Here is a 98,762-nt window from a genome sequence, read left to right on the forward strand (position 1 = left end):
AGGTCGATGTAGTTGTACTCGATCTTGCCCGACCAGTTCTGGGCGAACATGTATTCGACGCCGGCGCCGACTGTCCAACCCCAGCGGGTGTCGCTGGTGACGGAGGAGTTGGCCGCGCCGCCGTTCAGCGCAGCATCGTAGCGGTGCTGGATATCACCGACCGCGGCACCGCCGCTGACGAACCAGAGCGCGGGACCGGCGGCATAGCCGAGGCGGCCCTTGATGTCACCGAAGCTGCGCAGCTTGGTGTTGTAAGTGTCGAGCAGACCGGCGTTGATCTCGGCCGAGCGGCCGTTGATGTCGGACCAGTGATAGTCACCCTCGAGGCCGAACACGGTGTTGCCGAACTGCCAGTTGTAGCCGACCACGCCGCCGGCGAAGCCGCCGCTGGTGTCGTAGTTCTGGCTGCCGATGAAGCCCGGGGCGTTCGGCGCGCCGATGAAGGTCTCGTCGCTGCGGCCCCAGCCGCCACCGCCCTGAACACCGAGATAGAAGCCGTTCCAGGTCAGCACGGGGGCAACCATCGGCGGCGCCTTGGTGTAGGGACGCGCGGCAAGATCGGCGGCCGATGCGGACGAGACGCCGAGAGCGGCAAGGCCAGCGACGGCGATCAGGATTTTCTTCATGTGTGGTTATCCCCAGTTCGCGATTCTGCGATTGAGATAACAACTACCACGCGAGTGCCGCGACGGCTGTCGCTTGGAAGCAACAGCCGTTTACAGATTGCGGCGGAACTGGGGGGCTCTTGTCCGAGGTTGGGCAGGCAGCTGCGGATTTCCGGCAAAGCAGGCGGATTCGGATCGGTATGAGACAGGGTCCGGCAATCAAAAGGCCGGGCAGAGGCCCAGTCTTTTCTTCGCCTCTCGTGCGTCAGCATTTCGCGACGACCGGCCAAACAAAAAGGCCGGCACAATGCCGGCCTCTTCGTTGGCTATATCCGATCGCGCGATCAGTACGTGTTCGATCAGTACCTTTGATCAGTACTTGGCGACGACCGGGCCACCCCACTTGTAGTTCACGCGGACCGTGACGAGGTCGACGTCCTGGCGCTCGCGGATGGTGCTGAACAGCGCGCCGGCCGGGGTCCTCAGAGTGTAGTTGTGGTCTTCCATGAACAGATGGTCGTACTCGATGCCGGCGGTCCAGTTCGGCGCAAAGCCGACTTCGATGCCGGCGCCGACGGAGGCACCCCAGCGGGTGTCGTCGGCGCTGCCGGCGAGCACGCCGGTCGGCGTGAAGTAGGTGTTATAGCGATTGTCGGTCACCGCCGCGCCGCCCTTGGCGTAGAGCAGCACGTTGTTGATGGCGTAACCGATCTGGCCGGTGAACAGGCCGAACGCGTCGATCTTGCTCTGGTTGTTGAAGATGCCCGGGAACAGCGCCGCGTTGTTGCTGCCCTTGAAGTCGGCCCAGTTGCCCTGCGCCTCGAGGCCGAATACCCAAGTGCCTGCCTGCCAGCGGTAGCCGATCTGGCCGCCGGCGGTGCCTCCGGTCGCATCATGGCAGCCGTCCGATCCGATGGACACGCCACCCGGGGTCTGATCCCAGCAATTGTGGCTCGAACCCCAGCCGCCGTTCACGCCGATGTAGAAGCCGGTCCAGTCGTAGACCGGCGCGAGCACCGGAGGCGGTGCTTTGGTGTAGGGGCGGGCAGCGAGGTCGGCAGCGGCGGCGGGCGCGGCGAACGCCAGCAAAGCGACCGTGCCCAGCAAAAACTTCTTCATTATCAATCTCCCAGATCGGGATCGGCTTCGCAATTGTCCCTGAAGCAGCGACCCCAGACGCGAGCGCCCGCGCCATTGGTCGCATCTATATGCTGATTCAACCGAAAAGACCGTCTCCCAAATGCAACACTCGCGGAAGAAGTGTAGCGTCCGTAAGTCTCTGGCTCTGCTTTACTTTTTCGGTGACGCGGTATGCGGGCCTGGGATCGGCCGCGCCGCCTTTGCCTCACTCGTTGCTACGGAGAGTTGTGGTGAACAAAACTGGAACAGTGCTCGCTACGATGCTATATGCGGTGTGGATAACGCGGAATAGACGCGCGACGGCGAAGGCGGCGAGCCGGGGTCGGCGTATAGGGTCGTTCGCGACGCCTGCAGTAAGTGGCGAAGGTTGAGAGTGGCAGCCGATGTCCGGCCGCCCGGTGAGTGGAGATGAAGCGATGGCGGGAAGCGTGAACAAGGTGATTCTGGTCGGAAATCTCGGCAAGGATCCGGAGATCCGGCGGACGCAGGACGGTCGTCCGATCGCAAACCTCTCCATCGCCACGTCGGAGACCTGGCGCGACAAGGGCACCGGCGAGCGCAAGGAAAAGACCGAGTGGCACCGCGTCGTGATCTTCAACGAGGGCCTCTGCAAGGTCGCCGAGCAGTACCTGAAGAAGGGCGCCAAGGTGTACATCGAGGGCCAGCTGCAGACGCGCAAATGGACCGACCAGAGCGGCGTCGAGAAATACTCGACCGAAGTCGTGCTGCAGGGCTTCAACTCCAACCTCACCATGCTCGACGGGCGTGGCGGTGGAGGCGGCGGCAGCTTCTCCGATGACGGCGGCAGTGACTTCGGCTCGTCCGGTCCGGTCTCTTCCGCGCCGCGCCGTCCGGTCGCCGCCGGCGGCCGCAACAGCGACATGGACGACGACATCCCGTTCTGACGGGCGGTCAGGCTTTCCAGCATTCCATCGGGCGCTGCTGGGCTCCGTGACGATTCATCGCGCGGAGCGGTGCCGTGATGTGGTCTGCCAATTCTGTTATGTGGATTATGAGGATAACCACATAACGCCTTGGTAGAGGCTCCGATTGTGGCGGGCCATTTGCGCTGTTTCCCGCGACTTTGACACAGGTCGATGTTAATGATATTTACATCGACCTGCGGCGTTGGCGCTGTTGCCGTGCCGCGCCTGAAGATCGAGGGTTGCCCATGAGCCTCGCGCCTCTGCTCGATGCCGCGCCTGCGATCCCGCTCCACGCCCTTGCCGCGATGGCCGCCTTCGTGCTCGGCTCGGTCCAACTCGCAGCTCCCAAGGGCACGCTGCCGCACCGGACGCTGGGCTGGATCTGGGTGAGCCTGATGCTGGTCGTGGCGCTGAGCTCGTTCTGGATCCACGAGATCCGCCTGCTCGGGCCCTGGAGCCCGATCCATCTGCTCTCGATCTTCTCGCTGGTCATGCTGGCGGTCGGCGTGATTGCCGCGCGTTCGCACAACGTCCGCCGCCACAAATCCACGATGATCGGCATCTTCTTCGGCGCGCTGGTGATCGCCGGCCTGTTCACCTTCATGCCCGGACGCATCATGCACGCGGTGGTTTTCGGGCATTAGAAGCGCGCTGATGGGCGCGATTTCCAGCGCCGTCGGCCGGGTCGGCGCCGCGCCATCCGGGAACCTGCAAGGTGCCCCGTAAGTGCATGAAAAAACGAAGGGAAAAACGGCTTGCCTTGACCGCGCGAGGGTGGTTTTCAGGGCTTCGATACGCTATATGATTCCCGAGTAAAACTGACCGGATTTCCCCTTTGTCCGATAGCGAAGACGACAAGCCCGGCGAGCAGCCGGCGCCCTCCGATATTCGTCCCGTTTCCATTCTCGACGAGATGAGAACGTCCTACCTCAATTACGCGATGAGCGTGATTGTGGCGCGTGCGCTGCCAGATGCGCGCGACGGGCTCAAGCCGGTGCACCGCCGCATCCTCTACTCGATGCATGAGCAGGGACACACGCCGGACAAGAAATACGTCAAGTCCGCGCGCGTGGTCGGCGACGTGATCGGTAAATATCACCCGCATGGCGACCAGTCGATTTACGACGCGATGGTCCGCATGGCGCAGGACTTCTCGCTGCGCGTGCCGCTGATCGACGGTCAGGGTAATTTCGGCTCGGTCGACGGCGATCCTCCGGCAGCCTACCGATATACCGAAGCAAGGCTGACCAAGGCGGCGCTTGCCGTGCTCGCCGACATCGACATGGACACTGTCGATTTCCAGCCCAACTACGATAATTCCGAGCAGGAACCGTCGGTTCTGCCGGCCAGATTTCCGAACCTCTTGGTCAACGGCGCCGGCGGCATTGCCGTCGGCATGGCGACCAACATCCCGCCGCACAATCTCGGTGAGGTCGTCGATGCCTGCGTGGCGCTGATCGACAACCCGGCGCTCACGATCGATGAATTGATCAACATCATTCCGGGACCGGATTTCCCGACCGGCGGCATCATCCTGGGGCGCCAGGGCATCCGCTCGGCCTATCATCTCGGCCGCGGCTCGATCGTGATGCGCGGCAAGGTGACGATCGACACCATTCGCAAGGACCGCGAAGCGCTCATCATCACCGAAATTCCCTACCAGGTGAACAAGGCCGCGATGGTCGAGCGCATCGCCGACCTGGTCAAAGAGAAGAAGATCGAGGGTGTCGGCGATCTGCGCGATGAGTCCGACCGCGACGGCTATCGCGTGGTCATCGAGCTGAAGCGCGAAGCAGTGCCGGACGTGGTGCTCAACCAGCTCTATCGGTTCACGCCGCTGCAGTCGAATTTCCCGGCCAACATGCTGGCACTGGACTCCGGTCGCCCCCAGACGATGAATCTGAAGGACCTGCTCACTATCTTCGTGGCGTTCCGCGAGCAGGTGGTGACCCGCCGGACCAAGTTCCTGCTCGGCAAGGCGCGTGACCGCGCCCATATCCTGGTCGGCCTCGCGATCGCAGTGGCCAATATCGATGAGATGATCCGGGTGATCAGAACCTCGCCCGATCCGAACACCGCGCGCGACACGCTGATGTCGCGCGACTGGCCGGCGCGGGATGTCGAAGCCATGATCACGCTGATCGACGATCCGCGGCACCGCATCAACGACGACGGCACGATCCGCCTGTCGATGGAGCAGGCCAGGGCCATTCTCGATCTCAGGCTGCAGCGGCTGACCGCACTGGGCCGCGAGGAGATTTCCGAAGAGCTCGACAAGCTTGCCGCGGAGATCAAGGACTATCTCGATATCCTGCGTTCGCGCGCAAGAGTGCAGGGCATCGTCAAGGCCGAACTCGCCGAGGTGAAGGCCCAGTTCGCGACGCCGCGCAAGACCGTGATCATCGAGCAGGAAGGCGAGGTCGAGGACGAGGACCTGATCCAGCGCGAGGACATGGTGGTGACGGTATCGCACGCCGGCTATGTCAAGCGCGTGCCGCTCTCTGCCTACCGGGCGCAGCGCCGCGGCGGCAAGGGCCGTGCCGGCATGCAGACCCGGGACGAGGATTTCGTCTCGCGCCTGTTCGTGGCCTCGACCCACACGCCGGTGCTGTTCTTCTCCTCACGCGGCCAGGTCTACAAGGAAAAGGTCTGGCGGCTGCCGATGGCTGCGCCGAACGCGCGCGGCAAGGCGCTGATCAACATCCTGCCGCTGGAGCAGGGCGAGCGCATCACCACGATCATGCCGTTGCCGGAGGATGAATCCTCCTGGGGCAATCTCGACGTGATGTTCGCGACCACCGGCGGCACCGTTCGCCGCAACAAGCTGTCGGACTTTGTCGATGTTCGCCGCTCCGGCATCATCGCGATGAAGCTCGGCGAAGGCGAGGCGATCGTCGACGTGCAGATCTGCACCGAGCGTGACGACGTGTTGCTGACCGCCGACGGCGGCCAGTGCATCCGCTTCCCCGTCACTGACGTGCGCGTGTTCACCGGCCGCACCTCGATGGGCGTGCGCGGCATCGCGCTTGGCGAGGGCGACAAGCTGATTTCGCTGGCGATCCTGCGCCACGTCGAGACCACCTCGGACGAACGTTCGGCGTACCTCAAGATGCGCCGAGCGGTGGCCGGCGAGGCTGCGAGCGAGGAGCCGGCGGAGGCCGAGGGCGAAGAGGCGGCAACCGCGATCCAGCTGCCGCAGGAGCGTTATGCCGAGATGTCGGCGCTCGAGCAGGTGGTGCTGACCGTCTCCGTCAACGGCTATGGCAAGCGGACCTCGTCCTACGAGTACCGCACCACCGGCCGCGGCGGCAAAGGCATCGTCGCGATGAACGTCAACAACCGCAACGGCAAGCTGGTCGCCTCGTTCCCGGTCGAGGACGCCGACCAGATCATGCTGGTGACCGACAACGGGCAGCTGATCCGCTGCCCGGTCGCGGACATCCGCGTCGCCGGCCGCTCGACCCAGGGCGTGATCGTGTTCGACACCGCCGAGGACGAGCATGTCGTCTCGGTCGAGCACATTCCGGAAGAGGAAAACGGCGAGAACGGCAACGGCGGCTAGCGCCGCCGTCGCTCGGGGATTCCCGTAGCCCGGATGAAGCGAAGCGCAATCCGGGGAAGTCTCTCCGCGGAGGGGCTGTCCCGGATTGCGCTGCGCTTCATCGGGGCTACGGCCGCTGATAGAGCGAGGCGAATGGTCTGTCCCAATGACCACGGATGAGTTGCGTTTGCGGCTCCGGCATTTGATCGACACCTACGTGTCGGATCAAATCGCGAAGGCCGATCTCGACTCGCTGGTCGCGATGCATGACGTCCCGGCCAAAGCCATCCTGGCCGAGCTGGAAACAGCGCGCTCCAGAGCGATGGCCGAGGCCGATCGTAAGCTCGTCAAGGAGATTGCGTTCTATTTCTGTTGAGTCGTCCGCTGAGTCCAATGGTGCGGCCGGTAGCCCGGATGCAGCGAAGCGAAATCCGGGGAAGTGTTTCCGCGGAGGGGCTGTCCCGGATTGCGCTGCGCTTCATCCGGGCTACGAGGCTACGGCACCGGGATCAGATCTCGATCTCGGTCCCGAACTCCACGACCTGGCCGGTCGGCACGCCGAAGAACGCCGCCGAGCGCTCGGCATTGCGTTGCAGGAAGGCGAACAGCGATTCCCGCCACACCCACATGCCCGGCACGTCCTCGCGCGGAATGATGGTCTCGCGGCCGATGTAATAGGTCACGTCGGAGAGATCGATCCCGGGCAGCTTGCTTTGCCGGCAGGCGAGCTTCAGCCCCTCATAGATCGTCGGATATTGCATGAAGCCGTAATGCAGGATGATGCGGGTGATGCCGGGGCTGATGTCCGTCACCTCGGCGCGGTCCTCGTCGGAAATCCGCGGCCGTTCCTCGATCTGCACGGTGACCAGGAGGATGCGTTCGTGCAGCACGTGATTGTGCTTGACGAATTGCGTCAGCGCGAGCGGGACGCCGTTGGGCGCGGAGGCCAGGAACACGGCGGTGCCGGGCAGGCGCGCCTTGCATTTGTTGACTGCGGTCTCGATCAGGTCCTCTTCGGGCTGGCGCAGCTTGCCGCGTGCACTCTCGACCAGCTTCACCCCGCCGCGCCAGGTCAGCATCAGGAACGCCACCGCGCCGGCGAGCAGCAGCGGGAACCAGCCGCCCTCGAACAGCTTGGTCGAGTTCGCCGCGAAGAAGATCGCGTCGATCGCAAAGAAGAAGCCGTTCACCGCGACCACGAGGATAGGCGCGTAGCCCCACTGGATCGCGACCAGCGCCGCCAGCAGCGTGGTGATCGCCATCAGCAGCGACACGGCGATGCCGTAGGCGCCGGCCAGCGCGTCCGAGGTGCCGAAGCCCAGCACCGCGCCGAGCGTCGCCGCCGCCAGCAGCCAGTTCACCAGCGGCACGTAGATCTGCCCGATCGCGTCGCTCGTGGTGTGCTCGATATGCATGCGCGGCAGGAAGCCGAGCTGGATCGCCTGCTGGGTCAGCGAGAACACGCCGGAGATGATCGCCTGCGAGGCGATCACGGTGGCGACCGCGGCGAGCGCGACCAGCGGATAGTGCGCCCAGTCCGGCGCAAGCTGGAAGAACGGGTTGTCGATCGAGTTCGGATCGGTGATCAGCTCGCCGGCCTGGCCGAAATAATTCAGCACCAGCGCCGGCAGGCAGATGCCGAACCAGGCCAGCCGGATCGGGAAGCGGCCGAAATGCCCCATGTCGGCGTACATCGCCTCGCCGCCGGTCACCGCGAGGAAGGCGGCGCCGAGGATCGCGAAGCTGACGTGGAAGTTCTGGTGGATCAGGAAGTCGAATGCATAGAACGGGCTGAGCGCGACCAGCACGCCCGGCGCCTTGACGATGCCGTGGATGCCGAGCGCGGCGAGCACGAAGAACCAGCCGAGCATCACCGGGCCGAAGATCCGGCCGATGAAGCCGGTGCCCTTCTTCTGCATGATGAACAGGCCGACCAGGATGACGCAGGTGACCGGCACGATGATCGACGACAGCGACGGCGCGTCGACCTTGAGGCCTTCGATCGCCGACAGCACGGAAATCGCCGGCGTGATGGCGCCGTCGCCATAAAGCAATGCGGCGCCGATCAGGCCGACCACCAGGAGGTGCGCACGCCAGGTGCCGGGCGCCGCGTTGCGCGCCGAGAGCAGCGCCAGCAGCGCGACGATGCCGCCTTCACCGCGGTTGTCCGCGCGCAGGATCAGCATGGCGTATTTGAGCGAGATGATCAGGATCAGCGCCCACAGGATCAGCGAGACCACGCCGAGCACGGCGCTCTCGGTGAGCGGACCGCCATGGGTGGCGGCCTTGGCGGCTTCCTTCAGAGCGTAGAGTGGGCTGGTGCCGATGTCGCCATAGACGACACCCAGGGCGCCGAGCGTGACGGCAACCGGGATCGGGTTACTGGGAGGATGGCCAGTGGAGACGATGGCGGGCGTACTGGTCACGGCAATCCCCCGATGGATCGCGCCCGCCGGGTCATCCGGGCGGGCGCCTTAGACGATAGTCTGCGACGGGACGTCGCAAAATACCATTGGGATTTGCGTGACGATTTTTGGCCTGGGTCGCGGGGGGTGTCGGCTGGATCGCTCGGCCGAACTACGGGGTACGGTCGGCAGTGACGAGGCGGGCTTCGCGGACCACCGACTTGTTGCCGGCGTTGCGCAGGCAGGAAGCTTCGAAATTGGGCCAGGCCTGCTGCGAGCAGCCCTTGCCGGCCGACTGGATGTCGAGGCGGTCGCCCTTGGCCAGCGGCTGCGGTGTCGAGGCTTCGACCGTCGGGGCGAAACCGGGAAGAACGGTCAGCGCGGCGGCGATGAACGCGGCAACAGCGATGGCGGAAAGTGCCTTGATCATTGACGGTCCCCTATGCTCGGGCCCCCCGGGCCCGTCGTTTCGTTGTCCAAGCTGTACCGGCCGCAAGTTTCCTGGCGTCTTCGCGGAGGCGGAAAATGGTTTCGTCCCGGGCGGGTTTTGTTTCGTCCGCCACTGGGCGACGAAACACTCGCCCTCGTAGACGCCGGGATCCCACGACTAGTTCACTGGACGAGGCTGGATTTATTTCGCCGAGCCCGATGGAACCGGGAATGGAACTGGGCCGCTTGCCGGGGACGGCGGGGCAGGTTAGGAGGGGTGATGCCCCGTATCGCGATCTATCCCGGCTCCTTCGATCCCGTCACCAACGGCCATCTCGACGTGGTCCGCCAGGCGGTTTTCCTCTGTGACCGCCTGATCGTCGCGATCGGCGTCCACCCCGGCAAGAAGCCGCTGTTCTCGACCGAGGAGCGGCTGGCCATGGTCCACGAGGTGTTCGGTCCGATCGCCCAGCAGGCGGGCTGCGCCTTCGAGAGCTCCACTTATGACAACCTTACGGTCGCGGCAGCGCGCGCGACCGGCGCGACCCTGATGATTCGCGGCCTGCGCGACGGCACCGATCTGGATTACGAGATGCAGCTTGCCGGCATGAACGAGGCGATGGCGCCCGAGGTGCACACCGTGTTCGTGCCGGCCTCGGTCGCGGTCCGCCCGATCACCGCCACACTGGTGCGCCAAATCGCCCAGATGGGCGGCGACTTCTCTGCATTCGTGCCGTCATCAGTCGCCGCTAGCCTGAAGGCCAAGTTCGCCGGCTGACGCCGGCCGCCTGCCACATCCCGAACGTCAAAGATCCGGAGTTTCCATGATCCGCATTCTCGCATTCGTTGCCGCGCTGCTCTGCGTCGTGCCCGCGGTCGCGCAGCCGCTGCCCGCCAATCTCGACAAGGCCAATGCGATCGTGATCGACACCACCAAGGGCCGCATCGTCATCAAGCTGCGCACCGACATCGCGCCGCAGCACGCCGAGCGCATCAAGCAGCTCGCGCGCGAGGGCTTCTACAACAACGTGCCGTTCCACCGCGTGATGGACGGCTTCATGGCGCAGACCGGCGACGGCCAGAACTTCAACGGCACCGGCGGCTCGAAATATCCGAACCTGAAGCAGGAATTCTCCAACGTGCCGTTCAAGCGCGGCATCGTCGGCATGGCCCGGCGCGGCGACAGCGTCGATAGCGCCAACTCGCAGTTCTTCATCATGTTCGCCGACGGCCCGAGCCTCAACGGCCAGTACACCGTGGTCGGCGAAGTCGTGCAGGGCATGGACGTGGTCGACAAGCTGAAGAAGGCATCTGCGGGCTCGCCCGGCGGCGCCGTCACCGATCCCGACAAGATGGTGAAGGTGCAAGTCGCATCCGACATCAAGTGACCATGACGGCGGCGCGCAGCAGGCGACTTTCGTTGCTTGCCGCGCCGCTGCTGTGGCTGGCGCTGCCAGTGTCGGCGCAGGCCGAGCCCGAGCAACTCAATACGATCAAGGACGTTGTCCTGGCCATTCACCGCTGCTGGCGGCCGCCGGCGGCGGACAAGGCCGGTCCGATCGACATCACGGTCATTGTCAGCTTCAACCGCGAGGGCTCGATCCTCGGACATCCCCGGATCAGCTACGAATCGCAGGAAGCGACCGACAACGACAGGATTGCATACCGGATCGCGGTGATGGAGACGTTGCAACGCTGCACGCCGTTGCCATTTACCGACAGTCTGGGCGGCGCGGTGGCCGGCCGTCCGTTCGCGATCCCGTTCAGAATCAAGAAATACCCACCCCGAAGCCAGGAGAAGCGAGCATGGCTGCTACCGAAAATACTCTGATCCTCGAAACCACCCAGGGCCCGGTCACGATCGAGATGCGCCCGGATCTCGCGCCCGGCCACGTCGCGCGGATCAAGGAGCTGGTGCGCGAAGGCTTCTACGACGGCATCGTGTTTCACCGCGTGATCGACGGTTTCATGGCGCAGACCGGCTGTCCGCAGGGCACCGGCATGGGCGGCTCCGGCCAGAAGCTGAAGGCCGAGTTCAACAAGGAGCCGCATGTCCGCGGCACCGCCTCGATGGCCCGCGCCGCCAATCCGGACTCCGGCGACAGCCAGTTCTTCATCTGCTTCGACGACGCCTCGTTCCTCAACGGCCAGTACACGGTGTGGGGCAAGGTCACCGAGGGCATGGAGAACGTCGACAAGATCAAGCGCGGCGAGCCGGTGCAGAACCCGGACAAGATCGTCAAGGCGCGCATGGCTGCCGACGCGGCGTAATCATTGGCCGTCATTCCGGGGCACGCGAAGCGTGAACCCGGAATCTCGCGCCGCAACCTCGAGGTTCCGGGTTCGATGCTTCGCATCGTCCCGGAACGACGCCGCCAGGCGAACCATGCGCACCGATCTCTTCGACTTCGAACTGCCGCCCGAAAGCATCGCGCTGCGCCCCGCGAGCCCGCGCGATGCCGCGCGGATGCTGGTCGTGCATCCCGACGGCGTGCTGCGTGACGCCACCATCGCCGACCTGCCGCATTGGCTGGAGCCGGGCGACCAGATCGTCGTCAACGACACCAAGGTGATCGCGGCGCAGCTCAAGGGCCGCCGCATCGGGCGCGAGACCGAGCCGAAGATCGAGGCGACGCTGATCAAGCGGCTCGACGGCTCGCGCTGGCAGGCGCTGGTCAAGCCCGCGAAGAAGCTCGCCGAAGGCGATACCATCCGTTTCGGCAATGAAGGCAGGGTCTGCCTGCTCGGCCATCTCGATGCGCAGGTCGAAGCAAAGGGACAGGAGGGCGAGGTGACGCTGTCATTCTCGTTCCACGGCCCAACGCTCGACCAGGCGATCGCGGATGTCGGCATCACGCCGCTGCCGCCCTACATCGCCTCCAAGCGCACGCCCGACGATCAAGATGCCAGCGACTATCAGACCATGTTCGCGGCCAATGAAGGCGCGGTCGCCGCGCCGACCGCGGGGCTGCACTTCACGCCGGCGCTGGAGGCCGCGCTGAAGGGCCGCGGCGTCGCGCTGCACCGGCTGACGCTGCATGTCGGGGCAGGGACGTTCCTGCCGGTCAAGGCGGAGGAGACCTCCGGGCACAAGATGCACGCCGAATGGGGCTGCATCACCGCAGCGACCGCCTCCGCACTCAACGCCGCGCGCGCGCAAGGCGGCCGCATCGTTGCGATCGGCACCACCTCGCTGCGGCTCCTGGAAAGCGCGACGACGCCCGACGGCACCGTCCAGCCGTTCTCGGCGGAGACCTCGATCTTCATCACGCCGGGCTATCGCTTCCGCGCGGTCGATATCCTGCTGACCAACTTCCATTTGCCGCGGTCGACGCTGTTCATGCTGGTCTCGGCTTTCTCCGGGCTGGAGACGATGCAGAGCGCTTATGCGCATGCGATCAAGGACGGCTACAGGTTCTATTCGTACGGCGATGCCTGCCTGTTGTTCCGCGCGCACGAGCCTCACACCGACGACTTGTAGGTGGCAAAGGCAAAGCGCCGTGCCCACCATCTACGACGTGCTCGTGAAGGTGGGCACGCTGGCGCTTTGCCCACCCTACGAAGCTCCAACACCGTCACCCTGAGAGCCTGACCGAAAAAGGTGAGCGGCTTTGGCGGGCCTGTGATTCCTTCGGATTTGCGAAGATTCGAGGGAGGACACCATGCCGTGGACCAAAGCCGCCCGTATTCAGTATCAGCGCAGTGAGCTGCGTTACACAAGTGATATGACCGATGCCGAGTGGGCGCTGATCGCCCGGCAGATGCCGCCCCGACGCCGATTGGGCCGGCCGCGAGAGGTCGATCTGCGCGAGATCGTGCAGGCAATATTTTATGTTTTGTCGAGCGGCTGCCAATGGCGAGCCTTGCCGAAGGGGTTCCCGCCATACTCGACAGTGCAGGGATATTTCTACGATTGGCGCGACACCGGCAGGTGGCAGCGGATCGTTCGAATCCTGGTGCGGCGGGCACGGAAGAAGTTGGGCCATAAGCCAACACCAACGGCTGCCGTCATCGACAGCCAAACTGCTTCGACATCGCAGGCCGGAGGGCCTCGTGGCTTCGATCCCGGCAAACGCCTGCATGGACGCAAGCGGCACATCGTCACCGATACCAATGGCCTTCTGCTCGCTGCCCATGTCCATCCTGCCAACGTTCAGGATGTTCATGGCGCGGTCCCCTTGCTCGAGCACCTGCGAGACCACTTCCCGAGGCTCCAACATGTCTTTGCCGATCGGGTCTATCGCGGCAAGCAGCTGACTAACGCGCTGTCCCACTGCGGGCCGTGGACGATCGAGATCGTCCAGCGACCACCGGGGGTCAAGGGCTTCCAGCTCTTACCCAGACGCTGGGTGGTCGAACGCACCTTTGCGTGGTTCGGCCGTTGCCGACGCTTGACCAGAGACTTTGAAGGCTCAGCCGCAACAGAGCTGGCCTGGCTTCACATCGCCCATCTCAGGCTGCTGACAAGGCGCCTTGCCGCGCCCTGAACGCTCCTTGCCCTTTTTGAGTCAGGCTCTGAGGAGGCCGCGCAGCGGCCGTCTCGAAGGGTCGACGGCCACCAGCGGGGCCGTGCATCCTTCGAGACGTGTAGCGTGCTCCTCCAGCGACAAAGGCGAAGCCTTTGCGCGGGGATGACGGTTTAGAGTGTTTCCGTCACGCCATCGCGCGCTCGGGCAGCAGCTCGGCGATCTGCACCGCGTTGAGCGCGGCGCCCTTGAGCAGCTGATCGGCTGCGACGAACATCGAGATCGAGTGGCCGCCGGGGTCGCTGAGGTCCTTGCGGATGCGGCCGGCCAGCACGTCGTCCTGTCCGGAGGCGTCGATCGGCATCGGGAAGTAGTTCTTGACGCGGTCGTCGACCAGCTTCACGCCGGGCGCGGAGGCGAGGATGGCGCGGACCTGGTCCTCGGTGATCGGCTTCTCGCATTCGAAGGTGATCGCTTCGCAATGCGCGCGCAGCACCGGCACGCGCACGCAGGTGACGCCGATCGCAATCTTCTCGTCCTCGAAGATCTTGCGGGTCTCTTTGATGACCTTGGTCTCCTCGTCGTTGTAGCCGGTCTCCGGATCGACAGCGGTGTTGTGGTTGAACAGGTTGAACGCATAGGGGTGCGGCATCACCTTCGGCGTATAGACCTGCCCGTTGAGATGGGCGCGGGTGGATTCGACGAGCTCGTCCATCGCAGCGGCGCCGGCGCCGCTGGCGGCCTGGTAGGTCGAGATGATCACGCGCTTGATGCGGTTCTTCTGGTGGATCGGCCACAGCGGCACCAGTGCGGTGATCGCGGCACAGTTCGGGTTGGCGATGATGCCCTTGTGGTCGCGAATGCGGCCCGCGTTGATCTCCGGGATCACCAGCGGCACGTTCGGGTCCATCCGGAACGCCGATGAATTGTCGACCACGACGGCGCCGGACTTAACGGCGATCGGCGCGAACTTCTTCGAGATGCCGCTGCCGGCCGAGAACAGTGCGATGTCGACGCCCTCGAAGGCGCGCTCGGTGAGCTCCTCGATCACGACGGGCTTGCCGCGGAAGGCGACGGTCTTGCCGGCCGAGCGGGCGCTCGCCAGCGCCTTCAGCTTGCCGACGCGGAAGCCGCGCTTGTCCATGGTGGCGATGAATTCGGCGCCGACGGCGCCGGTGACGCCGACAATCGCGACGACGGGATCGTTACTCACTGTGTCCTCCGTTCAAGTTGAGCATGATCTCAGAACAAACCGATTGGTATGTTCGGGAAAACCGGTCTCGACTTTTCCGGATCATGCTGTGTGCTGCAGGCAATAAAAAAGCCCCGGACCTTCATCAGGCGGGGCTTCGGGTGAAGATGATGCGGTTCGATCGACTACGCGCGCACGCCTCCCGAGGCCCCGGAGGGCTTGGTGGTTTTGGTCGTGCGTTTGGTCGCGTTGATCATGGTGCGGACTTATGCGGGAGAGATCGACGCCCGTCAACGGGCTTTTGGGCGAAATCCGGCCGCGGTCAGCGCACGCGTCCGCCCGGCGGCTCGAGGATCACCTGTTTCAGATCGCTGCCGGCGACCACGACAATCACGAAGTTGAGCTTGCCGCGTTCGCGCGTCAGGCCTCCGCTGATCGCCTTGCCCGAGGTCGCGCGCTCGGCGACGCGCACCGCGTCCGCCAGCCGATGTCGAAGGGCTCGCAGTACGACGAGGTTGCCGCGGTCTTCGGTACCGAGCTCGGTCAGCGGCAAGGCGGCCTCGGCATCGAGCACCTGGCCGGTCGCGGCATTGATGGTGTGCCGCCAGACGCGGTCGCGCTGCACCGTCTTAACCCGAAACACGGCCGGATCCGATCCGCCGTCGAAGCTGATATCCGCGGTTGTTGCGCCGGCATGAAGCCGCTCTGCGATCGCCATGGCCTGACGCAGCGAGATCTGCGCCGCCTGGAAGCTGTCGAGCTCGCGGCGAACCGCATGCGCGTCGGATTGCGCGCTATCCTCGTACAGGGGCGCAGTCGTCGCGGCATCGGTCGTCGCGAGCGCATGCGCCGGTCGGGCGAGGGGCGGGCCTGCCAACGCAACCGCCAGCAAGGGGACAGCGAACGCCCAACGCATTGGCTTGCGCATTCCTGTCGTCATCGTCGAACCCGGGCCTTTTGAATTCATGCGTCTCTTGCGTCTCGAACTCGCGCGTCTCGCGTCGCGGGCTCGCGCGTCGAGGGGCCGTCTCGAACCGAGAAAGTGCGGCCGACCTTTTAAGTGGGAAGTCGGCCGCCGAACGTCCAGACGGAACGACGGCTTTCGTCTCCGCTGCGGCGATCGAAGTTTGTCAGGCGACGCGCGATCCTTGGGGGGCTTGTTGCAGTGGACCCCGCGCCTCTTTATAAATGAAACCATACGGTTTCGTTTTGTTTCGGTCAAGGTCGGAATTGTCGCAATCCGCCGATCGGAACTCAGGGCTCTTCAAAATGTCGTCAGCGGGCCGGGCGGCGCTTTCCCTTGGCCGCATCGCGGAGCCGGTCCGGCGGCCCGATGGCGCCGGCCAGGAATAGCCGGATCGAGACCACCATCCGCTGTTCGGCGGTCGCCATCTCGAACGGGATGCCGAAGGTCGCCATCCGGTGGGCGTGGCCGACCACCATGTTGAGGAAGGTCTCTGCCGCGATCGTCGTGTCCTCGAGGGCGAGGGCGCCGCTGTCGACCAGGTGGTCGAAGAATTCGGCGGTGGTCGAGACCGCCTTCGACCAGCCCTCGTCGACCGCGAGCTGCGCGACCTCAGGGAAGTTGATCGCCTGCGCGGTCAGGATGCGGCTGAATGCGATCGAATCCGCGCTGCAATTGATCGTCAGCAACTGGCGTCCGAGATCGGTCAGCCGCTGCTCGACCGAGCGATCCGACGCGCTGTCGACCCGCATCTCGGCCGCCGCCGCGGCGAGCGGCGCGAGCCAGCGCGCGATCTCGCGCCTCAGCACCGCGGCGAACAGGCCGCGCTTGTCGCCGTATTGCGCATAGACCGTGGGCTTGCTGACGCGCGCGGTCTCGGCGACCGCATCGATCGAGGTGGCGTCGAAGCCGCGCTCGAGGAACAGGCGGGTGGCGACCTCGATCAGGCGCTGGTCGCGCTCGATCGCGGCGTCCCGGGTCGGCCGGCCGCCGCGCGACTTCGCGAACCCGCGCTTTGCCGCCTTGACCCTGGTTGCCGTCAATCCCATGCCCCATTCACTCGTTGCACGCCGGACAGGTCCGTCCGGTCTATAACCCGCGTGGCGCGGATTCGTCCAATTCGGACCGTTCCGGCCGTGGCGTGGCGGGTTGATCGGGCGCGGCGGGCACGCAATAAGCAGCGGCATGAGTCCTGCCAATCAACTTGCCAATCATTTCGAACTGCTCGCAACCGACGGCGCCGCGCGCACCGGACGGCTGACCACGCCGCACGGCGTGGTGCGGACACCGGCATTCATGCCGGTCGGCACCGCCGGCGCGATGAAGGGCATGCACTGGCGCGAGGTCCGTGAGGCCGGCGCCGACATCGTGCTCGGCAACACCTATCATTTGATGCTGCGGCCGGGCGCCGAGCGCATCGCGGCCCTCGGCGGTCTGCAGCGCTTTACCGGCTGGGGCGGCCCGATGCTGACCGATTCCGGCGGCTTCCAGGTGATGTCGCTCTCGGAGCTGCGCAAGGTGACCGAGAAGGCCGTGACGTTCCGCTCGCATATCGACGGCACCAAGGTCGAGCTGTCGCCGGAGCGCTCGATCGAGGTGCAGCGTCTGCTCGGCTCCGACATCGCGATGCAGATGGACGAATGCGTCCGTCTGCCGGCCGAGCACGCTGATATCGAGCGGGCCATGCAGCTGTCGCTGCGCTGGGCCGAGCGGTCCAAGCGCGCCTTCGAAACCGCGCCCGACGGCTACATGCTGTTCGGCATCGTCCAGGGCGGCGACGTGCCGGCGCTGCGGCATGTCAGCGCGCGGGAGCTCACCAACACGGGCTTTCACGGCTACGCGATCGGCGGGCTTGCGGTGGGCGAGCCGCAGGCGGTGATGCTGTCAATGATCGAGGAGACCGCGCCGGCGCTACCGGTCGACCGGCCGCGTTACCTGATGGGCGTCGGCACGCCCGAGGACATCCTCGAGGCGGTGGCGCGCGGCATCGACATGTTCGACTGCGTGATGCCGACACGGAACGGACGCCACGGCATGGCGTTCACACGGTTCGGGCAGATCAACCTGCGCAATGCCCGTCACGTCGATGATCCGCGTCCGCTGGACGAGGAAAGTCCCTGGCCGGCGGCGCGCAGCTATTCGCGCGCCTATCTGCATCATCTGGTGCGGTCGGGCGAGACACTTGGGGCAATGCTGCTGTCCGAAATCAATGTCGCGTATTATCAGGAGCTGATGCGGGGCATCCGCGGCGCGATCGCAAGCGGCACATTTGAGGACTTCAAAATGAAAACGCGCGCCGGTTGGGCGCGCGGTGACATTGCTCCGATGTGAGCTGTGTGTGATCAGTTGCAGACGATCGGTTTCACCGAATGCTTGGTGACGAAGCCGTAGCCGCAGGTATCGCAGGTCCAGAGATAGCTGATCAAATTCTCGTAAAGATACGCGGACGCTTCCGCCGCGACCATGGAGTCCGCGCACACCGGACAGGTCGGCAGATCACTGCCGCGCGGATCGGGCTTAGACGCGACGGTCGACAGGATTTCAGCAAGCGCTGGCATCTGACCTCCTTTGCGTTCTGAGCTGCACTGGTACGAGTATATAGCCCCAATTGTTTGACCTTGTCGCAACACAAATGCGTACGTTTTACGTTATTTGTGAAGATTCCGATTTTGCAACGCAACGAATTTCCGATCGGACGGTTTCTCGCTTGCACGCTCTTGCGGCGCTGCGTCTAATGAACAAATCCGTATCATCCCTGCATATTCTGGCCAGAGGAGCCGCTTGATGGACGCGTCGCCGACAACGAGTGCACTGCAACCGGGACGCGGGCGCGTCTTCGACTCCATCGTCGACGCGATCGGCAACACGCCGATCGTGCGGCTGCGACGATTGCCGCAGGCGAACGGCGTCAACGCGACGATCCTGGCCAAGCTGGAATACTTCAACCCGGCGGCCAGCGTGAAGGATCGCATCGGCGCGGCGATGATCGTGGCGATGGAGAAGGCCGGCATCATCAATCCGGACACCGTGCTGATCGAGCCGACCTCCGGCAATACCGGGATCGCGCTGGCCTATGTCGCGGCATCGCGCGGCTATCGGCTGAAGCTGGTGATGCCGGAATCGATGTCGATCGAGCGGCGGCGGATGCTGGCCTTCCTCGGCGCCGAGATCGTGCTGACGCCGGCCGCGCAGGGCATGAAGGGCTCGATCGCGACTGCCGAGGAGCTGGTGCGCACGACGCCGAATTCGGTGATGCCGCAGCAGTTCAAGAACCTCGCCAATCCGGAGATCCATCGCCGCACCACCGCCGAGGAGATCTGGAACGATACCGGCGGCAACATCGACTATTTCGTCGCCGGCGTCGGCACCGGCGGCACCATCACCGGCGTCGGTCAGGTGCTCAAGCCGCGCAAGCCGTCGCTCAAGATCGTCGCCGTGGAGCCGGAGGAGAGCCCGGTGCTGTCGGGCGGCCAGCACACGCCGCACAAGATCCAGGGCATCGGCGCCGGCTTCGTCCCTGACATTCTCGACCGTGCGGTGATCGACGAGATCGTCAAGATCAACAGCTCGACCGCGATCGAGACCGCGCGGGCGCTGGCGCGCAACGAGGGCATTCCCGGCGGCATTTCATCGGGCGCGGCGATATCAGCGGCGATGCAGATCGGCAAGCGGCCGGAGGCGGCCGGCAAGACCATCCTGGCGATTGTGCCGTCATTCTCGGAGCGCTATCTGTCGACGGTGCTCTTCGAAGGAATCTGACAGATGGCCGATCAGCCGAGGCGACCGCGAACCCTGAACGATGCCCGCAGTGAGGCGGAGGCCGCGTTCAAGCGCGCCACCACCAAGGTTGCGGCCGCGCCGCCGAAGACCGTTGCCGTCCCCGGCGTCCGCGAGCAGGTCACGCTGCGGATCGATCAGGACGTGCTGGAATATTTCCAGGAGGGTGGTCCCGGCTGGCAGGACCGCATCAACGACGCGCTGCGCAAGGCCGCCGGGAAGTAGCCCCGGCGGCGGACGAAGTCAGGTCCCGGCACGCACCGGTAGCGGCCTGCCGGGCTTCAGGTTGAGGAAGTTGCCGGCCAGGATCAGCGCCGCGCCCAGCACCGTGAAGGCATCGAGCCGCTCCGAATAGATCAGCCAGCCCATGATCGCGGTCAGCGGCACGCGCAGGAAATCCATCGGGATCACCACGGTCGCGTCGGCATGCAGCATCGCGCGCGCCATGCAGTAATGCGAGAACGTGCCGCAGAACGCGATCACCGCGAGCCAGCCCCAGGTGGCAAGCGGCGGCCAGGTCCAGACATAGAGCGCGGGCAAGAGGCTTGCGACCGACTGCACCATCAGCAGCCAGAAGATGATCGCAATCGCCTGCTCGGTCCGCGTCAGCGACTTCACGATCACGATCGAGACGCCGAAGCCGACCGCCGCGGCGAGCGCGATCAGCTGGCCCGGATTGATCTCGCCGGCCGCCGGCCGCACGATCACGACCACGCCGACAACGCCAAGCACGATCGCGACGATCTTCCAGGACGTCATCCGCTCGCCGAGGAAGCTCGCTGCGAGGATCGCAGTCCAGATCGGCATGGTGAACTCGATCGCCACCACCTGGCCGATCGGGATCAACGTCAACGCATAGAACCAGCCGAGCTGCGCGCCGAAATGGATCAGGTTGCGCACGATGTGCACGTGCACCCGCGCCGTCTTCAAGATCGAAAAGCCGCCGTTCATCCGGATCATCGGATAGAGCATCGCGAAGCCGAGCACCCCGCGGACCAGCATGAGCTGGAAGACGTTCACCGCTTCGGTCGCCTCGCGGCCGGCCACGGTCAAGATTAGCATCAGCGCGAGCCAGCCGGACATCCACAGCGCGGCGCGGGTCTTTGAAGGCGTCGGGTCCATGACGGGAACGAGGTGGAAGGGATCGCCGGTATCGGCGAGTTGTCATGAATTTGCAACGCGCAATTCTGCCGGTGCGGATGCGCCGCCCATGCGTCGATGCTAAGCAGCAGACACAAGAAGAGCTATCAGGAGGATCGCCCATGCGTGTCTTGCAGCCGGCCGAATGGTCGAAACCCCGCGGCTTCTCGCACGGCGTCGCCTTCGACGCCCCCGGTAAATGGATCGTGCTGGCGGGCCAGACCGGCGGCGACGAGAAGGGCGAGTATGCGCCCGAGATGGCCGCGCAGGTCGGCACCGCGTTGAAGCGCATCATCAAGCTGCTGGGTGAAGCCGGGGCGGGGCCCGAGCACATCGTCCGTCTGACCTGGTACCTGACCAGCCGCAGCGAATACGAGGCCGCCGGGCCCGGCATCGGGGCGGCGTGGAAGGAAACGCTCGGCCGCAATTTCCCGCCCTCGACGCTGCTCTATATCGACGGGCTGGTCGATCAGCGCGCCAAGGTCGAGATCGAGGTCACCGCGTTCGTGCCCGCGGCATAGCGCCTGCCGTACCCGGACAGCAAAAAGCCCTCGGGGTGGACCCGAGGGCTGTTACGTCGATGCAGTCGATTACTTCGTCAGCGAGATGTTGGCGCCCCGGAACTGGCTGTCGGCGCGGATCGTCACCGACTGCTTGTTGCCGCGGGTCTGCAGCGAGATGTTGGCGTTGAAGCCGGGCGCGCTGGCCAGGACCTGGAAGTTGCCGCCGCCGCCACGGCCCTCGATCGAGCCGCTGACATTGCGGCTGGACTCGCTCCAGGAGCCGCTGACCGCGTTGCCGTCGGACTGCACGTCAGCCGCCAGGTTGAACTTGTAGGCGTCGCTGGCGCAGGTGAGGCTCATGCTCATCCTGGGGCCGGCGACATGGTAGGTCGCGCGGCAGCGGATGCGCTCACTGGAGCCGTCGTCCAGCGTGACCGAGCCGCCGCCGTTCCAGGTGCCGGCCATGCCGGCGAACGGACCGGACTGCGCGTGGCCGGCAGTGGTCGCCAGCGCGGTCACGAAAAACGCGACGGCCGCGAATGCGGGCCGCCGCGCTTTCGAGAAAAATCCTGATGCGCCGCCGATCTTACTGACGGGACGCTTCCCATCGGCCGCTGCACGGTACGCCAGCTGATGCCCCATTCCACTTCCCCGATCCGGATTTGCCACTGAGTTGACCGTTCGCATATGCACCATTGATCGAGACTCGCACAAGTCCCCCGGTGCCCACGGTTCCGGAGATCGCCGCGCCCTGCGCCGAGATCTTTCCATCGCTGACGGTCACGGTCGAGCTGGTCGACGGCTCGCAGCTGCCGGTCTTGGTCACGACAGTGACCTGCCAAAGGCCGTCATAGGGCTGCTGGGCGGATGCAGGAGCTGCGGCGAGAGTGGCGGAGGCGGCCAACGCGGCCAAAAACATGTCGCGGATGCGGATCGAACGCATGAATCAAATCCCTGTCATTTCGTGTGATGGGGAGGCTTATCCTGTCACATTGTGTTCAAAATTTGTGCGGCGCGGGAACCGACGAAAGTTCCTGTGGACTCAAACACATCAAGGTGAATCCAGTTCCGGGCCCGGAACGCGGAATCTTGTTACTTGGTGTTTCGTGGTGGTATCCACCAACCTTTGATGCGAGATTAGTGCTTGTCGTCGGTCAGGTTGGGGGCCTTGGTGGCGAACTCCTCGTCCTGCGGCTCGGCGGGCAGGGTCTTGTGCGTCTTGGCGTGGTCGATGACCTGGGCGAGCAGGCGCAGCCCGAGCGGCGCCAGCGCGCGCTCCCACAATTCGCGGGCGGTCTCGCCCTTCTTGACGAAGATCCAGTCCTGCGCGGCGATGGCGCCGGCGTCCATCCGGTCAGCCAGGTGGTAGATGGTGCCGCCGGCGATCGGATCGCGCTCCTTGATGGTCCATTCCACCGCCGCGATGCCGCGGTGCCGCGGCAACAGCGACGGATGGTAGCCGATGCCGCCGAGCCGGCTCGCCGCCAGCGCTTCCTTGCTGACGCGGGCATGGCTGTGGGCGGTCACGATCAGCTCGGTCCCCGGCGCGATCTCCGACGCCGTCACGAGCTTCGGATCGGCCTGCACCACGACGTCGAGACCGGCGGACCTGGCGGCCGAAGCCAGCCGGTCCTCGCCGTCATGGACGACGACCCTGGCGATCTCGATACCGTGGTCGCGCAGCATGTTCAGGGTCGTGACGCCGAAATGACGGGAACCGACAAGGGTAATGCGCATGGGATTCATTCCGTGAGGTTCGGCAGGACTTTCGGCAAGAACTTCCTGAGGAACTGTGTGAAGCGGCTGCTATGCCGATAGCACAGCAGCGCCGCCGGTTTCGCTGTCCTGCCCGTTATCAACAGGAGGGGCCGGAGGCAATGTCAGTCCGCCGCCAGACGGCTCGCCAGCACCTTGTCGATGCGCCGTCCATCGAGGTCGACGATCTCGAACTCCCAGCCTTGAGCCAGGGTCTTCGAGCCGACATCGGGGATCGCGCCGAACTCGTGCAGCAGGAAGCCGGCCGCGGTCTGGTAGGGGCGCGGCGAGGGCAGCGCGATGCCCAGCAGTTCGCTGAACTCGAGCGCGGGCATCCAGCCCGAGATCAGGTAGGAGCCGTCGTCGCGCCTGACATAGGCGGGCTCGGCCGGGCCCTCTTCGGTGTGGAACGCGCCGACGATGGCCTCGAGAATGTCGGCGCTGGTGACGACGCCCTGGAAGGTGCCGTACTCGTCATGGACGAGGCCGATATGGACGGCGGAGTCGCGCAGGATCGCGACCACGTCGCGGGCATCGACGGTCTCCGGGATGATCGGCGCGTCGCGGGTCAGCGCGCGGATGTCAGGCGTCTGGCCGGTGAGATAGACGTCGAGCACGTCCTTGGCCTGCACGATGCCGAGCGCATGGTCGCGGTTGCCGTCGAACACCACGCAGCGCGAGTGGCTGCTCTTCTGCAGCGTCGACAGGATCTCGGGTGCCGGGGCGGCGAGATCGATCAGGCTGACCTCGTGACGCGGCGTCATCACGGCGCCGACCGGGAGGTCGCCGAGCCGCATCACGCCGGCGATCATCTCCTTCTCTCCGGGCTCCAGCACGCCGGCATTCTCGGCCTCCACCACCAGCGTCTTGATCTCGTCTTCGCTGACGCGGTCCTGGGCGTCCTCGCGATGGCCGAGCAGCCACAGCAGGAGCTTGCCGGAGCGGTCCAGCAACCAGACCAGCGGCAGCGACAGTTTCGCCATCAGCGTCATCGCCGGCGCGACCCGGACCGCGATCGACTCGGGATCGCGCAGCGCGATCTGCTTCGGCACCAGTTCGCCGACGATCAGCGAGGCGTAGGTGATCAGGCCGACAACGAGGCCGACGCCGACCGCATCGGCAAGGCTCGGCGACAGCCCGAGTTCGAACAGCCATTGCGACAGCCGCCCGCCCAGCGTTGCGCCGGAGAAAGCGCCTGACAGCACGCCGATCAGGGTGATGCCGATCTGCACGGTGGAGAGGAATTTTCCGGGATCGGAGGCCAGCGCCAGCGCGCGGCGCGAACCGCTGACGCCTTTCTCGACCAGCCCGGCCAGCCGTGCCGGGCGCGAGGAGACGATGGCGAGCTCCGACATCGACAAGAGACCGTTGACGACGATCAACACCGCCACGATCGCAAGTTCCAGATATAACACGAGGGTCCCTTAAGGCATTCGGCGGCGTTCGCCGCGCACACGGCCCCTATATAGACGGGCCGGCGGGCTTTTGCTGTGCATTGTGGGCCAATGCAGCAGCAGCGGCGCGCATGATGTGCGTGTCATCGCGGCATTCTGACGCGCGTGACCCGCGTGGGGTTAGCTCCAGGCCAGCAGGCGCAGCTCGGGCTTGGCGAACCGTTTGGAGGGCGCCGCCGAGGGCTCGGGCGGACGCTGCGATGCGGCCAGCAGATACTGACGCAGGTCGGCGCCATGCTGCTTCATCTGGTTGCGCAATTCGCGGCGGGAGAAGGCGGTGAGCGTGGGATCAGCGAGCTGGATCCACGCATTGCGCATCCACTCCTGCAGCTCGCGAATATTCCGATCCAAGACTTCGGGCTGGGTCATGCCGCCAAAATCTCAAGTTGTGATCTGTGACGTAGTAATTCCGATTCGCGCCGTTTCACCTAGCGCGATGTTGCGCGGTAGAATGCGCGGCGAAGCTGTTGTGGGGATTGCAAGGCGAGCGGATACGGATTTCCGCGGCGCAGTCAGTGCATCCCGCCGGGGCCCGCGCGCAGGAAATCCAGCGCGACCGGCAGTGCGAGGAAAACCGCGGCGAGCATCGAGGCGCGACGGATCTGCGCGGCGGACAGTCCGAGATCGATCTGGGCCACGTAGGCGAGCATCATCGCAGCGTATGCGGCAACGCACAGAGCGACGATGATGGTCGTGAAATCGGTCTCGTTGTCCATGGCGGCACCGTGGTCCTACGGAGCCGATCTAACGCGCCTGTGGTCGCGAAGAGTATGAGCCAGCTCACCAGCGCGGTGTTGCCGGCACGGCCAGTCTATTCTGCGCAGACATAGGTCTGCGGGACGACGCGATAGGCGGTGTAGCGATAATAGGGACGGTAGGCGAAGCCGCGATAGACCGCGGGTGGCGCGTTGTAGAGCGCGCCGTCATAGGCGTTGGTCACCGGACCGGTGCTGCACCGATAGGGGATCGCGGGCGGCGGCAGCGGGTACAGCGTGACCAGCTCCGGCGGAATGGTCGGCCGGAGTTCGCCGGCTTGCACCTGCGGTGCCGTGAGGATGACAGCCGAGACCAAGACCGCGAGGGGGGCGGCAATCGCGAAAGCGCGCTTCATCTCATCACCTCATCGGACCGACCGGGCCAGTCCGAGAAGGCTGCCAGCATTCCTACAGCCGGTCAATTCGGCTCAGGATTTCGCCTTGCGCGGCAGGCTGACCGGGACATGGGGCGAGGAGCTGACCACGCGCGGGCCGCCGTCGGGATAATCTTGGCTCTTGAGCAAAGTCTCGAGGTACAAAAAGAATTTTTCCGCAAGCATGGGCGTAGCCCTCGGTTTGTATTTCCTTTCGTCGCTGCGCTCGCTCGTTGAATTCAATCAACTAAATGCGAGTCGCGCCGGCACCCCGATGCTGCAGCGCAAGCGCATCCCGATTCAATCCGTTAGATTACCGGCCACGACGTTGCCGCCGATGCCGTGGCCGGCCGCGCTTCGCGCGCTTCGTCGGGCTCAACTGGCGGAGATCGGGTGCCCGGGATTCGCGGGGGGAGCGGATGCCGGATCCTGCGACATCCCCTCAAAGCGCCACAACGTCACCGCCGCCGTGGCTCCGCATGCTTCGCAGCGCAACGGCGCGCCGCCGGCCAGATATCGCCCACGCCGTGACAGCGCGGGCGAGGCGATTTCCCTGCAGCGGGGGCAAGCCAAGGGCAGCTTGCTGGCCTTCCACCATTGGAGCAAACGAAACACCGCAACCCCGAATCAGAGCGGTTACATTCTCAGATAAATTAGCAATGCGACGGCTCGCGCGGAAGTAGCGGAAGGTCGCACTCCCTCGGAATGGATGGTGGGTGTGGCGGCCGGGTCATTGGTTAGCGAAACCCTAAGAAAAAGCGGCGCAGCGCGTGATGACGTCACACTGTTCTTTCAAGGATCGGCGTTAGGTAATCAAGCCATGGACTGGAAGAACGACCACGACGAGGGACTGGTACCGGCGCTCCGCCGCAGCTACGGACGGCTGGCGTGGTGGATCGTCCGGCTCAACCGGGCGCTCGAGCCCTCCCGCATGGCCGAGCCGCCGCGGACCGAGCTGCCGCCGCGAATGCTCGCCCCGTCGAGGCGGCCGGCGCCGCCGCGGCCCGAATAGGGCTACCAAGATACCATCATCCCGATTTCCGTGATCCGGCCCGGGCTGCTATGCATGCGCTCATCAGCGGGCGCCGGCCCGCATTGCTTGACGACACGGCCGCCTGGCGGCGCTTAGCGAACGGAAGGACGAACGCATGATCGAGACGGTTGGCATCATCGGTGCCGGAACCATGGGCAACGGCATCGCGCAGGTGAGTGCAGCGGCGGGGCTCGGCGTCACCATGGTCGACATCTCCGACGCCGCCGTACAGCGCGGCATGAAGACGGTGGGGGCAAGCCTCGAGCGTCTGGTCAGCAAGGAGAAGATGACGGCCGCCGATCGCGATGCAACGCTCGGACGCATCAACGCGACCACGGACAAGGGCAAGCTTACCGCGTGCGATCTCGTGATCGAGGCGGCGACCGAGAACGAGGAGCTGAAGGTCAAGATCCTGAAGGATCTCTGCGCGACGCTGAAGCCGGCCACGCTGGTCGCGACCAACACCTCGTCGATCTCGATCACGAAGCTGGCGGCGGCGACCGATCGCCCCGACCGCTTCATCGGCATGCACTTCTTCAATCCGGTGCCGGTGATGGCGCTGCTCGAACTGATCCGTGGCCTGCAGACCTCCGACGACACCGTCGCCAAGGCAGAAGCGTTCGCGAAGCGCGTCGGCAAGGTCGCGATTACCGCGAAGAACAGCCCGGGCTTTGCCGTCAACCGCATCCTGTGTCCGATGATCAACGAAGCGATCTTCGCGCTGCAGGAAGGCATCGCGACCGCGGAAGAGATCGATGCCGGCATGAAGCTCGGCTGCAACCATCCGATCGGGCCGCTCGCGCTCGCCGATCTGATCGGGCTCGACACCATGCTGTCGGTGATGGAGGTGTTCTACACCGGCTTCAACGATCCGAAGTATCGGCCGGCGCCGCTGCTCAAGGAGATGGTGGATGCCGGTCATCTCGGCCGCAAGACCGGGCAGGGCTTCTACAGCTACGGCAAGTGAAATCTGTCGGCATCGACGTGGCAGTTCGTCACCGTAGTCGTCCGGAATGGATCGCGACGAGAGACTGACGTAACACGCGAGCCGTGATCCGCCACGTGAGGCGGGGGACGCTAGACACGAGGCCCGGTCTCCTAGGCACACCGGGCCTCGTGTTTTTCTTTATGGGGCCTCGCGACCATCAGCGTCGCATTGGAATGACCGAAGCACGCATTCGGCTGCCCCGGTCACACCTGTATCGCCACGATGAAAACAAGGCCCATTTGCGCAGCGGCGCCATCCGGTGCGCCGGCTCACAGCTTGTTGAGGCGGCCGGGTGGAAACCTCGCGGGTCCCGGTTCCGTATCCTAGATCGAGACCTGGATACCGAACGCGGCAAGCGGGTTCCAACTGCCCATCCGGCACGATGATTGCACCGCTCGCCGCATTGATCATCTCGATTGGAGCACACATGGGCGAGGTCATCAGGTTCATCTCGAAGTCAGAACTTGAGCGCGCGCGCCTGATCCGCGAGGCCCGCGCCAACTATGAACGCATCTTTCCGTCGGCGGATTCCGGCGACCAGCAGGCCGGGCGGTCCGACCGCGATGGCACGCAGGTGACGTCCGATCCTTAAAGCCGCCGGCCGGTATTGAACGGCTCGCGCGGCGCCCCAATTGTTTGGCGGTTGCTCGCGCCGGCGCTCGATGACGCCGGCGCGACGGTAAGGGGCGGGCGATGTGGAAGCGGCTGTGGCGGACCTGGACGATCGACAAGCCCGCGGCGTTCGGCGATCTGCTGTGGCAGGTCTTCGTCGTTGACCTCGCGGCGTTCCTGGACCGGTTGACGTTGCGGCGGATCATCGCGCTGATCCCGCTCGTCCTCGTGATCGCCGCCTATGTCCATCGCATTCCGATTCCGCCGGAGCTGATGCTGGTCGGCGATCTCCTGGCCTATATCGATATCTTCTCGGTGATCTTCCTGGTCGGATTGTTCACGCGCCTGTCGACCATTGTGGTGGTGGTCAGGCAGGCCGTCGATCGTGCGCGCGCGATCATGCCGGCCGCGTTGCGCAGGCTCGATCTCCGTCACCGCCGCGCCAGCGACCCTGGTCGCCGCAAGCGGGCGATGCGCGCGAACACCGACGACGATGACACAGCGTTCGCACACGGTCTGGCCTGGGCTTAGCACAAGGTCATCGTCGGCTTTGCAGGATCGGCGGTGGCAGCGTCTATTGCGGCCGTCCCGGCTGCGCTTCGATGTCGTCGGCGTTGAGTGCCGCCGGTGCGTCCGCCGCGGGCAGGGGCCGAGCGCGCCGATGTGAGCTGCTGAGGTCGGTCGCGCTCTGATCGGTGCCTTGTGCCCGATGAAAATTGATGCCCAACCGGACACTCCAGACGCCGAAGAAGAGCGCGCCCGCGACGCAGACCGCGACAAAGGCCCAATCCCGCTTCCGCATCTGGTCGAACAAAGCCAAAGCCGTCGCCGTCCCGCCGCTGTCCTGCCAGGCGAAGAGATTCGAATCTTCGCCTCACGATCCAACCACCAGTATCTCAGGACTAGGCGATTGATTTTCTGCGCGCAAGGGCGGGCAACACAGCCGGTGCGCGCGTTGAGAATTCGCCGAAGCGCCGGCTCGCGAGCTACGCCTTGAGGTCGCCGTGCCAGCTCCGCGAACCGCAAAAGCGCTGCGGCAGAACGTTCACCGACCGGATCGGACGTTTGAGCACACTCTCGATCGCGATCGCGATGTGCGTCGCGTATTTCAGGCTCACCTGTGCGGCGACGTGTTCGCTGCGCACCAGCACCCGGGCCGTGTTGCCCTGGATGACCGCGCAGTGAAATCCCAGGAACCAGCAATCATAGTCGCGCGGACCCAGCATGAAATTGAGACGCGCCTGAATGGCAAATTGCTCGACGGGAGAAGGACAATACATTTCGTGCTCCGATCAACACCCCATCGAATTACGCACGCGATCGGATTTCGTTCTGCATGAGGGCATTCCCGGACAGCCGGAACTTTGTCCTGGTCATCGAACGCCGTCGCGTGAGGTTGTGCGGAGCGGCGGCTGTGGCGCGCTGATTGCGCGTTTGGTGCCGCACAGGCCCATTCCGCATTAAGAAAAGGCAACGTGATGTCGCACGCTTGTGAGTGGCAGGCGAAGTCCGTCCGACTATTTTGTCCAGACGCGGAGGGCAGCGATGAAATACAGCTCCGAACTGATCCAGACGATGCGCGACGCGCTGGAGGCGGTGATGACCACCGTCCCTCGCGATCAAGTCGTCTTCGGTCTCAAGGCCGCACTCGCCGAATACATCCTGCAGGCCGCCGCCCACGGCCAGACGTCGTTTGACGGCCTCGTGGCGTCGGCGTCGGATCAGGTGCAGACGATCATCTCGATGCTGACGTGAGCGGAGCCGCTGACCTGGCGACAGCTCGAGACATTTGCGCGGGGCGTCACCGAACGTCGGCCCGCGGCCGCTGGCAGGCGACGGCATGAGACCTTGGGTCGTCCCAGGAAAAGACGCCGCCGGTGTCAAAAATACACGCCCGGCGGCGTTTATTCCTGAACCGGGACACTGAAATCCCCGGCACTGAGGGATGTGCAGGACCTGTGCCAGGCAGGGAGTAACCCTTTTGCTTCCCTTGCGCGCGGAATGGCTGAGGAACGAGCAGCGCTATCGGGCGTATTCTGTTTTGCTCCCGGCAAATAGCCCCCCAATCCCGCCGGGAGCTGGAATGGCGGCCTCGGTGCGCCGACCGCGCCGGGGCCGCTTCAGTTGGTCACCCGTGTGTCGTTAACGCCAGCGCGAGGTCGGGTGCTCGAGGCTGGTGGTTTCTTTGGCAGTCGCTGTTTGGTGAACCGCAGCCCGGGGGCTTAGGGTGCTCCCGCGCTGATGTCGTCACCATGTATCGAAGTTGCCGTTCTTCTTGCCAACTTCTCGCGCCCGCTTCAGCGAGACGCCGTCGCGGCAGGCGATGTAAGATTGGACTTGGGCGTTCGTGCCCGCCCGTTTGGCCCGCCACATCTCGTAAGTGAAGCCGTTCTTGGCCATGCACTCGCGGGCATGGGGGGAGTCGTTCTGCCCGGCCTGGGCACCGGTCAGTGGCAACAATATCGCTGCAATGAAAATAACTGTTCTCATTAAACCTCCGATTGTATGATGAGGTAGAGACAGCATATTGGCGAGGTATCCACAAGGTCCGCCATCGTGAACACCGCAGATTATTTGGAACGCCGCCGACCATCCCGATTAGGGACTTTGTGAAGTAGCGCGGTTGAACTGCCCGCCGAGTCCCCCAGCGAGGGGCGTTTCTTGAACTGCGTACGAAGCGTTGATTTATTTGGTGAGCGCGGAGGGACTCGAACCCTCGACCCCATGATTAAAAGTCACGTGCTCTACCGCCTGAGCTACGCGCTCACTCACCTGAACAGTGCGTCCGGGATGCCAGCGGTGACGGCATCGTCCGGATCATGCTCCAGCCCGCGCTGTGTAGGGGGCGGGGCCCATCGGGTCAATAGCCGAGGCGTCGCAACCGCGCGGCAGATCGGGCCGGATTTGCCTTGAGGCGACTTGCGGTTAGGGCCACTTCTTGAAGTTGGCCGGCCGGACTGTCCACGGCGTTCCGGCCGCGGCTTTAGCCATCGCGACGGATTTCGGAGCCGACCGGCTGGTTGGGGGCGGCGACCGAGGGCAGGCTGACCGGGCGGAGGCCGATCAGTTCCGCGGTGCGGATCGCGCTGTTGCGCCAGAAGGCGAACTCGTTGATCCGCGAATTCTCCAGGATCGCGATCGACACGGCGGCGAGGAACGGCAGGCTCTGCAGCACCAGCACGCCGGCGAAGATGTAGATCTCGCGCACCTGCTTGAAGCTGTTGCTGGTGACCAGCACGGCGGCGCCGACCAGCAGCAGCACGCCGATCACGGCCTCCCAGAACGCCTGAAATTCGATCGACATCCGCGACAGGCCGCCCTTGGAGGTGCGGGCGAAGGCGAGGTGCTCGGTGATCAGGCCCTGCGCCACCGCGCGCGACACCGTCCACTGCACGCTCATCGCGGCGATCATCGCGCCCAGCATCTGGCCGGCCTTGATTTTCACCCGCAGCCGGTACAGCGCGACGAAGTGCACCAGCGAGACGATGAAGGAGGCGATGATCGGCAGCGTCAGGATCTTGTCGGGGATCGCGATGTCGGCGAAGGCGACGATCGGCACCCAGATCAAATTGAGGATCGCGACCACGACGCCGAGGCTTTCGGCCCCGAGCCAGTTCAGCCAGCCGAGCGAGAACTCGCGGCGCTGATCCGGCGTCAGGCGGCTGGCGCCGGGCAGGAAGCGCCGCCAGTGCTTCTTGACGATCTGGAAGCCGCCATAGGCCCAGCGGTGGCGCTGCTTCTTGAAGGCTTCATAGGTATCGGGCAGCAGGCCTTCGCCGTAGCGCACGTTGGTGTAGTGCGTCAGCCAGCCCTGCTGCTGGATGGTGAGGCCGAGATCGGTGTCCTCGCAGATGGTGTCGGAGGACCAGCCGCCGGCCTTGTCCATCGCGGCGCGGCGGATCAGGCACATCGTGCCGTGCACGATGATGGCGTTGAACTCGTTGCGCTGGACCATGCCGATGTCGAAGAAGCCGGCATATTCGCCGTTCATGATGTAGTGCATCAGCGAGCGGTCGCCGTCGCGATGCTCCTGCGGGGCCTGCACGAGGCCGACCCGCGGATCGGCGAAGGCGGGCACGAGGTCCTTCAGCCAGTCCGGATGCACGACATAGTCGGCGTCGATGATGCCGATGATCTCGGCGTCCGCCGCGGTGCGGTCCATCGCGATGCGCAGCGCGCCGGCCTTGAAGCCCTGCACCTTCTCGGCGTTGATGAACTTGAAGCGTTCGCCGAGCAGCCGGCAGTGATCCTGGATCGGCCGCCAGAAGTCGGGATCCGGCGTGTTGTTGATGATGCAGACGCATTCGAAGTTCGGATAGTCGAGCCGCGACACCGCATCGAGCGTCGCCTTCAGCATCTCGACCGGCTCGAAGTAAGCGGGGATGTGGATCGACACTTTCGGGAACGTTACGTTCTCGCCGAGCGTGGCGGGCGCCAGCGGCTCGGTCTTCGCGATCAGCCGCCGCGGGCCGCGGCCGAACGCCACCGCGGCGATCTCCTCGATCCGCGCCATCGCGATAAGCACGAGGGGAACAAGGAGCACGAGGCCGAGGCTGAGCGCGAAGGCCGAGCCCCAGACGAAGTAGTGCGTGGTCCAGTAGGCAAACACGGTCGCCACCCAGGCGCCGACGCCGTTTGCCGCGGCCGAGAGCAGCAGCGCCTGCATCACCGTCGGCTGCTCCAGCCGCAGGATCGGCAGTGACATGAAGAGGCCGACGAGGACCGCGACCAGCGCGAGCTTCCAGTAGTTCGGATCGGTGACCGGCCCGGTCCAGGAAAACTTCGCCTCGCGGTCGGCATTGAGGATGCCCCAGTAGGGACCGACGCCGCCTTCGAAGAATTTCCACGGCTGATCGATCGCTTCGACGATGTTGTAGTCCATGCCGATGGCTTCGGCGCGGGTGACGAAGTTCCTGAGCACCGTGGCTTGCTGGAACGCGCCCGGTTCGGCACTGCGCAGATTGTAGCCCTGGCTAGGCCAGCCGAACTCCGCGATCAGGATGCGCTTGCCGGGGAACGAGTCGCGCAGCAGATTGTAGCGGTCGACCGCCTGATCCACCGCCTGCTTGTCGGTGAAATTTTCCCAATAGGGCAGCACGTGGGCGGCGATGAAGTCGGTCGAGTTGGCGAGCTGCGGATGATCGCGCCAGATGTTCCAGATCTCGCCGGTCGTCACGGGAACGCTGACCGACTTCTTGACGTTCTGAACCACCCTGATCAGGCGGTGCACGTTGTTTTCTGCAATCGCCCATTTCATCGCCTCGGACCGCTTGTCCTCCGGTTGCACCTCGGCGTCGTGCAGGCGTGCGTCTTCCTCGCGCTGGATGCGCGGGGCGTCTTCGCGCAGGAAGCGGGCAAGCTCCTCGCGATAGCGCTCGACTTCTTCCGGACTGGGATCGGCCTTCGGGTCGGCCTTCGAGTCGGTCCTGGGCAACGGCCCGAGATTTTCGATCGGGACCTGCTCGCCGCGGTACACCGTTTCGTTGCCGACGATGATGCCGATGACGTTGCTGTTGCTCTTGGCGAGTTTGATCGCGGCCAAGAGCTCGCGGCTGTTGCGGTCACCGTCCTTGTCGATCCAGGCACCGACCGTGACCTTCATGCCGAACTCGGCGGCGATCGGCGGCACCAGATCGTTGCCTTCGGTTGATGAGTAGAGGCGGACGGCCTTGGTAAGCGTCGACAGCTTGCGCAAGTCGGCGCGCACCTTCTCGGCATCGCCGTCGACGGCGACGTGGCCCGGCTCGAACGGGGAGTAGGACAGGCTCGGCAGCATGCCACGGTAATCGGGCGCCGACTGCTTCTCCTGGAACAGGCCCCACAGAGCGGCGTGAGCGGCGGTGACAAGCAACAGGACGGCGACGACGGCGCGCATCGCGGATCAAACCATACGGGGCCTGAGATTGAAGGCTAAGCGAACCCGTCCCCTGGGTTCGACCGGAACAGCGGCGGAAGTAAAGATATCTCCGCCGGACGATTTAACAACTGGTATGCCGCGATGGCGTTTTAAGGGCGCAAGCCGTTCCGCCAGCGAAAAAAAACGCCGCTGGCGGAAAGCCGCTATTTCGCTGGCGGGATCGGTGATGCTGACGGCGTCGGCGCGGGCGTCGGTGAGGCGGCCGGAGCGGGGGTGGCGTTACCCGCCGTCGCCGGCGTCGGGGCAGGGGTCGGAGCAGCCGCAGCGGCCGCCGCCTGCGGCTGGGCGCCCGGATTGATCCAGCAGGCGTGGATCCGGCCATCGAGACTGCCCCGCACCTTGTCGTCGATCTGGGCCCCGAACCGGGTCAGGCAGCGGAACGCTGCCTGGACATGGCCGCCGGGACAGCCGAACCGGTCATAGAGGTCGAGGTGGCGGAACGCGGTGTCGAGATCGTCCAGCCACATCAGGCGGACAACGCGGCGGCCAAGCCAGACGCATTCCGGGTTACCGCCGGGGCCGTTGATGGCCTGCTGCGCCTCGACGAATTCCTCGACCTTGCGCTGGTTGGCTTCCCGCGCCGCATTGGCATTGGCGTCGGCCGGATTGCCGGACTGCTGTTTGGCCTGATCCTGCGGATTGGGCGTGCCGCTCTGGGCGAACGCGCCGGTGGAGCCGATCAGGAGCGCAAGGCCCGTTGCGGCAAGGTGGCGCAAACCAGTGTTCTTCAACTCAAGCAGCCGTCGACGCATGTATTCCCCGAATATGTTCCTGCCCCCGCGGGATCATCATCCTAACGGCTCGCGTGATGCCGTCCAAATAGGTCTCCAGTGCGGCGGAGACTCCTGCGGAATCCCATGACTGGAATTTGGATTTTTGTCCAGCAAAGTCACAACTTTATCGCAGCAGCGCAAAACTGTCGCAGGACAACCATGGTATTGACCGAATCCCGCTATTGGCAGACGGGCTGTGACCGGGTAATTCGACGGTCCCCCGGAGGATGGAACCGATTTCGCTTCGTACGCCGCTGGCGCTACTCCTCATCTCACTCGCTGTGATCGCATCCGTGTGGTGGTGGCTTGCCACACCGATTACGCTGGCGCGCGCGCCGATTGATCCAAACGCAAAGCTGCAATGCGTCTCCTACACGCCGTTCCGCGGCGCGCAGACGCCGCTCGATCCGACCACGCAGATTCCGGTCGAGCAGATCGAGGAAGACCTCGCCAACCTCGTCAAGGTCACCGATTGCGTGCGCACCTATTCGATCGAGAACGGCCTCGATCAGGTCCCCGCGGTCGCCGCCAAGGTCGGGCTGAAGGTGATGCAGGGCATCTGGCTCGGCAGCAACCGCTTCAAGAACCTGCAGCAGATCGCGATCGCGATCCGGCTTTCCAAGGAATATCCCAACGTCATCACGTCGCTGATCGTCGGCAACGAGGTGCTACTGCGCGGCGAGATGACGACCGCCGACCTCGCCGCCAATATCCGCGCGGTGAAGGCGCAGGCCAGCGTGCCCGTGACCTATGCCGACGTCTGGGAATACTGGCTGAAGAACCGCGAGATCTATGACGCGGTCGATTTCGTCACGATTCACATCCTGCCGTATTGGGAGGACGTCCCGATCAAGGCCAAGTTCGCCGCCGCGCATGTCGACGACATCCGCAAGCGGATGGCGGGGGCGTTTCCGGGCAAGGAGATCCTGATCGGCGAGACCGGCTGGCCGAGCGCCGGCCGGATGCGGGAGGGCGCGCTGCCGTCGCGCACCAACCAGGCCCGGGTGGTGTCCGAGATCCTCGACCTCGCGAGGCGCGAGGGTTTTCGCGTCAACCTGATCGAGGCCTATGACCAGCCCTGGAAGCGGATGCTCGAGGGCACCGTCGGCGGCTATTGGGGCCTGTTCGATTCGGTGCGCCGGCAGGTGAAGTACCCGCCGGGTGTCGCGATCAGCAATTACCCCGCCTGGAAGCTGTACATGGGCTGTGGCATGGCGCTCAGCGCCGCCACCTTCCTCGCGGCCTGGCTGACGTTGCGGCGCCGACCCTGGACGCCGCGGCCGTCGGCCTGGATTGCGGTCGCGATCTCGGCGACGACGGCGGGGGCCCTGGTCGGGATCGCCGCCGACAAGATGACCTATGAGAGCTACGGCGTCGGCGGCTGGCTGCATTGGGGCGTGCTGCTGGCGGCGGCGATCGCCGCGCCCTTGTTGTCGGCGCATGCGCTGATCGCGGGGCGCTCGCTGCCGACCTTCCTCGAACTGATCGGGCCGCGCGATTATCGCGGCAAGGGCGCGCTGATGGCGCTGCTGGCGATCGTGATGGCAGTGACCACCGTGATCGCCGCCGAGACCGCGCTCGGCTTCACCTTCGATCCGCGCTACCGCGACTTCCCCTATGCCTCGCTGACCATGGCGGTGGTGCCGTTCGCGCTGCTGACCATGCTCAACCGCCCGAAGGAGGGCGTCCGCCCGATCGCCGAATCGGTGTTCGCCGGTCTGCTGGCGGTCGGCGCGCTCTACATCCTCTACAACGAAGGCACGATCAACTGGCAGTCGGACTGGACCTGCGCGATGTACCTGCTGCTCGCCGCTACGCTGTGGCGGGCGCGGGCCGCGCAAAACCCAGGATGAACAATCCGATCGCGAGCCCCGACAGCACGATGTTGTAGAGCACGATGCCGAGCCCGGCGGCGATCAGCCCGCCGGTCAGCAGCACGATCGACGGCCGCATCAGATTGAGCACCGCGATGACAAGCGCGGTGATCCCGAACACCGAGTTCTTGAACAGCACCGTCGAGAGCGCGCGCGCCTTGCAGATCATGGTCTGCGTGCCGGCGTCGCAAGCCAGCGCCACGGTCGAGAATTCAATTCCCAGATAGCGCAGGTAAAGCGCGTAGCCGACGGTGAGGAAGCCGACGACCAGCAGGAACTGGACCTGATAGGGGGAGATACGGAACGGGGACTTTTTCATCGCGGCACTATGGTTGGGAAACGGGCGCGGGACAAGCTCCGGCTAGGGCAGCGAATCCGGTTGAGAATCTGGCCGCAACGCTTTGCCTTGCATGATCATTGGCCGTTCCGCCGGAACATCGAGGAGAACGTCGTCGGCTCCGGCTTCTTCTCCTCGGCAACCGGCGGCGGCGGAGGCGCGACGGCCCGCCGCGGCGCGGCCCGCCGGTGCGCCGGCCGGCCGGCGGCGGGCGGATCGTCGTTCTTCAGGGAAAGTCGCTGGCCGTCATAGATCGCGGTCTCGCAGGTCCGCTGGTTCAGGCTCAGGCCGGCGCAGATCTTGGCCGCGGTCCCGGCATCGTTCAGCGGCCCGGCCACGAGGCGGAGCTGCATGCCGAGCCCGCTGGTGCTCTCCTTGATCACGATGATCGGCCGCAGCGCGGCGAGCGGCGCGTTGGACTTCGACTTGAGCAGCCCGCGCCACAGCGCGCGCAGCCCGTTGACCGAGTTCGCGGTGCCGAGGTCGATGCCAAATTCAGTGCGCTGGATCTGCGCCTTCGGCGCGCCGGCGTCGTCCTCGATCTCGGAGTCCGGATCGGGGGTAATCACCAGCGGCGGGATCGGCGCAGCGGATACATCGCTGGCGGTCGGCGCCTTGACCGGCTCGGTCGGCTTGCCGGCCGCCGGATCAGCCATCGCCAGCACCGGCTTGTCCGTGACCGGCTTCTCAGCGACCGGCGGCGCCGGCGCGACAATCTTGGGCTCGTCGGCACCGGCCGCAGCGGCGGTCATCGGGCTCGCAATCGATGCGGCGGCAGCGCCCGAGACCGGCGGCGCGCTCTCTGGCGCCAGTCTCTCGGACGCGGCCTGAGGCTTGGTCGCGGCGGATTTCTTATCGGCGGCAACCGGCCTTTCGGCGACCGCCGATGGCTTCTCGGCCGCTCCGGACGCCTTGCTGTCGATGGACGCGGATGCCTTGTCGGGTGCCGCGGGTCTATCCGATGACGTCGCCGACGGCGTGGTTGCGACCGGGGCGAGGGCCGGCGGCGCGATGGCGGGAGGCGAACTGGCGGGAGCCGCCGGCAAGGCAGCAGGCGCCGCTGCCACGGCCGTTGCGGTCGGCGCAGGCGCCGTCACCTGTTTGGCGACTGTGCCGGTCACGGAGTCGAGGCCTTGTTCCAGCGAGGTGACGCGCGAATAGAGCCGGTCGCGGTCGCCGTTGAGCGTATCGATCGCTGCCGCGAGCCGGCGCGCCTCGTTGTGGCTGTCCTTGGCCAGCGTCTGCAACTGCTGGGCCTGGCGTGCGATGTCGACGGCCGCGACCTGATCGCGCTTCAACGTCAATGCGGACTGGTTGGCCATCACGGCGATGGTGACGGCGCCGACGGCGCCCAGACCCCACGAGCCGAGCCGCCACAGCAAGCGGCGGTCGAAAGCCTCCTCCTCAGCCAGAAGGCCGCTGCCTTCAGCGTCGAAATCCGCCGCAAGCTTGTCGGGATCTTTGGCCAAAGCCTGCTTGGCCCTCCTCAAGGCCCGCCGAATCACAGCGTAAAGATTAACAGGATTTGGACCGGGAACTTGAATCCGGGGCGTCACGGAGGCGAGAAGGTTTCTTCTCCCGGGGAAAACAATTAAGACGGCCCGGCGCAGAGTGCTGCGCGAGACCTTGAGGATTGCGAATGACTGCACGATCGAGCCTGACGGTGGTGCTTGCGGCCGGCGAGGGCACACGGATGCGCTCGTCGCTGCCGAAGGTGCTGCACCAGATCGCCGGGCAGTCGCTGCTGGCGCATGTGCTGGGCGCCGCTGCTGCGGGCGAGGGATCGCAGCTTGCAGTGGTGATCGGTCCGGACCATGACGCCGTCGCCAACGAGGCGCGCCGGGTGCGCTCCGATGCGCAGATCTTCGTGCAGCACGAGCGGCTCGGCACCGCCCATGCGGTGCTCGCCGCGCGCGAGGCGATCGCACGCGGCGCCGACGACCTGCTGATCGCGTTCGGCGATACCCCGCTGATCTCGGCCGAGACGTTCGCGCGGATGCGCGCGCCACTGCAGCAAGGCGCGGCGCTGGCGGTGCTCGGTTTCCATGCCGCCGACCCGACCGGCTACGGCCGCCTCGTGGTCGAGAACGGCCGGCTGGTCGCGATCCGCGAGCAGGCCGACGCCAGCGCGGAAGAGCGCAAGATCACGCTGTGCAATGCCGGCGTGATGGCATTCGATGGCAAGGGAGCGCTGGCGATCATCGAGAAGATCGGCAACGCCAACGCCAAGGGTGAATATTATCTGACCGATGCCGTCGGCATGGTCAGGGATCTCGGACTGGAGGCCGTCGTGATCGAGACCAGCGAAGACGAAGTGCGCGGCATCAACACCAAGACGCAACTCGCCGAAGCCGAGGCCGTGATGCAGGCGCGGCTGCGCAAGGCCGCGCTCGAGGCCGGCGTGACGATGATCGCGCCGGAGACCGTCTTTCTCGCCGCCGATACCAAGTTCGGCAAGGACGTCACCATCGAGCCGTTCGTGGTGATCGGTCCTGGCGTCACCATCGACGACGGCGCCGTGATCCATTCGTTCACGCACATGATCCAGTCGACGATCGGCAAGAAGGCCCTGGTCGGTCCCTATGCGCGGATGCGGCCCGGCAGCTCGCTCGGCGACGGCGCCAAGATCGGCAATTTCGTCGAGACCAAGTCGGCCGTGATCGAGGCCGGTGCCAAGGTCAATCACCTGTCCTATGTCGGCGATGCCCATGTCGGCGCCAGTGCCAATCTCGGCGCCGGCACCATCACCTGCAACTATGACGGCTTCCTCAAGCACAAGACGCTGATCGGCGAGGGCGCCTTCATTGGCACCAATTCGTCGCTGGTGGCCCCGGTGACCATCGGCAAGGGCGCCTATATCGGCTCGGGCTCGGTCATCACCAAGAACGTGCCTGACGACGCGCTGTCGGTCGAGCGCGCCCAGCAGATGATCCGCGAAGGCGGGGCCGCGCGCTATCGCGAGGTGAAGCTGAAGGAGAAGGCGAAGAAGGGGAAGTGAGGGGCGCGCTGGCGCTGTGCTTTCCAAGCTCGTCGTCCTGGCGAAAGCCAGCACCCATAACTACTAAAGTCGGTTGTGGGCGGCATTGTTGCCCGATCGCATGCCCCACAACGCGGTGTCATCACCCGGCTTGACCGGGTGATCCAGTATTCCAGAGGCCGCGGTGATTAAGCCGAGGGGCCGCGGCGTACTGGATCGCCCGGTCAAGCCGGGCGATGACGGCAGTGGGTGGGATGCGCAGAGCCCTCGATCGAATGAAACGGCCCCGACCATCCACTGATATTCCGATAAAGAGAAATGCCTTCGCCGCAAACGCTTGACAAATCGTTCCCGTTATGTTCCAAGGTGCTGGCGATACGCAAGCGCGAGTGCGACGACATGCACACCAACAATTCGCACGCCACAAATCCGGACGCCGCCGATGTCGATCGGCAGCGAAAGGTGATCCGCCTCTGGAACGAACTTCGCCAACTGAAAAAGGCGGGGCAACCTACCGCGGCCGTCGTGCGGCGGATCGAGGCTGCTCTCGCGGAACGCGAGAACTGTGCCGCGTGATCGGCGGCCTCCGATCCAACTCGCGCGCAGGTCGCGGATAACGGCGCACGACTTCGACACGATCGCATGCTCACGACGCTGTTCGGTGGCGAGTTCTCCCGTGTGCGTGTTGCGCTAAACATTGTCGCGACAATGTTGCCAACGCGGGCATGTATGACTACGCTTTACCCGGATTGACCCCAACGGTCTGTCGATTGGCCCGACGCTCATGCCCAAATTCCTTCGCATCGGAGTCCATCAGTCGAACGTTTCTGGATACACGTCAAAGGCATGGTGCATTCGCCGGGTCGGCTCGACGGTCTTCCTGAAGTGGGGCGCCGTGGAGGTTCATGGCGCTGGAGCGGGGCGAAAGGTCTACTGGACGCAGCCTCCGAGGGACAAAACAATTCGGTGCCGCACGGTGGAGCGCGCCCAGGACTATACGAAGGCCGCGATCTCGCGGCGCCGCAGCCATCGCTATGAACCGCTGATCGGAAACATCGCCAACCGGCGCCGGACTGCCGATCGAAGCGCGGAGCTCAAGCACGCGCTCGCCACCATTCTGTTCGTCGATATCGTGCGCTCCACCGAAAAGGCCGCGCGGCTCGGCGACTCGCGCTGGGCGCAGGTGATGAACCACTACTACGCCGCGGTCCGCCGGGAGCTGAAGGCGTTGCGCGGCAAGGAGGTGGTGACGACGGGCGACGGAGTGCTGGCGACGTTCGGCGCGCCGGTTGCCGGGATCCGTTGCGCGGCCGCGATCCGCGAGGCGGTGCGCACGCTGGGGCTGGAGATCAGGGTCGGACTGCACGCGGGCGAATACAAGGTCAGCGGCGCCGAGGTCATCGGTCTTGCGTTTCACATCGGCGCGCGCGTCGCCGCGAAGGCGCGTGCCGGCGAGGTGCTGGTCTCGAGCGCGGTCAAGGACCTGATGTCGGATCCCGGAATCCGCTTCAAGGATCGCGGCACGCATCAGCTCAAGGGCGTGCCGGAGCGATGGCGTCTCTACCGGGTCGAACATTGAGGCGTGGTCGAGTGGATGGTCGCGCTATCGCGCGACTATCTCCCACCCGTCGTCCCGGCGAAAGCCGGGACCCATAACCACCGAAGGTTATTGTTGCGCAACGCTGGAGCCACAGTTCGCTCCAACAACCTGCCCCTGTGGTTATGGGTCCCGGCTTTCGCCGGGACGACGCCGTGGGCGGTCTCAAGTGAACGCGACCTCGATCCGGTTGTCGGCCTTGGCGGTGATGCGGCAGGCCCGCGACAATGCATCGGCGGCGATCGCGAGCTTGAACTGCTCGGGAATGCCCGAGGTCGAGATCACCTCGATCGTCGCGCTATCGCGCGACAGGCCGCGCACTGTACAATTGACGGTGGAATGGCCGGCGTTGAAGCTGATCGTGCCGGCCTTGAACACGCGCCGCGCCGTCGGCGCGATCGACGGCGCCGGATCGACCCAGGCCAGCGCCTGGTTGCGGCCGGCCTGCTTGGCGCCGTACATCGCAAGGTCGGCGTTGCGCAGTATGTCGTCGAAACACTGGCCGGGCGAGAGCACAGCGCCGCCGAGGCTGCAGGTGACGCCGATCGTGCCGGCCGGCGTATCGATCCGCGTTGCGGCGATCGCCGCGCGCACTTTCTCCAGCACACCCATCGCCTGGTCGAGTCTCGTGTGCGGCAGCAGGACGCCGAATTCCTCACCGCCGAGGCGGCCGATGACGTCGGAGCCGCGCAGCGAGCTGCGCGCCGTATCCGCGACCGCCGCCAGCACCATGTCGCCGACCGCGTGTCCGTAGCGATCGTTGACCTGCTTGAAGTGGTCGACGTCGAGCACCGCGCAGGCAAGGGGACTGGCGTGCCGCCCCGCCAGCGAGGTCAGCCGCTCGCCCTCGCTGCGGAAGGCGCGCCGCGACGAGGTGCCGGTGAGGCTGTCCAGCATGGACAAGTTCCGCAGTTGCAATTCGTCGCCGGCGATCGCGGCGAGATCGACCAGAATGGCGGTCGCCTCAGTGTCGAAGTCCTCGCGGGGGCGGGTGTCGATGGCGCACAGGCTGCCGACCACGACGCCGGCTACCTTGATCTGCGCGCCGGCATAGAAGCGAACGAAGGGCGCGCCGCGCACGAAGATGTTGTCCGCGAAGCGCGGGTCGAGCAGCATGTCGTGGACCACCAGCGGGTCATCCAGCGCGATCGTGACATTGCACGGCGCCGGCCGGCGGTCGGTCTCGCGCAAGTCCAGCCCGTCGGCGGCCTTGACCCATTGCCGGTGACCGTCGATGAAGGTCAGCGTCGACATCGGAACGCGGAAGATCTTGCGGGTCAGTGTGGTCAGGCGATCAAAGGCAAGCTCGCGCGGCGTGTCGAGGATGTCGAGTTCCGCAAGCTTGTCGAGACGACGGGCCTCGCGATCATGCGCAGTGTGCATCGGGCTACCTCCGGACGGGGCACCCTCGCCGAAAGCCGTTAATGCCGTGTTGATGAATTGCGGTGGGTGGTCGATTCTGTGTTCTCGAAAAGGTTGACGCTCGCCAATCGGATCATGCGTTGGCGCGTGACCGCGGCCGGGAGGCTGACGCCGCAGCGTGCTTTAGTGGATACGAGTTGACGCGGTTTCGCCGAAATGGTTAGCCCGGGTTAACCAGTCTTTCGCATCGATCTCGCCGCTTAAGACTGTCGCAATCGGCAATAATTATTGAGTATCTTGCGGCGGGCGATTCCCGTTAAGGGACCGTGTCGCCGCCTTGGCAAATTTTCGGCGATTTGGGGACATTGAACCGCATGTGCGGCATCGTCGGCATTCTTGGACGCGCTCCGGTCGCGGAGCAATTGGTGGATTCACTCAAGCGGCTGGAGTATCGCGGCTACGATTCCGCGGGTGTCGCCACGCTGGAGAACGGCTCGCTGGCGCGCCGCCGCGCCGAGGGCAAGCTGAAGAATCTGGAGGCTCGGCTCGAGGCCAAGCCGCTCGGCGGCCATACCGGCATCGGCCACACCCGCTGGGCCACGCACGGCCGTCCGACCGAGAACAACGCGCATCCGCACGCCACCGAGCGCGTGGCGGTCGTGCATAACGGCATCATCGAGAATTTCCGCGAACTGCGCGAAGGGCTCGAAGCCAAGGGCGCGGTGTTCTCCACCGAGACCGACACCGAGGTCGTGGTGCATCTCGTCGACAATCTGCTCAAGGGCGGCGTCGCGCCGGTCGAGGCGGTGCGGGCGGTGCTGTCGCAGCTGCGCGGCGCGTTCGCGCTCGGCTTCATCTTCTCAGGCGAGGACGATCTGATGATCGGCGCCCGCAACGGCCCGCCGCTCGCGATCGGCCACGGCGAAGGCGAGATGTATCTCGGCTCGGACGCGATCGCGCTCGGGCCGTTCACCGATACGATCAGCTATCTCGAGGACGGCGACTGGGTGGTGCTGAACCGCAACGGCGCCACCATCTTCGATAAGGACAATGCGATTGTCCACCGCGAGGCGATCAAGCACTCGACGGCCACCGCGCTGGTCGACAAGGCCAACTACCGCCACTTCATGGCCAAGGAAATCCACGAGCAGCCGGAAGTGGTCGGCCATACGCTCGCCCGCTACGTCGACATGGCGACCGAGCGCGTCACCATGCCGGTGAAGCTGCCGTTCGACTTCAAGGACATCCAGCGCGTCTCGATCACCGCCTGCGGCACCGCGAGCTATGCCGGCTTCGTCGCCAAATACTGGCTGGAGCGGCTGGCGCGGCTGCCGGTCGAGCTCGATGTCGCGTCCGAATTCCGCTACCGCGAGGCGCCGCTGCGCAAGGGCGACCTTGCGGTCTTCATCTCGCAGTCCGGCGAGACCGCCGACACGCTGGCGGCGCTGCGCTACGCCAAGGCGCAGGGCGCGCATACGCTCTCCGTCGTCAACGTGCCGACCTCGACGATTGCGCGCGAGAGCGAGACCGTGCTGCAGACGCTGGCCGGTCCCGAGATCGGCGTCGCCTCGACCAAGGCGTTCACCTGCCAGCTGATGGTGCTGGCCTCGCTCGCGGTCGCCGCCGGCAAGGCGCGCGGCGAACTGTCCGCCGAGGACGAGACCAAGCTGGTGCACTCCCTGGTCGAAATTCCGCGCCTGATGTCGCAGGCGCTGATGTCGGAGCCGCAGATCGAAAAGCTGGCGCGTGAGATCTCGAAATCGCGCGACGTGCTCTATCTCGGCCGCGGCACCAGCTATCCGCTGGCGCTGGAGGGCGCGCTGAAGCTGAAGGAAATCTCCTACATCCACGCCGAGGGCTACGCCGCCGGTGAGCTCAAGCACGGCCCAATCGCGCTGATCGACGAGCACATGCCGGTGGTGGTGATCGCGCCTTACGACAAGGTGTTCGAGAAGACCGTCTCCAACATGCAGGAGGTCGCGGCCCGCGGCGGCAAGATCATCCTGATGACCGACGCCAAGGGCGCGGCGGAGGCGACCATCCAGTCGCTGGTGACCATCGTGATGCCCGACATGGGGGCGACCTTCGCGCCGATGGTCTACGCGGTGCCGGTGCAGCTGCTCGCCTATCATACTGCCGTCGTAATGGGCACGGACGTCGACCAGCCCAGGAACCTGGCGAAATCGGTCACGGTCGAATAGTCGCAAGTGACGACATCACGCAGCCCTTCAAAAAGCTGCTAGGATGGCTTAGCTGTTTGGAGCGCGATCAAGATCGCGCTTTAGCCTGTTGTTTGCGCATGATCTTTTCGGAAAGCCGCTGAACACTTTGCCGGGCATGCGCTCGATTACGCTCGCTGGGACGACCTGGAACCGCAATGACGTCCAATCAAGTGCCCCCCGTGACGCCGGGTGATCTGCCTCCGGATGCCCCCCGCGGGCTTATGGCGCGGTTTCGCAACTATTTCCTGACCGGCCTCGTGGTGGCCGGGCCGGTTGCGATCACGCTGTATCTGACCTGGTGGTTCGTGAACTGGGTCGACAATCTGGTCCGCCCGTTCGTGCCGACCGCGTACCGGCCGGAAACCTATCTGCCGTTCGGGCTGCCGGGTTCCGGCCTGATCGTCGCCGTGATCGCGCTGACGCTGCTCGGTTTCCTCACCGCCAACCTGATCGGTCGGACGCTGGTCGATCTCGGCGAACGGCTGCTCGGACGGATTCCGGCAGTGCGCGCGATCTATCGCGGCCTCAAGCAGGTGTTCGAGACGCTGTTCTCCGGCAACGGCTCGAGCTTCCGCCGCGTCGGCCTGGTCGAGTTTCCCTCGCCGGGAATGTGGTCGATCGTCCTGATCTCGCAGGCGCCGAGCCCCGAGCTCGCGGCGAGCCTGCCGGGAGCGGAAGAACATATTTCGGTGTTCCTGCCGTGCGCGCCGAACCCGACCACCGGCTTCTTCTTCTACGTGCCGAAGAGCAAGATCATCGAGATCGAGATGAGCACCGAGGATGCTGCGACGCTGATCATGTCGGCCGGCGTGGTGCAGCCGGGCGCCGCTGACCAGAAGCGCGCCGCCGCGCTCGCCGGCATGGCCAACGCCGCCCGCATCGCCAACCAAGCCGCCTCGCTGCAGCCCGCCGCATCGGCGAAGGTGGAGTGACGGGGGGCGATCACCTTATCTCACCGTCATCCTGAGGAGCGCGCTCTTGCGCGTGTCTCGAAGGATGCACGGCCCGGCTGGTGGCCGTCGACCCTTCGAGACGCGCTGCGCGCTCCTCAGGGTGACGGGACTCACGCTTGCGCGCGTTGCGTATCGCGGCGGTGCATCGAGTTACCCCGCCCCGATCAGCGGCACGGCTTCATCGCGTTCGTAGAGGTAGAGCAGGCAGCGCAGGGCTTCGCCGCGCTCGCCCTTCAGCTTCGGATTGTCCTTCAGGATGCGCAGCGCCTCGTCGCGGGCTTGCGTGATCAACTGGGCGTGCACGTCGGAGCGGGCGATGCGGTAGCCGGGCAGGCCGCTCTGGCGGATGCCGAGCACGTCGCCTTCGCCGCGCAGTTTCAGGTCCTCCTCTGCGATCCGGAAGCCGTCGGTGGTCTCGCGGATCACCTTGAGGCGGGCTTTCGACATCTCGCCGAGCGGCTCCTTGTAGAGCAAGAGGCAGGTCGAGGCTTCGGAGCCGCGGCCGATGCGGCCGCGCAGCTGATGCAGTTGCGCGAGTCCGAAACGTTCGGCGTTCTCGATCACCATGATGGTCGCGGCCGGCACGTCGACGCCGACCTCGACGACGGTGGTTGCGACCAGCAGCTGGATCTCGTGCGCGGCGAACTGCGCCATCACGCGATCCTTCTCGGCACCCTTCATCTGGCCATGGACGAGGCCGACCTTGTCGCCGAACCGCTTCCGTAGCGACTCGAAGCGCTCGGTGGCGTTGGTGAGATGCTCGGTGCCTTCGGCCTCGGACTCATCGACGAGTGGACAGATCCAGTAGGCCAGCTTGCCGGCGCCGAGCGCGCGGCCCACGCCATCCATCACGTCCTCGATCCGGCTCATCGATATGGTCCGGGTTTCGATCGGCTGGCGGCCGGCGGGCTTTTCGCGCAGCTCGGAGACGTCCATGTCGCCGAAGTACGTGAGCACAAGGGTGCGCGGGATCGGGGTTGCGCTCAGCACCAGCACGTCGACGGCTTCCCCTTTGGAGGTCAGCGCAAGCCGCTCGCGCACGCCGAAGCGGTGCTGCTCGTCGACGACGGCGAGCGCGAGATCCTTGTAGATCACGTCGTCCTGGATCAGCGCATGAGTGCCGACCAACAGATCGATCTCGCCGGCCTCGAGCCGTGCCAGCAGTTCGCGGCGCTCCTTGCCCTTTTCGCGGCCGGTGAGGATCGCGACCTGCATGCCGGCGTGCTCGGCGAGCGGCGCGATGGTCTTGATGTGCTGACGCGCCAGGATTTCCGTCGGCGCCATCAGCGCGGCCTGCTTGCCGGCTTCCGCGACCGCGGCGGCCGCGAGCAGCGCGACCACGGTCTTGCCGGAGCCGACATCGCCCTGCACCAGTCGCAGCATCCGCACCGGCTGGCGCAAATCCTCGGTGATCGCGGCGACCGCATCGCGTTGCGATTTCGTCAGCGCATAGGGCAGGGCATCGATGATCTTGCTGCGCAGATGGCCGTCGCCGGCATTGCGCACGCCGGCGGGGCGGCGCAGCGTGGCGCGGATCAGCGCCAGCGCGAGCTGGCCGGCAAGCAACTCGTCGAACGCGAGCCGCGACCAGAACGGACCGTCCGGCAGGATGTCGGTGAGCTCAACCGGCACGTGCACCCGGGTCAACGCTTCCCGGATCGGCGGAAAATTGCAGCGGCGCAGCACCTCGGGGCTGATCCATTCCGGCAACTCCGGCAATTTGGTCAGTGCCTGCGCGATGGCACGGCGGAGCGAGCCGATCGCAAGGCCCTCGGTCAGGGGATAGACGGGATCGATGCCGGAGAGTTTTGCAAAGCCGGCCTCGTCGATGACGCGGTCGGGATGCACGATCTGCGGGATGCCGTCATACATCGCGAGCGTGCCGGAGACGTAGCGCTTCTCGCCGACCGGGAGCAATTTCTCGACAAAGCCGGGCGGGCTGCGGAAGTAGGTCAGCACGACATCGCCGGTGTCGTCGCTGGCGTAGACGAGATAGGGCGCGCGCGCATTGCGCGGCGGCGGCGGGCGGTGGCGGTCGACCGTGACCTCCAGCGTCACCATGGTTCCCACCGCGGCGTCGCGGATCTTCGGCCGCGCGCGGCGGTCGATCACGCTGGCCGGCAGATGCAGCAAGAGATCCACCAGCCGCGGCGTCTCGCTGCGGTCGAGCAGATAGCGCAATAGCTTGTCCTGCTTCGGCCCGACGCCCGACAGCGTCGTGACCGGGGCAAACAGCGGATTGAGCAGGCTGGGGCGCATCGGGGTCCTTTGGACGCGACTCACGTCATGCACGGGCCGGACCCGCGCCCCCCATGTTCAAAAGAGGATGGATTGCCGGGTCAAGCCCGGCAATGACGGTATGCGGCAGATGAGGGCTGACATCGGCCGCAGCCGTCGCTATATCAAGCCCCGCCCGGCACGTCCGGGCTTTCGGCGTTCGATGGATTTGGGACATGACGGGATCGACACGGTCGAGCAACGGGCTCGATGACCGCCGCAAGCGGCTTTTGTTTCGCTGCTGGCATCGCGGCACCCGGGAAATGGACCTGATCCTCGGGCGCTTCGCCGATGCGACGATCTCCGACCTGACCGATCAGGAACTCGGCGAGCTCGAGCAGCTGATCGAGGTGCCCGATCCCGACCTTTATGCCGCGCTGACCGGCGACAAGGTGCTGCCGGCCGAGCACGTCACCGCGCTGTTTGCCCGCATCAAGGCGTTCCGGGTGGCGGATCACGGCGCATGAAACAGCCTGCCAAATCACCGGCGGCGCTGCTGGCGCCGGGCCGCGTGCTGACCATCGCTAACGTCGCCGAGGGCGCCGAGGGACTGGTCATCACCGACCTCGCGCGCGCGATCGCGGCCAAGCCGAAACGGCCGGCGGTCAGCCTTGCCGTGGTCTGCCGCGACGGCGCGCGGATGCAGCAGCTCGCCCGCGCGATCGAGTTCTTCGCACCCGATATCGCCGTGATGCAGATCCCGGCGTGGGACTGCCAGCCCTATGACCGCGTCTCGCCGCATGCCGGCATCCTGGCGCAGCGCCTGACCACCCTGGCGAAGCTGTCGCGCCTCGTCGGCAGCGACAAGCCGCTGATCGTGCTCACCACCGTGAACGCGGCGGTGCAGCGGGTGCCGGCGCGCGAGCAGGTCGCAGCGCAGGCGCTGTCGGTCGCGCCGGGCAATGTGGTGCCGATGGATTCCGTCGTCGCCTGGCTCGAGCACAACGGCTACACGCGCTCGTCCACCGTGCGCGAGCCCGGCGAATACGCCGTGCGCGGCGGCATCCTCGACCTGTTTCCGGCCGGCCTCGAGCAGCCGGTGCGGTTCGACTTCTTCGGCGACTCGCTGGAGTCGATCCGCACCTTCGATGCCGAGACGCAGCGCACGCTGCTCGACATGCGCGGCCTCGATCTGGTGCCGGTGTCGGAATTCCAGCTCACCACCGAGACCATCCGCCGCTTCCGCATGGGTTATGTCGCGGCGTTCGGCGCGCCGCAGCGCGACGACCAATTGTATGAAGCGGTCTCCGAGGGACGGCGCCACCCCGGCATGGAGCACTGGCTGCCGCTGTTCCAGGAGCGGATGGACACGCTGTTCGACTATCTCGATGGCGCCACCGTCGCGATCGAGCCGCAGGGCGAGGACGCCGCGCGCGAGCGCTTCACCCAGATCGCGGACTATTACGAGGCGCGGCGCGAGGCGCTGGAGCATCCGGGCGGCGGCGCGATCTACAAGCCGCTGCCGGTGGACAAGCTCTATCTGACCGACACCGAATGGACCAAGCTGCTCGGCGAACTGCCGGTGGCGCGGCTGACGCCGTTCGCGGTGCCCGAAGGCTCAAACGACGTGTTCGATGCCGGCGCACGGGCTGGCCGCAATTTCGCGCCGGAGCGTGCCGACAGCAATGTCAACGTGTTCGAGGCCGTGGTCGGCCACGTCGGCGCGCTGCAGAGCCAGCGCAAGAAGGTGGTGATCGCGCTGTGGAGCGAGGGCTCGCGCGACCGAATGGGCGCGATGCTGCGCGACCACAAGCTGCTCAACACCACCAGCGTCAACACCTGGCGGATCGTGCAGGCGACGCCGCGCAACGAGACCATGCTCGCGGTGCTCGGCATGGAGTCCGGCTTCGAGACCGACGAATTCGCCGTCATCAGCGAGCAGGACATTCTCGGCGATCGCCTGGTGCGGCCGCGCAAGGCGAGCCGCAAGCTCGACAATTTCATCTCCGAGGTGACGAGCCTTGCGACCGGCGACCTCGTCGTCCACGTCGAGCACGGCATCGGCCGCTTCGTCGGGCTGCAGACGCTGGAAGTGTCGGGCGCGCCGCATGACTGCCTCGAGCTGCATTATGCCGCTGAGACGAAGCTCTTCCTGCCGGTCGAGAACATCGAGCTGCTGTCGCGCTACGGCTCCGACAGCGCCAATGTCGAGCTCGATAGGCTTGGCGGTGGCGGCTGGCAGGCGCGCAAGGCCAAGCTGAAGAACCGCATCCGCCAGATCGCGGGCGAGCTGATCAAGATCGCCGCCGAGCGGCAACTGCACGAGGCACCGAAATTCCCGCTGCAGCCGCATGTCTATGACGAGTTCTGCGCGCGCTTCCCCTATGAGGAGACCGAGGACCAGCTCGGCGCGATCACCTCGACCCTGAAGGATCTCGAGATCGGCCGACCGATGGACCGGCTGATCTGCGGCGACGTCGGCTTCGGCAAGACCGAGGTGGCGCTGCGCGCGGCCTTCGCCGTGGCGCTGGAGGGCAGGCAGGTCGCGGTCGTGGTGCCGACGACGCTCTTGGCGCGTCAGCATTCCCGAACCTTCACCGAGCGGTTCAAGGGTTTTCCGGTCAACGTCGCGCAGGCCTCGCGGCTGGTCTCGACCAAGGAGTTGAACCAGACCAAGAAGGGGCTCGCCGACGGCAGCGTCGATATCGTCGTCGGCACCCATGCGCTGCTCGGCAAGGCGATCAAGTTCAAGGACCTCGGCCTGCTCATCGTCGACGAGGAGCAGCACTTCGGCGTCAGCCACAAGGAGCGGCTGAAGCAGCTCCGCGCCCAAGTCCACGTGCTGACGCTGTCGGCAACCCCGATCCCGCGCACGCTGCAGCTGGCGCTGACCGGTGTCCGCGAACTCTCGATCATCGCATCGCCGCCGGTCGACCGTCTGGCGGTGCGCACCTTCGTCGCGCCGCACGATCCGTTGATGATCCGCGAGGCGCTGCTGCGCGAGCGCTATCGCGGCGGGCAGGCGTTCTACGTCGTGCCCCGCATCGAGGACCTCGCCGGCGTCAAGGATTTCCTCGACAAGAACGTGCCGGAGATGAAGGTCGCGGTCGCCCACGGCCAGATGCCGCCGACCGTGATCGAGGATATCATGTCCGCGTTCTACGACGGCAAATACGACATCCTGCTGTCGACCACGATCGTGGAGTCGGGTCTCGACATCCCGAACGCCAACACGCTGATCGTGCACCGCGCCGACATGTTCGGCCTCGCGCAACTTTATCAGCTGCGCGGCCGCGTCGGCCGTTCCAAGCTGCGCGCCTATGCGCTGTTCACGCTGCCCGCGCAGCAGAAGATCACCGCGCAGGCCGAGCGCCGGCTCAAGGTGCTGCAATCGCTGGAGACGCTGGGAGCCGGTTTCCAGCTTGCCTCGCACGACCTCGACATTCGCGGCGCCGGCAATCTGCTCGGCGAGGAGCAGTCCGGTCACATCAAGGAAGTCGGCTTCGAGCTGTACCAATCGATGTTGGAAGAGGCGATCGTCAACCTCAAGGCCGGCGTCGCCGAGCCCGCCGCCGACCGCTGGTCGCCGCAGATCACCATCGGCATGCCGGTGCTGATCCCGGAGGACTACGTCAACGATCTCAGCGTGCGGCTCTCGCTCTATCGCCGTCTCGCCGATCTCGACACCGACGAGGAGATCGACAGCTTCGCCGCCGAGATGCGCGACCGGTTCGGCGTGCTGCCGGACGAGGTGCGCTATCTGTTCAAGGTCGCGGCGATCAAGGCCTATTGTCGGCGCGCCAATGTCGAGAAGGTCGACGCCGGCCCGAAGGGCGCGGTGATCGCGTTCCGCGACAACAGCTTTGCTCATCCGGAGCGGTTGGTGACGTTCATCCGCCAGCACGGCCAGGCCGCCAAGGTGCGGCCGGACATGAAGGTGGTGTTCCTGCAGGAATGGGACACGCCGGAAGAGCGGCTCGCCGGGACGACGGAGATCTTGCGCCAGCTTGCCAATCTCGCGGTGAGCAAGAAGGCGGCGTGAGGTTTCGCTGAACTTTCCACGCCGTCATTGCGAGCGAAGCGAAGCAATCCATCGCTCCGCATGCGGCTCGATGGATTGCTTCGGCGCTTCGCTCCCCGCAATGACGAGGGGAGGGAACGGGTGCTCTTGTAGGGTGGGCAAAGCGCAGCGTGCCCACCTTCACTTGCACAGCAAGAATGGTGGGCACGTCGCTTGCGCTCCTTTGCCCACCCTACGCAGCAAGATCTCGGCTACGACGCCGCGCGCTCCGGCGTCTCGAACAGGCGGGCCAGCAGCGAGGTCGCGGAATCATTCGGCAGCAGCGAGGTCACGCTGACGGCGGGCTCGCTGCGGGTGTCGCGGCGGCCATGGTTGGTGTGGCGCATCACGCTGGCGAGCCGCCGCGTGATCGCCTGCGCGTTGCGCTGGTCGGTGCCGGTGAACACCACCACCAGCGATCTGTCGTCGTGCACGGCGCCGAAATCGGCCTGGCGCATCAGGCGGCTGATGATCCGCGCGCCGTCGAACTGCGCGCGGGGCGTGGTGGTGTCGAAGGTGAACCGCGCCACCGAGAGGGTGCCGCCGCGCTCGGCGGTCTGGTAGACGGCGGTCGCGAAATCGCGGTCGAACGCGGCCTTGGTGAGCAGGCCGGTGCGGGCGTCGATCAGACCCTTGGCATCGATCGCGCGCAGCATGCGGCTGAGCCGCGCCTCGAAGGCGTGTTGGCGGATGAAGGGCAAGGCGATGTCGGCGATCCGCGTCGGCCCGGCGGCGATGATCTCGAGATTGGGCAGGTCGTAGCGGGGCACCAGTTCGTTCGAGGCGACGATCGCCGGCAGCGGCCGGAAGCGGACATCCTCGGTCAGCACCGTCAGGAACGCATCCATCACCCGCGGGGTGAATCCTTCGGCCAGCACGATGCCGTCGATGTCGCGGCTGGAAAGATGCTTTGCGGCGGCCTCGATGCTCAGCGCGCCGACCACGCCGGCGCGTTCGCCGAGCGCGACCGACAGCGCCGGATAGGCGCCGCCGCGGCCGATCAGCAGCGTGGTCGCTTCGCCCACCGGATCGATGTCCGTCAGCGCGACCGGCGCCGGCGGCACCTGGCGCCGCATCACGGTGGCGTGCAGGGCGCGGACGCGCAACGACGCGTTGAGCCGTGCGATCAGCCGGTCGGGCATGCCGCGCTTCTGGAAGAACGCGATCGCGGTGTCGGGCAGGGTGGTCGCGGGATCGACCGCGATCAGCGGCAGATAGGGCGCGCGGGCGGCGGCGCGCTTGGCGAGCGTTGCAAGCGCCGGGAAATCGATGGTCTCGGCTGCGGCGATGATCGCCGCCGGCTTCACCTGCTCGATGGCGCGTCCGGCCTCGTTCCAGTCGGTGACCAGCACCGGGAACAGTTTCGTCTCATCGAGAACGTCGGCAAAGGATGGCCTTGCCGCCGCCGAGACGATGAGAACCGGACCTTGTTGAGACATGCGAACGCTCGAACCAATGCGCAGGATGGCAATGGCCGCGATGCTAGTCGGCTTGGCTTAATGCAGCGTCAACGCAATGCTAAGACTAACGCAATGCTAACAGGTCAGCCCGCCGCGGCGCCGCCCCGGTCGCGAAAAGCCTCGACCATCAAGGGGTTGAGCCCGAGTTCCGTCAGCGCGTCGCGGGCCCGCGCATTGTCCTGCGCCCGCCCGGCCAGCCGGTGGCCGCTGAGGCGGTCCGGCAAGGCCGTCAGCAGCGCGCCCTGGCCGAGGCGGCGCGACCATTCCTGCAGGTCCTGTGCGAGGAAGCGGTAACCACCAACCGTCATGACGCCGGCCGGCGGCGCGGTGATGTTGATGGCGCCGTTCACCCGGTCGATCCGCGCGGCGTATTCGGTGTCGACGTAGTCGCGCTGCGGCGGGGCGATCAGGCCGTCGCCCGCCGGCGGCGGTGCATAGGCGGCAACCGGCACCATGGGCCCGCGCAAAGCGAGCGTGCCCTTCGGCGTCAACAGGATCTCGCCGGCGATCGAGGCGCCCGGGGCCTCGCGCGGCGCGCTGTGCGGTCCCGGCTTGATCGGGGCGGGCGTACCGTCGGCGCTGCGGCGCGCGCTGAACAGCCCGGCTTCGCCGAACAGATAGACGTCGGTCATGGTGGCGCGGTGCGACGCCCAGTGTACGCTCGAGGCGACCTGCTCCGGCATCCGCCACAGGCCGAGGACGTTGCGCAGGCTCGGCAGCCGCTCCGTCAGCCCGCGTTCGTCGAGCCGCAAGGCGAGCGGTGCGGGCGCGATCAGCGTGTCGCAGGCGTGGTCGTTGAACTGGGTCTGCAGCACCTCTTCGTCGAAGGGGTGATGCAGCACCAGCGTGCCGCCCGATAGCAGCCAGGTGACCAGCGAGGCGCACAGCCCGGCAAACGACATCGGCGCGAAGGCCGACATGATGGTGGCGCCTTGCGCGAGATCGCTCTCCAGCGACATCGCGAGCCCGCCGGCGATCAGGCTGTAATGCGCGCGCGGCACCGGGCGAAATCCGTCGCTGGTGACATCGAAGGAGATCAGCGCCGCTTTGCGGCCGTCCTGCAGTATGGCCCGCGCCGGCCGCAGGTCGTGCAGGATCGCCTCGTCGAGCGAGGCCATGCCTTCCGGCAGGTCGCTGCCGAAACCGCAGACGTGGCGGATCGAGAACGCTTCCGCGGCGGCGTTCATCGCGATGTCGGCATAGGAGACGCCGTCGATCTTGCCGCAGGTGACGATCGCCCGCGCCGCGGTGCGGTTGAGCACCGACGTCAGCTCGGCCTGCCGCCACAAGAGCGGCAGCGGCAGCACCACGAGCCCGGCGCGATGCGCCGCCAGCACCGTCAGCGCGAACTCGACGGTCGCCGGCAATTGCACCGCGATGACGGCGTTGGCCGGCAGGCCGCTCTCGATGAAGTGGGCCGCGATCGCCGTGATGGCGCGGTCGGCCTGGGCGTAGGTCAGGCGCTTGCGCGTCTGTCCGGTGATGCGCTGCTTGTTGAGCGGATCGACCAGCGCCAGCGCGTCGGGCTGCCGCGCCAGGGTGCGCTTGAACAGGGTGTCGAGCGTCGGTGAACTGATCTGCTGGTTCACAGGGTCAATTTCGGTTGCATCGCTTGGATCGGGTCGCATCGCTTCAGGACGCATTCACTTCGACTGCACAACGGGTTTCTGCCACCAGGTCTCCGGCAGGTAGCCCGTCAACGCCATGGTCGATGGCCGTTCTATCCGATTCCAGCGCGCGATCCATTGCTCCCGCATGTTAAAGAGGGGGATAGCGTAGAAGCCCGACATCAGCGCCCGGTCCAGCGCCCGTACCGCGGAGACGAAGGCCGGCTGCTCCCGCGCCGCCAGCAGCGCCGTGATCATGGCGTCAATGGCCGGATCCTTTGCGCCCATGTAGTTGCGGGTGCCCTGGACATCGGCGCCCTGGCTGCCCCAGTAGAACCACTGCTCGTTGCCCGGTGACAGCGACTGGTCCCAGCGGTTCGGGATCATGTCGAAGTCGTAGGCGAGCCGGCGCTGCTCGAACTGCACGGCGTCGACCACCCGCACCGCGGCGTCGATGCCGGCGCGCTTCAAGTCGCGCTGGTAGGCGAGGGCGATGCGCTCGTGCTCCCGCGTGGTCACCAGGATTTCGATGCGGAGTGGCGTGCCCGTCGACTTCTGCTTCAACATTGTGCCGTCGAGCGCATAGCCGGCCTCGGACAGCAGCGCGAGCGCGCGGCGCAGCGTGGCCCGATCGCGTCCCGAACCGTCGGTAACGGGCAGGCGGTAGCGGCCCTCGAGGATGTCGGGCGGGATGTGCGACAGATAGGGCTTGAGCAGCTCGCGCTCACGCTCGTCGGCGGGCCGGCCATAGGCCGACAATTCCGAGCCGGCGAAATAGCCACCGGCGCGCGCGTACAGCCCGAAATAGTAGTTGCGGTTGATCCATTCGAAATCGAACAGCATCGCCAGCGCCTGGCGCACCCTGACATCGGCGAATTTCGGCCGCCGGCTGTTGAACACCAGAAATTCCGACGGCTGCGGGGTGCCGATCTTGACCGTGTCGCGGATCACATCGCCGCTTTTGACCGCCGGGAAGTCGTAGCCGTCGTGCCAGCGCAGCGGCTCGGGCTCGGTCCTGACGTCATAAAGGCCGCGCTTGAAAGCCTCGAACTGGCTATTGGCGTCGCGGTAGTAGTCGAGCCGGATCTCGTCGAAATTCCAGAGCCCGCGGTTCACCGGCAAGTCGCGGCCCCAATAGTCGGGGTTGCGGGTGAAGGTCACGCTGGAGCCGGGCGCCACCGCGGTCACGCGGTAGGGACCGGAGCCGATCGGCGGCGCCAGCGTCGTCTGCTCGAAGGTTGCCGGATCGGTCGCATGGCGCGGCAGGATCGGCATCAGGCCGAGGATCAGCGGCAGTTCGCGGTCGGCGACGCCGCCGAAATCGAACCGTACCGTCAGCGGGTCGAGCGCCTCGGCCTTTGCGACTTTCGAATAATACTGGTGGTGCGCCGGCCGGCCGTGATCGCGCAGCAGGGCGAGCGAGAACAGTACATCGTCGGCCGTGACCGGCTGCCCGTCGGAGAAGCGGGCGCGCGGATCGATACGGAATGTGACGTAACTCCTGGCATCGTCGGTCTCGACGCTGCGCGCCAGCAGGCCGTAGAGCGTGAACGGCTCGTCGTTGTTCCGCACCATCAGGCTTTCGTAGATGTAGCCGCGCTCATAGGCGTAGCCGCGGACCTGTTGGACTGCGAGGCCCCTGACGATCAGCGGATTGAGGCTGTCAAACGTACCTTCCCGCGGGCTCTGCACCAGGCGGCCCCCCTTCGGCGCGTCGGGATTGGCATAGGGCAGGTGGGAAAAGTCCGGCGGCAGGGCCGGCGCGCCATGCATGGCGATCGCGTAGCTCTCGGTCGCGGCCGCCGGCACGCGAGGCATCGTCAGCAGCGCCGCAGCGAGAGACAGGCAGAGCAGCGCGGAACGCCCGAGGCGCCGGGGAACGCGCGCGCGAGGCAGCCGATTTGATTCGCGAGACGTCACGCCGGAGCTTTATCACAGGCCGTCCGGACTCGCCGTAACGTGCGTGCAAATCGGCTTGTCACCATTGATCTTTCCGCTCGCCGCTGTATTGAAGGCGTGCAACTGACCGGGCGGCAACGCCTGTCACGTATCCGCCTCAATTGACTAGGAGACAGCCGCCCAAACGGCTATGTGTCGGCGCCTGCAGCGGTTTCGGGCGCTGCCCGTTCAGAAAGGGTTTTCCGCAATGAATTTCCGTATCTTGGCCGCCCCGGTCCGGTCGCGGGGGCGAATTGTCGCCCTGATGGCGGCAACGGCCCTGACTGCAGCGTTCCTGGTTCCTGCCGCGCAGGCCCAGCAGCCCGCAGCGCCGGCGCCCGCGGCACCGAAGGCTGCGCCCAAGGCGGCACCCAAGGCAGCTCCGAAAGCGCCGGCCCCGGCAGCCCAGGCTCCTGCACCAGGTCAGCCGCCCGCCGCCGCGGCGGGCCAGCCGCCGGCCCAGGATCAGCAGATCCAGCTGATCTACGCGCCGTGGACCAAGTTCTGCCTGAAGGGCCAGGACGCCAACGCCAAGCAGGTCTGCTTCACCGGCAAGGACGGCCGCATCGAGTCCGGCCAGCCCGTGATCGCCGCCGTCATCATCGAGCCGGAAGGCGAGCCGAAGAAGATCCTGCGCGTGACGCTGCCGCTCGGCATGCAACTCGTGCACGGCACACGCATCATCGTCGACAACAACCCGCCGCAGCAGTCGCCCTACGTGATCTGCTTCCAGAACGGCTGCATGTCGGACTATGAAGCGACGCCCGAGCTGATCAACAGCATGAAGAAGGGCCAGAACCTGGTGGTTCAGGCGATCAACGCCAATGGCGCGCCGCTGACGCTGCCGCTGCCGCTGAACCAGGAATTCGCCAAGGCGTTCGACGGCCCGCCGACTGATCCCAAGGTGTTCGAGGAAAACTCGAAGAAGCTGCAGGAAGAGTTGCAGAAGCGCGCCGAAGAGCAACGCAAGAAGCTCGAAGGTGCCGGCCAGGGCGGCGCTGCGCCGGCGGCTCCGGCCAACCCGGCGGCCAAGTAAGCGTCCGCCAAGCACGAGATACCGTCGCAATCAAAAGGCGCCCGCGAGGGCGCCTTTTCGATTCGGCCATGCGATTGGGTCTGGCTGATAGCGGTTTGCCGGGCTGGTGATGCCAAGCCTCGCATGCGATGGTCTCAATAAGGACACGTCTCGTCGCGTCGCATCCAACGCGCGCTTCGTTGTGATCCTGCCCGGGCGACTCCCGGCATCGACGTACAATCAAGAATCGGCACGGGAGGCCAGACGAAAGCGCGGATACGCGCCTTCGCCGAGCAGACGCGCATGCGCGCTGCGAACCCCTGGCCGCATCCCATGCAGGAACGTGATGACGCGATGCGATCGGGGCCGCGCGGAGCGCGTCGCAGTCATGGAATGGATCAATGTCCCAGCGTCTCAACACCCGGCGGCGCGAACCGCTTTCCCCGCCGCCGAAGCCGCCGACGCGCGGCGCAGCGCCCGGCATCGATGTCCGCATCAGGCAGGACAACGCGGCGCCCGCGGTCCATCCCGGCATCGTTCATCTGGCGCTGGCGATGGGCGGCTTCGCGATCGGCATCGCCGAGTTCGCCACCATGAGCCTGCTGCCGTTCTTCGCGCATGATCTGCACATCAGCGAGCCCGCGGCCGGCCACGCGATCAGCGCCTACGCGCTCGGTGTCGTCGTGGGCGCGCCGGTCATCGCCGTGCTGTCGGCGCGGATGGCGCGACGGACCCTGCTGATCGCGCTGATGGGCTTCTTCGCGCTGATGAACGGGTTGTCGGGACTCGCGCCCGACTATCACAGCATGTTGGTGCTGCGTTTCCTCGCCGGGCTGCCGCACGGCGCCTATTTCGGCATTGCGATGCTGGTCGCGGCATCGCTGGTGCCGACCGACAAGCGCACCGCCGCCGTCGGCCGCGTGCTGCTCGGCCTGACCGTCGCGACCACGATCGGCGTGCCTCTGGCCAATTGGGTCGGGCAGGCGATCGGCTGGCGCTGGGCATTCGCGATCGTCGCCGGCCTCGCGCTGCTGACCGCGCTTCTGGTGCTGATGTTCGCGCCGCGCGACACCGTCACGACGGGCGCGAGCCCGCTCCGCGAGCTCTCGGCGCTTGGTCGCAAGCATGTCTGGCTGACACTGGCGATCGGCGCCGTTGGCTTTGGCGGACTGTTCTCGGTCTACACCTATCTCGCCTCGACCATGCTGGCGGTGACGCATACGTCGCCGGCTCTTGTGCCGGTCACACTCTGCGTGTTCGGCGCGGGACTGACCGCCGGCAACATCATCGTGCCGCGCTTCGCCGATCGCGCGCTGATGGCGACGGCCGGCGGGCTGTTGTTGTGGTCGGCGGCGACGCTGGCGCTGTATCCGTTGGCGGCGGCGAATTTCTGGACGCTGAGCGCCGACGTGTTCCTGATCGGGCTGGGCGGCGCGCTCGCCACCGTGCTGCAGACCCGCCTGATGGACGTCGCGGGCGAGGCGCAGAGCCTTGCGGCGGCACTCAACCATTCCGCATTCAACATCGCCAACGCGCTGGGCCCGTGGGTCGGCGGCATGGCGGTCGCTGCCGGCTATGGCTGGACCTCCACCGGCGTGGTCGGCGCGGGACTGGCACTGTCGGGATTTGCGGTCTGGGCGATCGCTGCGGCGTTGGCCGCGCGCGAGGGCGCATGAGCAGCCGGGCTTACGAGGCCGTCAGGCGGGGATCGTCAGTTCAGCGACGGGTTGCGCGGCCGGTAGCCGCCCGACTTGTCCTTGACGAAGATCTCGGCGACCTGCGAATGCCGGATCGGCTCGCCGGACTCGTCCGGCAGCAGGTTCTGCTCGGAGACATAGGCGACGTACTCGGTCTCCGCGTTCTCGGCGAGCAGGTGGTAGAACGGTTGATCCTTGTGCGGACGGACGTTCTCGGGGATCGACAGCCACCACTCCTCGGTGTTGTTGAACTCCGGATCGATATCAAAGATCACGCCACGGAACGAGAACACCCGGTGCCGGACGATCTGGCCGATCTGGAATTTGGCGGTGCGCGCTTTGATCATGCTTCGTCGATAGACCAACATCGTGGCCGATGCTAGGGGCATGGACGCGAATTAACCCTCAGTTTACCCATTCCAACCGGGGTAGACCGGCCCCGAAACCGGCCGAGAAACCACTTTCAGAATGCTCGATATCCTCAATCTGGCGCTGCCGTATTTTGGCCTGATCTTCGTCGGCTATGCGTGCGGAAAAGCCAAGGGCCTGCCGGAGAGCGGGCTCGCCTGGATGAACTTCTTCTTGCTCTACGTTTCGTTACCGGCGCTGCTGTTCGAGATCATGTCGAAGACGCCGTTCTCGGAGCTGAACAACCCGCCATTCCTGATCGCCACAACGCTCGGAACCGTGCTCGCGTTCTTCCTGGCGATGCTGGTCGGCAAGCTGATGGGCCGCCTGTCGCTGCGCGAGGCGACGCTCGCGGGGCTCTCGGGCGCCTACGGCAATATCGGCTATATGGGACCGGGGCTGGCGCTCGCCGTGCTCGGCACCAAGGCGTCGGCGCCGACCGCGCTGATCTTCTGCTGCGACAGCATCTTCCTGTTCTCGATCGTGCCGCTGCTGGTCGAACTCAGCGACCGCGACCATCCCTCGCTGCTGCATGCGCTCGGGGTGGTGGCGCGGCAGATCGTGCAGAATCCGTTGATCATGTCGGCGGTGCTCGGCGCGTTGGTGGCGGCGCTGCACATTCCGATGCCGGTCGCGCTCGACCGCACCATCCAGTTCCTGCAGAACGCCGCGGCGCCGACCGCGCTGTTCGTGCTCGGCGTCACGGTGGCGCTGCGGCCGTTCGAGCGGGTGCCGTGGGAGGTACCCGGCGTGGTCGCCATCAAGCTTTTGATCCACCCGCTGCTCGCGTTCGGCCTGATGCTGCTGTTCGGCCCGTTCGCGCAGCCCTGGGCGGCGACAGCCGTGCTGATGGCCTCGCTGCCGCCGGCGCTCAACGTGTTCGTGATCGCGCGGCAGAACGACACCTGGATCGAGCCGGCATCGGTCGCCGTGCTGATCGGGACGTTCGCCTCAGTGGTAACGCTGACCAGCGTGATGTGGCTGCTGCAATCCGGACGGCTGGTGTTTCCCTAAGGAATCAGCGCCGCCACGACGGCGCGAGGCCCTCGCGCATCGCGAGCCGCCGCAGCGGGCCGATCGAGCCGATCATGTGCAGGCCGGCGGCGCGCATGGTTTGCATACCGACGAAGTCGCTGAGCAGCGAACGGTTGGCGAGGTCGATCGCCCAGGTCCGGCTGGCGACGTCGGGGCGCCGCGCCGCGTGGTAGCGCGAGAGAACAGAGGGGGCGCCGGGGTCCTCGCCCCGTGCGATCGCCTTGCCGGCGATCTCGGCGATATCGGCCGAATCGCGCAGTCCCATGTTCAGGCCCTGGGCGCCGATCGGCGGCAGCACATGCGCGGACTCACCAACCAGCGCGATGCGGCTTTTCGCAAACTGCCGCGGTCGCTCGATCGCGAGCGGAAACACATGACGCCCGGGTCCAACCTCGACGCGGCCGAGGATCGAATGCGATTGCTTTTCCGCTGCGTCAGACAACTCGCCATCGCTGAGCGCCATCAGCCGCTCGGCCTGCTTCGGCGCGCAGACCCAGACCACGCTGCTGCGGTTGCCGCTGAGCGGCACGAACACGCAGGGGCCGTGCTCGGTGTGAAACTCGGTCGAGATATTCCGGTGCGCCCTCGAATGCGTGATGTTGAAGGTGAGGGCGGACTGGCCGAGCTCGCGACGGATGACCTCGATGCCGGCGGCATCGCGGCACAGCGAGTTACGGCCGTCGGCGCCGACCACCAGCCGCGCAGCCAGCGACTGGCCCTGCCGCGTCGTGACCGCGACCGCGGCCTCATCCGGCTGGATGGTTGCGGCCTCGTCGTCGAACCGGTTCAGCGCGGTGAGTTCGGCAGCGCGTTCTTCGAGCGCCGTCACCAGCGCGCGGTTGTCGATGTTGAAGCCGAACTGCTCGCGCCCGATCTCCTCGGCCGAGAAGCGCACCTCGGGCGCGCGGATCAGGCGGCCGGTGTCGTCGACGAGGCGCATGGTCTTCAGCGCCGCGGCACTGTCGGCGCAGCGCCGCCAGACGTCGAGCCGCTCCAGGAGATCGGTCGAGGCGCCGAGCAGCGCGGTGGTCCGGTTGTCGGCATAGGGCACGCGGCGCGCCACCAGCGCGGTCCGCGCGCCGGTCTCGGAGAGCGCGATAGCGGCCGTCAGCCCGGCCGGGCCGCCGCCGATAATGATAACGTCATAAACCTGCTGGGTGTCGGTCATACCGGACATTTGACATTGTTGGCCGTATTTTCAAGCCACCGGTAACCTTCAAAGGTTTCCGGCGGATTGCGCGGCGGAACGCCGCAAGAGTGCATATGCAAACCGGGGCGATTCCTGATAGCACTCTGCCAAATGGAAAATACCACCCCGGACGCGTTGCCCGAACGGATACGGATGCGGACCGCCGCATTTTCCGTGCATATTTTCACGGCGCTGGGGGCGGGGATCGCGCTGCTGGCGATGCTGGAGGCCGTGCGCGAGCACTGGGCCAACATGTTCGGCTGGCTCGGCGTCGCGCTCATCATCGACGGCATCGACGGTCCGCTGGCGCGCCGGCTCGACGTGGTGCGGCGGGCGCCGAACTGGTCCGGCGAGGTGCTCGACCTCGTGGTGGATTTCGTCACCTATGTGTTCGTGCCGGCCTATGCCATCACCGCCAGCGGCATGCTGCTGCCGCTGGCGGCGCCGCTCCTCGGCATCGGCATCGTGGTGTCCAGCGCGCTGTATTTCGCCGACCGCCGCATGAAGGCGGATGACAATCACTTCCGCGGCTTTCCGGCGCTGTGGAACGCGGCGGCGTTCTACCTCTTCTTGTTGCACCTATCGCCGGTGATCTCGACGCTGATCGTCGCGCTGCTGATTGCGCTGACCTTTGCCCCGTTCCATGTGCTGCATCCGCTCCGCGTGGTGCGGCTGCGCTGGCTGACGCTGTGGCTGCTCGCGGCCTGGGCGGTGCTCGGCATGTACACCCTGGCGAACGACTTCGAGGTCGGCGCGCCCATTACCTTCGGACTCTGCGCCATCGCCGCCTACATCATCGGCAGCGATACCGTGATCCGCCGGATGAAAGCACTCAAGTCATGATGGAATTGATCACGAGCCCGGAAGCCTGGGCGGCATTACTGACACTGACCGCGCTGGAGATCGTGCTTGGTATCGACAATGTGATCTTCCTGTCGGTGCTGGTGTCGCGGATTCCGCCCGCGCAGGCCAACCGCGCCCGGCAGATCGGCCTGCTGCTGGCGCTGGTGTTCCGCATCCTGCTGCTCAGCATCCTGGTCTGGCTGATCGGTCTGACACAGCCCGTGATCACCATCACGAGCGTGGCGCTGTCCTGGCGCGACATCATCTTGATCGGCGGCGGCCTGTTCCTGATCGCCAAGGCGACCCACGAGATTCATGGCGAGGTCGAGGCGCGCGAGGGCGGGGGCGACGGCAAGCCAAGCCCGAACGCGTTCTTTTGGGTGATCGTGCAGATCATCATCATCGACCTCGTGTTCTCGCTGGACTCGATCATCACCGCGATCGGCATGGCGCAGGACATCGAGATCATGATCGCGGCGGTCGTGATCGCCTGCATCATCATGTACATCTCGTCGGGACCGGTGGCGCGGTTCGTCGCCGAGCATCCGACCACCAAGATGCTGGCGCTCGCGTTCTTGGTGCTGATCGGCGTCGCGCTGGTGGCTGACGGATTCCAATTCCACATTCCGCGCGGCTACATCTATTTCGCCATCGCGTTCTCGGCCGCGGTCGAGATGTTCAACGTGATGGCGCGGCGCAACCGCAGGAAGGCGTAGAGATAGACCGGTTCCGGCCGCTCGGTTGACAAGCCGGCGCCGATGGCATTCGCTCGCGTCACGCGAGGACCCAAGGGGAGCACGACATGACCAAGGCTGTGCGGGTGCACAAGGTGGGCGGACCGGAGGTCCTGACCTATGAGGATGTCGAGGTGGGCGCACCCGGCGCGGGCGAGGTGCGGATCCGCCAGCACGCGGTCGGGCTCAACTTCATCGACGTCTATTTTCGGACCGGTCTCTACAAGGCGCCCGGCCTGCCGTTCATCGCCGGCAACGAGGCCGCGGGCGAGGTCCTGGCCGTCGGTTCGGGGGTGACCAACTTCCACCCCGGCGACCGCGTCGCCTATTATTACAATCTCGGCGGCTACGCGTCGGAACGCGTCATTCCGGCCGACAAGCTCGTCAAGCTGCCCGACCACATCACCTATGAGCAGGGCGCCGTGCTGATGCTCAAGGGGCTCACGGTCTGGTACCTGCTGCACAAGACCTTCAAGGTCGAGCACGGCCATCGCGTGCTGATCCACGCCGCGGCCGGCGGCATCGGACTGCTCGCCTGCCAGTGGGCGCGGGCGCTCGGCGCGCATGTCATCGGCACCGTCGGCTCGAAGGCCAAGGCCGATCTCGCGCTCGCCAATGGCTGCGACCACGTCATCCTCTACAACGAGGAAAACTTCGTCGAACGCGTCAAGCAGATCAGCCGCGGCGAGCTCTGCGACGTCGTCTATGACGGCGTCGGCAAGACCACGTTCCCGGGATCGCTGTCCTGCCTGAAGCCGCGCGGGCTGTTCGTCTCGTTCGGCAATGCCTCCGGCCCGGTGCCGCCGTTCCCGCTCGCCGAGCTCAACAACCACGGCTCGCTGTTCGCGACCCGGCCGAAGCTCAACGACTATGTCGGCACCCGCAAGGAGCTGCTCGAAGGCGCCGACACGCTGTTCGCCGCCGTGATCAACGGCAAGCTGCACGTGCCGATCAACCACGCCTATGCGCTGAAGGATGCGGCGAAGGCGCATATCGATCTGGAGAGCCGCGCGACCACGGGCGCGGCGATTTTGCGGCCGTAGGCAGTGTCGTTCCGGGGCATCGCGTTAGCGATGAACCCGGAACCTCGAGATTCCGGGTTCACGCTTCGCGTGCCCCGGAATGACCGAGCGGTTGCTACGCCACCCGCCTTGCTGCACCGACCTTCGTCAGCACCGTATCCAGGCAATCGGTCATCGCGAGAATCTCCTCGCGCGTGACGCTGAGCGCCGGCATGAAGCGCAGCGTGTCCGGCTGCGGCGCGTTGATCAGCACGCCGGCCGCGAACGCCTCGGCGACGACGGCGGCGGCGATCGGCATCTTGAGGTCGAGCGCGAGCAGCAGGCCGCGGCCCCTGATGGTGCCGAGCCCGTGCCGTGCCGACAGCCGCTGCAACTCGCTCTCGAGGAACAGGCCGGTATCGGCAACCGACTTCAGGAAGCCGGGCTGGCCGACCTGATCGAGCACGGCAAGTCCCGCCGCGCACATCAACGGATTGCCGTTGAAGGTGCCGCCCTGGTCGCCGTGATCGAAGCAGGAGGCATGCTCGGTCGCCAGCAGGGCCGCGAGCGGCACGCCGCCGCCGATGCCCTTGCCGAGCGTCATGATATCAGGCGCGATGCCGGCGTGCTCATAGCCGAACAGCTTTCCGGTCCGGCCGATGCCGGTCTGGATCTCGTCGACGATCAGCAGCAGGCCGCGCTGCTGGGTCAGCGCGCGCAACTCCTGCAGGAACGCATCGCTCGCCGGCCACACGCCGGCTTCGCCCTGGATCGGCTCCAGCATCACCGCGATGGTCGCAGGCGTGATCAGCCGCCGCACCGACTCGATGTCGTCCAGCCGGGCCTTGCGGAAGCCCGGGACCTTCGGCTCGAACAGCGGCTCGAACGCCTTCTTGCCCGAAGCCGACATGGTCGCGAGCGTGCGGCCGTGGAAGCCGCCCTCGAAGGTGATGATCTCATGCGCGCCGTTCTTGTACTTGGCGCCGAATTTGCGCGCGAGCTTGATGGCGCCCTCATTGGCCTCCGCGCCGGAATTGGCGAAGAACACCTGGTCGAAGCAGCTCTGTGCGACCAGCGTCTTGGCAAGCTGCAGGCTCGGTCCGTTGTAGAACGCCGGACTCGGCGTCAGCAGCCGCTTCGCTTGTGCGGCGAGCGCCTCGGCAACCGCGACCGGCGCATGGCCAAGCGGATTGACGGCCCAACCCTGCACGAAGTCGAGATAGCGGTTGCGGTTATCGTCCCAGAGGTATGAGCCGGCGCCGCGCACGAACACCACCTGCGGGCGGGCGGTGATGTCCATCAGCGCGTCGAACGGATGGGTAGCGTTGGTCATGTCGATCTCCTCTGGGGTCAGTGTTGGGGATAGGGCAGGCCGAAAAGCGAGAAGGCCGCGCTTGGGGCGCGGCCTTCTCGAAAAACCTGGGCTGATGTTCTAGCTAATCAGCGCTGGCGTCGGACATGGCGCGGCCCATCATCGTCGCGGGTGCGACGGCGGTTGATGGTGCGGCGGGTGGTCCGGTTCAGCTTCATGGCGCACGCCCATACAGCGGGAAAGCCGGCGCTGTCAAGGAACAAGTACACGGGGCAGGTTGTGTCGCGATGTGCCCGATCGCCTATCGATTGCCGGGTTGTTCGCAAGGGAAGGTGTCCTGCAGGCCCCACAGCAGCAGCGAAGCGACCGGCATGTCGCCTTTCGCCGCGCGCTTGTCGGCCGACTTGAGCATGATCTCTTCGGTCTGTTCGGTGGTCAGCGCGAGCGTGTCGGGCGGGCAGAACGCCGGCTGGCCATGGCGTTTCAGGAAGGCGTTGTAAGCCATCAGCCCGCCTTTGGCGCCGTCCAGATACATGTGGTTGAAGATACGAAAGTTCTCGTTCTTTGGATTGCGGTAGGACTCGAGGCGCACGTCGGCGGCTGCAGCGGGAGCGGCCACAAGCACAACGAAGCATGCGGGCAATATCCACTTGTTCATCGCTGCGGTCCTCGCGGTGGCGGCAGCCAATCTCAATCGACGTCGCGCAATCGGGCGCGGCAGCGCCGCCGCTCGGGACGTTGCGATTGTTTGTCGCGGGCCGTGTCGCAAAGGTTCGCGGGTCAGAATCCCGCCACGCTGCCGTGCAGATCGTATTCGTCGGAGCGTTCGATCTTCGCAGTGACGATCTCGCCGACCTTGAGCGGGCGGCGGCTGGACAGGTAGACGGCGCCGTCGATCTCCGGCGCATCGGCCTTTGACCGACCCTTCGCCACCGTTGGCCCGACCTCGTCGATGATCACCTGCTGGCGTGTGCCGACCTTGCGCTTCAGGCGGCGCGCCGAAATCTTCTGCTGCCGCGCCATCAGCGCGTTCCAGCGCTCCTGCTTGACCTCGTCGGGCACCGCATTGCCGATCGCATTCGACGCGGCACCGGCGACCGGCTCATACTTGAAGCAGCCGAGGCGGTCGATCTGGGCCTCATCGAGCCAGTCGAGCAGATAGGCGAAGTCGGCATCGGTCTCGCCGGGGAAGCCCACGATGAAGGTCGAGCGCAGGGTCAGCTCAGGGCACTGCTCGCGCCACTTCTGGATCCGCCCCAGCGTCTTCTCCTGGGCGGCCGGGCGCTTCATCGCGCGCAGCACGTCGGGGCTCGCATGCTGGAACGGGATGTCGAGATAGGGCAGCACCTTGCCCTCGGTCATCAGGCCGATGACCTCGTCGACATGCGGGTAGGGGTAGACGTATTGCAGCCGCACCCAGGCGCCGAGTTCGCCGAGCTCCTTGGCAAGGTCAAAGAACTTTGCGCGGACGCTGCGATCCTGCCACGGGCTCTCGGCATATTTCTGGTCGACGCCATAGGCCGAGGTGTCCTGCGAGATGACGAGCAATTCCTTGACGCCGGCCTTCACCAGCCGCTCGGCTTCGCGCAGCACGTCATTGGCCGGCCGCGATACCAGGTCGCCGCGCAGCTTCGGGATGATGCAGAAGCTGCAGCGGTTGTTGCAGCCTTCGGAGATCTTCAAGTAAGCGTAGTGCCGCGGCGTCAGCTTGACGCCCTGCGGCGGCACCAGATCGAGATGCGGATTGTGCGCCGGCGGCAGCGCGCGGTGCACGGCTTCCAGCACGCTCTCATATTGCTGCGGGCCCGTGATGGAGAGGACGCCGGGGTAGGCGGCCTCGATCTGCTCGGGCTCGGCGCCCATGCAGCCGGTGACGATGACCTTGCCGTTCTCGGCCATGGCCTCGCCGATCGCCGAGAGCGATTCCTGCTTGGCGCTGTCGAGGAAGCCGCAGGTGTTGACGATGACGATGTCGGCGCCGTCATGCTTGCGCGCAAGCTCATAGCCCTCCGCGCGCAGCCGGGTGATGATACGCTCGGAATCGACCAGCGCCTTGGGACACCCCAAGGACACGAAGCTCACTTTCGGCGCGGCGGCCTCTTGCATATCTCTGAATCTGCCTGATTGATGGGCAGGAGCTAGTCCCAATTGCCGACAATTACAACCCTTTCCGCACTGCTTCGGCATGATATGGATGAGTCTTGCCGGGTTCCTAAGAGTGGTCGATGAGCGCTGAATCGTCTCCCAAGATCGTCATAGTCGACGAGAGCCCGATCCGCGCGGCGATCCTCGAGGAGGGCCTGCGGGAGGCGGGGTTTACCGAGGTCGTCCATATCAGCGAGATGCAGAGCCTGCTCTCGCGGATCTATGCGGTCGACCCCGACATCATCGTCATCGATCTCGAGAACCCCAGCCGCGACGTGCTGGAACAGATGTTCCAGGTCAGCCGCGCGGTGCGCCGGCCGATCGCGATGTTCGTCGACCAGAGCGATGCCGCCTCGATCCAGGCCTCGGTTGACGCGGGTGTCTCGGCCTACATCGTCGACGGCCTGAAGAAGGAGCGCATCAAGCCGATCCTCGATCTCTGCGTCTCCCGCTTCAACGCATTCTCCAAGCTGCAGGACGAGCTCGACCGCACCAAGCATGCGCTGGAGGAGCGCAAGGTGATCGACCGCGCCAAGGGCATCCTGATGAAGCTGAAGGGGCTGACCGAGGAGGAGGCCTACGTGCTGATGCGCTCGACCGCGATGCGCGAGAAGAAGAAGATCGGGGAGATCGCGCAATCGATCCTGACGGCATCGGAGCTGTTGAAATGACCACACCCTTGCGCATCGGGTTCATTCCGCTGGTCGATGCCGCCGCGTTGATCGTCGCCGCCGACAAGGGGTTCGCCGCGGCCGAAGGTCTCGACGTTACGCTGGTACGGGAAGTGTCGTGGTCGAATGTCCGCGACAAGCTCAATATCGGCTTGTTCGACGCGGCGCACCTGCTGGCGCCGGTGGCGATCGCATCGAGCCTCGGGCTCGGCCACGTCAAGGTGCCGATCGCAGCGCCCTTCAATCTCGGGCTCAACGGCAATGCCATCACCGTATCGCCGGCGCTGTACGCCGCGCTGATTGAGGCGATCGACGGCGACCGCTTCGATCCGATGGCGACCTCGCGCGCGCTCGCTCGCGTGGTGGCCAAGCGGAAGAAGAGCGGGGCGGAGCCGCTGACCTTCGGCATGACCTTCCCGTTCTCGACACACAATTATCAGCTGCGGTTCTGGATGGCCGCAGGCGGCGTCGATCCCGATGAGGACGTCCAGCTCGTGGTGCTGCCGCCCCCCTATATGGTGGATAGCCTTGCCAGCGGTCATGTCGACGGGTTCTGCGTCGGCGCGCCCTGGAATTCGATCGCGGTGGATATCGGCGTCGGACACATCCTGCATTTCGTCGCCGACATCCTGCCGACCGCGGTCGAGAAGGTGCTGGCGGTGCGGCAGAACTGGTCGGAGAGGCGTCCCGACGTGGTGGTGTCGCTGGTGCGGGCGCATCTGCGCGCCGCCGAATTCATCGAGCAGCCGGAGAACCGCTCCGAGGTGGCGCAGCTGCTTGCGCAGCCCGAGCGGATCGGCGTCGACGCCGAGGTGATCCAGCGCACGCTCGACGGCCGGCTGAAGATCTCGCCCGACGGCACGTTGCGGGAAAGCAGCCGCTATCTACTGGTCGGGCGCGAGGCGGCGGCGCGGCCCGATCCCGCGCAGGCGGCCTGGCTCTACGCCCAGATGGTGCGCTGGGGCCAGACGCCGTTCCGCCCGGATGCGCTGAAGACCGCGATGGCCGTGTTCAGGCCCGATCTGTACGATGCCGCCACCGGCACCGGGCGTGCGGCAGACACCGTCACCGCCGTCAGCGCCTTCGCGGGGCCGCCATTCGATCCGAACGACGTCGCCGGCCATCTGGCGGCGTTCAAGATCGGGCGCTGGAAGCCGTGACGCCGGCGCGGCCGGTTCCCGACGCGTCAAATCCGACCGAATAGAATTCTCGGTCGCAGGGAGCACGAGGAATATTCCTCTCGGAACCGAGTTCCCGGAGGCGGTCACGTCGCTATTTTCGCCGCCCGCTTGAATCCGTGCGCGAACGCTATTCCATATGATCTCAAATGGGGCGTTGGAGATCGACCATGCGCGAACTATCGGCGGAAGCCCGCCTGCACCTTTACGCGCGAAACATTTCACGGAAGTCCGGCACTGGCGTTCACACCGCGGCGCTCTACAGCGCCTTCGCAGTGATCGCGGCCATCGTGTTCGGGACGCTTTCCGTCCATCCGTTCTGAGGCGTCAAGAAACAAGGAAGCCGCCGTCTGATGTCCTCAGGCGGCGGCTTTTGTTTTGGGGATCTGTAGAAGCGCATAGCTTCGTAGGGTGGGCAAAGGAGCGCAAGCGACGTGCCCACCATTCTTGCTGTGCTCGGGAAGGTGGGCACGCTGAGCTTTGCCCACCCTACGCACTGATGCTGCGATCAGTAGCCGTAGCCGCCGCGATACCCGTAGCCGCCGCGATAGCCGTAACCGTATCCATAGCCGTAGCCATATCCGCCGCCGCCGCAGGTGCTGCAGGTCTGCTGCACCGGCGCGTAGTAGGAATAGCCCGGCGAGACCATCTCGGTGCGTTCCTGGGTGGCGTATTGCGGCGCGATGCGCTCATAGGCGACGCCTTCGGGCGCGACCATCACGGTCTTCGGCACCATCACGGTGCGATACTGTGCCGGCGTGCGATGCGCGACGACGCGGCCCGGCGCCACCATCACGGTCTCCTGCACGGTGCGATATTGAGGCGGCACGCTCTGCACCTGATAGCAGGTCGTGCACGGCTGGGGCGGCGGCGTGTAGCAGCTGTTGCAGCCGGCGGAGGCTGCGCTGGTGAAGGCCGCCGTGGCAACCGCGGCGATGGCAATCGAGATGGTGGTGCGGAACATGCTTTCGTACCCAATGTCCTGAGAGGAACGTGAAGGCTCGTAAGCTGCACCTATCAATCAATCGGCAAGTTTGGGTTTAAGAAGACTCTTAACGGAATCTAAAGGGGTCGGCATCGCTGCCAGCCCCGTTCGCGTTGCTCGCATGCGAACTCAATGCGCGGTCTTGAACGGTGCGACCGTGATGCCGGCGGTCTTCAGCGCCTCGCGCACGCCGCGTGCGATCTCCACGGCGCCCGGCGTGTCGCCGTGGATGCAGACGGTGTCGGTCTGCATCTTGATTACCTTGCCGGTGACGGAGACCACTGCGCTGTCCTGCACCATCCGCACCACGCGCTCGGCGATCGCCTTGGGATCGTGCAGCACCGCGCCGGGCTTCTTGCGCGACACCAGGTTGCCGTTGTCCTCATAGGCGCGGTCGGCGAACACTTCGTGGGCCATCGGCAGATTGGCGGCTTCGCCGGCGCGCACCAGCTTCGAATTCGCGAGCACGACGAAGACGAGGCTCGAGTCGACCGCCTTGATCGCATTGGCGATCGCCCGGGCCGTCATGTCGTCCTCGCAGGCGACGTTGGAGATCGCGCCATGCGCCTTGACGTGCGTCACCTTGTGGCCGGCCGCGGTCGCGATCGCCTGCAGGGCGCCGATCTGGTAGGCGATCAGATTCTCGATTTCCGACGAGGTCAGCCCCGGCATCGGGCGGCGGCCGAAACCGTGTAGGTCGCGATATCCGGGGTGGGCGCCGACGCTGACACCGCGCGCCTTCGCGAGCTCGACCGTCTTGCGCATGATGTCGGCATCGCCGGCGTGGTAGCCGCAGGCGACGTTGACCGAGGTCGCAAGCTCAATCATCGCGGCGTCATTGCCCATTTCCCACGGGCCGAAGCTTTCGCCGAGATCGCAATTGAGGTCGATGGTTGAGGTCATGACGATCGATCCATTCTTGTTGATTTGATCTAGGGTACCGCAACTTGCCACGTCGCGGCATCGACGGCGCTGACCGCCTGACCTGCGACGTTGGCATCTCTCAATGCCTCGATGTTGAGGCTGAAATCCTCAATGGCACGAAGGCGGTCGGGCAGGGAGCGCAGGAATTGGTGGAACTTGATCGCCTCGGCCCGCGCCTCCGCCATGGTCACCGCCTTGAAGCGGAACGGACGACCCGCGGAGATCTGCGCGAAGCGGCCGAAATCGACCGAGATCACGGTCGCGATCTTCGGATAGCCGCCGCTGGTGCCACGGTCCGGCATCAGCACGATCGGCTGGCCGTTGCCGGGCACCTGGATGCTGCCGTTCACGGTGCCGTCGGAGACGATGTTGTGGCCATCGAGATGCTTGATCACCGGGCCTTCGAGCCTATAGCCCATGCGGTCGCTGGTGGCTGAAATCTTCCACTCGCTGCCGACGAACAACTGCTTGTTCTCGTCGCTGAACTCATCGTCCTGCGGACCGAACAGCACGCGGATCGGCGCGTCGGTTGCATCAGGCAGTTCGATGCGGCGCTCGGCTGCGCCGCTGGCAGGGTGCGTCGTCAATTCGTCGCCGCTCTGCAGCGGCCGCGTATAGGGGCTGCCGAGCCCGGCGCGGGCATTGACCGAAAGGCTGCCGAACATCGGCTCGCCTTCGATGCCATGCTCGATCGCGAGATAGCTGAACGAGCCACCGCGGGCAAAGCCGAGGTTGAGGGTCTCGCCCTCGGCCAGCGTCGCCGAACTGTCCGATGCAACCGGGCGGCCGCCGATATCGGCGTTACGCGCCGCGCCGGCGAGCCCGATGCGTACGGCACCGCCGCGCGCGGTGAAGGCCGCACCGAACGGGCCGATCTCGATGGCGGCCGCGAACAGCTCGTTGCCGACCAGCGTGTTGGCGGCGGCCAGCGCAAGCCGGTCCATCGCGCCGCTCGGCACCAGGCCGTAGCGTTGCGAGCCGGGGCGGCCGGCGTCCTGCACCGAGCTTGCCGGCCCGATCGACGTGACGACGAGCTTGCTCATGGCGTCACCAGTTCAGCGATGAACTCACCGGCCTCGGCGGCGCGGTCCTGTTCCGCGAAGGTCTTGGCGTCCACCGCAGTGAAGGTGATAGCGTCGCCGGGCTCCAGCAGGAAGATCGGATCGCGATGCAGCTGGTAGGTCCGCACGGCCGTGCGGCCGAGCAGATGCCAGCCGCTGGGACCGGCGAGGCACTGCACGCCGGTCTGGATGCCGCCGATCGAGATCGTGCCGGCCGGGGTCAATAGCCGCGGATCCTTGCGGCGGGGCATGTGCAGGAATTTCTCCAGCCCGCTCAGATACGACCAGCCGGGTGTGAAGCCGATCATGGCGACGCGATAGTCGCCGGCGACATGCCGCGTGACGATCTCGTCGGGCGTGGTGCCGAGCGCCTTGGCGACATCCTCGAGATCGATGCCGTTCTCGCCGCCATAGGCGACCGGAATGCGCCAGCGCCGCGTCCCGGCCGCGGTCGGCAGTGCCTTGGCGGCGCGCGCCAGCAGTTGCTCGCCGAGCGCCTCGAAGCCGATCTCGACCGGATTGTAGTGCACCAGCAGCGAGCGGTAGGTCGGCACGGTCTCGGTGATCCCGCCGATCGGCTCGGCAGCAATCAAACGATCGAGCGCCAGCACGCGGCGATTGGCGGCATCGTCGATGGTACGGCTGAACTCCACCGTGATGGCGGCATCGCCACTCGGCAGAAGGCGGGGAGGGCTCAAGGTTTCGGGCATTGGCTCAAGCTGTCTGGTCAGTCATCAAGCTAGCGTGTTTCGCGACCGAACGGAATTCGTCACGTGCAAAATGATGCAGCAACTTCAATAAATTAATCGGCACGCGGACGATAAGATCTGATGATCGGAGAATTCTTTCGCAGCCCTTGACGCAAAGGCCCGGCCCCGCAAGATGCGGCCGTCTTTCTTTCCCCACCGGAGCTTGCTTTTCCAGATGTCCCTGTCCGCCGAAGCGATCGCGACGCTGTCGCACGTGTCCACCGCCACCATCACCACGGTCCTGCTCAAGAAGGGGCTGCGTAACATCTGGATGCGCGGCACCAAGCCGCTGAAGCCGGGCCAGCAGCGGCTGGTCGGCCCCGCCTTCACGCTGCGCTTCGTGCCGGCCCGCGAGGATCTCGCGACGCCGGAATCCTGGTCGTCGCCGATCTCGACCCGCACCGCGATCGAGGCCATGCCGCAAGGCTGCATCGCGGTGGTCGACGCCATGGGCATCACCGACGCCGGCATCTTCGGCGACATCCTCTGCGCGCGCATGGTCAAGCGCGGCGTGACCGCGCTGATCACCGACGGCGTGGTGCGCGATGTCGAGGGCGTGCTCGGCACCGGTCTTCCGGTGTGGTGCGACGGCTATGCCGCGCCGCCATCGGTCGCCAGCCTGACCTTCGTCGGCTGGGGTGAGCCGATCGGCTGCGGCGGCGTCGCGGTGTTCCCGAACGACGTCGTGGTCGCCGACCAGGACGGCGCGGTGCTGATCCCGCAGGCGTTCCTCGATCACGTGCTGGCCGAGGGGCCGGAGCAGGAACGGATGGAAGCCTGGATCGTCAACGAGGTGAACAACGGCGCCCCGTTGCCGGGCCTCTATCCGATGAACGCCGAGACCAAGGCGCGCTACGCCGCCAGCAAGAAATAACTTCAAAAGAGCGAGGTAACCCCATGGATATCCACGTTGCCGGCTCGCGGCCGACCCGCCGCGCGCCGAGTGAGAATTTCACCGGCACGGTGCTGCAGGACCCGATCAACATGGCGCCCGCGCCGGCACGGCTGAACGCCTCGCGGGTGTCGTTCGAGCCCGGCGCGCGCACCGCCTGGCACACCCATCCGCTCGGGCAGACGCTCTACGTGATTTCGGGCATCGGCCGGGTGCAGGCCAAGGGCGGCCCGATCAGGGAAATCCGTCCCGGCGACGTGGTCTGGATTCCGCCGAACGAGAAGCACTGGCACGGTGCCTCGCCCGGCAACAGCATGACCCATATCGCCATGCAGGAGGCGCTCGACGGCGTGTTTTCGACCTGGATGGAGCACGTCACCGACGAGGAATACAACGGCAAGGTCGGGTGACGCCGCGGCCGTAGTCCTTGGAGGAGAACAAGCCTCGCTCATCGAGCGGGGCCTTTTTCTTGTAGCCCGGATACAGCGAAGCGAAATCCGGGATTCGTGCCGCACGGATAATACACCGTCCCGGATTGCGCTGCGCTCCATCCGGGCTACGCAACCGCGCAAGCGGCTTCAGTTCACCCGCGTCCAGGTCTGGCCGCCACAGAACATGCCGCCGAACGCGCAGCCCTGGACGCGCAGCGTGTCAGGGCCCTTCAGCGCGATGGTGGAGTCATACGAACTGCCGGAGTTCGGATCGACGATCCGGCCGCTCCATTTGTCCTTGCCGGGCTTCATGTTGATCAGGATCTGCTCGGTGTTCTGGCTCGTCTTCTTGTCGACGGCGTAGCCGCACAGATTGGTGCCGCATTGCTCGATGCGGACCTTGCCTTCCTGCTCCTCGGTCAGCCAGACGCCCACCGGCGAATTGGCCGCCGGCAGCGGTGCCGCAGCAGGCTTGGCCGCGGGTGGCGGCGCAGGTGGAACGGCGGCGACGGCCGGAGCCGGCGCTGGCTTGGGCGGCGGCGCGGCCTGTTGCTGCACCGGCGGCGGGGGCCTGGTCGCGACGGCGTTGGACGGAGCCACAGCCGTCGTCGTGCCAGGCGGCGGTGAGGCTGTCGCTGCTGCCGGCGGAGCCGGTGGCGGCGATGCTGCCGGAGGTGATGCTGCAGGGGTGGTCGCCTGGGTCGGTGCAGTCGCAGGTGGCGCGGCTGCAGCGGGAGCGGTGCTTGCGGGCGCGCCCTGCGGATCGCGCTTGACCTCCTTGGCCGGCGGGGGCTTGCGCTTCCGCTCGCCGGTTTCGCCCTTGGGGCGTTTCGGACCCTCTCCGGTATTGTCGTAAACGCCGGGAATCGAGACTGTCCCGCGATCGGGATCGATCCGGATGGTGCGGCCGTCGTAATCGATGGTGTATTGCGCCTGCGCGGCCGTGCTCGCGAGCAAGAGCGTGGCGATAGCCAGAAGCTTCGTCATCTCGATCTCCAGTGCAGGGACCCCAGGGCTCGGAACTATGCGAACCAGCGCGCTCGGAACGTGATCCAAATCACTTCAAAGAAATAAGTCGTGGCGCAGCGGGCCATGGTTCAATGGCCGGATCAGCGCCCGGATTCAGTGCGCAACAGTGTCAAATTCTTCGGAGCGCGGGGCGCCGGCTGCGCGGCTATTCGAACCAGCCGGCGTAAATCTTCTTGTAGGTGCCGTCCTCGCGCACGATGTGCAGCCACTGGTCGACGAATGCCTTCAGCGCAAAATCGCGCTGCATCCAGTAGGCCTTTTCCGAGAAGTCGAACGGCTTGTCGGGATGCACCGCGCAGAGCACACCGGGATGCAGCTTCTGCTGATAGCGCGTCTCCGATGCATCGGTCATCATCAGGTCGGCGTCGCCCTTGGCGATCTCGTCGAAGATTTTGGTGTTGTCGTCGAACACGCGGATATCGGCGCTCTTGACGTGAGCTCGGGCAAACCGCTCGTTGGTGCCGCCGGGATTGACGATGACGCGGGTGCCCGGCCTGTCGATCTCGGCGATGGTGTCGTACTTGCCCTGGTCTGCGCAACGCGCGATCGGCGTCTTGCCCTCGCGCATGATCGGGCTCGAGAACAGGCCCTTCTTCTGCCGGTCGAAGGTGATGGAGACACCACCCATCGCGATGTCGAAATTGTCGGCTTCGAAATCCTTCATCATCTGCGGCCACGAGGTCGGCACGAACTCGACCTTGACGCCGAGCGCCTTGCCGAGGGCCTGCGCCATGTCGACATCGAAGCCGCGGAACGCCTTGGTTTCCTTGTCGAGCGAGGTGAAGGGCAGGTAGTCGCCGGTCATGCCGACGCGCAGCGTGCCGCGCTTGACGATGTCATCGAGCCGGGACGGAGCCTGCTGCGCGTGGGCCGCGGATACGAGCAAAGCGAGGGCGACGGTGATCAGCACGCGAAACATCAACTTCTCCGTGAATTCCGATACGCCTGCCCTAGGCTTCGCCGCTGTCGTTGCGTGCGGGATCAATCACCGCGGTGCGGCTGATCATCTCCTGCTTGAAATGCTCGAAGCGCTGCCGCGCGGCGGCCTCGCGCTCGTCGACGAACCTGATCGCGGCATCGCCGTCCATCGGGCCGTTGACGTGCGGGGAGGATCCCTCACCGAAAGTCTCGTCGACGTAATAGCGGCCGCCGTCCTCGCGCACCGTCCAACGGAAGCGCAGCGCGGCCATCGGGCCAGGTCCGACCTTGGAATAGCCGTTGGCTTCGATCGGCCGGATCGGTTGCGGCTCGGTTTGCGGTTCAGGCGCCGGCAGCGGTTCAGGCACGACCGGCGGTGGCGCGCTCTCGGCGGCGGCAGGCTCGCTTGGCGCGGCCGCCGGCTCGATTGACTCGGGCAAAGGCGGCGGCATGGCAACGGCAACGGGCAGCGCCTCGACAGGTGGGGATTCCGGCGTCGTCTTGTCGGCGGCCTTGTCCGCCGGCTTCTCCGTCACCTTGGCAGGCGGCGTGGTCGTCTGATCGAGAATGCTAGCGATCGCGGCAAGCGCATTGTCAGTCGGATCGTCGCTCACAGTTCCGTCTCCAAAGCGGTCCCGCCGGCGGAATCGCCGCCGACGTTATTCCCATCTACCTGATCTGACTGCGTTTTGTAAGCTAGGCGCAGACCGGCGGGCGCTTGTCCTTCCATGGCCGGACCTGCTCGAGCTGGCCGGCGAGACGGAACAGCAGCCCTTCCTCGCCGAGTTTGGCTGCGAACATCATGCCGAGCGGCAGCCCGGCCTTGTTCCACGCCAATGGCACCGACATCGCCGGCTGTCCGGACATGTTGAACATCGAGGTGCCCGGCATGTAGCGGCGCAGCACCGGCGCGATGTGGGTCAGGTCATCCGACATCGTGTTCAACTCCCCGATGCGGATCGGCGGCGCGCACAGCGTCGGGCTGAGGAAGATGTCGCAGCCTTCGAAGAAGGTAGCGAGGGCGCGCGTCACCTGGAACGCGGCGAGTTGCGCGGCGACATAGTCGGCCGGCGTCATCTTGAGCGAGTTCTGCGCGCTGACGAGCGTCAGATGTTCGAGGTCGTCGGATGTCATGGCGCGGCCGAAGCGCTGCTCGAGCAGGCGCACCGTCAGCGCGGTGTTGCCGCCGACGATCGTGGTCATGAGAGCTGCGGGGTCCGCGGCAAGCGTCGGCGCGCGCTCCTCGACATGATGGCCGAGGCCGGCGAGCATCGTGGCGACGTCGCGGACCGCCTCGGCGATCTCGGGATCGATCGCATCGCCGTAGGGCGACTTGTCGGTGAAGCTGATGCGCAGCCGGCCGGGATCGCGGCCGACTTCCTGCGAGAACGGCCGCGCCGGCGGCGGCGCGACGTAGAGGCTCGACGGCTCCGGCCCGTGCACCGCGTCCATCATGACGGCGCTGTCGCGCACGCTGATGCTGAGCACGTGACCGACCGAGAAGCCGCCCCAGCCTTCGCCGCGATCGGGACCGACCGGATTGCGCGCCCGCGTCGGCTTCATGCCGAACACGCCGGAGGCCGACGCCGGAATCCGGATCGAGCCGCCGCCGTCGCTGGCATGCGCGACGGGCAGGATGCGCGCGGCGACCGCGGCACCCGCGCCGCCAGACGAGCCGCCGGAGGAATGGTCCGTATTCCAGGGATTGCGGGTCGGGCCGAACAGGCGGGATTCCGTCGTCGGCATCAGGCCGAATTCGGGGCTCGCGCTCTTGCCGAAGATCGTAAGCCCCGCGTCGAGGAAGCGCTGCGCCAGCGTCGAATTATGATCGGCGACGACATCCTTGAGTAGACTCGCGCCCGACGTGGTGCGGGTGCCTTCGAGCGGATCGAGGTCCTTGAGCAGGAACGGCACGCCTGTGAAAGGACCATCGGGCAGGCCCTTTGCGATCTGGCGCTCGGCGTAGTCGTAGTGCTTGACGACCACCGCGTTGATCTGCGGATCGACCCTGGCGGTGCGGGCGATCGCCTCGTCGAGCAGCTCCCTGGGCGTCACGTCCTTGCTGCGGACGAGCTCGGCCAGACCGACCGCATCATAATTGCCGAATTCCTTGAAGCTCATGGGAATGCTCCGCAACGCCGGGCCGATCTGCGCATCGGTCCCGGCGTGAACGAGGGCGGCTGAATACTCAGCCGAGGACGTCCTGATTGATCACGTTCTGGTGCAGCGGAGTGCCGTCCAGCACGCTCAGGATATTGCGCGCGGTCTGCTCGCTCATGCGCTCGACCGCCTCGACCGTGACGCCGGCGACGTGCGGTGCCATGATCACGTTCGGCAGGGCGTGCAGCGGCTGTCCGACCGGCGGCGGTTCGACCTCGAACACGTCGAGGCCGGCGCCCGCCAGCTTGCCGGACACCAGCGCGTCGTGCAGCGCGCGCTCGTCGACGATACCGCCGCGGGCGGTATTGATGAGATAGGCGGTCGGCTTCATGTGCCGTAGCCGCGCCGCGTTGAACATGCCGACGGTCTCGGGTGTCTTCGGGCAGTGGATGGTGACGAAGTCGGCACGCGACAGCGCCGCGTCGAGGTTCGGTACTGCCTCGCAGCCGGCCGCGGTGATCTCGCTGGCGGGCTTGTAGGGATCGTACACCAGCACATTCATTTCCATCGCCAGGCAGCGCTTGGCGGTGCGGGTGCCGATGCGGCCGAAGCCGACGATCAGCACCGTCTTGCCGTAGAGATCGAACGGCAGCACGCCGAGCCGGCCGGCCCAGGTGCCTTCCTTGACCACCCCGTGCATCTCCTGCGCGCGCTTGGCGAGCGTCAGCATCATGAACAGTGCCTGCTCGGCGACCGAGGGGGAGTTGGCGGTGCCCGCGACCATCAGCGGCACCTTGCGGCGCGACAGCGCCGGCACATCGACCGCGTCGAAGCCGACGCCGATCCGCGTCACCACCAGCATGCCGTTGGAGGACTCCAACTCGGCCTCGCCGAACGGGGTGGCGCCGAGCGCCACGCCGTGCACCGGCGCATGCTGCGCCAGCATAGCCTGGAAATCCTTCGACGAGATCAGGTTGGGAAACTCGACAACTTCGAGATCGTCCCGTTCGTTGAGAAGTGCCCGGGCTCCCGCGGAGAAAGTCTGGGTGATGAAGATCTTCTTCTTGTTGGTGGCCATTTCCTGCCCATGAGGTTTCTTGTGCGCCGTCACAGCACGGCGCCGGTCACCTCGTTTAGCAAATGCATATTGTTGAGGTCCACAGCCAATCGGAGCGGGCTGCCATCCTGCGCCCCGGCATTGGGATTGACCCGGCCGCAGACCTGGGTGCCTTCGAGCGTGAAATAGACCAGGGTCTCCATGCCCATCGGCTCGGTGACGTCGAGCACCGCGTCGAACGGTTCGACGCCGGGCTCGGCATGCGGACGCGCCTCCATCACATGCTCCGGCCGGATGCCCAGCAGCAGCTTGTCGGTGCGCGAGACGGCGGAATAGCGGGCGGCGCGGGCCGGCGGCAGCGGGAACGCGAGACGGTCGGTCAGCCGCACATGCAGCTTCCCTCCGACATCCTCGAGCCGGCACGGCACGAAGTTCATCGCAGGCGAGCCGATGAAGCTCGCAACGAACCGGGTCGCCGGCTTGTGGTAGAGCTCGTTGGGCGTGCCGATCTGCTCGATCCTGCCGTGGTTCATCACCACCACGCGGTCGGCCAGCGTCATCGCCTCGACCTGGTCGTGGGTGACGTAGACGGTCGTGGTGCGGACCTTCTGGTGCACCTTCTTGATCTCGATCCGCATCTGCACACGCAGCTTGGCGTCGAGGTTGGACAACGGCTCGTCGAACAGGAACACCTTCGGATTGCGCACGATGGCACGGCCCATCGCCACGCGTTGGCGCTGGCCGCCGGAGAGCTGCTTCGGCTTGCGGTCGACCAGGTCTGTGATGTCGAGCATGCGCGCGGCTTCGGTGACCCGGCTCTTGATCTCGGCTTTCGGATAGTTCTTCAGCCGCAGCCCGAACGACATGTTCTCGGCGACCGTCATGTGCGGGTAGAGCGCGTAGTTCTGGAACACCATCGCGATGTCGCGATCCTTCGGCGGCACGTCGTTGACGACGTCGCCGCCGATCATGATGTCACCGTCGGAGATGTCCTCGAGGCCGGCGATCATCCGCAGCGTGGTCGACTTGCCGCAGCCCGATGGCCCAACCAGCACCACGAACTCATGGTCCGCGATATCGAGGTCGATGCCGCGCACCGCCTCGACGTCGTCATAACGCTTCACCACCTTGCGCAACGTCACGTCAGCCATGAATTCTACCTTGTCTCGTTTCAGCCCTTGGTCGCACCGGCGGTCAGGCCGGCAATGTAGTAGTCCATCAGGAAGGCGTAGATGATCAGCGGCGGCGCGGCGCCGAGCAGGGCGCCGGTCATGATCTGTCCCCAGTTGAAAACGTCGCCCTTGATCAGGGTGGTGATGATGCCGACCGGCAGCACCAGCTGGTCGGTCGAGGTCGTGAACACCAGCGGATAAAGGAACTGGGCCCAGGAGACGGTGAAGGCGAAGATTGTCGCCGCGATCAGGCCCGGCAGCGCGACCGGGATGAAGATCCGCGTCAAGGTCTGGAACCAGCTCGCGCCGTCGATGATCGCGGCCTCGTCGAGCTCCTTCGGGATCGAGGCGAAGTAGCCGATCATGATCCAGGTGCAGAACGGCACCGTCAGCGTCGGGTAGACGAACAGCAGGACGTACCAGCGGTTGATGAGCTGGATGCCGGTCCAGTCGCCGAACATCGCGAACATCTTGAACAGCGGGATGAACAGCAGGGTGTCCGGAATGAGGTAGGTCAGGAACACGCCGGTGGCGAGCGTGGCGGAGCCCCAGAACTTCATCCGCGCCAGCGCGAACGCCGCCGGTACGCTGATCAGCATGGTGATGGTCACCACGATGATCGAGACCCAGGCCGAATTCCAGAAGAAACGCAGGAACTGGTTCGAGGTCAGCAGCCCGATGTAGTTCTCCAGCGTCGGGTGATAGACCCACCACGGGTTGGTCGCCGCCGAAATCTCGGCGCTGCTCTTCAGCGACGTGATCAGCATGTAGAGCGGCGGCGTCAGCGAGAAGATCGCGAACAGCACCAGGAAGAAATACGACCAGCGCAGCGCCCAGGCGCGGTCGCGGCTCATGCTGCCGTACTTCACCTTGCGGGTCGGTCCGGACTTGTCGATCGTCATCGTGCTCATCAGGCTTCGTTCCCGCGTTTGGAGATATCGCGCAGGATAAACACCGCCGCGACTGCCAGGATCGGCACCATGAACAGCGACACGCTGGCGCCGAGCGGCACGTCGCTGCCCTCGATGCCGACCCGGAACGCCCAGGTCGCGAAGATGTGGGTGTGGTCGAGCGGCCCGCCCGCGGTCAGAATGCGGACGATGTCGAAATTAGCGAAGGTGACGATCAGCGAGAACAGCGTCGTGATCGCGATGATGTTGCGCATCATCGGCAGCGTCACGTACCAGATGCGCTGCCACCAATTGGCGCCGTCGATCGCCGCCGCTTCATAGAGCTGCTCGGGCACCGATTTCAGCGCCGCCAGATACATGATCATGAAGAACGGCGCGCCATACCAGACGTTGACCAGGATGACGGAGAAGCGCGCCCACATCGCATCGCCGGTCCACGGGATCGGCCCGATGCCGAAGAAGGACAGGGTGTAGTTGAAGGCGCTGTAGGACGGGTCGAACAGCCATAGCCAGGCCAGCGTCGACATCGCCGGCGGGATCACCCACGGCACCAGCAGCATGCCGCGCCATTTGCGCTGCTTCTTGGCCGGCACATTGTGCACGAAATGCGCGACGATGAAGCCGATCAGCGCTTTGAAGATGACCGCCGAGATCGCGAAGATGCAGGACTGCTTGACGACCAGCCAGAACGTGTCGCGTTTGAACAGGAACTCGAAATTGCCGAAGCCGACGAACTTGGCCATCGACTTGTTCAGCGTCGCCAGATGCAGGGAATACAGCGCCGGATAGACCACGAGGATCAGGATCAGGAGGATCAGCGGCAACGCCATTACGAACGCGACCGTCGATTTTCGCCGTAACGCGTTGCGCAACCCGCTGCGCTTGCGCACGGCCTGTGTTGCCGTAACGCGGTTGGGCTGAAGTGTTACATCAACCATGAGGCAAGGTCCTCGCGTGGGTCGGTTGAGCGGGCCGTCGGCCCGGTCGGCAGAAGGGACGGCAAAGCCCGCGCGGCCACGGTTGGCGGCCGCGCGGAAAGCTCTGCGTCGTCAGCTACGCATGAAGCCTTCACACTCGCCTTCAGCCCAGGCGAGAGTCTTCTCCATGGCTTCACCCTGATGGTACCTCAGGCACATCTTGGTGAGCGTGGCCTGGAAGTAGATCTGCTGAGCCACCTTGGGAGGCGCGGGCGAGGCCGCGATCGACAGCGTCTGCAGCTTGTAGGGATCAGGATAGTGGAACAGCGTGCCCTTGGGCGGGCCTTCCTCTTCCCAGACCTTCAGCTTGGTGAGCTTCTCGTAAGCCGGCAGGTCGTAGCCGCCGCTCGCCACCACCATCTTCTCGATCGAGGCAGGCTTCGACAGGTGCACCAGCAGGCTCTTAGCCGCCTCCTTGTTCTTGGAGAAGTTCCAGATGCTCCAGAAGTAAGGCAGGTATGGCGCGAAGCGTCCCTTCGGCCCGGCAGGGAAGCCGTGAGTCCAGCACTGCTCGGCAACCTGCGGCGCGTCGCGCTTGGCAACGGCCCAGGCGCTCGGCGGATTCATGATCATCGCGCCCTTGCCGGAGACCAGCCATTTGTTGTTCGACGCATCGTCCCATGCGGCGACATCGGGCGGCAGGAAGGAGATCAGCTTCTTGTAGAACTCCAACGCCTGGCGCACCGCATCGGTCTTCACGGTGAGATTGCCCTTGGCGTCGACGAGTTGCGCGCCGAACGACTGGAAGATCGCGCCGGCGGTGTCGACATTGTCACTGGTCTCGCCGAGACCGATGCCGAACGGGAATCCAGCCTTGTGGCAGGCTTCCGCCGCCTTGAGGAACGTGTCGAACGTCCAGTTGTCCGCCTTCGGCGGGCTGCCGGCCGGATACATTTCCTGCACGTCGATATTGGCATGCTTCTTCATCAGGTCGATGCGCGAGCAGGGGCCTTTGATCTGGCTGCCGACACAGGCGGGAACGCCGAGCCATTTGCCGTCGAGCTGGCCGAGATACTGCGCGGTGCCGTTGACCGCGCCGTTCTCCGCGATGATCGGCCCCATGATGTCGTCGACGCGTTCGAGCTGTTCGGAGTTGGAGTGGCACCACCAGGTCGGCATCGCGAAGATGTCGTGGCCGGACTTCGCCTGCGCTTCGGCGGCGATGGTCAGGAGGTTCTTGTTGCCCTGGCTCGGGATGTAATCGATCTGGACCTCGACCTTTTCCTTCTCGGCCCATTGCTTGACGAGCTCTTCGGACGCCTTGTTCGAACCCGGCACCCAGTGATCCCAGAAGCCCATCGAGAGCTTGCCGGCAGCGTACGCGCCACGCACGTAAGGAGCAGTGATCAGCGCAGCCGATGACAGCGCTGTCGCAGCAACGAATTGTCGTCGTGAAAGCTTCTTCCGTGACATGGCATTCCCTCCCTGGTGAGCCGACGGACAAAGACTTTGGAAATCTCGATTGTTTTGATTTTTTTATACGCCGCATTCGCGACGTTGCGAGATTTCGTTGTTGTAATCAGAACAGAATTGCCGGCGTCTGTCGAGAAAGCAGATGCGTGTCCACGTAGAACTAACGTTGTGGTCAAATCGCAGGCAGTGCGGCTTGCAAAAACTGCAATTGCAGGTCGTTTGCGACGCTTCGCGTGTCATGCTGCGCCGCACGCAAACGACAGCGCAATCATCTACCCGCGCGGTGCGCGGTTGAGCCGCAGGTCGCGGCGGGTCTGACGAGGTGGCATTCGTCATCGTCGTCGGCAGAGCAGGCAATAGACTTGATGAAGTCCGGGACGATAGAATCCGGATTCGTCGACCACCCACCTTGAGACCTTCCACCATCGATCATGGAGACCAATTCATGCCCATCCCGGTAGCGAAACCGCGCATGCGGTGGAAACTGTGCATCGCGCTCGGGGCGGCCGCCTTTGCCGTGGTCGCGGCACCCCACATCGTCGATGCGCAGATCGTGCAGGGCGTCGAAAAGGGCGCGCGGGAAGGCAGCAAGGCGGCCGGGCCGGTCGGTGGCGTTCTCGGCGGGGCGATCGGCGGCGTTGTCGGCGTGGTCACCGGCGTGACCGGAGTGTTCACAGGAAACAACGGCAACGCCCCAGCCGCCACTGCTCCCAACGGCAAGAACGCGCAGACGCCGGCGGCCGGCGACAAGCAGAGCGCCAAGGCCACCAAATCCGCCAAGGCCGGCAAGGACAAAGGCGCCAAGCAGCAGCCGACCGTGCTGACCCAGCCCGGCGCACCGCAACTCACGGCCGAACAGATCGTTGCCAACAGCGACGCCAATATCGAGCGGATCAAGAAGGAGCTGAACCTGTCGCCGGAGCAGGAGAAGCACTGGGCCGGGTTCAACAGCGCGATGCACTATCTCGGCCACAACGGCGCCGACCGCCTCAATTTGCGGATCGCGCGCGCCCAGCGCGATCCGCCCGACGACATCGTCGAGCAGATGCGCAACGAGGCCCAGTTCCTCAATGACCGTGCGGTCGATCAGCGCAACGTCGCCGATGCCGCAGAGCCGCTGTTTGCCAGCCTCGACGACAAGCAGAAGCAGGTCTTCATCGGTGAAATGGTCCGCCTCAGCCACGAGCGCGGGCTCGACTAGCGCGTTTTCAAGCGAAGTGGACGCCGGTTCGCGTGAAGAAAACGCGGCGGGCCTTTGGTCGGCGGCGGGCAAGTGGGGACGAATAGCCGGGCCACCAGGCCCTGGGGTAGGGGTTGAAAGGCGCGGCACCCGGCTATTCTGCCGCAGCGGCGCGGCCCGGTTAGATCGTCATTCAATGTTGAAGAAAAACCGACCGGATCGCGCCCGAGTGATGGCCGAGTCGCGGCGTTGTCGGGAACCGGTTGTGCAACTGCAATCGGCCGGCGAACAGCCGGCCGATCATGAGTGACTCCGGACCGCTGGAAGGTTAGCTCTTGGGGAAGTTCAGCTCCACGCCAATGCCGTCGGGGTCGTAGAGGAAGATCTGGGTGTCACCGGTGCGCGGCACGATCTGTTCGCGGAACGTGACGTTCCTGGCCGTCAGGCGCTTGCGCACCCCGTCGACATCGCTCGCCGCAAAGGCGATGTGATCGAGGCGGCCGGTGTCCTCATACTTCTTTTCGGTCCCGCGCACCACGATGCCCTCGCGCGGCTTGCGGGTGCCCATCAGATGGACGGTGGCCTGGCCGCCCGAATAGAGCCAGTAGCCGGGGAAATCGAGCGGCGGACGGTCGCCGTTCTCGAGCCCGAGCACATCGCAATAGAACTCCTTGGTGCGTTCCAGATCCTGCGGTTCGATGGTGTAATGCTGTAGTCCGCCCAATGGCATGGCTGTTCTCCTTGAGAAACCGGGTTACACGAAGCTGAGGTCGGCCTCGGCGCCCAGCATCCAGGCGCCGACGGTCTCGAAATGGCTAGACCGGCCCTGCAACTGCTGGGTGACGGTATGGATGTCGCGGAAGCGCCTTTCCAGCGGGTGTCCGCCAAAGATCGCGGTGGCGCCGGCGGCGTTGTAGGCGAAGTCGACCGCCTCGCGCGCCTTGTGGATCGCGTGCGTCGCCGCCATCCGGATCGTGACGCGCTGCCCGACGCTGATGCTGTTGCCGGCGACCAGATCCTTCCAGATGTCGGCCATCGACTGCAGCAGGAAGGCGCGGGCGGCGCGCAGGTTGACTTCCGCCTGCGCCAGGCCCGACTGCACCACCGCGTTATCGCGCAGCGTCTTCTTCATGCCGCGCGGCACCTTGTTGCGGGCGACGTCGACAAACTGATCGAGCGCACTGCGGGCGATGCCGCAGGCGACGCCGGCGAAGCCAACCTGATAGCAGGTGTGCGAGCTCATCCGGTACAGCGGACCGTCCTCCCGGCACTCGCGGTCGAATTCGCGGGTGATGGAATGGTCGGAGCGGACGAAGAAGTCGTTCAGCGCGAACTGGTCGCTCGCCGTGCCGCGCAGGCCGACCGTGTTCCAGATGTCGGTCCAGGCGACCTCCTCGGTGCGCACCAGCATGGTGCGCTCGAGCTGCTCGCCGTTGGCGTCGCGGCGCGGCGAGCCGTCGGCGGCGTAGATCGGGCAGTGCGCGCCGAGCCAGGTGGCGTGCCGTCCGCCCGAGGCAAACGACCAGACGCCGGAGACGCGGTAGCCGCCCTCGCATTCGATCGCCTTGACCTTCGGTCCGGGACCCCAGGCCAGCACCGCGCGCGGGTCGGCGAAGATCTCCTGCGCCACCGGCAGGTCGAGATAGGCCGCCGACATCGCGCAGCCGCCGGCCTGGCTCAGGCACCAGGCCGTCGAGGCATCGGCCTTCGCGATCGCCTCGATGACATGGAAGAAGGTGACGGGATCGGTCTCGATCCCATCGCTCGAGCGCGGCAGCAGCAAACGAAACAGCCGCGCCTCGTGCAGCCGGTCGAGCAGATCGGGCGGCAGGCGGCGGGTCGTCTCGATCGTGTCGGAGGCCGCCGCGACGGCATCCCGGACTTCCTCGGCGCAGGCGATCACATCCTGATCGCCCGCAAGATCGGCGGAGGTCACGCTCATGGTCAACTTCCCCTCACGCCTGGCGGATCTTGGCGGCCGCCGCGACATCGGCTGTCGCGTTCAGCTCCTTGTCGATCTGCTCGATCGACTTGCCCCGCGTCTCCATGCCGAGGAAGAAATAGACGGCGCCCGCCATCAGGAACCAGCAGCCGAGATAGACGAAGGCGGTCGGGATTTGCGTCATGGGCACATCCGGCTTGAGGTAATTGTTCGAGCCGACGATCAGGGCGAGGCCGACCGGGCCGAGGATCTTGCCGATGCCGCCGAAGCCGTAGGCCGAGCCCATGCCGGTGGTGCGCAGATGCGACGGCCAGACCTCCGCCGCATAGGGTCCGACGATGGCAAAGCCGCCGTCAGCGAAGAAGAACGCAGCGGCCAGCAGCAGCCAGAATGCCGACATGCCGAACAGCGTCGAGTCGTAGTGATAGCCGGCGATGATGGTCAGCGCGCCGGCGCCGAAGCCGAGCAGGCCGCCCGCGACGCGCCGCCCCATCAGCTCCGAGAAATAGGAGAAGGAGACGCGGCCGACGAAGCCCGTGATGCTGAGCAGGATCATCATCTTCGCGGCTTCCTGCGGCGTGACCTTGAGCAGCAACACGAACAGCGCGGGGGCCCACAGCGTGATGCCGTAGACGCCGGTCTGCGCGCCGGCATTGCCGAACCAGGACACGATCAGGCTGCGTGGATATTTGAACAGGTCGAACCAGTTGGTCTTGACGATCGGTCCGGCATCGGCCGCGCTCGGCAACGGCAGCTCCGACGGCGGCACCTGCAGCGCCCAGGCCAACGACTTGCGCGCTTCCTCATAGCGACCTTGCCGGCACAGCCAGCGCGGCGACTCCGGAACCCAGATCCGGACCAGCAGCACCATCAGCGACGGCAACACGCCGATCGCGAACAGCAGCCGCCACTGGTCGGAGCCCATCACGGCGCCCAGCACCGCGCCGAGACCGACGCCGAGCGGGATCACGCAGGTGACGATACCGCCGACCCAGCCGCGCTTGTGCGAGGGCATGAACTCCTGCACCAGCGGCAGGTCGACGCAATACAGGCCGCCGACGCCGGTGCCGACAAAGAAGCGCAGGATCGCCAGATAGATCCAGCCATTATCGGGTGTGAAATAGAGCAGACCGGTCGCGATCGAGAAGTTCAGCACCGTGCCGATGAACACGATACGGCGGCCGACCCGGTCCGCCAGCCAGCCCCAGAGAAATGCGCCGAGGATGGCGCCGATGCCGGAGCTCATCAGCACGATGGCCGACTGGCCGAAGGTGAGCTTCCAGGGGCCGATCAGGAAAGCGAGCACGAAGCCGATCAGGAAGTAGTCGAAGAATTCCAGCGCATCCCCGATGATGGCTGCCGCAAGGATCTTGATCTGGTTGCCGGTCAGACTCGTCCGGCGATCGAGAATCTCGAACATGGCGTCTCCCCATGGCGCCTGTTTCATTGTTCTTGACCGGCGGGCGTTGCGCCAGCACTCCACCGATGGCTGCGAAGCTATCGTTGCAGCGTTGCGAACGACAAGCCTGCTTCGGCGCGGGGCTCGTCTGCATTCACGCGATAAGCAAGGCGCTTGCCGCTGCGCACAAAATCGTGGTGCGAAAGTCCGATTGGCCGGTTCGGGACGTTGACACACGGCCTGTCGATCGCCGAGCCTTGCGTTCCAGGACGTTCACGGGCCCCAAGCGGGATGGATGAGAAGCGCAAACATCCGCGTACCGAGGTCAACCAACCCGCCTACATTTCATCGGGCGGTTCGGTGATGCACTGCATCATCGTGAACATCTCACCCGAAGGGGCCGCCATCGAGGTCGATAATTCGGCCTTTGTGCCCCATCGCTTTCGCCTCGTGATGGCTGATGACGCGTCGGTCGTCTATGAGTGCCAGGTGATCTGGACCAAGAAGAACCGGATTGGACTGAGCTTCGTGGCGACCGCCTGAGCGCAACGACTGCGAATCCCAGGGCGGGGACGCCCAAGGGACGCGCAAGAACGATCGTGCTAGGCTGTAAAGTGTCGTTGCTGGAACTGCTGGTGATGCGCCAATGACTCCGGAACCTGCCACGATCTGCCTCGGCTGCTGGCAAAACCTGCGCGTGCCGATTCCGCTGCGCGGCCCGTTGTCGGCGCCCTTCCGCCTGTTCGGGGTCAGGCCCAGCCGTATGAACCCCAATACATGCACGATCTGCGAGATGGCTTTCTCGAAGATCATGAAGGCGCGCGCCGTCACCATCGATGCCAGCATCCTGTTCGCCGACCTGCGCGGCTACACCACGCTGACGCAGACCATCGCGCCGGGCGGGCTGACATCGCTGCTCGATGCGTTCTACGACGACTGCGCCGCCGCGATCTGGCGCTATGACGGCCTCCTCAACAAGACGATCGGCGATGCCGTGTTCGCGATCTTCAACTTTCCGGTCAAGCGGGACGACCATCCTGTGCAGGCCTTGCTGGCGGCGCGCCAGATCCAGCGCAGCTTTCAGCACAGGCACGACGCGCTGGTGCAGGCGATCGGCGCAGGTAACATCGAGCTCGGCATCGGAATCGGGATTGATAGCGGCGATACGAATTTCGGGGAGTTCGGCCAGGCCCATCGCGACCTGACGGCCATCGGGACGGTGGTCAATCGCGCCGCACGCGCCCAGGCGATGGCGAAAGCCGGCGAGATCCTCGTCACCACGGCTGTCCGCGAGCGAACCCGCGACATGATCACGGCCACCGGTTCCGACTATGCGTTGAAGGGCTTCGACGAGCCCGTCACATTGTTTCCGGCGTGAAATTGACGCAGCGCAAAAGACGACGGCCTCGGCGCGTCCTTTTAGGATTACGCGCCGAAGCCGTCAGGGATGTCGTTTGCCGATTACGAACGCCGGGTGAACGCAGCGAAGGCGGGTTCGTTCCGGCCGGTTCAAAATTTTCGGGCGCTGTCAGCGCCACATGCCGCGCATCCTGGCGCGGATGTCGATCGGCGGGGCGCGGTTGGCCGATCCGGGTTCCGCCGCGGCCGCGCGCGGCCAGACGGTTCGCTCGAACGCCGGCAGCAGCTTCTCCGGGATGAAGCGGGTGCGCGAGGCATACATGTGGCGATCGCCCTTGGCGGCCTGGCCGTGGACGAAGAAGCGTTGCGGCACCATCAGGTGCAGGTCGTCCTTGGCGCGGGTCATCGCGACGTAGAGCAGACGGCGTTCCTCCTCCAGCTCCGCCGAGGTGCCGGCGCCGAGATCGGACGGCATGCAGCCATCGACCACGTTGAGCACATAGACGGACGTCCACTCCTGGCCCTTGGCGGAATGGATCGTCGACAAGATCAGATAGTCCTCGTCGAGCAGCGGCACGCCGGCCTGGTCGCTGGTCGCATCCGGCGGATCGAGCGTCAACTCGGTGAGGAAACGTTCGCGCGACGGATAGCCGCTCGCGATCTGCTCGAGCTGGATCAGGTCGGCGCGGCGGACCTCGCTGTCCTCATGGATGCGGTCGAGATGCGGCTCGTACCACAGCCGCGCGCGTTCGAGATCGACCGGCCATTCCGAGTAGCGCAGGTTCTCCATGGTTTCGACGAATAGCCGCCAATCGGCGCCGGCGCGGGGCGGGGCAGGCAGCGCGACCAGCGCGGCGATCGGATCGGCAGCCTCCGCCAGGCGGTCGAGCACGCGCTGTGCCGAGGCCGGCCCGACGCCCGGCAACAGATGCAGGATCCGGAAGCCGGCGACGCGGTCGCGCGGATTGGCCGCGAAGCGCAACAGCGCCAGCATGTCCTTGACATGGGCGGCGTCGAGGAATTTCAGGCCGCCGAATTTCACGAAGGGGATGTTGCGCCGCGTCAGCTCGATCTCCAGCGGCCCGGAATGCGAGGAGGTGCGGAACAGCACGGCCTGGTGCTTGAGCAGCGCGCCTTCCTCGCGGTTCGCCAGCACTTGCTCGACGATGTAGCGGGCCTGATCGGCCTCGTCGCGGATGGTGACGAGCAGCGGCTTGCGCGTCGAAACCCGGTCGGTCCACAGGTTCTTGGTGAAGCGTTCCTTGGCGAGCGAGATCACGCCGTTCGCCGCGGACAGGATCGGTTGCGTGGAGCGATAGTTGCGGTCGAGCGTGACGAGCTCCGCCGTGGGACTGAACTGGCTCGGGAAGTCGAGGATGTTGCGCACGGTCGCGGCGCGGAACGAGTAGATCGACTGCGCGTCGTCGCCGACCACCGTGAGCCCGTGCCCTTTGGGCTTCAGCGCGAGCAGGATCGATGACTGCAGGCGGTTGGTGTCCTGATATTCGTCGACCATCACATGATCGAAGCGGCTGCCGATCTCTTCGGCGAGCGCGGCGTCGGTGACCATCTGCGCCCAGTAGAGCAGGAGGTCGTCGTAGTCGAGCACGTTCTGCTGCTGCTTGGTCTCGACATAGGCCGCAAACAGCCGCTTCAGTTCGCCGGCCCAGCCCGCGCACCAGGGGAAGAACTGGCCGAGCACCGCCTCGATCGGCATCTCCGCGTTGACGCAGCGCGAGTAGATCGCAACGCAGGTGCCTTTGGTCGGAAACCGACTTTCGGTCCGCGACAGGCCGAGGTCGTGGCGGACCAGGTTCATCAGGTCGGCGGAGTCCTCGCGGTCGTGGATCGAAAACGCAGGATCGAGGCCGATGCGTTCGGAGAATTCGCGCAGCAGCCGCGCGCCGATGCCGTGGAACGTGCCGGCCCAGCTCAGCGCGTCAGTCATGACGCCGGCGCGGTCGCCGAGCACCCGGCGCGCGATGCGCTCGACACGCGTCGCCATTTCGCCGGCCGCGCGCCGCGAAAAGGTCATCAGCAGGATGCGGCGCGGATCGGCGCCTGCGACGATCAGATGTGCGACGCGATGCGCCAGCGTGTTGGTCTTGCCGGAGCCTGCGCCGGCGATCACAAGCAGCGGAGCGCCAATGGTTCCGCCGGGCCCGATGCCGTGCTCGACCGCACGGCGCTGCTCGGGATTGAGCGCATCGAGATAGCTTGCGTTGGCAGGATCAGGCACGAATCACCCCCGCTCGACGCTAACAGACATCGCCACGATTGGGGCCGACGCGCCGGCGCGGCGGCAAAGAAATTCGATTGACATTGTCGCGCCGCAGAGCACAACCGCGGCATGGTGGACGTATCCAACTCCGACACGCCGTTGAAGGCGACGTTCAAGGTGCGGCTGAACGGCGAGACGGTGACGCTCGCGACCGTCGGCCAAGCCTATCGCTTCATCACCAATCTCAGCTCGGTCGAATGGATGGAGTTCCGCTCACTGCACGATGACGCCGTCGTCGCGCTGGAGCGGGCAGCCGGCAACGCCATGCTGAGCATTCCGGCGACCAACGCGCTACGCGCGCTGTTCGTCCGTTCCAAGATGCTCTGACCGCGCGCTGCGGCGTCGCGACGTCTCGACAAAGAAGAAACGGGCCGCCTTGGCCCTCCCAGGCGGCCCCAGAGTGCGGCCAAAGCGCGATCAGCGCCTGGCCGTGATGTGTACCGCCGTTACCTTGTTTGCGGCCATAACGGGGATCGCGTTTATGCAAACGCGGCCGATTCGGCTGTAGCGGCGGCACCACAATCAGGCGCCGCCATCGTCAACGAGGCGGTCATACACAAGAGCCGACCGCAAATTGATGGTCGCGATCCTCAGGTAGCGCGGTTCGCGCATTGCGTTGTTGAACATCATGATTGCCGTCTTCCAGTACGAGCGCTCGCGCTGGTCCACATTCAGCCTGGACAGGTAGTCGGCGGCATCGCCGACCGTGGCGAGCGTCCGCCCATCCTTCATGATGATCGGGAAGGCGAGCGGCGACCGCTTCTCCAGTTCCAGCACGTGAAGACTCCCCCGAGGCAAACGGCAACCACGGGAACAGACCTAGCTGCGCCGACTATATCAAGTGTTAAGGAGCCGCGGCCCGCGGTCCGCGACTTAGCAAGGGGCCTAGAACGAGTCCGCCAGCGCGATCTCGGCTCGGAGAGCGCTGATGCGCCGCTCGGCTTCCTCGAACGTCAGGTCGCGCGCGTACTGGCCGGGTTGATAGGCCTCCTCGGCCAGGCTCCTCAGCCGGACGGCCTGGGCGCGGGTCATCTGGGCAATGACGCGCTCCGCGACCCCGCCGAATTTCACTGCTGCCATGCTCATATTCCACCTCGCTGGCCATGTCGTGACTTGACAATATGTTCTATTTTTGTTCTAACAAGCCATGGACAACAAAATCAACGAAATTCGGCGGAAGATCAGCACCTTGCGCGCTGAGATGACGCTGGTCGAGGCGACGATCCGCGACCAGGTCAATCGCGACGTCGATTGCAGCGAGGCGTCGTACCGGCTGATGGCGATGCGGGCCGAGGTGGCCGAGTTAATCGGCCGCTGGCGGGCGGCCGGGGGCAGCGCTTCCCTGCCGACCGTTCGTGAGCGCTTGAGCCGGACTTATGGAGATCGCGCCTCTACCGATCGCATCTCCGCCGATCGCCCAATCGCCAAGGCAAAGCCGGGCGAGGGCAAGCCCACCGCAGGCTCGGGCCGAGGCCACGCCAAAGTCTGAAAGCTTCGCCGGTGCCCGCCGGCGCGCCATGTCGCAGGCTGACGCGGCCTGAAGAAGGTTTCGCGGCGGGAACCAAGCTGCGGGATCGGCATTTTCTCGTCGTGTGGTCCGACTCCATGGCAGCCTCAAATGCAATGATCGCCGATCCGACCGTGCGACCACGGGCATCGATGAATGACGATCGCAGTCCGCTGCTGACGCTGATCTCCTGCATCAGCTGCCACAGGACGATGCGGCTCGAGACCAGCTATCCGGGCAGCGAGGGCAAGGACATCATCCAGTACCGCTGCATGCGGTGCGGGCGCATCGAACGGGTGCTGCTGGTGCGCCGCAGCTGGCCGGCGGAATCCTAACTCCCGCCGAGCGGAAGCGCATCGGGTTGGCCCAAATCGGGGGGGGCAGGCGCTCCGCTCCTTTCGGAGCACGCCTTCACAGCGGGCGTTAGCACCGGACCTTGGCTTGCGCGCGCGGCAGGCCGGCTTTCGCTCGCGGCGCGTCGTTTTCAACCGCAACGGCATCGGCCGCAGTAACGGACGGGCCGCCGGTCAGTTTTGCTAGTTCGCGGCTCAGCTCGTGAATGCGGAACGGCTTGCGTAAGACGGGAAAATCGGACCGCACCTCGCGCGCGCTGTTGCTGTAGCCGGTGGTCAGCAGGATCGGCAATTCGGGCTTCTTGTCCCGGATCGCGCGCGCAAGCTTGAGGCCGTCCATCTTGCCGGGCATGACGATGTCGCTGAACACGACGTCGATCCCGTTGTTCTCGAGCTCCTGCAAGGCGCCTTCGGCACTCGATGCCCAGCGCACGGTGTAGCCGAGCTGTTCAAGCAGACCGGTGCTCGCGTCGGCGACCGCGGGGTTGTCCTCGATCAGCAGGATCGTGGCGGACTTATGCGGGACGGATTCCTGGGTCTCGGGATGAGCCGCGAGGGTCCCCCGCGGCAGGTAGATGCTGACGGTGGTGCCTTCGCCGAGCGTGCTCGCGATCTCGACCCTGCCGTCGGCCTGGTGCGCAAAGCCGTGGACCTGGGACAGGCCGAGGCCGGTGCCCTTGCCGACGGGCTTGGTGGTGAAGAACGGATCGAAGACACGGCCCAGCACGTCGCCCGGAATGCCTTCGCCGCTATCGGAGACGCTGACGACCACCTGGTCCACCGCGGGCGCGTTGTGGGCCGAGACGGTCAGCGTACCGCCTTCGGGCATCGCGTCCCTGGCATTGACCACCAGATTGATCAGCGCGGTTTCGAGCTCGCTGGGGTCGACGAAGATCGGCCAGACATCCGGCTCGACCTCGAGGTTCAACTGGACCTTGCTGCCGAGCGCACTGGTCAGGACTTGGCGCACCGCCGCGATCCTTTCAGCGACGTTGATCGCTTGCGGGTTGAGGCTTTGCCGCCGCGCGAAGGTGAGAAGCTGGCTGGTCAGCGAGGCGGCGCGCTGGGACGCCGTCTCGATCGCGCCGAGCGCGAGGCGGCCGCGTTCGCTCGCCACCTCGCGCTTGATCCGATGCAGATTGCCCGAGATGATCATCAGCAGGTTGTTGAAGTCGTGCGCGACGCCGCCGGTCAACTGTCCCAGCGCATCCATCTTCTGCGATTCCGCGAGCTGGCGCTGCACCTGCTCCAGCTTCTGTTGCGCCTCGCGCCGCTCGGAAATGTCGCGAGTGATCTTGGCAAAGCCGACCAGTTCGCCATCGGCGTCACGGATCGGATCGATCACGACGCTGGCCCAGAAGAACGAGCCGTCCTTGCGGACCCGCCAGCCCTCCTCCACGTAGTGCCCGGTCTCCTCGGCGATCTTGAGCGCACGCGCCGGCTTGCCGGCGGCCTGGTCGGCCGGCGTGTAGAAGCGCGCAAAGCTCTTGCCGATGATCTCGTCGGGCGTATAGCCCTTGATGCGCTGGCCGCCGGCATTCCAGTTGGCGACGATTCCCTCGGGTGTCAGCATGTAGAGCGCGTAATCGGTGACGTTGCTCACCAGCAGGCGGAATTTGCTCTCGCTGGCATCGAGATCGGCACGGGCCTGACGCCGCTCGGTGATGTCGCGGGTCACCATGGCGTAACCCACGAGCTTGCGATTCTCATAAATCGGGTCGATCACCGCGGACATGAAGAATGTCGAGCCGTCCTTGCGGACGCGCCAGCCCTCGGTCGCCAGATGCTTGGTCTTGCGGGCGGCCCGCAGGTGCTGGCCGGGAAGGTCGGATGTGCGGTCCTCCGGCAGGTAGAACAGCGAAAAATGCTTGCCCAGAATGCCCCTGGCCTTGTGGCCCGTGATGCGTTCGGCGCCCTTATTCCAGTTGATGACGCGTCCGTCCGCATCGAGCATGCAGATCGCATAGTCGACGACGCCTCCGGCCAGGAGCCGGAAATTGCGCTCGCTTTCGAAAATACCCCGCTCGAGGCGTTCCGACTTTTTAACCATTATGAATCCTGCCAGCCGTCTCGCAACGCATCCGGCGTAGACTTTGTTCCAAAACGACGACGACCTCGACGCAATACCAAAGGCTTACTTCGGCGGCGCAAAAAGTTCCAGCGATCATTGGAACCTTTGGTTCCATCGGCGATTAACTTGCTCGGTTTGCGTCACAAATCGCGATTCTCCGGTTTTCCTGCTTGAATAGATCACGGGCAGTCACTCTTATGGTCTTGCTGGCCTATTCCGAGTCTCTGGACTTGCCGTCAGCGCGCGTAGGGAAAATTCCATGACCGATCTCGGTTCGCCGCCTCGTCCCCGCAGTGAGGCCCGCCGCGCCAACCCGTCCAACGGAAATCTCGATTCTTCCCACGATCTGCTGCAGTCGCTGCAGGCCATGCGCGGCGGCGATTTTTCGGTGCGGATGCGCGGCGATTATCTCGGCATCGACGGCAAGATCGCCGACGCGTTCAACGAGATCGCCGCCGCCAACGAGCGCATGGCGCAGCAACTGGCGCGTGTCGGGCAGGTGGTCGGCCGCGAGGGCCAGACCCGCCAGCGCGTCAATTTCGGGCTCGCCAGCGGCGCCTGGGCCGACATGGAGAGCTCGGTCAACACGCTGATCGACGACCTGCTGTGGCCAACCCGCGAGGTGACGCGCGCGGTGGCGGCGGTGGCGCAGGGCGACCTGCTGCAGACCGTCCAGCTCGACGTCGAGGGCCGGCCGCTGCGCGGCGAATTCCTGCAGTCGGCCAACATCGTCAACACCATGATCAAGCAGCTCTCGGTGTTCACGTCGGAAGTGACGCGTGTGGCGCGCGAGGTCGGCACCGAGGGCAAGCTCGGCGGCCAGGCCCAGGTACCGGAAGTGACCGGCGTCTGGAAGGACCTGACCGAGAGCGTCAACTCGATGGCCAACAACCTGACCGGCCAGGTCCGCAACATCGCCGAGGTGACGATCGCGGTCGCCAATGGCGACTTGTCGAAGAAGATCACGGTCGACGTCCGCGGCGAGATCCTGCAGCTCAAGGAAGCCATCAACACGATGGTCGATCAGCTGCGCTCCTTCGCCTCCGAAGTGACGCGCGTGGCCCGCGAGGTCGGCACCGACGGCAAGCTCGGCGGCCAGGCGATCGTGCCCGGCGTCGCCGGCACCTGGAAAGACCTGACCGACTCCGTGAACGCAATGTGCGGCAACCTGACCGCGCAGGTCCGCAACATCGCCAACGTCACCACGGCGGTGGCGCGCGGCGACCTGTCGCGCAAGATCACGGTCGACGTCAGCGGCGAGATCCTCGAGCTGAAGGACACCATCAACACGATGGTCGACCAGCTTAACGCCTTCGCCTCCGAAGTGACGCGCGTGGCGCGCGAGGTCGGCACCGAGGGCAAGCTTGGCGGCCAGGCCCAGGTGTCCGGCGTCGCCGGCACCTGGAAGGACCTCACCGACAACGTCAACTCGATGGCCTCGAACCTGACGGCGCAGGTCCGCAACATCGC

General features: G+C 65.6%; 99 protein-coding genes and 1 tRNA gene (1 of these 100 running past the window's edge). 46 read left to right on the top strand and 54 right to left on the bottom strand.

Annotated elements, in window-relative coordinates:
• Both JQ633_RS19875 and JQ633_RS19880 read right to left on the bottom strand, forming a co-directional pair.
• Nucleotides 1-626 carry the 5' portion of an outer membrane protein gene (locus tag JQ633_RS19875; RefSeq protein ID WP_211986748.1) on the bottom strand. It extends 130 nt beyond the left edge of the window, so 626 of the gene's 756 nt are visible here — the first part of the coding sequence; the start codon lies at nucleotides 624-626; its stop codon lies beyond the left edge, outside the window.
• Nucleotides 627-977: 351 nt separating this feature from the next.
• Nucleotides 978-1,724, bottom strand: a complete 747-nt coding sequence (locus JQ633_RS19880; protein ID WP_211986749.1) for an outer membrane protein — start codon at nucleotides 1,722-1,724, stop codon at nucleotides 978-980.
• Between the two features lie 437 nt (nucleotides 1,725-2,161).
• On the opposite strand from JQ633_RS19880, the gene JQ633_RS19885 reads away from it, so the two are divergent.
• From JQ633_RS19885 to JQ633_RS19900, 4 genes are all read left to right on the top strand, one after another.
• Entirely contained in the window at nucleotides 2,162-2,650 is a 489-nt protein-coding gene (locus JQ633_RS19885) for a single-stranded DNA-binding protein (protein WP_211986750.1), read from the top strand.
• 266 nt (nucleotides 2,651-2,916) lie between these two features.
• Entirely contained in the window at nucleotides 2,917-3,315 is a 399-nt protein-coding gene (locus JQ633_RS19890) for a DUF2306 domain-containing protein (protein WP_211986751.1), read from the top strand.
• A gap of 191 nt (nucleotides 3,316-3,506) precedes the next feature.
• Complete coding sequence (gene gyrA / locus JQ633_RS19895) at nucleotides 3,507-6,233, top strand: DNA gyrase subunit A (RefSeq protein ID WP_211986752.1); 2,727 nt, start codon at nucleotides 3,507-3,509, stop codon at nucleotides 6,231-6,233.
• A gap of 145 nt (nucleotides 6,234-6,378) precedes the next feature.
• Nucleotides 6,379-6,588: a hypothetical protein gene (locus JQ633_RS19900; protein WP_211986753.1), complete on the top strand. Its 210-nt coding sequence runs from the start codon at nucleotides 6,379-6,381 to the stop codon at nucleotides 6,586-6,588.
• A gap of 133 nt (nucleotides 6,589-6,721) precedes the next feature.
• Here JQ633_RS19900 and JQ633_RS19905 read toward each other — a convergent pair whose 3' ends face one another.
• Together JQ633_RS19905 and JQ633_RS19910 are read right to left on the bottom strand one after the other, a co-directional pair.
• Complete coding sequence (locus JQ633_RS19905; protein WP_433995675.1) at nucleotides 6,722-8,620, bottom strand: potassium transporter Kup; 1,899 nt, start codon at nucleotides 8,618-8,620, stop codon at nucleotides 6,722-6,724.
• 169 nt (nucleotides 8,621-8,789) lie between these two features.
• Entirely contained in the window at nucleotides 8,790-9,047 is a 258-nt protein-coding gene (locus tag JQ633_RS19910) for a hypothetical protein (protein WP_211986754.1), read from the bottom strand.
• Nucleotides 9,048-9,326: 279 nt separating this feature from the next.
• On the opposite strand from JQ633_RS19910, the gene coaD reads away from it, so the two are divergent.
• From coaD to JQ633_RS19940, 6 genes are all read left to right on the top strand, one after another.
• Nucleotides 9,327-9,824, top strand: coding sequence for a pantetheine-phosphate adenylyltransferase (gene coaD, locus JQ633_RS19915; RefSeq protein WP_211986755.1), 498 nt, complete (start codon nucleotides 9,327-9,329; stop codon nucleotides 9,822-9,824).
• Between the two features lie 46 nt (nucleotides 9,825-9,870).
• The gene (locus JQ633_RS19920; RefSeq protein WP_211986756.1) at nucleotides 9,871-10,434 is read left to right on the top strand and encodes a peptidylprolyl isomerase; all 564 of its coding nucleotides are present in this window, start codon (nucleotides 9,871-9,873) and stop codon (nucleotides 10,432-10,434) included.
• Nucleotides 10,435-10,436: 2 nt separating this feature from the next.
• Nucleotides 10,437-10,877, top strand: a complete 441-nt coding sequence (locus JQ633_RS19925; RefSeq protein WP_211986871.1) for a hypothetical protein — start codon at nucleotides 10,437-10,439, stop codon at nucleotides 10,875-10,877.
• Nucleotides 10,853-11,317 carry a peptidylprolyl isomerase gene (locus JQ633_RS19930; protein ID WP_211986757.1) on the top strand — a complete coding sequence of 155 codons (465 nt, stop codon included), beginning with the start codon at nucleotides 10,853-10,855 and terminating at the stop codon, nucleotides 11,315-11,317. The genes JQ633_RS19925 and JQ633_RS19930 overlap by 25 nt, the downstream gene beginning before the upstream one ends.
• Nucleotides 11,318-11,432: 115 nt before the next feature.
• Nucleotides 11,433-12,527: a tRNA preQ1(34) S-adenosylmethionine ribosyltransferase-isomerase QueA gene (queA, locus tag JQ633_RS19935; RefSeq protein ID WP_211986758.1), complete on the top strand. Its 1,095-nt coding sequence runs from the start codon at nucleotides 11,433-11,435 to the stop codon at nucleotides 12,525-12,527.
• 181 nt (nucleotides 12,528-12,708) lie between these two features.
• Entirely contained in the window at nucleotides 12,709-13,533 is an 825-nt protein-coding gene (locus tag JQ633_RS19940) for an IS5 family transposase (protein WP_211986759.1), read from the top strand.
• Nucleotides 13,534-13,699: 166 nt separating this feature from the next.
• On the opposite strand, the gene JQ633_RS19945 is transcribed toward JQ633_RS19940, so the two are convergent.
• From JQ633_RS19945 to JQ633_RS19955, 3 genes are all read right to left on the bottom strand, one after another.
• Complete coding sequence (locus tag JQ633_RS19945) at nucleotides 13,700-14,725, bottom strand: aspartate-semialdehyde dehydrogenase (protein ID WP_211986760.1); 1,026 nt, start codon at nucleotides 14,723-14,725, stop codon at nucleotides 13,700-13,702.
• A 301-nt stretch (nucleotides 14,726-15,026) separates the two neighbouring features.
• Nucleotides 15,027-15,620 carry a PepSY domain-containing protein gene (locus JQ633_RS19950; RefSeq protein WP_211986761.1) on the bottom strand — a complete coding sequence of 198 codons (594 nt, stop codon included), beginning with the start codon at nucleotides 15,618-15,620 and terminating at the stop codon, nucleotides 15,027-15,029.
• A gap of 359 nt (nucleotides 15,621-15,979) precedes the next feature.
• Nucleotides 15,980-16,717, bottom strand: coding sequence for a TetR/AcrR family transcriptional regulator (locus JQ633_RS19955; RefSeq protein WP_211986762.1), 738 nt, complete (start codon nucleotides 16,715-16,717; stop codon nucleotides 15,980-15,982).
• A 136-nt stretch (nucleotides 16,718-16,853) separates the two neighbouring features.
• Here JQ633_RS19955 and tgt point away from each other — a divergent pair, with 136 nt between their 5' ends.
• On the top strand, nucleotides 16,854-17,999 hold the full coding sequence (gene tgt / locus JQ633_RS19960; protein ID WP_211986763.1) for a tRNA guanosine(34) transglycosylase Tgt: 1,146 nt from the start codon (nucleotides 16,854-16,856) through the stop codon (nucleotides 17,997-17,999).
• A gap of 11 nt (nucleotides 18,000-18,010) precedes the next feature.
• Here the strand turns inward: tgt and JQ633_RS19965 are convergent, their stop codons facing one another.
• Nucleotides 18,011-18,226 carry a hypothetical protein gene (locus JQ633_RS19965; RefSeq protein ID WP_211986764.1) on the bottom strand — a complete coding sequence of 72 codons (216 nt, stop codon included), beginning with the start codon at nucleotides 18,224-18,226 and terminating at the stop codon, nucleotides 18,011-18,013.
• A 226-nt stretch (nucleotides 18,227-18,452) separates the two neighbouring features.
• Here JQ633_RS19965 and cysK point away from each other — a divergent pair, with 226 nt between their 5' ends.
• Together cysK and JQ633_RS19975 are read left to right on the top strand one after the other, a co-directional pair.
• Nucleotides 18,453-19,427: a cysteine synthase A gene (gene cysK, locus JQ633_RS19970; RefSeq protein ID WP_211986765.1), complete on the top strand. Its 975-nt coding sequence runs from the start codon at nucleotides 18,453-18,455 to the stop codon at nucleotides 19,425-19,427.
• 3 nt (nucleotides 19,428-19,430) lie between these two features.
• Nucleotides 19,431-19,670, top strand: coding sequence for a BrnA antitoxin family protein (locus JQ633_RS19975; protein WP_211986766.1), 240 nt, complete (start codon nucleotides 19,431-19,433; stop codon nucleotides 19,668-19,670).
• 18 nt (nucleotides 19,671-19,688) lie between these two features.
• Here JQ633_RS19975 and JQ633_RS19980 read toward each other — a convergent pair whose 3' ends face one another.
• Nucleotides 19,689-20,567, bottom strand: a complete 879-nt coding sequence (locus JQ633_RS19980) for a DMT family transporter (protein WP_211986767.1) — start codon at nucleotides 20,565-20,567, stop codon at nucleotides 19,689-19,691.
• 140 nt (nucleotides 20,568-20,707) lie between these two features.
• On the opposite strand from JQ633_RS19980, the gene JQ633_RS19985 reads away from it, so the two are divergent.
• Nucleotides 20,708-21,106, top strand: coding sequence for a RidA family protein (locus tag JQ633_RS19985; RefSeq protein WP_211986768.1), 399 nt, complete (start codon nucleotides 20,708-20,710; stop codon nucleotides 21,104-21,106).
• 69 nt (nucleotides 21,107-21,175) lie between these two features.
• On the opposite strand, the gene JQ633_RS19990 is transcribed toward JQ633_RS19985, so the two are convergent.
• From JQ633_RS19990 to JQ633_RS20020, 7 genes are all read right to left on the bottom strand, one after another.
• Nucleotides 21,176-21,553, bottom strand: a complete 378-nt coding sequence (locus JQ633_RS19990; protein ID WP_433995676.1) for a hypothetical protein — start codon at nucleotides 21,551-21,553, stop codon at nucleotides 21,176-21,178.
• A 121-nt stretch (nucleotides 21,554-21,674) separates the two neighbouring features.
• On the bottom strand, nucleotides 21,675-22,031 hold the full coding sequence (locus JQ633_RS19995; RefSeq protein ID WP_211986770.1) for a hypothetical protein: 357 nt from the start codon (nucleotides 22,029-22,031) through the stop codon (nucleotides 21,675-21,677).
• Between the two features lie 194 nt (nucleotides 22,032-22,225).
• Entirely contained in the window at nucleotides 22,226-22,825 is a 600-nt protein-coding gene (locus tag JQ633_RS20000) for a formyltransferase family protein (RefSeq protein ID WP_211986771.1), read from the bottom strand.
• A gap of 143 nt (nucleotides 22,826-22,968) precedes the next feature.
• Entirely contained in the window at nucleotides 22,969-24,258 is a 1,290-nt protein-coding gene (locus JQ633_RS20005) for a hemolysin family protein (protein WP_211986772.1), read from the bottom strand.
• Between the two features lie 159 nt (nucleotides 24,259-24,417).
• On the bottom strand, nucleotides 24,418-24,666 hold the full coding sequence (locus JQ633_RS20010) for a hypothetical protein (protein ID WP_211986773.1): 249 nt from the start codon (nucleotides 24,664-24,666) through the stop codon (nucleotides 24,418-24,420).
• A 143-nt stretch (nucleotides 24,667-24,809) separates the two neighbouring features.
• Nucleotides 24,810-25,013 (bottom strand): hypothetical protein, encoded by a 204-nt coding sequence (locus JQ633_RS20015; RefSeq protein WP_211986774.1) that lies wholly within the window; start codon nucleotides 25,011-25,013, stop codon nucleotides 24,810-24,812.
• 95 nt (nucleotides 25,014-25,108) lie between these two features.
• The gene (locus tag JQ633_RS20020; RefSeq protein ID WP_211986776.1) at nucleotides 25,109-25,408 is read right to left on the bottom strand and encodes a hypothetical protein; all 300 of its coding nucleotides are present in this window, start codon (nucleotides 25,406-25,408) and stop codon (nucleotides 25,109-25,111) included.
• A gap of 160 nt (nucleotides 25,409-25,568) precedes the next feature.
• Here JQ633_RS20020 and JQ633_RS20025 point away from each other — a divergent pair, with 160 nt between their 5' ends.
• The 5 genes from JQ633_RS20025 to JQ633_RS20045 all read left to right on the top strand — a co-directional run bounded on the left by JQ633_RS20025 (nucleotide 25,569) and on the right by JQ633_RS20045 (nucleotide 28,590).
• Complete coding sequence (locus tag JQ633_RS20025) at nucleotides 25,569-26,078, top strand: hypothetical protein (RefSeq protein WP_211986777.1); 510 nt, start codon at nucleotides 25,569-25,571, stop codon at nucleotides 26,076-26,078.
• Between the two features lie 168 nt (nucleotides 26,079-26,246).
• Nucleotides 26,247-26,438 (top strand): hypothetical protein, encoded by a 192-nt coding sequence (locus tag JQ633_RS20030; protein WP_211986778.1) that lies wholly within the window; start codon nucleotides 26,247-26,249, stop codon nucleotides 26,436-26,438.
• Between the two features lie 136 nt (nucleotides 26,439-26,574).
• Nucleotides 26,575-27,426 carry a 3-hydroxybutyryl-CoA dehydrogenase gene (locus JQ633_RS20035; protein ID WP_211986779.1) on the top strand — a complete coding sequence of 284 codons (852 nt, stop codon included), beginning with the start codon at nucleotides 26,575-26,577 and terminating at the stop codon, nucleotides 27,424-27,426.
• 448 nt (nucleotides 27,427-27,874) lie between these two features.
• Entirely contained in the window at nucleotides 27,875-28,039 is a 165-nt protein-coding gene (locus JQ633_RS20040; protein ID WP_211986781.1) for a hypothetical protein, read from the top strand.
• 101 nt (nucleotides 28,040-28,140) lie between these two features.
• Nucleotides 28,141-28,590, top strand: coding sequence for a hypothetical protein (locus JQ633_RS20045; protein WP_211986782.1), 450 nt, complete (start codon nucleotides 28,141-28,143; stop codon nucleotides 28,588-28,590).
• 43 nt (nucleotides 28,591-28,633) lie between these two features.
• Here the strand turns inward: JQ633_RS20045 and JQ633_RS20050 are convergent, their stop codons facing one another.
• Together JQ633_RS20050 and JQ633_RS20055 are read right to left on the bottom strand one after the other, a co-directional pair.
• Nucleotides 28,634-28,879 carry a hypothetical protein gene (locus tag JQ633_RS20050; RefSeq protein ID WP_211986783.1) on the bottom strand — a complete coding sequence of 82 codons (246 nt, stop codon included), beginning with the start codon at nucleotides 28,877-28,879 and terminating at the stop codon, nucleotides 28,634-28,636.
• A gap of 166 nt (nucleotides 28,880-29,045) precedes the next feature.
• On the bottom strand, nucleotides 29,046-29,285 hold the full coding sequence (locus tag JQ633_RS20055) for a hypothetical protein (RefSeq protein WP_211986784.1): 240 nt from the start codon (nucleotides 29,283-29,285) through the stop codon (nucleotides 29,046-29,048).
• Nucleotides 29,286-29,604: 319 nt separating this feature from the next.
• Here JQ633_RS20055 and JQ633_RS20060 point away from each other — a divergent pair, with 319 nt between their 5' ends.
• A complete protein-coding gene (locus JQ633_RS20060) occupies nucleotides 29,605-29,814 on the top strand; it encodes a hypothetical protein (RefSeq protein WP_211986785.1) in 210 nt (69 codons plus the stop codon).
• A 492-nt stretch (nucleotides 29,815-30,306) separates the two neighbouring features.
• Here the strand turns inward: JQ633_RS20060 and JQ633_RS20065 are convergent, their stop codons facing one another.
• From JQ633_RS20065 to JQ633_RS20080, 4 genes are all read right to left on the bottom strand, one after another.
• The gene (locus tag JQ633_RS20065) at nucleotides 30,307-30,549 is read right to left on the bottom strand and encodes a hypothetical protein (protein ID WP_211986786.1); all 243 of its coding nucleotides are present in this window, start codon (nucleotides 30,547-30,549) and stop codon (nucleotides 30,307-30,309) included.
• Nucleotides 30,550-30,749: 200 nt separating this feature from the next.
• Nucleotides 30,750-30,825, bottom strand: a tRNA-Lys gene (locus tag JQ633_RS20070).
• A 217-nt stretch (nucleotides 30,826-31,042) separates the two neighbouring features.
• Nucleotides 31,043-33,934: a glycosyltransferase gene (locus tag JQ633_RS20075; protein ID WP_211986787.1), complete on the bottom strand. Its 2,892-nt coding sequence runs from the start codon at nucleotides 33,932-33,934 to the stop codon at nucleotides 31,043-31,045.
• 185 nt (nucleotides 33,935-34,119) lie between these two features.
• On the bottom strand, nucleotides 34,120-34,728 hold the full coding sequence (locus tag JQ633_RS20080; protein ID WP_211986788.1) for a beta-1-3, beta-1-6-glucan biosynthesis protein: 609 nt from the start codon (nucleotides 34,726-34,728) through the stop codon (nucleotides 34,120-34,122).
• Between the two features lie 248 nt (nucleotides 34,729-34,976).
• Here JQ633_RS20080 and JQ633_RS20085 point away from each other — a divergent pair, with 248 nt between their 5' ends.
• Nucleotides 34,977-36,602 (top strand): beta-(1-6) glucans synthase, encoded by a 1,626-nt coding sequence (locus JQ633_RS20085; protein ID WP_211986790.1) that lies wholly within the window; start codon nucleotides 34,977-34,979, stop codon nucleotides 36,600-36,602.
• Here the strand turns inward: JQ633_RS20085 and JQ633_RS20090 are convergent.
• Nucleotides 36,562-36,942: a hypothetical protein gene (locus JQ633_RS20090; RefSeq protein WP_211986791.1), complete on the bottom strand. Its 381-nt coding sequence runs from the start codon at nucleotides 36,940-36,942 to the stop codon at nucleotides 36,562-36,564. The genes JQ633_RS20085 and JQ633_RS20090 overlap by 41 nt on opposite strands.
• A 95-nt stretch (nucleotides 36,943-37,037) precedes the next feature.
• Complete coding sequence (locus tag JQ633_RS20095; RefSeq protein ID WP_211986793.1) at nucleotides 37,038-38,429, bottom strand: hypothetical protein; 1,392 nt, start codon at nucleotides 38,427-38,429, stop codon at nucleotides 37,038-37,040.
• Nucleotides 38,430-38,599: 170 nt separating this feature from the next.
• Between JQ633_RS20095 and glmU the strand changes: the two genes are divergently transcribed.
• The 3 genes from glmU (at nucleotide 38,600) to JQ633_RS20110 (ending at nucleotide 41,516) form a co-directional block, all read left to right on the top strand.
• A complete protein-coding gene (gene glmU / locus JQ633_RS20100) occupies nucleotides 38,600-39,958 on the top strand; it encodes a bifunctional UDP-N-acetylglucosamine diphosphorylase/glucosamine-1-phosphate N-acetyltransferase GlmU (RefSeq protein ID WP_211986794.1) in 1,359 nt (452 codons plus the stop codon).
• A gap of 297 nt (nucleotides 39,959-40,255) precedes the next feature.
• On the top strand, nucleotides 40,256-40,513 hold the full coding sequence (locus JQ633_RS20105) for a hypothetical protein (RefSeq protein WP_211986795.1): 258 nt from the start codon (nucleotides 40,256-40,258) through the stop codon (nucleotides 40,511-40,513).
• 208 nt (nucleotides 40,514-40,721) lie between these two features.
• A complete protein-coding gene (locus JQ633_RS20110; protein ID WP_211986796.1) occupies nucleotides 40,722-41,516 on the top strand; it encodes an adenylate/guanylate cyclase domain-containing protein in 795 nt (264 codons plus the stop codon).
• A 183-nt stretch (nucleotides 41,517-41,699) separates the two neighbouring features.
• On the opposite strand, the gene JQ633_RS20115 is transcribed toward JQ633_RS20110, so the two are convergent.
• Nucleotides 41,700-42,917: a GGDEF domain-containing protein gene (locus tag JQ633_RS20115; protein ID WP_211986797.1), complete on the bottom strand. Its 1,218-nt coding sequence runs from the start codon at nucleotides 42,915-42,917 to the stop codon at nucleotides 41,700-41,702.
• A 353-nt stretch (nucleotides 42,918-43,270) separates the two neighbouring features.
• Between JQ633_RS20115 and glmS the strand changes: the two genes are divergently transcribed.
• A complete protein-coding gene (gene glmS, locus JQ633_RS20120; RefSeq protein WP_211986799.1) occupies nucleotides 43,271-45,097 on the top strand; it encodes a glutamine--fructose-6-phosphate transaminase (isomerizing) in 1,827 nt (608 codons plus the stop codon).
• A 176-nt stretch (nucleotides 45,098-45,273) separates the two neighbouring features.
• Nucleotides 45,274-46,050: a DUF502 domain-containing protein gene (locus JQ633_RS20125; RefSeq protein ID WP_211986800.1), complete on the top strand. Its 777-nt coding sequence runs from the start codon at nucleotides 45,274-45,276 to the stop codon at nucleotides 46,048-46,050.
• Between the two features lie 171 nt (nucleotides 46,051-46,221).
• On the opposite strand, the gene recG is transcribed toward JQ633_RS20125, so the two are convergent.
• The gene (gene recG / locus JQ633_RS20130) at nucleotides 46,222-48,330 is read right to left on the bottom strand and encodes an ATP-dependent DNA helicase RecG (protein WP_211986801.1); all 2,109 of its coding nucleotides are present in this window, start codon (nucleotides 48,328-48,330) and stop codon (nucleotides 46,222-46,224) included.
• 194 nt (nucleotides 48,331-48,524) lie between these two features.
• Here recG and JQ633_RS20135 point away from each other — a divergent pair, with 194 nt between their 5' ends.
• Both JQ633_RS20135 and mfd read left to right on the top strand, forming a co-directional pair.
• On the top strand, nucleotides 48,525-48,815 hold the full coding sequence (locus JQ633_RS20135) for a succinate dehydrogenase assembly factor 2 (RefSeq protein WP_211986802.1): 291 nt from the start codon (nucleotides 48,525-48,527) through the stop codon (nucleotides 48,813-48,815).
• Nucleotides 48,812-52,330 carry a transcription-repair coupling factor gene (gene mfd / locus JQ633_RS20140; RefSeq protein WP_211986803.1) on the top strand — a complete coding sequence of 1,173 codons (3,519 nt, stop codon included), beginning with the start codon at nucleotides 48,812-48,814 and terminating at the stop codon, nucleotides 52,328-52,330. Before JQ633_RS20135 ends, mfd begins: the two co-directional genes overlap by 4 nt.
• Before the next feature lie 230 nt (nucleotides 52,331-52,560).
• Here mfd and JQ633_RS20145 read toward each other — a convergent pair whose 3' ends face one another.
• The 3 genes from JQ633_RS20145 to JQ633_RS20155 all read right to left on the bottom strand — a co-directional run bounded on the left by JQ633_RS20145 (nucleotide 52,561) and on the right by JQ633_RS20155 (nucleotide 57,233).
• Nucleotides 52,561-53,787, bottom strand: coding sequence for a GGDEF domain-containing protein (locus tag JQ633_RS20145; RefSeq protein ID WP_211986805.1), 1,227 nt, complete (start codon nucleotides 53,785-53,787; stop codon nucleotides 52,561-52,563).
• A gap of 104 nt (nucleotides 53,788-53,891) precedes the next feature.
• On the bottom strand, nucleotides 53,892-55,397 hold the full coding sequence (locus JQ633_RS20150) for an AMP-binding protein (RefSeq protein ID WP_211986807.1): 1,506 nt from the start codon (nucleotides 55,395-55,397) through the stop codon (nucleotides 53,892-53,894).
• 54 nt (nucleotides 55,398-55,451) lie between these two features.
• Nucleotides 55,452-57,233: an extracellular solute-binding protein gene (locus tag JQ633_RS20155; RefSeq protein WP_211986809.1), complete on the bottom strand. Its 1,782-nt coding sequence runs from the start codon at nucleotides 57,231-57,233 to the stop codon at nucleotides 55,452-55,454.
• Between the two features lie 328 nt (nucleotides 57,234-57,561).
• Between JQ633_RS20155 and JQ633_RS20160 the strand changes: the two genes are divergently transcribed.
• Together JQ633_RS20160 and JQ633_RS20165 are read left to right on the top strand one after the other, a co-directional pair.
• The gene (locus JQ633_RS20160; RefSeq protein ID WP_211986811.1) at nucleotides 57,562-58,389 is read left to right on the top strand and encodes an invasion associated locus B family protein; all 828 of its coding nucleotides are present in this window, start codon (nucleotides 57,562-57,564) and stop codon (nucleotides 58,387-58,389) included.
• Between the two features lie 380 nt (nucleotides 58,390-58,769).
• The gene (locus tag JQ633_RS20165; RefSeq protein ID WP_211986813.1) at nucleotides 58,770-60,044 is read left to right on the top strand and encodes an MFS transporter; all 1,275 of its coding nucleotides are present in this window, start codon (nucleotides 58,770-58,772) and stop codon (nucleotides 60,042-60,044) included.
• 35 nt (nucleotides 60,045-60,079) lie between these two features.
• Here the strand turns inward: JQ633_RS20165 and hspQ are convergent, their stop codons facing one another.
• Nucleotides 60,080-60,412 carry a heat shock protein HspQ gene (gene hspQ / locus JQ633_RS20170; protein WP_211986814.1) on the bottom strand — a complete coding sequence of 111 codons (333 nt, stop codon included), beginning with the start codon at nucleotides 60,410-60,412 and terminating at the stop codon, nucleotides 60,080-60,082.
• Between the two features lie 121 nt (nucleotides 60,413-60,533).
• Between hspQ and JQ633_RS20175 the strand changes: the two genes are divergently transcribed.
• Nucleotides 60,534-61,487: an AEC family transporter gene (locus tag JQ633_RS20175; RefSeq protein ID WP_211986816.1), complete on the top strand. Its 954-nt coding sequence runs from the start codon at nucleotides 60,534-60,536 to the stop codon at nucleotides 61,485-61,487.
• A 4-nt stretch (nucleotides 61,488-61,491) separates the two neighbouring features.
• Here the strand turns inward: JQ633_RS20175 and JQ633_RS20180 are convergent, their stop codons facing one another.
• On the bottom strand, nucleotides 61,492-62,676 hold the full coding sequence (locus tag JQ633_RS20180; protein WP_211986872.1) for a UbiH/UbiF family hydroxylase: 1,185 nt from the start codon (nucleotides 62,674-62,676) through the stop codon (nucleotides 61,492-61,494).
• 132 nt (nucleotides 62,677-62,808) lie between these two features.
• Here JQ633_RS20180 and pcsA point away from each other — a divergent pair, with 132 nt between their 5' ends.
• The 3 genes from pcsA to JQ633_RS20195 all read left to right on the top strand — a co-directional run bounded on the left by pcsA (nucleotide 62,809) and on the right by JQ633_RS20195 (nucleotide 65,317).
• A complete protein-coding gene (pcsA, locus tag JQ633_RS20185) occupies nucleotides 62,809-63,540 on the top strand; it encodes a phosphatidylcholine synthase (protein WP_211986818.1) in 732 nt (243 codons plus the stop codon).
• Entirely contained in the window at nucleotides 63,537-64,256 is a 720-nt protein-coding gene (locus JQ633_RS20190) for a TerC family protein (RefSeq protein ID WP_211986820.1), read from the top strand. The genes pcsA and JQ633_RS20190 overlap by 4 nt, the downstream gene beginning before the upstream one ends.
• Nucleotides 64,257-64,342: 86 nt before the next feature.
• Nucleotides 64,343-65,317: a quinone oxidoreductase family protein gene (locus tag JQ633_RS20195; protein ID WP_211986821.1), complete on the top strand. Its 975-nt coding sequence runs from the start codon at nucleotides 64,343-64,345 to the stop codon at nucleotides 65,315-65,317.
• 94 nt (nucleotides 65,318-65,411) lie between these two features.
• Here JQ633_RS20195 and JQ633_RS20200 read toward each other — a convergent pair whose 3' ends face one another.
• The 3 genes from JQ633_RS20200 to rimO form a co-directional block, all read right to left on the bottom strand.
• On the bottom strand, nucleotides 65,412-66,608 hold the full coding sequence (locus tag JQ633_RS20200) for an acetylornithine transaminase (RefSeq protein ID WP_211986823.1): 1,197 nt from the start codon (nucleotides 66,606-66,608) through the stop codon (nucleotides 65,412-65,414).
• Between the two features lie 280 nt (nucleotides 66,609-66,888).
• Nucleotides 66,889-67,275 carry a Rap1a/Tai family immunity protein gene (locus JQ633_RS20205; RefSeq protein ID WP_249159486.1) on the bottom strand — a complete coding sequence of 129 codons (387 nt, stop codon included), beginning with the start codon at nucleotides 67,273-67,275 and terminating at the stop codon, nucleotides 66,889-66,891.
• A 92-nt stretch (nucleotides 67,276-67,367) separates the two neighbouring features.
• Nucleotides 67,368-68,693, bottom strand: a complete 1,326-nt coding sequence (gene rimO / locus JQ633_RS20210; protein ID WP_211986824.1) for a 30S ribosomal protein S12 methylthiotransferase RimO — start codon at nucleotides 68,691-68,693, stop codon at nucleotides 67,368-67,370.
• 119 nt (nucleotides 68,694-68,812) lie between these two features.
• On the opposite strand from rimO, the gene JQ633_RS20215 reads away from it, so the two are divergent.
• The 3 genes from JQ633_RS20215 to JQ633_RS20225 all read left to right on the top strand — a co-directional run bounded on the left by JQ633_RS20215 (nucleotide 68,813) and on the right by JQ633_RS20225 (nucleotide 70,904).
• Nucleotides 68,813-69,403 (top strand): ANTAR domain-containing response regulator, encoded by a 591-nt coding sequence (locus JQ633_RS20215; RefSeq protein WP_211986826.1) that lies wholly within the window; start codon nucleotides 68,813-68,815, stop codon nucleotides 69,401-69,403.
• Complete coding sequence (locus JQ633_RS20220) at nucleotides 69,400-70,563, top strand: CmpA/NrtA family ABC transporter substrate-binding protein (RefSeq protein ID WP_211986828.1); 1,164 nt, start codon at nucleotides 69,400-69,402, stop codon at nucleotides 70,561-70,563. Before JQ633_RS20215 ends, JQ633_RS20220 begins: the two co-directional genes overlap by 4 nt.
• A gap of 188 nt (nucleotides 70,564-70,751) precedes the next feature.
• Nucleotides 70,752-70,904 (top strand): hypothetical protein, encoded by a 153-nt coding sequence (locus JQ633_RS20225; RefSeq protein ID WP_211986830.1) that lies wholly within the window; start codon nucleotides 70,752-70,754, stop codon nucleotides 70,902-70,904.
• 185 nt (nucleotides 70,905-71,089) lie between these two features.
• Here the strand turns inward: JQ633_RS20225 and JQ633_RS20230 are convergent, their stop codons facing one another.
• The 4 genes from JQ633_RS20230 to pxpB all read right to left on the bottom strand — a co-directional run bounded on the left by JQ633_RS20230 (nucleotide 71,090) and on the right by pxpB (nucleotide 74,261).
• Nucleotides 71,090-71,545 (bottom strand): hypothetical protein, encoded by a 456-nt coding sequence (locus tag JQ633_RS20230; protein ID WP_211986832.1) that lies wholly within the window; start codon nucleotides 71,543-71,545, stop codon nucleotides 71,090-71,092.
• A 150-nt stretch (nucleotides 71,546-71,695) separates the two neighbouring features.
• The gene (locus JQ633_RS20235; RefSeq protein WP_211986834.1) at nucleotides 71,696-72,469 is read right to left on the bottom strand and encodes a LamB/YcsF family protein; all 774 of its coding nucleotides are present in this window, start codon (nucleotides 72,467-72,469) and stop codon (nucleotides 71,696-71,698) included.
• 29 nt (nucleotides 72,470-72,498) lie between these two features.
• Nucleotides 72,499-73,533: a biotin-dependent carboxyltransferase family protein gene (locus JQ633_RS20240; protein WP_211986835.1), complete on the bottom strand. Its 1,035-nt coding sequence runs from the start codon at nucleotides 73,531-73,533 to the stop codon at nucleotides 72,499-72,501.
• Nucleotides 73,530-74,261 (bottom strand): 5-oxoprolinase subunit PxpB, encoded by a 732-nt coding sequence (pxpB, locus tag JQ633_RS20245; protein ID WP_211986836.1) that lies wholly within the window; start codon nucleotides 74,259-74,261, stop codon nucleotides 73,530-73,532. Before pxpB ends, JQ633_RS20240 begins: the two co-directional genes overlap by 4 nt.
• A gap of 214 nt (nucleotides 74,262-74,475) precedes the next feature.
• Here pxpB and JQ633_RS20250 point away from each other — a divergent pair, with 214 nt between their 5' ends.
• Together JQ633_RS20250 and JQ633_RS20255 are read left to right on the top strand one after the other, a co-directional pair.
• A complete protein-coding gene (locus JQ633_RS20250) occupies nucleotides 74,476-75,174 on the top strand; it encodes a ribonuclease activity regulator RraA (protein WP_211986837.1) in 699 nt (232 codons plus the stop codon).
• Nucleotides 75,175-75,197: 23 nt separating this feature from the next.
• The gene (locus JQ633_RS20255; protein ID WP_211986838.1) at nucleotides 75,198-75,602 is read left to right on the top strand and encodes a (R)-mandelonitrile lyase; all 405 of its coding nucleotides are present in this window, start codon (nucleotides 75,198-75,200) and stop codon (nucleotides 75,600-75,602) included.
• 168 nt (nucleotides 75,603-75,770) lie between these two features.
• On the opposite strand, the gene JQ633_RS20260 is transcribed toward JQ633_RS20255, so the two are convergent.
• The 9 genes from JQ633_RS20260 to JQ633_RS20300 all read right to left on the bottom strand — a co-directional run bounded on the left by JQ633_RS20260 (nucleotide 75,771) and on the right by JQ633_RS20300 (nucleotide 85,200).
• The gene (locus JQ633_RS20260) at nucleotides 75,771-76,610 is read right to left on the bottom strand and encodes a DUF2147 domain-containing protein (RefSeq protein ID WP_211986839.1); all 840 of its coding nucleotides are present in this window, start codon (nucleotides 76,608-76,610) and stop codon (nucleotides 75,771-75,773) included.
• Between the two features lie 187 nt (nucleotides 76,611-76,797).
• Entirely contained in the window at nucleotides 76,798-77,571 is a 774-nt protein-coding gene (locus JQ633_RS20265; RefSeq protein WP_211986840.1) for a transporter substrate-binding domain-containing protein, read from the bottom strand.
• Nucleotides 77,572-77,602: 31 nt separating this feature from the next.
• Nucleotides 77,603-78,184: a hypothetical protein gene (locus JQ633_RS20270; protein WP_211986841.1), complete on the bottom strand. Its 582-nt coding sequence runs from the start codon at nucleotides 78,182-78,184 to the stop codon at nucleotides 77,603-77,605.
• A gap of 82 nt (nucleotides 78,185-78,266) precedes the next feature.
• Nucleotides 78,267-79,691 carry an amidase gene (locus JQ633_RS20275; protein WP_211986842.1) on the bottom strand — a complete coding sequence of 475 codons (1,425 nt, stop codon included), beginning with the start codon at nucleotides 79,689-79,691 and terminating at the stop codon, nucleotides 78,267-78,269.
• Between the two features lie 67 nt (nucleotides 79,692-79,758).
• On the bottom strand, nucleotides 79,759-80,748 hold the full coding sequence (locus tag JQ633_RS20280) for a hydroxyacid dehydrogenase (protein ID WP_211986843.1): 990 nt from the start codon (nucleotides 80,746-80,748) through the stop codon (nucleotides 79,759-79,761).
• 29 nt (nucleotides 80,749-80,777) lie between these two features.
• The gene (locus JQ633_RS20285; protein ID WP_211986844.1) at nucleotides 80,778-81,878 is read right to left on the bottom strand and encodes an ABC transporter ATP-binding protein; all 1,101 of its coding nucleotides are present in this window, start codon (nucleotides 81,876-81,878) and stop codon (nucleotides 80,778-80,780) included.
• A 20-nt stretch (nucleotides 81,879-81,898) separates the two neighbouring features.
• Nucleotides 81,899-82,810, bottom strand: coding sequence for a carbohydrate ABC transporter permease (locus JQ633_RS20290; protein ID WP_211986845.1), 912 nt, complete (start codon nucleotides 82,808-82,810; stop codon nucleotides 81,899-81,901).
• On the bottom strand, nucleotides 82,810-83,748 hold the full coding sequence (locus JQ633_RS20295) for a carbohydrate ABC transporter permease (protein WP_211986846.1): 939 nt from the start codon (nucleotides 83,746-83,748) through the stop codon (nucleotides 82,810-82,812). The genes JQ633_RS20290 and JQ633_RS20295 overlap by 1 nt, the downstream gene beginning before the upstream one ends.
• Before the next feature lie 111 nt (nucleotides 83,749-83,859).
• The gene (locus JQ633_RS20300) at nucleotides 83,860-85,200 is read right to left on the bottom strand and encodes an ABC transporter substrate-binding protein (RefSeq protein ID WP_211986847.1); all 1,341 of its coding nucleotides are present in this window, start codon (nucleotides 85,198-85,200) and stop codon (nucleotides 83,860-83,862) included.
• Nucleotides 85,201-85,672: 472 nt separating this feature from the next.
• On the opposite strand from JQ633_RS20300, the gene JQ633_RS20305 reads away from it, so the two are divergent.
• A complete protein-coding gene (locus tag JQ633_RS20305; protein ID WP_249159487.1) occupies nucleotides 85,673-86,401 on the top strand; it encodes a Spy/CpxP family protein refolding chaperone in 729 nt (242 codons plus the stop codon).
• Nucleotides 86,402-86,708: 307 nt separating this feature from the next.
• Here the strand turns inward: JQ633_RS20305 and JQ633_RS20310 are convergent, their stop codons facing one another.
• From JQ633_RS20310 to JQ633_RS20320, 3 genes are read right to left on the bottom strand one after another with little or no spacing between them, the layout of a single operon-like run.
• Nucleotides 86,709-87,110, bottom strand: a complete 402-nt coding sequence (locus JQ633_RS20310; RefSeq protein ID WP_211986848.1) for a VOC family protein — start codon at nucleotides 87,108-87,110, stop codon at nucleotides 86,709-86,711.
• Between the two features lie 24 nt (nucleotides 87,111-87,134).
• Entirely contained in the window at nucleotides 87,135-88,322 is a 1,188-nt protein-coding gene (locus JQ633_RS20315; protein WP_211986849.1) for an acyl-CoA dehydrogenase family protein, read from the bottom strand.
• A 13-nt stretch (nucleotides 88,323-88,335) separates the two neighbouring features.
• On the bottom strand, nucleotides 88,336-89,742 hold the full coding sequence (locus tag JQ633_RS20320) for an MFS transporter (protein WP_211986850.1): 1,407 nt from the start codon (nucleotides 89,740-89,742) through the stop codon (nucleotides 88,336-88,338).
• Nucleotides 89,743-90,012: 270 nt separating this feature from the next.
• Here JQ633_RS20320 and JQ633_RS20325 point away from each other — a divergent pair, with 270 nt between their 5' ends.
• Complete coding sequence (locus JQ633_RS20325; RefSeq protein WP_211986851.1) at nucleotides 90,013-90,264, top strand: PilZ domain-containing protein; 252 nt, start codon at nucleotides 90,013-90,015, stop codon at nucleotides 90,262-90,264.
• A gap of 103 nt (nucleotides 90,265-90,367) precedes the next feature.
• A complete protein-coding gene (locus tag JQ633_RS20330; RefSeq protein ID WP_211986852.1) occupies nucleotides 90,368-91,099 on the top strand; it encodes an adenylate/guanylate cyclase domain-containing protein in 732 nt (243 codons plus the stop codon).
• A gap of 150 nt (nucleotides 91,100-91,249) precedes the next feature.
• On the opposite strand, the gene JQ633_RS20335 is transcribed toward JQ633_RS20330, so the two are convergent.
• A complete protein-coding gene (locus tag JQ633_RS20335) occupies nucleotides 91,250-93,319 on the bottom strand; it encodes an ATP-dependent helicase (protein WP_211986853.1) in 2,070 nt (689 codons plus the stop codon).
• Nucleotides 93,320-93,430: 111 nt separating this feature from the next.
• Here JQ633_RS20335 and JQ633_RS20340 point away from each other — a divergent pair, with 111 nt between their 5' ends.
• Nucleotides 93,431-93,688 carry a hypothetical protein gene (locus JQ633_RS20340; RefSeq protein ID WP_211986854.1) on the top strand — a complete coding sequence of 86 codons (258 nt, stop codon included), beginning with the start codon at nucleotides 93,431-93,433 and terminating at the stop codon, nucleotides 93,686-93,688.
• Nucleotides 93,689-93,883: 195 nt separating this feature from the next.
• Here JQ633_RS20340 and JQ633_RS20345 read toward each other — a convergent pair whose 3' ends face one another.
• Nucleotides 93,884-94,138: a hypothetical protein gene (locus JQ633_RS20345; protein ID WP_211986855.1), complete on the bottom strand. Its 255-nt coding sequence runs from the start codon at nucleotides 94,136-94,138 to the stop codon at nucleotides 93,884-93,886.
• 108 nt (nucleotides 94,139-94,246) lie between these two features.
• Nucleotides 94,247-94,441: a DUF3072 domain-containing protein gene (locus JQ633_RS20350; RefSeq protein WP_249159488.1), complete on the bottom strand. Its 195-nt coding sequence runs from the start codon at nucleotides 94,439-94,441 to the stop codon at nucleotides 94,247-94,249.
• A gap of 67 nt (nucleotides 94,442-94,508) precedes the next feature.
• Here JQ633_RS20350 and JQ633_RS20355 point away from each other — a divergent pair, with 67 nt between their 5' ends.
• Nucleotides 94,509-94,850, top strand: coding sequence for a hypothetical protein (locus tag JQ633_RS20355; protein ID WP_211986856.1), 342 nt, complete (start codon nucleotides 94,509-94,511; stop codon nucleotides 94,848-94,850).
• Nucleotides 94,851-95,020: 170 nt separating this feature from the next.
• Nucleotides 95,021-95,203, top strand: a complete 183-nt coding sequence (locus JQ633_RS20360; RefSeq protein ID WP_249159489.1) for a hypothetical protein — start codon at nucleotides 95,021-95,023, stop codon at nucleotides 95,201-95,203.
• An 88-nt stretch (nucleotides 95,204-95,291) separates the two neighbouring features.
• On the opposite strand, the gene JQ633_RS20365 is transcribed toward JQ633_RS20360, so the two are convergent.
• Complete coding sequence (locus tag JQ633_RS20365; RefSeq protein WP_211986857.1) at nucleotides 95,292-97,271, bottom strand: hybrid sensor histidine kinase/response regulator; 1,980 nt, start codon at nucleotides 97,269-97,271, stop codon at nucleotides 95,292-95,294.
• A 280-nt stretch (nucleotides 97,272-97,551) separates the two neighbouring features.
• On the opposite strand from JQ633_RS20365, the gene JQ633_RS20370 reads away from it, so the two are divergent.
• On the top strand, nucleotides 97,552-98,762 hold a 1,211-nt coding region (locus tag JQ633_RS20370), incomplete at its 3' end, for a HAMP domain-containing protein (RefSeq protein ID WP_433995669.1).

It is taken from the genome of Bradyrhizobium tropiciagri, assembly GCF_018130505.1.
GTDB classification, from domain to species: domain Bacteria; phylum Pseudomonadota; class Alphaproteobacteria; order Rhizobiales; family Xanthobacteraceae; genus Bradyrhizobium; species Bradyrhizobium tropiciagri_B.

Coding starts and splice junctions, on each gene's coding strand:
- JQ633_RS19880 (WP_211986749.1), bottom strand. CDS start 1,724: ATGAAGAAGTTTTTGCTGGGCACGGTCGCTTTGCTGGCGTTCGCCGCG.
- JQ633_RS19885 (WP_211986750.1), top strand. CDS start 2,162: ATGGCGGGAAGCGTGAACAAGGTGATTCTGGTCGGAAATCTCGGCAAG.
- JQ633_RS19890 (WP_211986751.1), top strand. CDS start 2,917: ATGAGCCTCGCGCCTCTGCTCGATGCCGCGCCTGCGATCCCGCTCCAC.
- JQ633_RS19900 (WP_211986753.1), top strand. CDS start 6,379: ATGACCACGGATGAGTTGCGTTTGCGGCTCCGGCATTTGATCGACACC.
- JQ633_RS19910 (WP_211986754.1), bottom strand. CDS start 9,047: ATGATCAAGGCACTTTCCGCCATCGCTGTTGCCGCGTTCATCGCCGCC.
- coaD (WP_211986755.1), top strand. CDS start 9,327: ATGCCCCGTATCGCGATCTATCCCGGCTCCTTCGATCCCGTCACCAAC.
- JQ633_RS19920 (WP_211986756.1), top strand. CDS start 9,871: ATGATCCGCATTCTCGCATTCGTTGCCGCGCTGCTCTGCGTCGTGCCC.
- JQ633_RS19925 (WP_211986871.1), top strand. CDS start 10,437: ATGACGGCGGCGCGCAGCAGGCGACTTTCGTTGCTTGCCGCGCCGCTG.
- JQ633_RS19930 (WP_211986757.1), top strand. CDS start 10,853: ATGGCTGCTACCGAAAATACTCTGATCCTCGAAACCACCCAGGGCCCG.
- queA (WP_211986758.1), top strand. CDS start 11,433: ATGCGCACCGATCTCTTCGACTTCGAACTGCCGCCCGAAAGCATCGCG.
- JQ633_RS19940 (WP_211986759.1), top strand. CDS start 12,709: ATGCCGTGGACCAAAGCCGCCCGTATTCAGTATCAGCGCAGTGAGCTG.
- JQ633_RS19950 (WP_211986761.1), bottom strand. CDS start 15,620: ATGCGTTGGGCGTTCGCTGTCCCCTTGCTGGCGGTTGCGTTGGCAGGC.
- JQ633_RS19955 (WP_211986762.1), bottom strand. CDS start 16,717: ATGGGATTGACGGCAACCAGGGTCAAGGCGGCAAAGCGCGGGTTCGCG.
- tgt (WP_211986763.1), top strand. CDS start 16,854: ATGAGTCCTGCCAATCAACTTGCCAATCATTTCGAACTGCTCGCAACC.
- JQ633_RS19965 (WP_211986764.1), bottom strand. CDS start 18,226: ATGCCAGCGCTTGCTGAAATCCTGTCGACCGTCGCGTCTAAGCCCGAT.
- cysK (WP_211986765.1), top strand. CDS start 18,453: ATGGACGCGTCGCCGACAACGAGTGCACTGCAACCGGGACGCGGGCGC.
- JQ633_RS19975 (WP_211986766.1), top strand. CDS start 19,431: ATGGCCGATCAGCCGAGGCGACCGCGAACCCTGAACGATGCCCGCAGT.
- JQ633_RS19980 (WP_211986767.1), bottom strand. CDS start 20,567: ATGGACCCGACGCCTTCAAAGACCCGCGCCGCGCTGTGGATGTCCGGC.
- JQ633_RS19985 (WP_211986768.1), top strand. CDS start 20,708: ATGCGTGTCTTGCAGCCGGCCGAATGGTCGAAACCCCGCGGCTTCTCG.
- JQ633_RS19990 (WP_433995676.1), bottom strand. CDS start 21,553: ATGGCCGGCACCTGGAACGGCGGCGGCTCGGTCACGCTGGACGACGGC.
- JQ633_RS19995 (WP_211986770.1), bottom strand. CDS start 22,031: ATGCGTTCGATCCGCATCCGCGACATGTTTTTGGCCGCGTTGGCCGCC.
- JQ633_RS20000 (WP_211986771.1), bottom strand. CDS start 22,825: ATGCGCATTACCCTTGTCGGTTCCCGTCATTTCGGCGTCACGACCCTG.
- JQ633_RS20010 (WP_211986773.1), bottom strand. CDS start 24,666: ATGACCCAGCCCGAAGTCTTGGATCGGAATATTCGCGAGCTGCAGGAG.
- JQ633_RS20015 (WP_211986774.1), bottom strand. CDS start 25,013: ATGGACAACGAGACCGATTTCACGACCATCATCGTCGCTCTGTGCGTT.
- JQ633_RS20020 (WP_211986776.1), bottom strand. CDS start 25,408: ATGAAGCGCGCTTTCGCGATTGCCGCCCCCCTCGCGGTCTTGGTCTCG.
- JQ633_RS20030 (WP_211986778.1), top strand. CDS start 26,247: ATGGACTGGAAGAACGACCACGACGAGGGACTGGTACCGGCGCTCCGC.
- JQ633_RS20035 (WP_211986779.1), top strand. CDS start 26,575: ATGATCGAGACGGTTGGCATCATCGGTGCCGGAACCATGGGCAACGGC.
- JQ633_RS20040 (WP_211986781.1), top strand. CDS start 27,875: ATGGGCGAGGTCATCAGGTTCATCTCGAAGTCAGAACTTGAGCGCGCG.
- JQ633_RS20045 (WP_211986782.1), top strand. CDS start 28,141: ATGTGGAAGCGGCTGTGGCGGACCTGGACGATCGACAAGCCCGCGGCG.
- JQ633_RS20055 (WP_211986784.1), bottom strand. CDS start 29,285: ATGCTGGGTCCGCGCGACTATGATTGCTGGTTCCTGGGATTTCACTGC.
- JQ633_RS20060 (WP_211986785.1), top strand. CDS start 29,605: ATGAAATACAGCTCCGAACTGATCCAGACGATGCGCGACGCGCTGGAG.
- JQ633_RS20065 (WP_211986786.1), bottom strand. CDS start 30,549: ATGAGAACAGTTATTTTCATTGCAGCGATATTGTTGCCACTGACCGGT.
- JQ633_RS20075 (WP_211986787.1), bottom strand. CDS start 33,934: ATGCGCGCCGTCGTCGCCGTCCTGTTGCTTGTCACCGCCGCTCACGCC.
- JQ633_RS20080 (WP_211986788.1), bottom strand. CDS start 34,728: ATGCGTCGACGGCTGCTTGAGTTGAAGAACACTGGTTTGCGCCACCTT.
- JQ633_RS20085 (WP_211986790.1), top strand. CDS start 34,977: ATGGAACCGATTTCGCTTCGTACGCCGCTGGCGCTACTCCTCATCTCA.
- JQ633_RS20090 (WP_211986791.1), bottom strand. CDS start 36,942: ATGAAAAAGTCCCCGTTCCGTATCTCCCCCTATCAGGTCCAGTTCCTG.
- glmU (WP_211986794.1), top strand. CDS start 38,600: ATGACTGCACGATCGAGCCTGACGGTGGTGCTTGCGGCCGGCGAGGGC.
- JQ633_RS20105 (WP_211986795.1), top strand. CDS start 40,256: ATGCCTTCGCCGCAAACGCTTGACAAATCGTTCCCGTTATGTTCCAAG.
- JQ633_RS20110 (WP_211986796.1), top strand. CDS start 40,722: ATGCCCAAATTCCTTCGCATCGGAGTCCATCAGTCGAACGTTTCTGGA.
- JQ633_RS20115 (WP_211986797.1), bottom strand. CDS start 42,917: ATGCACACTGCGCATGATCGCGAGGCCCGTCGTCTCGACAAGCTTGCG.
- glmS (WP_211986799.1), top strand. CDS start 43,271: ATGTGCGGCATCGTCGGCATTCTTGGACGCGCTCCGGTCGCGGAGCAA.
- JQ633_RS20125 (WP_211986800.1), top strand. CDS start 45,274: ATGACGTCCAATCAAGTGCCCCCCGTGACGCCGGGTGATCTGCCTCCG.
- recG (WP_211986801.1), bottom strand. CDS start 48,330: ATGCGCCCCAGCCTGCTCAATCCGCTGTTTGCCCCGGTCACGACGCTG.
- JQ633_RS20135 (WP_211986802.1), top strand. CDS start 48,525: ATGACGGGATCGACACGGTCGAGCAACGGGCTCGATGACCGCCGCAAG.
- mfd (WP_211986803.1), top strand. CDS start 48,812: ATGAAACAGCCTGCCAAATCACCGGCGGCGCTGCTGGCGCCGGGCCGC.
- JQ633_RS20145 (WP_211986805.1), bottom strand. CDS start 53,787: ATGTCTCAACAAGGTCCGGTTCTCATCGTCTCGGCGGCGGCAAGGCCA.
- JQ633_RS20155 (WP_211986809.1), bottom strand. CDS start 57,233: ATGCCTCGCGTGCCGGCGGCCGCGACCGAGAGCTACGCGATCGCCATG.
- JQ633_RS20160 (WP_211986811.1), top strand. CDS start 57,562: ATGAATTTCCGTATCTTGGCCGCCCCGGTCCGGTCGCGGGGGCGAATT.
- JQ633_RS20165 (WP_211986813.1), top strand. CDS start 58,770: ATGTCCCAGCGTCTCAACACCCGGCGGCGCGAACCGCTTTCCCCGCCG.
- hspQ (WP_211986814.1), bottom strand. CDS start 60,412: ATGATCAAAGCGCGCACCGCCAAATTCCAGATCGGCCAGATCGTCCGG.
- JQ633_RS20175 (WP_211986816.1), top strand. CDS start 60,534: ATGCTCGATATCCTCAATCTGGCGCTGCCGTATTTTGGCCTGATCTTC.
- JQ633_RS20180 (WP_211986872.1), bottom strand. CDS start 62,676: ATGACCGACACCCAGCAGGTTTATGACGTTATCATTATCGGCGGCGGC.
- pcsA (WP_211986818.1), top strand. CDS start 62,809: ATGGAAAATACCACCCCGGACGCGTTGCCCGAACGGATACGGATGCGG.
- JQ633_RS20190 (WP_211986820.1), top strand. CDS start 63,537: ATGATGGAATTGATCACGAGCCCGGAAGCCTGGGCGGCATTACTGACA.
- JQ633_RS20195 (WP_211986821.1), top strand. CDS start 64,343: ATGACCAAGGCTGTGCGGGTGCACAAGGTGGGCGGACCGGAGGTCCTG.
- JQ633_RS20200 (WP_211986823.1), bottom strand. CDS start 66,608: ATGACCAACGCTACCCATCCGTTCGACGCGCTGATGGACATCACCGCC.
- rimO (WP_211986824.1), bottom strand. CDS start 68,693: ATGCAAGAGGCCGCCGCGCCGAAAGTGAGCTTCGTGTCCTTGGGGTGT.
- JQ633_RS20215 (WP_211986826.1), top strand. CDS start 68,813: ATGAGCGCTGAATCGTCTCCCAAGATCGTCATAGTCGACGAGAGCCCG.
- JQ633_RS20220 (WP_211986828.1), top strand. CDS start 69,400: ATGACCACACCCTTGCGCATCGGGTTCATTCCGCTGGTCGATGCCGCC.
- JQ633_RS20225 (WP_211986830.1), top strand. CDS start 70,752: ATGCGCGAACTATCGGCGGAAGCCCGCCTGCACCTTTACGCGCGAAAC.
- JQ633_RS20230 (WP_211986832.1), bottom strand. CDS start 71,545: ATGTTCCGCACCACCATCTCGATTGCCATCGCCGCGGTTGCCACGGCG.
- JQ633_RS20235 (WP_211986834.1), bottom strand. CDS start 72,469: ATGACCTCAACCATCGACCTCAATTGCGATCTCGGCGAAAGCTTCGGC.
- JQ633_RS20240 (WP_211986835.1), bottom strand. CDS start 73,533: ATGAGCAAGCTCGTCGTCACGTCGATCGGGCCGGCAAGCTCGGTGCAG.
- pxpB (WP_211986836.1), bottom strand. CDS start 74,261: ATGCCCGAAACCTTGAGCCCTCCCCGCCTTCTGCCGAGTGGCGATGCC.
- JQ633_RS20250 (WP_211986837.1), top strand. CDS start 74,476: ATGTCCCTGTCCGCCGAAGCGATCGCGACGCTGTCGCACGTGTCCACC.
- JQ633_RS20255 (WP_211986838.1), top strand. CDS start 75,198: ATGGATATCCACGTTGCCGGCTCGCGGCCGACCCGCCGCGCGCCGAGT.
- JQ633_RS20260 (WP_211986839.1), bottom strand. CDS start 76,610: ATGACGAAGCTTCTGGCTATCGCCACGCTCTTGCTCGCGAGCACGGCC.
- JQ633_RS20265 (WP_211986840.1), bottom strand. CDS start 77,571: ATGTTTCGCGTGCTGATCACCGTCGCCCTCGCTTTGCTCGTATCCGCG.
- JQ633_RS20275 (WP_211986842.1), bottom strand. CDS start 79,691: ATGAGCTTCAAGGAATTCGGCAATTATGATGCGGTCGGTCTGGCCGAG.
- JQ633_RS20280 (WP_211986843.1), bottom strand. CDS start 80,748: ATGGCCACCAACAAGAAGAAGATCTTCATCACCCAGACTTTCTCCGCG.
- JQ633_RS20285 (WP_211986844.1), bottom strand. CDS start 81,878: ATGGCTGACGTGACGTTGCGCAAGGTGGTGAAGCGTTATGACGACGTC.
- JQ633_RS20290 (WP_211986845.1), bottom strand. CDS start 82,810: ATGAGCACGATGACGATCGACAAGTCCGGACCGACCCGCAAGGTGAAG.
- JQ633_RS20295 (WP_211986846.1), bottom strand. CDS start 83,748: ATGGTTGATGTAACACTTCAGCCCAACCGCGTTACGGCAACACAGGCC.
- JQ633_RS20300 (WP_211986847.1), bottom strand. CDS start 85,200: ATGTCACGGAAGAAGCTTTCACGACGACAATTCGTTGCTGCGACAGCG.
- JQ633_RS20305 (WP_249159487.1), top strand. CDS start 85,673: ATGCGGTGGAAACTGTGCATCGCGCTCGGGGCGGCCGCCTTTGCCGTG.
- JQ633_RS20310 (WP_211986848.1), bottom strand. CDS start 87,110: ATGCCATTGGGCGGACTACAGCATTACACCATCGAACCGCAGGATCTG.
- JQ633_RS20315 (WP_211986849.1), bottom strand. CDS start 88,322: ATGAGCGTGACCTCCGCCGATCTTGCGGGCGATCAGGATGTGATCGCC.
- JQ633_RS20320 (WP_211986850.1), bottom strand. CDS start 89,742: ATGTTCGAGATTCTCGATCGCCGGACGAGTCTGACCGGCAACCAGATC.
- JQ633_RS20325 (WP_211986851.1), top strand. CDS start 90,013: ATGGATGAGAAGCGCAAACATCCGCGTACCGAGGTCAACCAACCCGCC.
- JQ633_RS20330 (WP_211986852.1), top strand. CDS start 90,368: ATGACTCCGGAACCTGCCACGATCTGCCTCGGCTGCTGGCAAAACCTG.
- JQ633_RS20340 (WP_211986854.1), top strand. CDS start 93,431: ATGGTGGACGTATCCAACTCCGACACGCCGTTGAAGGCGACGTTCAAG.
- JQ633_RS20350 (WP_249159488.1), bottom strand. CDS start 94,441: ATGGCAGCAGTGAAATTCGGCGGGGTCGCGGAGCGCGTCATTGCCCAG.
- JQ633_RS20355 (WP_211986856.1), top strand. CDS start 94,509: ATGGACAACAAAATCAACGAAATTCGGCGGAAGATCAGCACCTTGCGC.
- JQ633_RS20360 (WP_249159489.1), top strand. CDS start 95,021: ATGAATGACGATCGCAGTCCGCTGCTGACGCTGATCTCCTGCATCAGC.
- JQ633_RS20365 (WP_211986857.1), bottom strand. CDS start 97,271: ATGGTTAAAAAGTCGGAACGCCTCGAGCGGGGTATTTTCGAAAGCGAG.